The sequence below is a fragment of the Nocardioides sp. CFH 31398 genome, from assembly GCF_022436705.1.
GTDB lineage: Bacteria > Actinomycetota > Actinomycetes > Propionibacteriales > Nocardioidaceae > Nocardioides.
The window spans coordinates 285,721-398,992 of the sequence record NZ_JAKUHT010000005.1; the positions used below are offsets into that span (position 1 = coordinate 285,721).

General features: G+C 74.5%; 105 protein-coding genes, 3 tRNA genes and 1 riboswitch (2 of these 109 running past the window's edge). Of the genes, 34 read left to right on the forward strand and 74 right to left on the reverse strand.

The annotated features are described in order from the left end of the window. A protein-coding gene (locus MJ876_RS05995; RefSeq protein ID WP_240235289.1) for an NAD(P)/FAD-dependent oxidoreductase crosses the window boundary here: on the reverse strand, window positions 1-854 show its 5' portion. The gene continues 634 nt to the left of window position 1, outside the view; only the first 854 of its 1,488 coding nucleotides appear in the window; its start codon is at window positions 852-854; its stop codon lies off the left edge, out of view. Between the two features lie 204 nt (window positions 855-1,058). Between MJ876_RS05995 and MJ876_RS06000 the strand changes: the two genes are divergently transcribed. The 3 genes from MJ876_RS06000 to MJ876_RS06010 are packed head-to-tail and all read left to right on the forward strand — an operon-like array spanning window position 1,059 to window position 2,850. After that, window positions 1,059-2,066, forward strand: coding sequence for an ATP-binding protein (locus tag MJ876_RS06000; protein WP_240235291.1), 1,008 nt, complete (start codon window positions 1,059-1,061; stop codon window positions 2,064-2,066). Then, on the forward strand, window positions 2,063-2,476 hold the full coding sequence (locus tag MJ876_RS06005; protein WP_240235293.1) for a CrcB family protein: 414 nt from the start codon (window positions 2,063-2,065) through the stop codon (window positions 2,474-2,476). The genes MJ876_RS06000 and MJ876_RS06005 overlap by 4 nt, the downstream gene beginning before the upstream one ends. Further along, on the forward strand, window positions 2,473-2,850 hold the full coding sequence (locus MJ876_RS06010; protein WP_240235295.1) for a CrcB family protein: 378 nt from the start codon (window positions 2,473-2,475) through the stop codon (window positions 2,848-2,850). Before MJ876_RS06005 ends, MJ876_RS06010 begins: the two co-directional genes overlap by 4 nt. Here the strand turns inward: MJ876_RS06010 and MJ876_RS06015 are convergent. From MJ876_RS06015 to MJ876_RS06030, 4 genes are all read right to left on the reverse strand, one after another. Then, window positions 2,841-3,200 (reverse strand): metallopeptidase family protein, encoded by a 360-nt coding sequence (locus MJ876_RS06015; protein ID WP_240235297.1) that lies wholly within the window; start codon window positions 3,198-3,200, stop codon window positions 2,841-2,843. The two genes, MJ876_RS06010 and MJ876_RS06015, sit on opposite strands and share 10 nt — an antisense overlap. Window positions 3,201-3,285: 85 nt before the next feature. After that, a tRNA-Asp gene (locus tag MJ876_RS06020) sits at window positions 3,286-3,362 on the reverse strand. Between the two features lie 97 nt (window positions 3,363-3,459). Next, window positions 3,460-3,535 (reverse strand) — tRNA-Glu (locus MJ876_RS06025). A 47-nt stretch (window positions 3,536-3,582) separates the two neighbouring features. After that, window positions 3,583-4,512: an alpha/beta fold hydrolase gene (locus MJ876_RS06030; RefSeq protein WP_240235299.1), complete on the reverse strand. Its 930-nt coding sequence runs from the start codon at window positions 4,510-4,512 to the stop codon at window positions 3,583-3,585. A 38-nt stretch (window positions 4,513-4,550) separates the two neighbouring features. Between MJ876_RS06030 and MJ876_RS06035 the strand changes: the two genes are divergently transcribed. From MJ876_RS06035 to MJ876_RS06050, 4 genes are all read left to right on the forward strand, one after another. Further along, on the forward strand, window positions 4,551-5,291 hold the full coding sequence (locus MJ876_RS06035; RefSeq protein WP_240235301.1) for a YqjF family protein: 741 nt from the start codon (window positions 4,551-4,553) through the stop codon (window positions 5,289-5,291). 141 nt (window positions 5,292-5,432) lie between these two features. Further along, window positions 5,433-5,509: transfer RNA gene (locus MJ876_RS06040), tRNA-Phe, on the forward strand. Between the two features lie 208 nt (window positions 5,510-5,717). Continuing rightward, entirely contained in the window at window positions 5,718-7,502 is a 1,785-nt protein-coding gene (locus MJ876_RS06045; RefSeq protein WP_240235303.1) for a SpoIVB peptidase S55 domain-containing protein, read from the forward strand. A 93-nt stretch (window positions 7,503-7,595) separates the two neighbouring features. Then, entirely contained in the window at window positions 7,596-8,363 is a 768-nt protein-coding gene (locus tag MJ876_RS06050; protein ID WP_240235304.1) for a ZIP family metal transporter, read from the forward strand. Window positions 8,364-8,490: 127 nt separating this feature from the next. On the opposite strand, the gene MJ876_RS06055 is transcribed toward MJ876_RS06050, so the two are convergent. Continuing rightward, a complete protein-coding gene (locus tag MJ876_RS06055; RefSeq protein WP_240235306.1) occupies window positions 8,491-9,699 on the reverse strand; it encodes a S8 family peptidase in 1,209 nt (402 codons plus the stop codon). A 345-nt stretch (window positions 9,700-10,044) separates the two neighbouring features. Here MJ876_RS06055 and MJ876_RS06060 point away from each other — a divergent pair, with 345 nt between their 5' ends. Continuing rightward, window positions 10,045-12,162: a hypothetical protein gene (locus tag MJ876_RS06060; RefSeq protein WP_240235308.1), complete on the forward strand. Its 2,118-nt coding sequence runs from the start codon at window positions 10,045-10,047 to the stop codon at window positions 12,160-12,162. A gap of 40 nt (window positions 12,163-12,202) precedes the next feature. On the opposite strand, the gene MJ876_RS06065 is transcribed toward MJ876_RS06060, so the two are convergent. The 12 genes from MJ876_RS06065 to MJ876_RS06120 form a co-directional block, all read right to left on the reverse strand. Continuing rightward, window positions 12,203-13,339, reverse strand: coding sequence for an ATP-binding protein (locus tag MJ876_RS06065; protein WP_240235309.1), 1,137 nt, complete (start codon window positions 13,337-13,339; stop codon window positions 12,203-12,205). Between the two features lie 44 nt (window positions 13,340-13,383). After that, window positions 13,384-14,388, reverse strand: coding sequence for an aldo/keto reductase (locus tag MJ876_RS06070; RefSeq protein WP_240235311.1), 1,005 nt, complete (start codon window positions 14,386-14,388; stop codon window positions 13,384-13,386). A gap of 20 nt (window positions 14,389-14,408) precedes the next feature. After that, the gene (gene araA / locus MJ876_RS06075; RefSeq protein ID WP_240235313.1) at window positions 14,409-15,935 is read right to left on the reverse strand and encodes an L-arabinose isomerase; all 1,527 of its coding nucleotides are present in this window, start codon (window positions 15,933-15,935) and stop codon (window positions 14,409-14,411) included. A 25-nt stretch (window positions 15,936-15,960) separates the two neighbouring features. Continuing rightward, on the reverse strand, window positions 15,961-16,638 hold the full coding sequence (locus MJ876_RS06080) for an L-ribulose-5-phosphate 4-epimerase (RefSeq protein ID WP_240235315.1): 678 nt from the start codon (window positions 16,636-16,638) through the stop codon (window positions 15,961-15,963). Beyond that, complete coding sequence (gene araB, locus MJ876_RS06085) at window positions 16,635-18,338, reverse strand: ribulokinase (protein ID WP_240235317.1); 1,704 nt, start codon at window positions 18,336-18,338, stop codon at window positions 16,635-16,637. Before araB ends, MJ876_RS06080 begins: the two co-directional genes overlap by 4 nt. Further along, entirely contained in the window at window positions 18,335-19,387 is a 1,053-nt protein-coding gene (locus MJ876_RS06090) for a LacI family DNA-binding transcriptional regulator (RefSeq protein ID WP_240235319.1), read from the reverse strand. Before MJ876_RS06090 ends, araB begins: the two co-directional genes overlap by 4 nt. Next, a complete protein-coding gene (locus tag MJ876_RS06095; RefSeq protein ID WP_240235321.1) occupies window positions 19,384-20,607 on the reverse strand; it encodes a sugar ABC transporter permease YjfF in 1,224 nt (407 codons plus the stop codon). Before MJ876_RS06095 ends, MJ876_RS06090 begins: the two co-directional genes overlap by 4 nt. Beyond that, complete coding sequence (locus tag MJ876_RS06100; RefSeq protein ID WP_240235323.1) at window positions 20,604-21,710, reverse strand: ABC transporter permease; 1,107 nt, start codon at window positions 21,708-21,710, stop codon at window positions 20,604-20,606. The genes MJ876_RS06095 and MJ876_RS06100 overlap by 4 nt, the downstream gene beginning before the upstream one ends. Further along, the gene (locus tag MJ876_RS06105; protein WP_240235325.1) at window positions 21,703-23,292 is read right to left on the reverse strand and encodes a sugar ABC transporter ATP-binding protein; all 1,590 of its coding nucleotides are present in this window, start codon (window positions 23,290-23,292) and stop codon (window positions 21,703-21,705) included. The genes MJ876_RS06100 and MJ876_RS06105 overlap by 8 nt, the downstream gene beginning before the upstream one ends. Window positions 23,293-23,348: 56 nt before the next feature. Beyond that, complete coding sequence (locus tag MJ876_RS06110; protein WP_240235327.1) at window positions 23,349-24,353, reverse strand: ABC transporter substrate-binding protein; 1,005 nt, start codon at window positions 24,351-24,353, stop codon at window positions 23,349-23,351. 152 nt (window positions 24,354-24,505) lie between these two features. Further along, window positions 24,506-25,519 carry an aldose epimerase family protein gene (locus tag MJ876_RS06115; protein ID WP_240235329.1) on the reverse strand — a complete coding sequence of 338 codons (1,014 nt, stop codon included), beginning with the start codon at window positions 25,517-25,519 and terminating at the stop codon, window positions 24,506-24,508. Window positions 25,520-25,535: 16 nt separating this feature from the next. Beyond that, on the reverse strand, window positions 25,536-26,582 hold the full coding sequence (locus MJ876_RS06120) for a LacI family DNA-binding transcriptional regulator (RefSeq protein ID WP_240235330.1): 1,047 nt from the start codon (window positions 26,580-26,582) through the stop codon (window positions 25,536-25,538). A gap of 84 nt (window positions 26,583-26,666) precedes the next feature. On the opposite strand from MJ876_RS06120, the gene MJ876_RS06125 reads away from it, so the two are divergent. Next, window positions 26,667-27,572, forward strand: a complete 906-nt coding sequence (locus tag MJ876_RS06125) for a hypothetical protein (protein WP_240235332.1) — start codon at window positions 26,667-26,669, stop codon at window positions 27,570-27,572. Here MJ876_RS06125 and MJ876_RS06130 read toward each other — a convergent pair. Continuing rightward, a complete protein-coding gene (locus MJ876_RS06130) occupies window positions 27,569-29,362 on the reverse strand; it encodes a CapA family protein (protein ID WP_240235334.1) in 1,794 nt (597 codons plus the stop codon). The genes MJ876_RS06125 and MJ876_RS06130 overlap by 4 nt on opposite strands. A gap of 208 nt (window positions 29,363-29,570) precedes the next feature. Between MJ876_RS06130 and MJ876_RS06135 the strand changes: the two genes are divergently transcribed. Then, a complete protein-coding gene (locus tag MJ876_RS06135) occupies window positions 29,571-30,155 on the forward strand; it encodes a hypothetical protein (protein ID WP_240235336.1) in 585 nt (194 codons plus the stop codon). 7 nt (window positions 30,156-30,162) lie between these two features. On the opposite strand, the gene MJ876_RS06140 is transcribed toward MJ876_RS06135, so the two are convergent. Then, the gene (locus MJ876_RS06140) at window positions 30,163-30,600 is read right to left on the reverse strand and encodes a DUF4190 domain-containing protein (protein ID WP_240235337.1); all 438 of its coding nucleotides are present in this window, start codon (window positions 30,598-30,600) and stop codon (window positions 30,163-30,165) included. 118 nt (window positions 30,601-30,718) lie between these two features. Between MJ876_RS06140 and MJ876_RS06145 the strand changes: the two genes are divergently transcribed. The 3 genes from MJ876_RS06145 to MJ876_RS06155 all read left to right on the forward strand — a co-directional run bounded on the left by MJ876_RS06145 (window position 30,719) and on the right by MJ876_RS06155 (window position 34,979). Beyond that, window positions 30,719-31,924 carry a CdaR family transcriptional regulator gene (locus MJ876_RS06145; RefSeq protein WP_240235339.1) on the forward strand — a complete coding sequence of 402 codons (1,206 nt, stop codon included), beginning with the start codon at window positions 30,719-30,721 and terminating at the stop codon, window positions 31,922-31,924. A gap of 183 nt (window positions 31,925-32,107) precedes the next feature. Further along, a complete protein-coding gene (locus MJ876_RS06150; protein ID WP_240235341.1) occupies window positions 32,108-34,492 on the forward strand; it encodes a molybdopterin cofactor-binding domain-containing protein in 2,385 nt (794 codons plus the stop codon). Between the two features lie 10 nt (window positions 34,493-34,502). Continuing rightward, entirely contained in the window at window positions 34,503-34,979 is a 477-nt protein-coding gene (locus tag MJ876_RS06155) for a (2Fe-2S)-binding protein (RefSeq protein ID WP_240235343.1), read from the forward strand. 120 nt (window positions 34,980-35,099) lie between these two features. On the opposite strand, the gene MJ876_RS06160 is transcribed toward MJ876_RS06155, so the two are convergent. The 3 genes from MJ876_RS06160 to MJ876_RS06170 form a co-directional block, all read right to left on the reverse strand. After that, window positions 35,100-35,903, reverse strand: a complete 804-nt coding sequence (locus MJ876_RS06160; protein ID WP_240235345.1) for an SDR family oxidoreductase — start codon at window positions 35,901-35,903, stop codon at window positions 35,100-35,102. A 62-nt stretch (window positions 35,904-35,965) separates the two neighbouring features. Next, window positions 35,966-36,715: an SDR family NAD(P)-dependent oxidoreductase gene (locus MJ876_RS06165; RefSeq protein WP_240235347.1), complete on the reverse strand. Its 750-nt coding sequence runs from the start codon at window positions 36,713-36,715 to the stop codon at window positions 35,966-35,968. 22 nt (window positions 36,716-36,737) lie between these two features. Then, entirely contained in the window at window positions 36,738-37,139 is a 402-nt protein-coding gene (locus tag MJ876_RS06170) for a hypothetical protein (RefSeq protein ID WP_240235348.1), read from the reverse strand. Window positions 37,140-37,211: 72 nt separating this feature from the next. On the opposite strand from MJ876_RS06170, the gene MJ876_RS06175 reads away from it, so the two are divergent. Next, window positions 37,212-38,186, forward strand: coding sequence for a lipid kinase (locus MJ876_RS06175; protein WP_240235350.1), 975 nt, complete (start codon window positions 37,212-37,214; stop codon window positions 38,184-38,186). A gap of 10 nt (window positions 38,187-38,196) precedes the next feature. Then, window positions 38,197-39,471: a hypothetical protein gene (locus tag MJ876_RS06180; protein ID WP_240235352.1), complete on the forward strand. Its 1,275-nt coding sequence runs from the start codon at window positions 38,197-38,199 to the stop codon at window positions 39,469-39,471. Here the strand turns inward: MJ876_RS06180 and MJ876_RS06185 are convergent. Next, window positions 39,468-40,373 carry a hypothetical protein gene (locus tag MJ876_RS06185; protein ID WP_240235354.1) on the reverse strand — a complete coding sequence of 302 codons (906 nt, stop codon included), beginning with the start codon at window positions 40,371-40,373 and terminating at the stop codon, window positions 39,468-39,470. The two genes, MJ876_RS06180 and MJ876_RS06185, sit on opposite strands and share 4 nt — an antisense overlap. Window positions 40,374-40,453: 80 nt before the next feature. Between MJ876_RS06185 and MJ876_RS06190 the strand changes: the two genes are divergently transcribed. From MJ876_RS06190 to MJ876_RS06200, 3 genes are all read left to right on the forward strand, one after another. Beyond that, the gene (locus MJ876_RS06190; protein WP_240235355.1) at window positions 40,454-41,287 is read left to right on the forward strand and encodes an Fpg/Nei family DNA glycosylase; all 834 of its coding nucleotides are present in this window, start codon (window positions 40,454-40,456) and stop codon (window positions 41,285-41,287) included. Between the two features lie 137 nt (window positions 41,288-41,424). Continuing rightward, on the forward strand, window positions 41,425-42,723 hold the full coding sequence (locus MJ876_RS06195; RefSeq protein WP_240235356.1) for a hypothetical protein: 1,299 nt from the start codon (window positions 41,425-41,427) through the stop codon (window positions 42,721-42,723). 21 nt (window positions 42,724-42,744) lie between these two features. Continuing rightward, a complete protein-coding gene (locus MJ876_RS06200; protein ID WP_240235357.1) occupies window positions 42,745-43,503 on the forward strand; it encodes a class F sortase in 759 nt (252 codons plus the stop codon). A gap of 3 nt (window positions 43,504-43,506) precedes the next feature. Here the strand turns inward: MJ876_RS06200 and MJ876_RS06205 are convergent, their stop codons facing one another. Together MJ876_RS06205 and MJ876_RS06210 are read right to left on the reverse strand one after the other, a co-directional pair. Beyond that, a complete protein-coding gene (locus MJ876_RS06205) occupies window positions 43,507-44,745 on the reverse strand; it encodes an HNH endonuclease signature motif containing protein (RefSeq protein ID WP_240235358.1) in 1,239 nt (412 codons plus the stop codon). Window positions 44,746-45,307: 562 nt separating this feature from the next. After that, the gene (locus MJ876_RS06210; RefSeq protein WP_240235359.1) at window positions 45,308-46,822 is read right to left on the reverse strand and encodes an LVIVD repeat-containing protein; all 1,515 of its coding nucleotides are present in this window, start codon (window positions 46,820-46,822) and stop codon (window positions 45,308-45,310) included. A 148-nt stretch (window positions 46,823-46,970) separates the two neighbouring features. On the opposite strand from MJ876_RS06210, the gene MJ876_RS06215 reads away from it, so the two are divergent. Next, window positions 46,971-47,693: a DUF305 domain-containing protein gene (locus MJ876_RS06215; RefSeq protein ID WP_240235360.1), complete on the forward strand. Its 723-nt coding sequence runs from the start codon at window positions 46,971-46,973 to the stop codon at window positions 47,691-47,693. A 167-nt stretch (window positions 47,694-47,860) separates the two neighbouring features. Here MJ876_RS06215 and MJ876_RS06220 read toward each other — a convergent pair whose 3' ends face one another. Further along, entirely contained in the window at window positions 47,861-49,405 is a 1,545-nt protein-coding gene (locus MJ876_RS06220) for an LVIVD repeat-containing protein (protein ID WP_240235361.1), read from the reverse strand. A gap of 208 nt (window positions 49,406-49,613) precedes the next feature. On the opposite strand from MJ876_RS06220, the gene MJ876_RS06225 reads away from it, so the two are divergent. Continuing rightward, window positions 49,614-50,726: a Glu/Leu/Phe/Val dehydrogenase dimerization domain-containing protein gene (locus tag MJ876_RS06225; RefSeq protein ID WP_240235362.1), complete on the forward strand. Its 1,113-nt coding sequence runs from the start codon at window positions 49,614-49,616 to the stop codon at window positions 50,724-50,726. Window positions 50,727-50,866: 140 nt separating this feature from the next. Here MJ876_RS06225 and MJ876_RS06230 read toward each other — a convergent pair whose 3' ends face one another. The 3 genes from MJ876_RS06230 to purF form a co-directional block, all read right to left on the reverse strand. Further along, complete coding sequence (locus tag MJ876_RS06230) at window positions 50,867-51,037, reverse strand: DUF3073 domain-containing protein (RefSeq protein WP_240235363.1); 171 nt, start codon at window positions 51,035-51,037, stop codon at window positions 50,867-50,869. A gap of 190 nt (window positions 51,038-51,227) precedes the next feature. Next, window positions 51,228-52,310: a phosphoribosylformylglycinamidine cyclo-ligase gene (purM, locus tag MJ876_RS06235; protein ID WP_240235364.1), complete on the reverse strand. Its 1,083-nt coding sequence runs from the start codon at window positions 52,308-52,310 to the stop codon at window positions 51,228-51,230. A gap of 11 nt (window positions 52,311-52,321) precedes the next feature. Next, entirely contained in the window at window positions 52,322-53,869 is a 1,548-nt protein-coding gene (gene purF / locus MJ876_RS06240) for an amidophosphoribosyltransferase (RefSeq protein WP_374202458.1), read from the reverse strand. Window positions 53,870-53,980: 111 nt separating this feature from the next. On the opposite strand from purF, the gene MJ876_RS06245 reads away from it, so the two are divergent. Continuing rightward, the gene (locus MJ876_RS06245; protein WP_240235366.1) at window positions 53,981-55,783 is read left to right on the forward strand and encodes a GAF domain-containing sensor histidine kinase; all 1,803 of its coding nucleotides are present in this window, start codon (window positions 53,981-53,983) and stop codon (window positions 55,781-55,783) included. A gap of 9 nt (window positions 55,784-55,792) precedes the next feature. Here the strand turns inward: MJ876_RS06245 and MJ876_RS06250 are convergent, their stop codons facing one another. Both MJ876_RS06250 and MJ876_RS06255 read right to left on the reverse strand, forming a co-directional pair. After that, window positions 55,793-57,145, reverse strand: coding sequence for a dipeptidase (locus tag MJ876_RS06250; RefSeq protein ID WP_240235367.1), 1,353 nt, complete (start codon window positions 57,143-57,145; stop codon window positions 55,793-55,795). Window positions 57,146-57,154: 9 nt separating this feature from the next. Next, complete coding sequence (locus MJ876_RS06255) at window positions 57,155-57,541, reverse strand: sterol carrier family protein (RefSeq protein ID WP_240235368.1); 387 nt, start codon at window positions 57,539-57,541, stop codon at window positions 57,155-57,157. 71 nt (window positions 57,542-57,612) lie between these two features. Between MJ876_RS06255 and MJ876_RS06260 the strand changes: the two genes are divergently transcribed. Together MJ876_RS06260 and MJ876_RS06265 are read left to right on the forward strand one after the other, a co-directional pair. Then, window positions 57,613-58,152, forward strand: coding sequence for a pyridoxamine 5'-phosphate oxidase family protein (locus MJ876_RS06260; protein ID WP_240235369.1), 540 nt, complete (start codon window positions 57,613-57,615; stop codon window positions 58,150-58,152). Window positions 58,153-58,182: 30 nt separating this feature from the next. Beyond that, window positions 58,183-59,034, forward strand: coding sequence for a DNA-formamidopyrimidine glycosylase family protein (locus MJ876_RS06265; protein ID WP_240235370.1), 852 nt, complete (start codon window positions 58,183-58,185; stop codon window positions 59,032-59,034). Between the two features lie 25 nt (window positions 59,035-59,059). Here the strand turns inward: MJ876_RS06265 and MJ876_RS06270 are convergent, their stop codons facing one another. Both MJ876_RS06270 and MJ876_RS06275 read right to left on the reverse strand, forming a co-directional pair. Then, a complete protein-coding gene (locus tag MJ876_RS06270; protein ID WP_240235371.1) occupies window positions 59,060-60,088 on the reverse strand; it encodes a TerC family protein in 1,029 nt (342 codons plus the stop codon). Between the two features lie 166 nt (window positions 60,089-60,254). Beyond that, complete coding sequence (locus MJ876_RS06275; RefSeq protein WP_240235372.1) at window positions 60,255-61,217, reverse strand: YafY family protein; 963 nt, start codon at window positions 61,215-61,217, stop codon at window positions 60,255-60,257. 62 nt (window positions 61,218-61,279) lie between these two features. Here MJ876_RS06275 and MJ876_RS06280 point away from each other — a divergent pair, with 62 nt between their 5' ends. Then, window positions 61,280-62,296 carry an ATP-binding cassette domain-containing protein gene (locus MJ876_RS06280; RefSeq protein ID WP_240235373.1) on the forward strand — a complete coding sequence of 339 codons (1,017 nt, stop codon included), beginning with the start codon at window positions 61,280-61,282 and terminating at the stop codon, window positions 62,294-62,296. Further along, complete coding sequence (locus MJ876_RS06285; RefSeq protein ID WP_240235374.1) at window positions 62,293-63,111, forward strand: ABC transporter permease; 819 nt, start codon at window positions 62,293-62,295, stop codon at window positions 63,109-63,111. The genes MJ876_RS06280 and MJ876_RS06285 overlap by 4 nt, the downstream gene beginning before the upstream one ends. A 104-nt stretch (window positions 63,112-63,215) precedes the next feature. Here the strand turns inward: MJ876_RS06285 and MJ876_RS06290 are convergent, their stop codons facing one another. The 6 genes from MJ876_RS06290 to MJ876_RS06315 all read right to left on the reverse strand — a co-directional run bounded on the left by MJ876_RS06290 (window position 63,216) and on the right by MJ876_RS06315 (window position 67,718). Then, window positions 63,216-63,581, reverse strand: a complete 366-nt coding sequence (locus MJ876_RS06290) for a hypothetical protein (RefSeq protein ID WP_240235375.1) — start codon at window positions 63,579-63,581, stop codon at window positions 63,216-63,218. Further along, entirely contained in the window at window positions 63,578-64,423 is an 846-nt protein-coding gene (locus MJ876_RS06295) for a S9 family peptidase (RefSeq protein ID WP_240235376.1), read from the reverse strand. Before MJ876_RS06295 ends, MJ876_RS06290 begins: the two co-directional genes overlap by 4 nt. A 67-nt stretch (window positions 64,424-64,490) precedes the next feature. Next, window positions 64,491-65,954, reverse strand: coding sequence for a M1 family metallopeptidase (locus MJ876_RS06300; protein ID WP_240235377.1), 1,464 nt, complete (start codon window positions 65,952-65,954; stop codon window positions 64,491-64,493). A 77-nt stretch (window positions 65,955-66,031) separates the two neighbouring features. Beyond that, window positions 66,032-66,460 (reverse strand): alternative ribosome rescue aminoacyl-tRNA hydrolase ArfB, encoded by a 429-nt coding sequence (arfB, locus tag MJ876_RS06305; RefSeq protein ID WP_240235378.1) that lies wholly within the window; start codon window positions 66,458-66,460, stop codon window positions 66,032-66,034. Further along, entirely contained in the window at window positions 66,457-66,915 is a 459-nt protein-coding gene (locus tag MJ876_RS06310) for a hypothetical protein (RefSeq protein ID WP_240235379.1), read from the reverse strand. Before MJ876_RS06310 ends, arfB begins: the two co-directional genes overlap by 4 nt. Before the next feature lie 11 nt (window positions 66,916-66,926). After that, window positions 66,927-67,718: a hypothetical protein gene (locus MJ876_RS06315; RefSeq protein WP_240235380.1), complete on the reverse strand. Its 792-nt coding sequence runs from the start codon at window positions 67,716-67,718 to the stop codon at window positions 66,927-66,929. Window positions 67,719-67,793: 75 nt separating this feature from the next. Between MJ876_RS06315 and MJ876_RS06320 the strand changes: the two genes are divergently transcribed. Further along, window positions 67,794-68,660, forward strand: coding sequence for an A/G-specific adenine glycosylase (locus tag MJ876_RS06320; protein ID WP_240235476.1), 867 nt, complete (start codon window positions 67,794-67,796; stop codon window positions 68,658-68,660). A 135-nt stretch (window positions 68,661-68,795) separates the two neighbouring features. Here the strand turns inward: MJ876_RS06320 and MJ876_RS06325 are convergent, their stop codons facing one another. The 8 genes from MJ876_RS06325 to MJ876_RS06360 all read right to left on the reverse strand — a co-directional run bounded on the left by MJ876_RS06325 (window position 68,796) and on the right by MJ876_RS06360 (window position 78,012). Then, window positions 68,796-71,381 (reverse strand): ATP-dependent Clp protease ATP-binding subunit, encoded by a 2,586-nt coding sequence (locus MJ876_RS06325; protein WP_240235477.1) that lies wholly within the window; start codon window positions 71,379-71,381, stop codon window positions 68,796-68,798. A 192-nt stretch (window positions 71,382-71,573) separates the two neighbouring features. Then, window positions 71,574-71,918 carry an Lsr2 family protein gene (locus MJ876_RS06330; RefSeq protein WP_240235381.1) on the reverse strand — a complete coding sequence of 115 codons (345 nt, stop codon included), beginning with the start codon at window positions 71,916-71,918 and terminating at the stop codon, window positions 71,574-71,576. Window positions 71,919-72,101: 183 nt separating this feature from the next. Next, window positions 72,102-72,899: a type III pantothenate kinase gene (locus MJ876_RS06335; protein WP_240235382.1), complete on the reverse strand. Its 798-nt coding sequence runs from the start codon at window positions 72,897-72,899 to the stop codon at window positions 72,102-72,104. Between the two features lie 9 nt (window positions 72,900-72,908). Beyond that, window positions 72,909-73,979: a carboxylating nicotinate-nucleotide diphosphorylase gene (nadC, locus tag MJ876_RS06340; protein ID WP_240235383.1), complete on the reverse strand. Its 1,071-nt coding sequence runs from the start codon at window positions 73,977-73,979 to the stop codon at window positions 72,909-72,911. After that, window positions 73,976-75,715, reverse strand: a complete 1,740-nt coding sequence (locus MJ876_RS06345) for an L-aspartate oxidase (RefSeq protein ID WP_240235384.1) — start codon at window positions 75,713-75,715, stop codon at window positions 73,976-73,978. The genes nadC and MJ876_RS06345 overlap by 4 nt, the downstream gene beginning before the upstream one ends. A 10-nt stretch (window positions 75,716-75,725) precedes the next feature. Continuing rightward, window positions 75,726-76,157, reverse strand: coding sequence for an aspartate 1-decarboxylase (gene panD / locus MJ876_RS06350; protein ID WP_240235385.1), 432 nt, complete (start codon window positions 76,155-76,157; stop codon window positions 75,726-75,728). Continuing rightward, complete coding sequence (gene panC, locus MJ876_RS06355) at window positions 76,157-77,086, reverse strand: pantoate--beta-alanine ligase (RefSeq protein ID WP_240235386.1); 930 nt, start codon at window positions 77,084-77,086, stop codon at window positions 76,157-76,159. Before panC ends, panD begins: the two co-directional genes overlap by 1 nt. Further along, window positions 77,083-78,012 carry a Rossmann-like and DUF2520 domain-containing protein gene (locus tag MJ876_RS06360; RefSeq protein ID WP_240235387.1) on the reverse strand — a complete coding sequence of 310 codons (930 nt, stop codon included), beginning with the start codon at window positions 78,010-78,012 and terminating at the stop codon, window positions 77,083-77,085. Before MJ876_RS06360 ends, panC begins: the two co-directional genes overlap by 4 nt. A gap of 167 nt (window positions 78,013-78,179) precedes the next feature. On the opposite strand from MJ876_RS06360, the gene MJ876_RS06365 reads away from it, so the two are divergent. After that, complete coding sequence (locus tag MJ876_RS06365) at window positions 78,180-78,929, forward strand: SAM-dependent methyltransferase (RefSeq protein ID WP_240235388.1); 750 nt, start codon at window positions 78,180-78,182, stop codon at window positions 78,927-78,929. A gap of 29 nt (window positions 78,930-78,958) precedes the next feature. Further along, window positions 78,959-80,110, forward strand: a complete 1,152-nt coding sequence (locus MJ876_RS06370; RefSeq protein ID WP_240235389.1) for a glycosyltransferase — start codon at window positions 78,959-78,961, stop codon at window positions 80,108-80,110. A gap of 136 nt (window positions 80,111-80,246) precedes the next feature. Here MJ876_RS06370 and MJ876_RS22135 read toward each other — a convergent pair whose 3' ends face one another. From MJ876_RS22135 to dacB, 12 genes are all read right to left on the reverse strand, one after another. After that, window positions 80,247-81,335, reverse strand: coding sequence for a GNAT family N-acetyltransferase (locus MJ876_RS22135; RefSeq protein WP_240235390.1), 1,089 nt, complete (start codon window positions 81,333-81,335; stop codon window positions 80,247-80,249). Window positions 81,336-81,361: 26 nt separating this feature from the next. Further along, entirely contained in the window at window positions 81,362-82,057 is a 696-nt protein-coding gene (locus tag MJ876_RS06380) for a hypothetical protein (RefSeq protein WP_240235391.1), read from the reverse strand. 10 nt (window positions 82,058-82,067) lie between these two features. Continuing rightward, window positions 82,068-82,586, reverse strand: coding sequence for a DUF3180 domain-containing protein (locus MJ876_RS06385; protein WP_240235392.1), 519 nt, complete (start codon window positions 82,584-82,586; stop codon window positions 82,068-82,070). Continuing rightward, on the reverse strand, window positions 82,583-83,152 hold the full coding sequence (gene folK / locus MJ876_RS06390) for a 2-amino-4-hydroxy-6-hydroxymethyldihydropteridine diphosphokinase (RefSeq protein ID WP_240235393.1): 570 nt from the start codon (window positions 83,150-83,152) through the stop codon (window positions 82,583-82,585). Before folK ends, MJ876_RS06385 begins: the two co-directional genes overlap by 4 nt. Continuing rightward, a complete protein-coding gene (gene folB, locus MJ876_RS06395; protein WP_374202459.1) occupies window positions 83,149-83,556 on the reverse strand; it encodes a dihydroneopterin aldolase in 408 nt (135 codons plus the stop codon). The genes folK and folB overlap by 4 nt, the downstream gene beginning before the upstream one ends. A 17-nt stretch (window positions 83,557-83,573) precedes the next feature. Further along, on the reverse strand, window positions 83,574-84,401 hold the full coding sequence (folP, locus tag MJ876_RS06400) for a dihydropteroate synthase (RefSeq protein WP_240235478.1): 828 nt from the start codon (window positions 84,399-84,401) through the stop codon (window positions 83,574-83,576). A gap of 64 nt (window positions 84,402-84,465) precedes the next feature. Continuing rightward, the gene (folE, locus tag MJ876_RS06405; RefSeq protein WP_240235395.1) at window positions 84,466-85,080 is read right to left on the reverse strand and encodes a GTP cyclohydrolase I FolE; all 615 of its coding nucleotides are present in this window, start codon (window positions 85,078-85,080) and stop codon (window positions 84,466-84,468) included. 7 nt (window positions 85,081-85,087) lie between these two features. After that, on the reverse strand, window positions 85,088-87,139 hold the full coding sequence (ftsH, locus tag MJ876_RS06410; protein ID WP_240235396.1) for an ATP-dependent zinc metalloprotease FtsH: 2,052 nt from the start codon (window positions 87,137-87,139) through the stop codon (window positions 85,088-85,090). 126 nt (window positions 87,140-87,265) lie between these two features. Further along, window positions 87,266-87,820 (reverse strand): hypoxanthine phosphoribosyltransferase, encoded by a 555-nt coding sequence (gene hpt, locus MJ876_RS06415; RefSeq protein WP_240235397.1) that lies wholly within the window; start codon window positions 87,818-87,820, stop codon window positions 87,266-87,268. A gap of 11 nt (window positions 87,821-87,831) precedes the next feature. Then, window positions 87,832-88,872 (reverse strand): tRNA lysidine(34) synthetase TilS, encoded by a 1,041-nt coding sequence (gene tilS, locus MJ876_RS06420; protein ID WP_240235398.1) that lies wholly within the window; start codon window positions 88,870-88,872, stop codon window positions 87,832-87,834. Between the two features lie 10 nt (window positions 88,873-88,882). Then, window positions 88,883-89,944, reverse strand: a complete 1,062-nt coding sequence (locus MJ876_RS06425; RefSeq protein ID WP_240235399.1) for a zinc-dependent metalloprotease — start codon at window positions 89,942-89,944, stop codon at window positions 88,883-88,885. Window positions 89,945-89,994: 50 nt separating this feature from the next. Further along, the gene (gene dacB, locus MJ876_RS06430; RefSeq protein WP_240235400.1) at window positions 89,995-91,494 is read right to left on the reverse strand and encodes a D-alanyl-D-alanine carboxypeptidase/D-alanyl-D-alanine-endopeptidase; all 1,500 of its coding nucleotides are present in this window, start codon (window positions 91,492-91,494) and stop codon (window positions 89,995-89,997) included. Between the two features lie 128 nt (window positions 91,495-91,622). On the opposite strand from dacB, the gene MJ876_RS06435 reads away from it, so the two are divergent. Further along, window positions 91,623-92,111 (forward strand): inorganic diphosphatase, encoded by a 489-nt coding sequence (locus MJ876_RS06435; protein ID WP_240235479.1) that lies wholly within the window; start codon window positions 91,623-91,625, stop codon window positions 92,109-92,111. 41 nt (window positions 92,112-92,152) lie between these two features. Here MJ876_RS06435 and MJ876_RS06440 read toward each other — a convergent pair whose 3' ends face one another. The 6 genes from MJ876_RS06440 to MJ876_RS06465 form a co-directional block, all read right to left on the reverse strand. Then, a complete protein-coding gene (locus tag MJ876_RS06440) occupies window positions 92,153-92,827 on the reverse strand; it encodes a class I SAM-dependent methyltransferase (RefSeq protein ID WP_240235401.1) in 675 nt (224 codons plus the stop codon). A 16-nt stretch (window positions 92,828-92,843) separates the two neighbouring features. Then, window positions 92,844-94,880, reverse strand: a complete 2,037-nt coding sequence (locus MJ876_RS06445) for an acyl-CoA dehydrogenase (RefSeq protein WP_240235402.1) — start codon at window positions 94,878-94,880, stop codon at window positions 92,844-92,846. 76 nt (window positions 94,881-94,956) lie between these two features. After that, window positions 94,957-96,027 (reverse strand): phosphatase PAP2 family protein, encoded by a 1,071-nt coding sequence (locus MJ876_RS06450; protein WP_240235403.1) that lies wholly within the window; start codon window positions 96,025-96,027, stop codon window positions 94,957-94,959. Window positions 96,028-96,082: 55 nt separating this feature from the next. Then, the gene (locus MJ876_RS06455; protein WP_240235404.1) at window positions 96,083-97,099 is read right to left on the reverse strand and encodes an ABC transporter ATP-binding protein; all 1,017 of its coding nucleotides are present in this window, start codon (window positions 97,097-97,099) and stop codon (window positions 96,083-96,085) included. A 1-nt stretch (window position 97,100) separates the two neighbouring features. Further along, a complete protein-coding gene (locus MJ876_RS06460; RefSeq protein WP_240235405.1) occupies window positions 97,101-98,750 on the reverse strand; it encodes an iron ABC transporter permease in 1,650 nt (549 codons plus the stop codon). 19 nt (window positions 98,751-98,769) lie between these two features. Then, window positions 98,770-99,870: a thiamine ABC transporter substrate binding subunit gene (locus tag MJ876_RS06465; protein WP_240235406.1), complete on the reverse strand. Its 1,101-nt coding sequence runs from the start codon at window positions 99,868-99,870 to the stop codon at window positions 98,770-98,772. After that, window positions 99,864-99,971: riboswitch (TPP riboswitch) on the reverse strand. Its footprint overlaps the gene before it by 7 nt. Window positions 99,972-100,888: 917 nt before the next feature. On the opposite strand from MJ876_RS06465, the gene MJ876_RS06470 reads away from it, so the two are divergent. Genes MJ876_RS06470 through MJ876_RS06480 form a run of 3 tightly spaced genes read left to right on the forward strand, consistent with a single transcriptional unit; the run spans window position 100,889 to window position 103,203 of the window. Continuing rightward, the gene (locus tag MJ876_RS06470) at window positions 100,889-101,833 is read left to right on the forward strand and encodes an alpha/beta hydrolase (protein ID WP_240235407.1); all 945 of its coding nucleotides are present in this window, start codon (window positions 100,889-100,891) and stop codon (window positions 101,831-101,833) included. Further along, the gene (locus MJ876_RS06475) at window positions 101,830-102,312 is read left to right on the forward strand and encodes a GNAT family N-acetyltransferase (protein WP_240235408.1); all 483 of its coding nucleotides are present in this window, start codon (window positions 101,830-101,832) and stop codon (window positions 102,310-102,312) included. Before MJ876_RS06470 ends, MJ876_RS06475 begins: the two co-directional genes overlap by 4 nt. A 54-nt stretch (window positions 102,313-102,366) precedes the next feature. Continuing rightward, a complete protein-coding gene (locus MJ876_RS06480) occupies window positions 102,367-103,203 on the forward strand; it encodes a hypothetical protein (RefSeq protein ID WP_240235409.1) in 837 nt (278 codons plus the stop codon). 14 nt (window positions 103,204-103,217) lie between these two features. On the opposite strand, the gene MJ876_RS06485 is transcribed toward MJ876_RS06480, so the two are convergent. The 3 genes from MJ876_RS06485 to MJ876_RS06495 form a co-directional block, all read right to left on the reverse strand. After that, window positions 103,218-105,095: a GAF domain-containing SpoIIE family protein phosphatase gene (locus tag MJ876_RS06485; RefSeq protein WP_240235410.1), complete on the reverse strand. Its 1,878-nt coding sequence runs from the start codon at window positions 105,093-105,095 to the stop codon at window positions 103,218-103,220. Window positions 105,096-105,178: 83 nt separating this feature from the next. Then, complete coding sequence (locus tag MJ876_RS06490; RefSeq protein ID WP_240235411.1) at window positions 105,179-106,687, reverse strand: fused MFS/spermidine synthase; 1,509 nt, start codon at window positions 106,685-106,687, stop codon at window positions 105,179-105,181. A 196-nt stretch (window positions 106,688-106,883) separates the two neighbouring features. After that, a complete protein-coding gene (locus MJ876_RS06495) occupies window positions 106,884-107,249 on the reverse strand; it encodes a nuclear transport factor 2 family protein (RefSeq protein ID WP_240235412.1) in 366 nt (121 codons plus the stop codon). A gap of 115 nt (window positions 107,250-107,364) precedes the next feature. On the opposite strand from MJ876_RS06495, the gene MJ876_RS06500 reads away from it, so the two are divergent. Next, entirely contained in the window at window positions 107,365-108,243 is an 879-nt protein-coding gene (locus MJ876_RS06500) for a LysR family transcriptional regulator (protein WP_240235413.1), read from the forward strand. Window positions 108,244-108,475: 232 nt separating this feature from the next. Here the strand turns inward: MJ876_RS06500 and MJ876_RS06505 are convergent, their stop codons facing one another. Continuing rightward, the gene (locus MJ876_RS06505) at window positions 108,476-109,513 is read right to left on the reverse strand and encodes an alcohol dehydrogenase catalytic domain-containing protein (RefSeq protein WP_240235414.1); all 1,038 of its coding nucleotides are present in this window, start codon (window positions 109,511-109,513) and stop codon (window positions 108,476-108,478) included. Then, window positions 109,513-109,998: a MarR family winged helix-turn-helix transcriptional regulator gene (locus tag MJ876_RS06510; protein WP_240235415.1), complete on the reverse strand. Its 486-nt coding sequence runs from the start codon at window positions 109,996-109,998 to the stop codon at window positions 109,513-109,515. Before MJ876_RS06510 ends, MJ876_RS06505 begins: the two co-directional genes overlap by 1 nt. Window positions 109,999-110,075: 77 nt before the next feature. Here MJ876_RS06510 and MJ876_RS06515 point away from each other — a divergent pair, with 77 nt between their 5' ends. Next, window positions 110,076-110,930 (forward strand): dioxygenase, encoded by an 855-nt coding sequence (locus MJ876_RS06515; RefSeq protein WP_240235416.1) that lies wholly within the window; start codon window positions 110,076-110,078, stop codon window positions 110,928-110,930. 24 nt (window positions 110,931-110,954) lie between these two features. Here the strand turns inward: MJ876_RS06515 and MJ876_RS06520 are convergent, their stop codons facing one another. From MJ876_RS06520 to MJ876_RS06530, 3 genes are all read right to left on the reverse strand, one after another. Then, window positions 110,955-111,335 carry a hypothetical protein gene (locus MJ876_RS06520; protein ID WP_240235417.1) on the reverse strand — a complete coding sequence of 127 codons (381 nt, stop codon included), beginning with the start codon at window positions 111,333-111,335 and terminating at the stop codon, window positions 110,955-110,957. An 86-nt stretch (window positions 111,336-111,421) separates the two neighbouring features. After that, window positions 111,422-112,177, reverse strand: a complete 756-nt coding sequence (eutC, locus tag MJ876_RS06525) for an ethanolamine ammonia-lyase subunit EutC (protein WP_240235418.1) — start codon at window positions 112,175-112,177, stop codon at window positions 111,422-111,424. Continuing rightward, window positions 112,174-113,272, reverse strand: partial view of an ethanolamine ammonia-lyase subunit EutB gene (locus tag MJ876_RS06530; RefSeq protein ID WP_240235419.1) — the 3' portion only. It continues 320 nt past the right edge of the window; 1,099 of the gene's 1,419 nt are visible here — the last part of the coding sequence; the start codon falls outside the window, past its right edge — the gene reads right to left on this strand; its stop codon occupies window positions 112,174-112,176. Before MJ876_RS06530 ends, eutC begins: the two co-directional genes overlap by 4 nt.

Below are 113,272 nucleotides of genomic sequence, written 5' to 3' on the forward strand. Positions count from 1 at the left end.
TTGGTCAGGGGGTTGGCCTGGACACCGGCGGCCCACATCTTGGTGACGGCGGAGATCCGCTCGGTGCGGCCGGTGCGGTACTTGACCTCGAGGCCGCGCTCGTCGACGCCGGTCACCATCGCGCCGAGCATGACCTCGACACCCAGCTTCTCCAGCTCCTTCTTGCTGCTGGCGCCGAGGCGCTCGCCGAACGGCGGCAGCACCTGGTCGGCGGCGTCCACGAGGATCACCCGCGCCTCGCGGGTGTTGATGTAGTGGAAGTCCCGCTTCAGGGTGCGGTGCGCGAGCTCGGCGATCTGGCCGGCCATCTCCACGCCGGTCGGACCCGCGCCCACCACGACGAACGTCAGCAGGTGGTCGATGTCGTCGCCGCGCTGGGCGCCGAGCTCGGCGAGCTCGAAGGCACCGAAGATGCGCCCGCGCAGCTCGAGGGCGTCGTCGACGCTCTTCATGCCCGGGGCGTACTCGGCGAAGTGGTCGTTGCCGAAGTAGGACTGCGAGGCGCCGGCGGCGACGATGAGGGAGTCGTACTCGGAGACCGTCTGACGGCGCAGGACGTGGCTCGTGACGGTACGACGCTCCAGGTCGATGTCGGTGACCTCGCCGAGCAGCACCTTGGCGTTCTTCTGACGGCTGAGGATCTCGCGCGTCGGGGGCGCGATCTCGCCCTCGGAGAGGATCCCGGTCGCGACCTGGTACAGCAGCGGCTGGAAGAGGTGGTGCGTCGTCTTGGCGACCATCGTCACCTCGACGTCGCTGCGGCTCAGCGCCTTCGTCCCGAACAGGCCGCCGAAGCCGGACCCGATCACCACCACGCGGTGGGGCGACGTGGGCGTGCGGTCGGTGCTGGTCATCTCGCGGCTCCTCGCGATCATCGCGCGGCGGGCTCCCGCCGCACCTCCATTGTCCTCCCGCCGAGGCGGGGCGCACCAATCCCAGTGCCCAGGAAACCCGTCCGACAAGGGTGGTTTCGGACACGTCGCGGGCGGGTAGGCGGAGCCGGAGCAGCAGCGCGTCGGCCCCCTCGGGGGTCGGCGATGCCCCGGAGGAGACCCCCGATGAGCCTGGACGGGAGCGCGCTGGCCCTGGAGCCCGCGCCGCGCTCGGTCCAGCGTGCCCGCCGGTGGGTGGCCGAGGTGTGCCGGTCGGCCGGCCGCGAGGACCTCGTCGAGTCGGCCGAGGCCGGGACCTCCGAGCTCGTCACCAACGCCCTCCTCCACGCCCCCGGGCCCATCGACCTCCGGGTCAGCGGGACGGCCGAGCACCTGCGGATCGAGGTGCACGACGCCTCGCGGGTCCCACCACGGCCGCAGCCGGCCCACCGGGCACCACCGGCGCCGGACCCGGACGACCTCGACGCGCTCCTGGCCTCCCTCGACGACTCGCTCAGCACCGTGAGCACCGTCGGACGGGGCCTCCACATCGTCGCCACCAGCGCCCTCGCCTGGGGCGCCGAGATCACCGGTGACGGCAAGGTCGTCTGGTTCGAGCCCGCCCCCGGGCTGCGGGAGGACCTCACCGAGGCCGAGCTCGCGGGCTCCGTCTACGCCACGGGCGAGGCGTCCGCCGGTGCCGCCGTGGACCCGCGCTCGGCGGGGGCCGAGCTCCTCGAGGTCCGCCTCGTCGGCGTGCCCGTCGACCGGCTCGCCGCGTTCCGGCGCCACCACCTCGAGCTCCGGCGCGAGCTGCGGCTCCTCGCCCTCGCCCACGCCTCCGACTACCCGCAGGCCGAGCGGCTCTCGGCGCTGTTCGCCGACTTCGAGGCCGACTTCGGGCCGGCGGTCTCGGGCCCCGAGGTCACCTCCGCGCTGCGCTCGGCCGCGCCGTACGCCGACCTGGTGCTGCGGGTGCCCGCGGACGCGTCGTCCTCCGTCGACACCATGCTGCGCCTGCTCGACCTCGCCGACGAGTTCTGCCGGGCCGCCCGCCTGCTGACGCTGGCCCGCAGCGACGCCGACGTGGCGTTCGCCCAGTGGTTCCTGGGTGAGATCGGGGCACGGGCCGGGGGGCGCCCGGCCACGCCGTGGGGCGACGCCGGGCCGGACGCCCGATACTCGTCCCCGTGACTCCGCCCGACGTGGGACCGCCCTCCGGGCCCGCGCCGTGGCTCCTGCTCGTCGTCGTCGCGCTCGGCGGCGCCGTCGGCGCGGTCGGCCGCTGGGCGGCAGTCGGGCTGACGCCCGCCGAGACCGGCTTCCCGGTCACGACCTTCGCGATCAACCTGTCGGGGTCGTTCGTGCTCGCGATGCTGCCCGGCCTGCTCGGGGCACTGCGCCCCCGCGCCCGCGCGCTGGCCGCCGCCGCGCTCGGGCCCGGCCTGCTGGGCGGGTGGACCACCCTCTCGGCGTACGCCGAGCAGTCGCGCGCGCTGCTGGCCGACGGCCGGCTCCTCCTCGCGGGGGCCTACCTCGCGGGCACGCTCGCGGCGTGCCTGCTCGCGGTCGTGCTCGGACGTCGACTGGTGCCGGCCCCGTGACCGGGACCCTGCTGACCGGCCTGCTCGTCGGGCTGGGCGGCGGCGCCGGTGCCGCCGCGCGCTACGCCCTGCAGCGGCGCCTGGACGCGGACCGGCCCTGGGGGGTCCTGGTCGCCAACGTGGTCGGCTCGGCGCTGCTGGGCGTCTTCTCGGCCCTCGCGCTCGCCGGGACGCTGTCGGCGGAGGGTCTCGCCCTGCTCGGCACCGGCTTCTGCGGCGGGTTCACGACGTACTCGACGTTCGCGGTCGGCACCCACGACCTCGGGGCGCGGCGCGGGTGGGCGTACGCCGCGCTGACGACCGGACTGTCCCTGGCGGCCTGCGCGGCCTGCTTCGCGCTGACCGGCGTCGCGACGGGGCTCCCTCAGGCGTAGCCCAGGTCGTGCAGCCGGTCGTCGTCGATGCCGAAGTGGTGCGCCACCTCGTGGACGACGGTGACGCGGACCTCCTCGACGAGCTCCTCGCGCGTGTCGCACATCTCGAGCAGCGGGCGCCGGAACACGAGGATCCGGTCCGGCAGCGGCACCTCGAGCCCCCCGTCCCCGCCGCGCTCGGTCAGCGACACCCCGTCGTACAGGCCGAGCAGGTCGGGGTCGTCGGCCGGAGGCTCGTCCTCGACGAGCACCACGAGGTTGTCGACGTGGGCGGCGAGCTCGGCGGGGATGCCGTCCAGGGCGTCGCCCACCAGGGCCTCGAACTCGGCCCGGTCCATCTCCACCGCCATGCGGCCATTGAACCGGGTGCGGCAACCGGTGCCCCCGGAGACCAGCAGGTCCCGGCCACTGACGTGACCGGGACCTGGAGGTTCCTGGCGACCTCGACGGGACTCGAACCCGCGACCTCCGCCGTGACAGGGCGGCGCGCTAACCAACTGCGCCACGAGGCCAGGATGTGCTGATCGTTCTCGGCCCCCTCGTGAGGAGCCGGAAGAACACTAACGCAGACACGGGGCGCGGCCCAATCGGGGCCCCGACGACCGGGACTGGCACCCCCAACGGGATTCGAACCCGTGCTGCCGCCGTGAAAGGGCGGAGTCCTAGGCCGCTAGACGATGGGGGCCTTGGCGGGGCCAGCGTACTGATCGCGCCGCCGCGACCGACCCGGTGTCACCGGCCTGCGCCGTCCGACGCCGGTGCGGCCAGCCAGGGCCGCAGCTCGGCGAGGACCTCGTCGCTCGCCTCCTCCTGCAGCGAGTGCCTGCCCGCCAGGGCGCGACCGGTGACGAGGGCGTCGTCCGCCGCCTTCTCCCGCCACGTCGCCAGCACGTCGTACGTCCTGCCGACGAGGCCCGCCTCGCCCCAGAGCGCGAGCAGGGGGACGGCGACCCGCGCGTCGGCGTCCGCGCGGTCGTGGTCGAGGTCGATCGTCGCGGAGGCGCGGTAGTCCTCGCAGACGGCGTGGATCATCGCCTCCTGCGAGTAGCAGCGGAGGTAGTCGGCATACAGCCGCGGGTCGGCGGCGGCCGGGTCCGCGAGCTGCGAGTCGTGGTGGGGGCGCAGGAACGCGTCGGGGTCGGCGCCGATCATCCGCTCGGGCCACGGCTCGGGCTGGATGAGGAAGAACCAGTGCCAGTACCCGGCCGCGAAGGCCATGTCGGTGCGCTCGTACATGGTGCGGGTGGGCGCGATGTCGATCACCGCGAGCCGGGTGACGGCGTCCGGGTGGTCGAGCGCGGCGCGGTGACCCACCCGGCCGCCGCGGTCGTGGCCGACGAAGGCGAACCGCTCGTGGCCGAGCGAGGCCATGAGGGCGACGACGTCGGCGGCCATCGTCCGCTTGCTGTACGCCGCGTGGTCGCCGCCGCCCCGCGGCTTGGCGGAGTCGCCGTACCCCCGCAGGTCGGGGCAGACGACCGTGTGGTCCTCGGCGAGCGCCGGCGCCACGCGCGACCACGTCAGGTGGTTCTGCGGGTGCCCGTGCAGGAGCAGCACCGGCGGCCCGTCGCCCGCGGTGGCGACCCGCAGCGTCGTGCCGCCCTGGTCGTGCTCGACGTCGACGTCGCGGTGGCTGAATCCCGCCAGCAGGTCCTCCGACATCCTCCTGACGGTAGGGCACCGGACGTATCTTCTGCCCTGTGCACGCCGAGCCCGTGACGACGGACGCCCCCGCCCTGCCCCGTCCGGTGGTGATGAGCCAGGACTGGCGCGACCTGACCTTCCTCCACTGGGCGGTCGACCCGTCCTCGCTGGAGCGCTTCATGCCTCCCGGGGTGCGCCCGGACGTCCACGAGGGCCGGAGCTACGTCGGCCTGGTGCCGTTCCGGATGGTCGACGCCGGCTTCGCGAACGGCCCCGCCGTGCCCTTCTTCGGCACCTTCCTCGAGACCAACGTCCGTCTCTACTCGGTCGGCGCCGACGGGCGGCGCGGCGTGGTGTTCCTGAGCCTCGACACCGACCGCCTGGCCGTCGTCGCGGGCGCGCGGGCGGCGCTGCGGCTGCCCTACCGGTGGGCGTCGATGTCGTACCGCGTCGACACCGTCGCCGGGGCACCCGAGCACACCTACACGGCGCGGCTGCGGACCCCCTCCCGTGCCACGTCGCGCCTGGTGGTCCGGGTCGGCGAGCGGCGGGAGGCCACCGACCTCGACGTGTTCCTCACCGCCCGGTGGGGCCTGCACACGCGGGCCTGGGGCCGGACCCTCTACGTGCGCAACTCCCACCCGGCGTGGCCGCTGCACGACGCCGAGGCCGTCGTCCTGGACGACGGCCTGACGGCGTCGGTGGGCCTGCCCGGGCTGGCCGACCGGGCCCCCGACCACGTCGCCTTCAGCCCGGGCGTGCACACCCGGTTCGGGCGGGCCGTCAGGAGTCGTTGAGGACGAGCCGCGGGTTCGCGGCCGCGAGAGGCCCGGCGTCGGGGTGGCGGGTCGGCGCGGGGCACGAGCCCGGGGAGGCCGCGTCCAGCGCTCCGGTCGTCCGCCTGTATGCTCGTCCCCGATCCGGCCAGCCGGGTCGATGGGCAGGTAGCTCAGTTGGTACGAGCGTCCGCCTGAAAAGTGGAAGGTCGGCGGTTCGACCCCGCCCCTGCCCACCACACCCGCAGGCCACCGGCCTGCACGAACGCCCCCTCCCGGACCGCCGCGGAGGGGGCGTTCGCCGTCTCCGTGCCCCCCTCCCACCGGGCGGTCTAGACCACCTCGGAACCTTCTGCGCCGGCGCTGGGCGTCGGGCCGCCGGGTCTGTACCTTCGGCCTCCCGTCGGTGCGCACGACCGCGCGCCGACCGAGAACGGGGGATCTCACATGACCGTCCACCACCACCGTCGGCGCCGCCTCGCCTCCCTGGCCGGCCTCGCCTCCCTGGGCCTCGCCGCCCAGGCCGTCGTCGCCGTCGCGGGGGCGCCGGCCCAGGCCGCAGCCGCCGAGGACTGCACGGCCGCCTTCCCGGTCGCCGAGCTCGCCGCCGGCGACGCCGTCACCGGCCTCACCGTCACCCGCGGCACCGAGCCCACGGGGTTCACCGGCGAGGTCCTCGGGGTCCTCGAGGACGGCATCTACCCCGGCCTCGACATGATCATGGCCGAGCTCGACATGCCGGAGTTCGACCGCACGGGCGGCATCTGGCAGGGCATGTCCGGCTCGCCGGTCTACGCCGACGACGGCCGCCTGATCGGCGCCGTCGCCTACGGCCTGTCCTTCGGCCCCTCCCCCGTCGCCGGGATCACGCCCTTCGAGGACATGGACGACTACCTCGACGCCGGCGCGCCGCCCAGGCGGATCGCGCTGTCGGGCGCCGACGCCCGCACCGTCGCCCGCGAGGCCGGCATCGGTGCGGCCCAGGCCTCCCGCGGGTTCGCCCAGCTCGAGATCCCGCTCGGGGTCTCCGGCGTCTCGGCGCGCCGCCTCGCCCAGGCGAGGGCCGAGGGTCCGGCGTTCCTGGCCGAGAACACCGTCGTGGCGGGCAAGGCCTCGGCGGGAGCGGCCGACGCGGACACCATCGTGGCGGGCGGCAACGTCGCGGGGTCCGCGGCCTACGGCGACATCTCGTTCGCCGGCGTCGGCACGGCCACCTCGGTGTGCGACGGCCGCGTGGTCGGCTTCGGCCACCCGCTGGCGTTCCTGGGCTCGACCACCCTCGGCCTGCACCCCGCCGACGCCCTCTACGTGCAGCCCGAGAGCATCGGCGCGCCGTTCAAGGTCGCCAACGTGGCCCCGCCCGTGGGCACCGTGACCGACGACCGGCTGACCGGCATCACCGGCACGTTCGGCGCCGTCCCCGACGGCGCGGAGGTCACCTCGACCGTGGAGTACGCCGGCCGTTCGCGCACCGGGAGCACCGAGGTCTACACACCCCTGTTCCTCCCCGACGTGAGCTTCTTCCAGGTCATCGCCAACCAGGACCGGGTCGTCGACGGCCCGTCCGACGGCTCCGAGCTGATGACGTGGACCATCACGGGCTCGGAGGACGGCGAGCCGTTCTCCCTGACGTACACCGACCGGTGGACCGCCCGGCAGCTCACGTTCCGGACGGCGTACAGCCTGGCCGAGGTCGTCGCCCGGACGAGCAGGATCGACGGCGTCACCGTCGACTCCGTCACCACGGAGGCGAGCGTCGACGACACCGACGAGCGCCACACGCTGACCGCGGTCCAGCAGCTGCGGAACGGCCGGTGGGTCACCGTCACGAGGAAGGCGCCCGCCCAGGGCACGGCCGGCGAGGTGATGAACCTGCGGGCCGTCCTCGGCGGGAGCGCCGGGTCGACGACCGTGCCGCTGGGCCCGATCACCCTGCCCCGCGACGCGCCGCGTCGCCTGCGACTGGTCGCCGAGGGCGGTGACGCCGGCTTCGGCTTCGTCCGGGGGAACACCGTCGCCAGGCTGCGCGCGGCCCTGGCCTCGCAGCTGCGGCACGACCAGGTCCGCGTGCAAGTCGGCACGCCCGACAAGGTGAGGTCCGGCGTGGAGGAGGACTACTACCTCTCCGCCCGCGGCGAGCGTGGTGCGTCCTTCGTCCGCACCCGCACCACCGCGCCCCAGGCCTTCGTGGTCAGGGGCGTGCGCAGCCTGAGGGTGCTCGTCGACCGCTGAGGTCGAGGGTGAGGGGCCGCCGGTGGAGCACCGGCGGCCCCTCGTCCGTGCCGGGCACCCGCATGCCCGCCGCTGCCCGGGGCACCCGGGGAGATGGACATCCCGGTGTGGCTGGAGGCGGGCCTCTGGGGCCTCCTCGCCGGCGGGGCCCTCATCATGGGGGCCGGTGTCGCCTGGGTGGTCGACGTCCCGGCACGTGTGGTCGCCGGGATCATGGCCTTCGGCGCGGGGGTGCTGATCTCCGCGCTCTCCTTCGACCTCGTGGAGGAGGCCGAGAGGACCGGTGGCCTGGGCCCGACCCTGGCCGGCTTCCTCGCCGGCACGCTCGTCTACGTCGCCGCGAACGCCGCGCTGGCGCGCCGGGGAGCGCGACACCGCAAGCGCTCCGGGGCGGAGCGGTCACCCCGGCAGTCCTCCGAGTCCGGGCAGCCGGGCAGTGGGCTCGCGATCGCGGTCGGGGCGCTGCTGGACGGCGTGCCCGAGTCCACGGTGCTGGGGTTGTCGCTGCTCGGCGGGGGCGGCGTGGGCGTGTCCGTCCTGGCCGCCGTGTTCATCTCGAACCTGCCGGAGGGCCTGTCCTCGGCGGCGGGCATGAAGCGCGCCGGCCGCAGCGCCGGTTACGTCTTCGGGGTCTGGACGGCGGTCGCGGTCGCGAGCGGCGTCGCCGGCGCGGCCGGTGTCCTGCTGCTGGCGGGCGCCTCGGCAGCGGTGGTCGCGCTGATCACCGCCGTAGCCGCCGGCGCGATCCTCGCCATGGTCGCGGACACGATGGTCCCCGAGGCCTTCGCCGAGGAGCAGGGGAGCACCGGCCTCCTCGTCGCCCTGGGTTTCGCCGTCGCCTTCACGATCGGGCGGCTCTGACCCACCGGCCCGACCTCACCGGCCCGGCGGCCCGACCCCCGCTCCGACCCACGACGCCCCCTCCGGCCCGATCCGGAGGGGGCGTCGTGAGCCCCTGCAGGGATGAAGGTCCGTGTCCGGCCCGGCGTCAGCGGGCCGTGAACAGCAGGCGGTTCGGCGAACCCTTGGCGTCGATGACCACGCCGGTGGTGGCGTCGCCGACGATCGCGGAGGTCACGGCCGCCGGAGAGGCGCCGGGGCTGCCCTGGAGCACCTGGGCGGCGACGCCCGCGACGTGCGGGGAGGCCATCGAGGTGCCCGAGATGGTGTTCGTCGCGGTGTCGTTCGTGTACCAGGCCGAGGTGATGTCCTGGCCGGGGGCGAACACGTCGACGCAGGAGCCCCAGTTCGAGAAGGAGGCGCGGGAGTCGGTGCGGGTGCTCGCGGCGACGGTGATCGCGGATGAGGCGCGGGCCGGCGAGGAGCCGCAGGCGTCGGCGTCCTCGTTGCCGGCCGCGACCACGACGGTCACCCCGGCGTCCGTCATGCGCTGGACGGCGGCGTCCGTGGCGGCGTTGGCCCCGCCACCGAGGCTCATGTTGGCGACGGACGGACCGTCGGCGTTCTGCGCGACCCAGTCCATGCCGGCGACGACGCCCGAGTTCGAGCCGCTGCCGAGGCAGTTGAGCACCTGGACCGGGATCAGGTTCACCTGCTTGGCGATGCCGTACGTCGCGCCGCCGACGGTGCCCGCGACGTGCGTGCCGTGGCCGTTGCAGTCGTTGCGGGCGTTGCCGAGCAGCACCGAGCTGTAGCCGCCCTGCACCCGGCCGCCGAAGTCGGTGTGCGTGGCGCGGATGCCGGTGTCGATGACGTAGGCGTCGACGCCGGCGCCGGTGGCGGACCAGGAGTAGGTCCCCGAGAGCGGCAGGCTGCGCTGGTCGGTGCGGTCCAGGCCCCAGGTCGCGTCCTGCTGGGTGTCGCTGATGGAGACGCGGCCGTCCTGCTGGACGAGCGCGACGTCGGGGTCGCGACGGACGTCGCGGAGCTGCGCGGCCGTGAGGGTGGCGGTGTAGCCGCCGACCGCGGGGTAGACGTGCTCGATGGCGTCGCCCAGCCCGTCGACCGCCGAGCGGGCCTCGCTGCGGGCGGACGGCGCGTCCTCGTCGAGCACCACGATGTAGCGCGACGCGATCGCGTCGTCGACCCTCACGAGCGGGGCGAGGTCGGACCGGGCCGCAGCAGGGGCCGCAGCAGGGGCCGCAGCAGGGGCGGAGACGGCGGGGACGGGCGCGGCGAGCGCGGTGAACCCGGCCACCGCCGCGAGCGCGGTGGTGGCAGCGGCGATCTTGGACATGCGTGGAGAACCTCCCGGGCCCCGAGGCCCGTGTCGTCTGCGCGGCCGGGGGACCGCGGTCGGTCCCGAGCGGCCGACCCGCCCCACTGTGCCCGCGGCACGCCGCCCGGTGAAGTGATCGGTGCCCGCAGGAACCTGCGGTGCACGAACGTGCACGCACCGACGAGCACCCGACGACCACCCGACGACCACCACCGGGCACCGCTGGACATCTGCTGAGCAAATCTTTACCGTCCCGAGCCGTCGAGCCCCTCCCGGACGGGCGCCGGGCGGCCCTAGCCTGCACTCGGCTCGGGACCGCAGACCTCGTCGCGCCCCCGGGCGCCGGACCAAGGGACACCCCTCATGACCTCCCCCCTCGGCCGCGGCCTCGCCGCCTCCGCCGTCGCCGCCCTCACCCTCGGCGGCCTCGTCGCGCCGCTCTCCCCCGCGTCCGCCGCGTCCGCCGCGTCCGCCGAGGGCCCACAGCTGCGCCTGATCGCGCCGTACAACGCCCAGCGGGCCATCTCGTTCGAGCCGGAGCGGATCTTCTCCAGCGACGCCAGCGTCCACCTCGTCGCGGAGGTCGACGACCGCGACGCCACCATCACCTTCGAGTGGAACGCGACCCCCGACGCCGCCGAGGACGACCCCGGCTGGACGGCGATCACGGACCCGACCCTCGTCACCGGGCGGTTCGCCTCCGTCGAGTGGCGCGACGGCCCGCCGGCGGCGGGCTCGCGGATCGCCGTGCGCGTCGCCTCGAGCACCTCGACCGGCGAGACCCGGTACTCCACCCTGCGCGACGTGCTGGTCGCCGGCGCCGAGGAGCCGGAGGTCGTGAGGAGGGACGCCGCGTCCCTGCCCCCGGTGCGCTTGTTCCTCGGCGGCGAGCAGGGCTTCTTCACGCAGCCCTACGCCGACACCCGTCGCACGCGCGCGCTCACGGGGGTCACCGGGACGACCCGGGCGACCGACGGCTCGGTCGCCCTGTCGGCCTGGAGGTCCGGCACCGGCACCTTCCAGGGCATCAGCCGCGCCCGGGTGGTGCGCAACCCGAACAAGGCTCCCAACGAGCCCGCCGACGGCACCTTCGCCACCAGCCTCGACCTGACGTCCGTGAGGCCCGCCGACGGGCGCGTGGTGGTGCTCGGCGCCGAGCGGGGGACGGACGACGCCGTCCCGGTCACGCTCTACCGGCAGAGCATCGAGGAGGTCGTGGCCGAGGCCCGGCCCGGTCGGGAGGGGGAGGACTCCGAGGTGACGGTCGGCGTCCTCGACCAGCAGGGGCGCGGGGTGGCCGGGGCCGAGGTGTTCACCCGCGCCACGCGCTCCGGCCCCGCCCGGCGGGTCGGGTACACCGACCACCAGGGCCTGGTGGTCGCGACGCAGCCGACCGGCACCACCGCGAGGTACTACGCGAACGGCGACGACGCCGACGGGTTCTCCTCCACCTCCGACCGGACCACCGGGCCCGTCGTCGTCCAGTCCTACGAGCCCCAGCCGTCCAGCATCGACGACTACTTCGCCGACACCACCGTCTTCGACGTCGACGAGTACGCCCCCGGGGACGTCGCCCTCACCGTGCTCGACCAGCAGGGCCGCCCGGTCGCGGCGGGGGCCGAGGTCGAGTACCGGGTCTACGAGCAGGGCCAGGAGCCGGGCCCCTGGGTGGTCGGCACCACCGACGACACCGGACGGGTGCCGGTCGACCCCGGCACCGGGGTCGACCCCGACCTCCGCCGTGGCGTCCTCGAGTACCGCTTCCCCGGCGACGGCTTCTTCGGCGGCACCGGCTTCACCACGGGTCAGGCGTCCCTGACGCTGACGCCCGCCGAGGAGGGCGCGCTCCCCTCGGGCGGGGCCCGCACCTGGACCGGCTCCCTCACCCTCGACGGGCAGCCCCTCGCGGGTCGCGCGATCGACCTGATGTACCGCCGCGGCGTCGAGAACGTCCCTGGCCGCGACGCCGACGCCGGGCTCGTGACCCGCGACGGCATCGCGCTGTCCCGTCGCGTCGTGACCCGGTCGGACGGCGGCTTCGGCGTCGAGGTCACCGACGTCGCCGAGCGGGGCGACCCCGCCGAGCTCGGCGGCCGGCTGACGGCCGCCACCGGGGAGACCCTGCCCGACGCGGACAGCACCCTGTCCGGCGACGCCGGTGCGAGCGCGTCGGACCGCGTCGACTTCGGCAGCGGCAAGGGCGGCGTGACCCTCCACCGGTCCGGCGTCGGCGACGGCGCGGGGTCCGACCGGGTCACCGTGACCGGTCCGAGGTCCGTCGCCGGCGAGAAGGTGCGCTTCGTGCGCGTCGGCGCCCAGGGCGGGCGCACCGAGCTCGCCGTCCGTCGGCTCGACGCGGCAGGCGACCGGACGCTGACGTTCCCCGACGGCAACGGCACCCGGACCACGACGTACGTCGTGGAGCTGCTCGAGAGCCGCCGCGTCCGGCCCACCGAGACGGAGCCGCTGCCCCTGCGCTGACACGGGGGGCCCGCCGGGTCCGACCGGGAGGGCCCGACGGCTAGTCGAGCGACTCCAGGTACTCCGCGAGGTAGGGCAGCGCGAAGCGGACCCGGCCCCGGCCGACGGGCTCGATCATCCCGGCCAGGATCAGCCGCTGGCGGTAGCGCGAGCCGTAGGAGTGGGTCACCCCCATCCGGTCCAGCACGTCGGCCACGGCCGAGACCCCGCCGTCGCCGAGCATGGCGGCGAGGTAGTCGCGGTCGCGGTCCGACAGGTCGTTCACGGCGACCTGGTGCACCTGGGTCCCGAGGTCGCGGATCGCGCGGGGGACGGCCTCGGCGACGTGGTCGTCGGTGACGAGCTCGGAGGACGGGTCCGCCTCCCAGGCGTGCTGACCGATGATCTGCACCAGGTAGGGGTAGCCCCGGCTCGCCCGGGCGGCCTCGTCCAGGGCCGACGGCCCGATCCGGCGTCCGGCCCGCACGATCGGCTCCCGGAGGGCCTGGGCGGCGTCGTCGTAGGTCAGGGGACCGAGGTCGAAGCGGGTCGCGCGGCGCAGGAACGTGACGACGTCGTCGGTCAGGACGTCGTGGACCGCCGCCGGCAGGCCTGCGCCGGCGAAGGCGACCTGACGCCCCTCACGGACGAGGTGCTGGAAGGTCGCCGCCACCGTCGCGAGGTCGTCCCCCGCGCGCCCGGCCCGGTGCACCTCGTCGAGGGTCAGCAGGATCCCGGCGCCACGCTCGGCCATCGCCTCGGCGAGCGCGGAGAGGTTCGCGCGCAGTCCCTCGAGGGTCCCGCCCGCCTCCCGCTCGACCTCGACGCCGACGCCGCCGGGGAGCGACACCCCGGTCACCCGCGTGCGCGGCCGGGGGTCGACCGGGGTGGGGGTCGTCTCCGCCGCGACGTCCCGCCAGGCCTGCGGGACCAGCTCGGTGAGCAGGCGGTCCAGCAGGCCGGGCGAGACCGTGTCGTTGAGGACGAGCCAGCCCTGGGAGCGCGCCTCGTCCTCGACCTCGTTCAGCGCCACCGTCTTGCCGATCCCGCGGGCGCCGGTGAACAGCACGGTCCGCGCCGCGGCGCCGGGGCCGGCCCGGAGCGCGTCGCCGAACCGGCCGACCTGCACGCTCCTGCCGGCGACCACCGGCGGGCTGGCGCCGAAGGACGGGCGGAAGGGGCTGTAGCGGGCGTTCATAGAACGTCATACTAGGCGTTGACGTTCATAGAACGTCATAGACGTCACCAGCGGTGGTGGACCTCCGGCCGGATGCGGGCGTCGTACAGGTCACGCACCGCCGCGTGGAAGTCCTCGCCGAGGGCGGGCAGCCGGCCCGCGGCCGCGTTCGAGCGGGCCTGGTCGACGTTGCGCGCGCCCGGGATGACGGTGGTGCACCCGTCCTGCTGCAGGCACCAGGCGATGGCGGCCTGGGCGGGGCTCGCCTCGCCGTCCAGCCCACGGGCGAGGGCGACGAACTCCTGGGCGGCGGCCACGCCGACGTCGTAGGGGACGCCGGAGAAGGTCTCCCCCACGTCGAACGCCGAGCCGTCGCGGTTGAACGTGCGGTGGTCGTCGGCGGCGAACGTCGTCGACGCGTCGTACCGGCCGGACAGCAGGCCAGAGGCCAGCGGCACCCGCGCGATGATCCCGACGCCGGCCGTCGCGGCGGCGGGCAGCACCTGCTCCAGGGGCTTGAGGCGGAAGGCGTTGAGGATGATCTGCACGCTCGCGACGCCCGGCCGCGCGATGGCCGCGAGGGCCTGGTCGCAGGTCTCGACGGACACGCCGTACGCCGCGATCGAGCCGTCGGCGACGAGCGCGTCGAGGGCGTCGTACGTCGCGTCGTCGGTGATGGTCGCCGAGGGCGGGCAGTGCAGCTGGACGAGGTCGACGGTGTCGACGCCGAGGTTGGAGCGGGAGCGGTCGATCCACGCCCGGAAGTTGTCGGGGTTGTAGTTCTCCGGCACCTGCTCCTCGCGGCGCCCGAACTTCGTCGCGACGACGATCCCGGCGTCGGGGTGGTCGGCGAGGAACCGGCCCACCACGCGCTCGCTGCGGCCGTCGCCGTACACGTCGGCGGTGTCGTAGAAGGTGACCCCCGCCTCGAGGGAGGCCTCGAGCACGTCGCGGGCGTCGGACTCGCTCACCTCGCCCCAGTCGGCGCCGAGCTGCCAGGTGCCGAGGCCGACGACGGTGACGTCGCGTCCGGTGCGGCCGAGGGTGCGGGTCTCGAGTGTCTCGCTCATGGGTCGATCCTCTCGCGCGCTCACAGGCGCGCGGCCAGGCGGTGGTAGGCGGCGTTCCAGCGCAGCTCGCGGGCGAAGGTGCGGGGGGTGGTGTCGGCGTCGATGGTGACGACCTCGACCGAGACCATCTCCCCGAAGTCCTCGAGCACCTCGCGACCCAGCGCGGTGGTGAGCACGGTGTGGTGCGGGGCGCCCGCGAGCAGCCACGACTCGGCGGACGTCGACAGCGACGGCCGGGGCTCCCAGACCGCGCAGGCGACGGGGAGTCGCGGGAGGTCCTCGTCCGGCTCGACGACGTCGATCTCGTTGACGGTGAGGCGGAACCGGTCGCCCAGGTCGGACAACCCGGCGACGAGGCCGGCGGCGGGGGTGGCGGTGAAGCGCAGGCGCACGGGGTCCTCGCGACCGCCGATGGCCAGCGGGTGCACCTCCAGGCTCGGGGTCGCCCGGGTGATCGTCGGGCAGACCTCGAGCATGTGCGCGCCGAGGATCTTCTCGGCGCCGGGGACCAGGTGGTACGTGTAGTCCTCCATGAAGGAGGTGCCGCCCGGACGGCCCTCGGCCATCGCCTTCATGCCGCGCAGGAGCACCGAGGTCTTCCAGTCGCCCTCGCCGCCGAAGCCGTAGCCGTCCGCCATCAGCCGCTGGACGGCGAGACCGGGCAGCTGCCGGAGCCCGCCGAGGTCCTCGAAGTTCGTGGTGAAGGCGCGGTAGCCGCCGTCGACGAGGAAGGTCCGCAGGCCGAGCTCGATGCGGGCGCCGTACCGGAGCGACTCGTGGCGCTCGCCGCCGGGCAGCAGCTCGGGGGCGACGCGGTAGCGGTCGGCGTACTCGACGACGAGCTTGTCGACGTCGTCGTCGCCCATCGCGTCGACGACCTCCACGAGGTCGTTCACGCCGTGGGTGTTGACCGAGACGCCGAAGCGCAGCTGGGCCTCGACCTTGTCGCCCTCGGTGACGGCGACGTCGCGCATGTTGTCGCCGAAGCGGACCAGGCGCAGCGTCGACAGCTCGTGGCGGCCCACGGCCGCGCGGGCCCAGTCCTCGACGCGGCGGCGGACGGCGGGGTTGCCGACGTGGCCGGCCACCACGGTCCGGGCCACGCCGACGCGGGCCTGCACGTGGGCCATCTCGCGGTCGCCGTGGGCGGCCTGGTTGAGGTTCATGAAGTCCATGTCGATGGTCGACCACGGCAGCTCCATGCCCGCCTGCGTGTGCAGGTGCAGCAGCGGCTTCGACAGCGCGTCGAGGCCGGCGATCCACATCTTCGCCGGCGAGAAGGTGTGCATCCACGTCACGACGCCCACGCACTGCGGGGCCGCGTTGGCCTCGAGCATCTGGGCGTGGATGGCCCCGGCGTCGAGGAGCACCGGCTTCCACACCACCGCGACGGGCAGGTCGCCGTCGGCGGCCAGACGCTCGGCGACGCCGCGCGACTGCTCCGCGACCTGGTCGAGGGTCTCGGGGCCGTAGAGGGACTGGCTGCCCGTCAGGAACCAGACCTCGGGTGGGGGCTGGGTCCTCGCCGGGGAGGTGATGGCGGTCATGGGTGGACTCCTTCGGACCGGCGCGTCAGCGCTGGCCGTAGACGTTCTGGTAGCGGTCGAAGAGGCTGTCGACGGCGTCGGCGGCGATGGGCAGCGGCTGGCCGAGCTGGCGGGCGACGTGCACGGTCCTCGCGACGTCCTCGCACATCACGGCGGCCTTCACCGCGGAGCGGGCGTCCCTGCCCACCGTGAAGGGCCCGTGGTTCTGCATCAGCACCGCCTTGGAACGGCTGTGGCGCAGGGTCTCGACGATGCCGCGGCCGATCGAGTCGTCGCCGATGACGGCGAACGGCCCCACGGGGATCTCACCGCCGAACTCGTCGGCGCCCATCGTCAGCACGCAGGGCACGGGCTCGCCGCGGGCCGCCCAGGCCGTCGCGTACGTCGAGTGGGTGTGGACGACGCCGCCCACCTCCGGCATGTGCCGGTAGACGTAGGCCTGCGCGTCGGTGTCGGAGGACGGGGCGTGCTCGCCCTCGACCACCCGGCCGTGCAGGTCGCAGACGACCATGTTCTCCGGGGTGAGGTCGTCGTAGGAGACCCCGGAGGGCTTGATGACGAGCAGGTCGTGACCGGGCACCCGGGCGGAGACGTTGCCCGCGGTCCACACGACCAGCTGGTAGCGCGTGAGCTGCTCGTGCAGCGCGCACACCTCCCGCCGCAGGTCGAGCAGGGTGTCGCGGACGTCGGCGGTGACGGTCACCGCTCCTCCTCCCTCGCCGCGCGCCGCTCGGCGGCGGCGCGGCGGATCGCGCCGAGGCGCCGCATGGCCCGGTCGTCGCGACCGAGCCGGTCGTGCAGGGCGCGGTACTCGGCGTACAGCTCGTCGTAGACGGCGGAGGCCGCCTCGTCGGGCTGGAACACCCCGCGGCGGACCTTCCCCATCGACTTCGCGGCGGTCGGGACGTCCGGGTGGAGACCGGCGGCCACCGCGGCGTGGATCGCCGAGCCGAGCGCCGGGCCCTGCTCGGAGTCCGCGACGGACAGCGGCAGCCGGGTGACGTCGGCGTAGACCTGCATGAGCAGCGGGTTCTTCGCCAGGCCCCCGGCGACGACGAACTCGTCGACCCCGACGCCGGCCTCGCGGAAGGTCTCGACGATGACGCGGGTGCCGAAGGCGGTGGCCTCGAGCAGGGCGCGGTAGACGTCCTCCGGCCGGGTGGCGAGGGTCAGGCCCATCACGAGCCCGGTGAGCTGGTGGTCGACCAGCACCGAGCGGTTGCCCGACAGCCAGTCGAGGGCGACGAGCCCGTGCTCGCCGACCTCCTGCTGCGCGGCCAGCCGGGTGAGGTGCTCGTGCAGCCCCTCCCCGGCGGCCGCCGCCGCCTCGGCGTACGACGCGGGGACGGCGTTGTCGACGAACCAGCCGAAGACGTCCCCGACGCCGCTCTGGCCGGCCTCGTAACCCCAGAGGCCGGCGACGATGCCGCCGTCGACGACCCCGCACATGCCGGGGACCTCGCGCAGCACCTCGGCGCTCATGACGTGGCACGTCGAGGTGCCCATGATGGCGACCATCTGGCCGGGGTCGACCGCCTGCGCCGCCGGGGCCGTGACGTGGGCGTCGACGTTGCCGACGGCGACGGCGATGCCCTCCCGCAGACCGGTCCAGGCCGCCGCCTCGGCGGTCAGCCCCCCGGCGCGGTCGCCGAGCGCGCCCACGGGGTGCTCGACCTTGTCGGCGACGAACGACCCGAAGCCGGGGGCCAGGGCCTCGAGGAACTCCGGCGACGGGTGCCCGCCGTCCTGCAGCATCCCCTTGTAGCCCGCGGCGCAGGCGTTGCGGACGTAGGTGCCGCACAGCTGCCAGACGATCCAGTCGGAGGCCTCCACGAACCGTTGGGTCGCGTCGTAGGCCTCGCGGTCGGCCTCGAAGACCTCCAGGCCCTTGGCGAACTGCCACTCCGAGGAGATGAGCCCGCCGTAGCGGGGCAGCCACGACTCGCCCCGCTCCGCGGCGAGGGCGTTGATGCGGTCGGCCTGCGGCTGGGCGGCGTGGTGCTTCCAGAGCTTCACGTACGCGTGCGGCCGAGCGGCCCAGCCGTCGACCTCGCTGAGCGGGGTGCCGTCGTCGAGGCAGGGCACGACGGTGCTGGCGGTGAAGTCGGTGGCGATGCCGACCACGTGGGCCGGGTCGACGCCGGCGGCGGCCACCGCGGCCGGCACCGCGACCCGCAGCACGTCGCGGTAGTCGTCGGGCACCTGCAGCGCCCAGTCCGGCGGCAGGCGGCGCCCGCTGCCGGGCAACCGCTCGTCGACGACCCCGTGGGGGTAGGGGTGCACGGCGGAGCCCAGCTCCGCCCCGTCGGCCACGCGGACGACGACCGCGCGACCGGAGAGCGTGCCGTAGTCGACGCCGACGACGTACGACGGCCGCTGCTCCTCGTACCGGTGCTCGCTCACGTGGTGCTCCTTCCGCGGGCGGCCGTGCTGCGCCGCTCGACGAGGGTCGGGGGGATGGTGCGCGCGGGGCCGTCCGCGGGACGCGCCCCGGCGATGGCGGCACCGAGGATCTCGATGGCCCGGCGGCCGACGGCCCGGAAGTCCTGCTTCACGGTGGTCAGCGGCGGGATCAGGTACGGCGCCTCGGGGATGTCGTCGAAGCCGACGACGCTGACGTCGTCCGGCACCGAGACGCCCCCCTCGGCGAGGGCCAGCAGGAGGCCGAGCGCCATGTGGTCGTTGGCGACGAAGACCGCCGTCGCGCCGCGGGCGAGGACCTCCCGGCCCGCGCGGTAGCCGCTGGCCGGCGTCCAGTCGCCCTCGACGACGCGCGACGTGCGCAGCCCCGCGTCGTGCATCGCGTCCTGCCAGCCCTCCCGGCGACCGCGGGCCTCGACCCACTCCTGCGGCCCGGCGACGTGGACGACCTCCGTGTGGCCGAGGTCGAGCAGGTGGCGGGTCGCGAGCACGGCGCCGGCCTGCTGGTCGACCCCGACGGTCCAGGGCGCCCGCGCGGGGTCGCCCTCGATGACGACCACGGGCAGCCCGGCGGCGGTGGAGCGGGCGGCGGTCTCGAGGGCGTGGTCGTTGGCGGCGATGAGGACGACGCCCTCGACGTGCTGGTCGCGCAGGTGGCCGAGCGCGGCGTCGAGCTCCGGTCCGGTGACCTGGGGCAGGTTGACCGAGCTGACGAACATGCCCGCGGCGCGGCCGGCGGCCTGGACGGTGCGGTGCACCGTGCTCGGGCCCCACAGGCCGCCCGCGGTGCCGACGACGCCGATGGTGCCGGAGCGTCGGGTCACCAGGGCCCGCGCCGCGTTGTTGGGCCGGTAGCCGAGCTGGGCGATCGCGGCCTCCACCCGTGCCCGGGTCTCCGGGCGCAGGTTGTTCTGGCCGTTCACGACGCGCGAGACCGTCTGGTGGGAGACGCCGGCGAGCCGGGCGACGTCCGCCATCACCGGCAGGCGGCCGGCGGTCGTCGCCGGCGGCGGCGCGACGAGGTCGGTCACGGCTGCCGCCGGGTCAGCACCCGCTGCATCACGACGAAGACCAGCACCAGGGCGCCGATGACGATCTTCGTCCACCAGGAGCTGAGCGTGCCGTCGAAGGAGATGAAGGTCTGGATCGTGCCGAGCACGAGGACCCCGAGCAGCGACCCGACGACCAGACCCCGCCCGCCGGCGAGGAGGGTGCCGCCGATGACGACCGCCGCGATGGCGTCCAGCTCCATGCCCACCGCGTGCAGGCTGTAGCCCGACAGCATGTAGAAGGCGAAGAGCAGGCCGCCGAGCGAGGCGCAGAACCCGCTGACGGCGTACACCCCGACCTTCACGAGGCCGACCCGCAACCCCATGAGGAGCGCCGAGGCCTCGCTGCCGCCGATCGCGTAGACGGTCCGGCCGAACCGGGTCCGGTGCAGGACGAGCACGGCCACCGCCACGGTGGCCAGGGCGATGACGACCGAGTACGTCGTGGTGAGGGCCGGGTCACCCATCAGCAGGAGCGTCACCCACATGCCGACCCCGAGCCCGACGAGGACGGGCACCAGCGCGGAGCGCAGCGACCTCCGCCTCACCAGCGCGGCCAGCATCCCGAGTCCCAGCAGGCCGATGACGACCCCGCCCTGCCACGGCGCGAGCGCGATCGGGATCGGCTCCGAGGCGAGGAAGAAGAAGGTGTCGTCGCGGATCGGGATGGACTCGACGGAGATCAGGTAGCACAGGCCCCGGGCCAGGAACATGCCGGCGAGGGTCGCGATGAAGGGCTGCACGTCGAAGTGGTGGATCACCAGCCCGGTGAGCAGGCCGAGCACGGTGCCGACGGTCAGCGTCGCCGCGATGGCGGCGTACGGCGACCACCCGTCCTGCAGGGTCCAGGCGGCGACCATCGTCGACAGCGCCACCACCGAGCCGACGGACAGGTCGATGCCGCCGGTGAGGATGACGAAGGTCATCCCGACGGCGAGGACGACGAGGAAGGCGTTGTCGGTCAGCAGGTTCAGGATGACCTGCGAGGAGGTGAACCCCTCGTAGCGCAGCCCGCCGACCTGGAGCATGCCCAGGAACAGGGCGAGCGTGGCGAGCAGCGGGACGAGCTGGGCCGAGGGCCGGTAGGTGCGCAGGGCGTGCCACCAGCGGCCCGGGCGCGAGCCTGCCGCCGGGGTGGAGGGCGCCGTCCTGGGGGCCGGGGTGGTCGCGCCGCCGGGCGCGGGCCGGGTCTGAGTGCTCATCGGGTGCCTGCCTTCGCGAGCGTCGGGGCCGAGGACTCCCCGGCCGGGGCGGGGTCGCCCGCGGGCGGCCCCTCGGGCGGCGCGGGTGTCGCGGAGGCGGTGCGGCGCCGTCGTAGCACCGCCCGGGCCTTCGGGGACTGCAGGAGGCAGACGACGATGACGACCACGGCCTTGAACAGGTAGTTGGTCTCCGACGGGATCCCGATGTTCGGGATCGTGGCGGCCAGCGTGGTGATGAGCAGGGCGCCGACGAAGGTGCCGGCGAGCGAGAAGCGGCCGCCGGCGAGCGAGGTCCCGCCGATGACGACGGCGAGGATCGCGTCGAGCTCGATCCACAGGCCGGCGTTGTTGGCGTCGGCGGCGGAGGTGTTGGCCGCGATCATCAGGCCCGCGAGGCCGGCGCAGAAGCCGGAGAAGACGTACACGGTCCAGCGGATGGTGACCGCACGGACACCGGCCAGCCGGCTGGCCTCCGGGTTGATGCCGACCGCCTCGACGAGCATGCCGAGCGCGGTGCGGCGAACCAGCAGCGCGGTGAGGGCGAAGACCGCCCACGCCACGAGCGCCGCGACGGGGAGCCCGAGGACGAACCCGACGCCGATGGTGCGGAACGACTCGTTGTTCACCGTGGTGATCTGCCCGTCCGTGACGAGCATGGCCAGGCCGCGGCCCGCGACGAGGAGCACCAGCGTCGCGATGATCGGCTGGATGCCCAGGACGGAGACCAGGAACCCGTTCCACAGCCCGAGCGCGACGCACGTCGCCAGTGCGAGGCCGCACGCCACGATCGCCGTGCCGAGGGCCGACTCGTCGGGCGCCGAGACCATGTGGACGCAGGCGACGGCTCCGCCGATGGCCGCGACCGCGCCGACCGAGAGGTCGATGCCGCGGGTGGCGATGACGAGGGTCATCCCGAGCGCGATCAGCAGCACCGGGGCGCCGTTGCGGACGATGTCGACGAGGCTGCCGAACAGCCTGCCGTCCTGGACGCGGACCTCGATGAAGCCGGGGTTCGCGGCGACGTTCACCACCAGCAGCCCGAGCAGGACCAGCAGCGGCCACAGCAGCGTGCTCGACAGCACGCGGGACGACGCGCTACGCACGGGCGCCCACCTCCTCCGCGCGGGCGTCGCCCGCGATGATCTCCAGGACGTCGCCCACGGCGACGTCGACGTTCGAGCGCTCGTCGATCTTGCGGCGGTCCCGCATGGTGACCACGCGGTCCGACAGGCGCAGCACCTCCTCCAGCTCGGCGGAGATGAACACGACGCCGAGACCGCGGCGGGCGAGGTCGGCGACGAGCTGCTGGATCTGTGCCTTCGCGCCGACGTCGATGCCCCGGGTGGGCTCGTCGAGGATCAGCAGGTCCGGCTCGGTGATCAGCCAGCGGGCCAGCAGGACCTTCTGCTGGTTGCCGCCCGACAGGTTGCGCATGAGGGCGTCGGGGTCCGCGGGGCGGATGTCCAGGGCCTCGATGTACTCGTCGACCAGCCTCCTGCGCGTGGCCGACGGGATGGGGCGCAACCAGCCGCGGGTGGCCTGGAGCGCCAGGAGCATGTTGTCGGCGACCGAGAGGTCGCCGATGACGCCCTCGGACCGTCGGTTCTCCGACAGGAAGGCGACCTTGCGGTCGATGGCCTGCCGCGGTGCGCGCAGCCGGGTGCGCCGCCCCGAGACCTCGAGCGTGCCGGTGTCGGAGGTGTCGGCGCCGAAGAGCAGCCGGGCGAGCTCGGTACGGCCCGAGCCGAGCAGCCCGGCGAGACCGACCACCTCCCCGGGCCTCACCTCGAGGTCGGTGGCGAGCAGCGAGCCCTTGCGCCCGAGCCCCACCGCCCGGAGGACGGGCTCGGACGACGCGGGCCCGGCGTCCTCGGCGTCGAGCTCGCGCTCCAGCTTCTCGAGGACCTCGAGCTCGCGGCCGATCATCAGCTGCACCAGCTCGAGCTGGGTGAGGTCGGCGGTCATCCGCTCCCCCACGAGCCGACCGTTGCGCAGGATGGTCATCCGGTCGGTGATCTCGAAGATCTGGTCCAGGAAGTGCGAGACGAACACGATCGCGACGCCGGCCGCCCGCAGGCGACGCATGACGGTGAAGAGCTTCTCGACCTCGTCGGCGTCCAGGCTGGAGGTCGGCTCGTCGAGGATCAGCACCTTCGCGTCGACGTCCACCGCCCGGGCGATGGCGACGAGCTGCTGGACGGCGATGGGGTGGTCGCCGAGGGTGGACGCCGGGTCGACGTCCAGGCCGAGGCGGTCGAGGGTGGCGCGGGCGCGGCGGTTCATCGCGCGGGTGTTGATGGCGCCGAGGAAGCGCGGCTCGCGGCCCAGCATCATGTTCTCGGCCACCGTGAGGTTCGTGCAGAGGTTCACCTCCTGGTAGACGGTGCTGATGCCCGCCTCCTGCGCCGCGGACGGGGAGGCGAGGCGGACCTGCCGCCCCTCGACGGTGACGGTGCCGGAGTCGATGCCGTAGACCCCGGTGAGGGCCTTGATCAGCGTCGACTTCCCGGCCCCGTTCTCGCCCATGAGGGCGTGCACCTCGCCGGGGTAGAGGCGGACGGAGACGCCGTCGAGCGCGCGGACGGCGCCGAAGCTGATGCTGATGTCGTCCATGGCCACCACGGGGTCGCCCGGCGGGCCGCCGGCCGGGGCGCTGGTGGGCTTCACCGACTCCAGGTGGGCCATGTGCGGTGCTCCTCGTCTGGTGCTGCTGGGGGTGGCGCTGGTGGTGCGGACGGAGCTCAGTACTGACGCTCGTCGATGACCTCGGCGGCCTCGTCCTGCGTGAAGGTGGTCTCCTCCGTCACGACGCGGGGCTCGACCTCCTCGCCGGCGACGACCTGCTCGGCGAGCTCCATGAGCTGGGGGCCGAGGAGCGGGTTGCACTCGACGATGTAGTTGATCTTGCCGTCGACCAGGGCCTGCATGCCGTCCTTGACGGCGTCGACGGTGATGATCTTGATGTCCTCGCCCGGGGTCATGCCGGCGGCCTCGATGGCCTCGATGGCGCCGAGCCCCATGTCGTCGTTGTGGGCGTAGACGACGTCGATGCCGTCCTCGGAGTTGAGGAAGGACTCCATGACGCGCTTGCCGCCGTCACGGGTGAAGTCGCCGGTCTGCGACGCGGTGACCTCGATGGAGTCGTCGGAGGCGATGGTGTCGGCGAAGCCCTCGGCGCGGTCGATGGCCGGCGCGGCCCCGGTGGTGCCCTCGAGCTGGACGACGTTGACGTCGCCGTCGCCGTCCACGTCGGACTCCTCGGCGTTCTCGACCAGCCACTCGCCGGCCCGCTCGCCCTCGAGGACGAAGTCGGAGCCGAGGAAGGTCTCGTAGAGGCTGTCGTCCTCGGAGTCGACGGCGCGGTCGGTGAGGATGACCGGGATGCCGGCGCGCTTGGCCTCGAGCAGGACGGCGTCCCAGCCGGTCTCGACCACGGGGCTGAAGGCGATGACGTCGACGTCCTGCTGGATGTAGGAGCGGATCGCCTTGATCTGGTTCTCCTGCTTCTGCTGCGCGTCGGAGAACACCAGCTCGATGCCCGCCTCCTCCGCGCTGTCCTGGATGCTCTGGGTGTTGGCGGTGCGCCAGCCGCTCTCGGCGCCGACCTGGGCGAAGCCCATGGTGATCGTGTCGTCGCCACCGCCGCCCGAGGCGTCGTCCGCACCGCTGCTGGTGCCGCCGCACGCCGTGAGGGCGAGGCTCCCGACGGCGAGGGCGGCCGCCGCGCTCATGGTCTTCTTCAGCACTGTTCTTCCTCCGGGTCCAAGCGGGGCGGGAGCCCCTGTGACTGGTGTCACGCCAGGAGTGTGAACGCTAACATTCGATGCGGTCAACCACCTGGACCGTCTTGAGCGAATCTTGATGTGAACGCTCACCCGACACCGCGGGCGGAGACCGGTCAGAGCGCGGAGAAGCGCCAGACGAGGCGCGAGCGCCACTCCTGGCCGGGCTCGAGGACCACGGAGGGCCACTCGGGGTGGTGCGGGCTGTCGGGGAAGCCCTGGGGCTCCAGGGCGATGCCGTCGCCCTGCCGGTGGGGCACGCCGCCGTGCCCGACGCTCGAGGCGTCGAGGAAGTTGCCGGTGTAGACCTGCAGCCCGGCACGGTCGGTCGACAGGGTCAGCCGGGTCCGCGAGGCGGGGTGGTCGAGCACGGCGGCCTCGCGCACGGCGCCCGTCTCGGCGGGAGGGTCGAGGACCACGTTGTGGTCGATCCCGCGGGCGTCGGCCAGCTGCGGGTGCGGCGTCCGCAGGACGTCGCCGAGACGACGCGACTCCCGGAGGTCGAACGGCGTGCCGGCGACGTCCTCGTGCTCACCGAGGGGGATGCCGGTCGCGTCGACCGGCGTGAAGCGGCTCGCCCCCAGGCGCAGGTGGTGGTCGTCGATCGTCCCGGTGCCGACACCGCCGAGGTTGAAGTACGAGTGCTGGGTCAGGCCGACGACGGTGACCGCGTCGGTGGTGGCCGCCAGCTCGACCTCGACCGCGTCGTCGCTCACCCGGTACGTCGCCGTCGCCCGCAGCGTGCCCGGGTAGCCCTGGTCGCCGTCCGGGCTGGTGAGGGCGAACCGCGCCGAGCGTTCGTCGTGGGACTCGAGCTCCCACTCGCGGCGGTGGAAGCCGTCGGGCCCGCCGTGGAGGTGGTGGCCGCGGTCGTTGGTCGGCAGGCTCACCCGCCCGGTGGGCAGCGGGAGGTCGCCGTAGGCGATCCGGTTCGCGTAGCGACCGATGACCGCGCCGTGAAACTCGGTCGCCGCGAGCCGCTGCTCCGGCGTGTCGTGGCCGAGCACGACGTCGCGTCGGCGGCCGTCGCCGCCGGTGACCTCGAGCCGGTGGACGCACGCACCGAGGGTGAGCAGGTGCAGCACGGGGCCGGGAGCGGACCCCAGGGTCAGCGCTGTGGTCCCGGTCACGCTGTGAACGTTAACATCAGCCCGGCACCGCCCGGGGTGCCGCGGTCGTCGCCCGCAGCACCACCTCGGGCACCAGCAGGTCGACGCTCGGGGACGTCTCGCCGGCGAGTGCGCGCAGCGTCACCTCCACGGCCCGGCTGCCGAGGCGGGCGAACTCCTGACGCACGGTGGTCAGCGGTGGCCAGTAGAACGCCGCCTCGGGGACGTCGTCGAAGCCGACGACGCTGACGTCGTCCGGCACGCGGACGCCGCGCTCGTGCAGGGCGTTCAGCAGCCCCAGCGCCATGGAGTCGTTCGCGGCGAGGACGGCGGTCACGGCACCGGCCCCGGCGTCCCCGGCGAGGCGCCGGCCCGCGTCGTACCCGCTGGCCGAGGACCAGTCCCCCACCAGCTCCGGACCGGGCTCGACCCCGCGACGCTCGTGCGCCAGGAGCCAGCCGCTGCGTCGCTGGGCGGCCTCGATCCAGTCGAGGGGACCCGTCAGGTGCGCGACGGCGCGGTGGCCGAGGTCGAGCAGGTGGTCGGTCGCGAGGGTGGCGCCCTGCTGCTGGTCGATGCCGACCGCCATCGGCTCGCCGGGCCCGACCCCCTGGACGAGGACCACGGGGACGCCGAGGTCGAGGTCCCGCGCCCAGGCCCGCGCGCCGCTGTGGGCGACCGCGACCACGACGGCCTCGACCGCACGGTCCAGCAGACGGTCGACGGCGGCCCGCAGGGCCTCCTCGGTCTGCTCGGTCATGCTCGCGAGGCTGAGCTCGTAGCCCGCGTCGTGCAGCGCGTCCGACAGCGAGGTGAGGATCATGCTGGGCCCGTACAGCGCCAGGTGCGCCGAAATCAGCCCGACGCGTCCCGAGCGGTTGGTGGCCAGCGCGCGGGCCGCGCTGTTGCGGCGGTAGCCGGTCTCGGCGATCGCGGCGAGCACCCGCTCCCGGGTGTCGGGCTTCACGAGCGGGGAGTCGTTCATGACCCGGGAGACGGTCTGGTGCGACACCCCGGCGCGCGCGGCGACGTCGGCCATGGACGGCGAGCGCCCACCCCGCGCCCGGTCGCCCCCCATGCTCATGGGTCACACCCTAGGCGCGGAGAGGCGCCACCCGGGGTCGGCGAGTGGTCGAGCCGGGGGTGACGGCCTGCGAGGATGCCGGGCGTGGTCGCCGTGCGCCTCGCTCCCCTGTCCGCTGCCGACGTCGCGGCGTGGCGCGCGCAGCGGGAGGTCGCGGGTGATCCCCTGCCCGCCCCGGAGACCGGGGTCGTCCAGGAGGTGCTCGAGGTCGTCGTCGACGAGGTGGCCGTCGGCGGGCTGCTGCTCGAGCGCACGGCGGACGGCGACCGGTCACGCTGCGTCGTCCGGGAGCTGCAGACCACCCTCGACCCCGGGGACCGGCCCCGGTGGGCGGCCGTGCTCGCGGCGCTCGAGGACCACGCCCGGGCGGGTGGCGCGGAGGTCGTGGTGACCGCGGTCGACCTCGACCTCACCGTCCCCCTCTCCGACGCCGGCTGGCGCGCGGCGCTGACGATGCACGCCAAGCGGCTCGACCCCGGGGTGCTCGAGCTGCAGGACGACCGACGCGTCGAGGTCCGGCCCATGGACGACGCCGAGCGGGCCGCGTGGGTGCCGGACGCGTTGCGGGCGCTGCGCCGGGGGGCGACACGTGCCGGGTTGTCCGACCCTGCGGCGGGCGGGGTCGAGGCACGGCTCCTGGCCCTGGCCGACGGGCCCGTGGACCCCGCCGAGCTGCTCCTCGTCGGGGTGCTCGACGGCGAGGTCGTCGGGAGGTTCTGGGGGACGTCGCGCCCCGGTCCCGAGGGCCCCGTCCTGCTGGCGACCACCCTCGACCTGCTGCCCGGGCACCGCGGCCGCGGGGTCCTCGGCTCGTTCCTCGGGGCGATCCGCCGGCGGCTGGCCGACCTCGGCGTCGTCGAGGTGCGGCTGCACCTGCTCGGTCACCACCCGGGGCTGCGCCGGGCGTTCCTCGGTCTGGGCGTGGGCATCCACCGCGCGGTGATGACGAAGGACCTGCGCGCCGCCGTCGGTCGCGGGCCGGTCGACTAGGGCACGTAGAAGTGCTGGTAGTCGGCGAACGAGTCGCCCCACTCCCAGCCGATGCGCTCGAAGGCGCGGACCACCACGTCGCCGTCGCGGACGACGCCCTTGACGTACGGCGCTCCCGGCGAGCGGTCGGCGTCCACGAAGCGGCGGCCGGCGTCGGGAACGACGCCCTGCGGGCTGTCGTAGGGGTTCTGGATCGGGTTGATGTCGATCGCCCGGCCGAAGGCGTGGTCGGAGAACGAGTCGGAGCCCGCGACGGTGCGGCAGTTGTAGCCCGAGGAGTTGTTCGCCGCCATCGACCGGTCGTCGTCCGCGCCGTAGGCGTCGACCAGCCTCATCCGCGCGATCGGGAACCGCGCCCGGTACAGCTCGCGGAACACCTCGACGACGCCCTCGGCCTCCGAGGCGGCGACGACCAGCTCACCCATGCGGGTGCCGCCCTCGAAGTCCTGGTGACGCACGCGCAGGTAGCGCAGGTCGGCCAGGTCGACGGGGCAGGTCTCCACGTCGTGGCTGGCGCTCATGCGGTCACGGATCGCCTCGTCGACGCGCTCCACCCGGGCGGCGTACGCCGGGCGGTCGTTCCCGCCGTCCGGCTCGGGCTCGGGTGACGCCTGCTGGCGGTCGGGCTCCTGCTGCGTCTCCTGCTGCGGGTCACGGTCCTGGACGGCCGGGCCTCCCGGTGACCCGGGGGCGGCCTCGAGCCCGGCGCAGGTGCGACGGTCGGCCCACTCCCGCAGCGCCGCCTCGCGGGCCGCGCCGGTCGAGGGCCGCGCGGGTCCGCCGGCGAGCGGGATCCTCGCCGGCAGCCAGTCCTCGTCGACGACCTCGTCGCCGTCCATCCGCAGCCGCAGCACGCCGGACTCCGGCACCCGGCCGTGGTACCAGGCGAAGTTCCCGAGCCCGTAGTTGACGTAGGCGCCGTCGAGGACGCCGGAGCCCTGGAGCCGGTGGGCGTGCGCGCCGACGACGACGTCCGCACCGGCGTCGGCGAGGGTCTGCGCCAGGTAGGCCTGCCGGCCCGTGGGGCAGGTCGTGCTCTCGGCGCCCCAGTGGACGTAGACCACCACGAGGTCCTGCGTGGCCTCGGCCCGGCGGACGGCGCGCAGCAGGTTGCGCGGCGGGGTCGCGCGGGCCGAGGCGATGCCCGGGCCGCCCTCCCCCGAGGCCCAGATCGGGTCGGCGCTCTCCCGCATGGCCGCGTCGGCGGCGAGGACGGTGACGTCGGTGCCGCGGATCGTCGTGGAGTAGCCGCCGAACGCCTCGGCGCGGTCCTGGCCGACGCCGACGACCGCGAGGGGCGCGTCGGCCTTGATCTCGAGGGACTCCCGGACGCCCTCCAGGCCGTAGTCGGCCCCGTGGTTGTTCGCGATCGTGACGACGTCGACGCCCGAGCGGGCGAGCACGTCGAGCGCGGACGGCGGGCTGCGGAACCAGTAGCGCAGCGAGGGGTCCTCGAGCTCCTTGTCCGTCGGGGCGCCGCCACCGGACGTCAGGGCGCTCTCGAGGTTGACCATCGCCAGGTCGGCGTCGCGCAGGACGCCGGAGACCCGGCCCAGCGTCGACCGCGGCTGGCCGGGCAGGGCCGCGAGGGCGCCCTCGAAGTGGACGTCGCCCCCGAAGGCCAGGGTGAGGCGGCCGGGGGCCTCGTCGTCCTCGGCGCCCTCCCCGGCGGGCTCGACCATCTCCCCGGCGCCCGGGTCACGGTCGGCGTCCTCGGTCGAGCAGCCCGCGAGCAGGGCCGCCGCCAGGGCAGCCACCAGCGCCGCAGGTCCGAGTCTCCTGCCGCGCATCAGTCCCCCATCCGCCGTGCTCCAGCCATGGTGCCGGGGCGGGCCAAGGGCCGGGCCGAGGGACTGGCCGAGGGACGGGCCGAGGGACGGGCGCCGCTGCGGGTGGGCGGACCCCGGCTCCTCCCGGCGCCGAGGTGACCCACGGGATCCCGGTCGGCGGTCCAGACCGGCCTGGGCAGGGCCGCGCCGCCGCGCCACGATGCCCGGCATGAGCCTGCATCGTCCGAGCACCGCCGTCGCCGCGTCCGCCGTCGCCCTCGTCGCGACCCTCGGTCTCGCCGCTCCCGCCTCCGCCGACGTGGAGGTGCACCGCGACCCGCGCGGCGACGTCCGCCAGCTCGACGCGGGCGGCCCCCGGTCGTCCGCGGACGTCGTGCGCCTGCGCGGCGAGCACGCGGGCTCCCGGCTGTCGTTCGCCCTGGACCTGGCCGACCTCGCCGGGCCGGCCGACAGCGGCTCCGTGTACGCCGGGGTGCGGATGCGGACCCCGAACGGCACCGAGTTCACCGCGACGGCCAACCGGACCGACGGTGGCAAGGAGGTCGTGCTCTACCGCGGGCTGGGCGACGAGGTGGTCGACTGCCCCGGCCTCGAGGGCCGCTTCCTGTCCGACGCCGACCGCATCGCGTTCGTCGTGCCACGCTCCTGCGTGCAGCGTCCGCGCTGGGTCCGGTTCGGGGCCGTGGTCGGAGCCGGGGACAGCACGTCCTACGCGGACGACGCCCGCCGCGACGGCCGGGTCGACCGCGGCGGTCTGGCGAAGCTGGGCACGCGCCTGCTGCGCCGCGACTGAGAGGGCCTCAGCCGCCGAAGGTGTCCTCGAGGTCGCGCTCGAGCTGCCGCTCGCACTCGTCGACCTGCTGCTGCTGGCCGCCGGCGTCGGAGACGCACTGCTCGTAGCGCTGGGCGGCGTCGCTGTCGACGATCCTCGCCAGGAACGTGCCCGCGAGGACGGTCAGCGCGATCGCCAGGACCAGGCCGAGCAGGCCGGTGACCCAGCCGGTGATCGCGAGCCCGCGACCGCCCGCCTTGCCCTTCTTCGCCCGGCTGGAGGCGATGAGGCCGAGGATGAGGGCGGGCAGGCCGAGGAGCACGCCCCCGATCACCGTCCAGCACAGCAGCAGGGCCAGCACGCCGAGGATCAGGGCGGTGACGGCCATGCCCTTGCCCTGCTTGGCGCCGTCGTACGACTGGTGGTGGGGGTGTCCGGACTGCGGCGGCATCTCGTAGGAGCTCACGCCGACAGACTGTCGGAGGTTGCCGTGGTGTACAACGATGCCTCGCCGTGTGACGTCCGTCATTCTCGCTCGTTGGCCCTGACAAGATCGAGGAGGAACGGGCGAGTCGGGAGGGTCGATGATCGAGACCGCGGCGGACTGGCGTGCGGACACGCTCGCCTTCCTGGTGGAGCACCGGGAGCAGCGCACGCTCGTGCTGACCGAGCGTCTCGTCGCCACGATCGAGGACGACCACCTCGCCTACCGCCGCGCCGGCGTGGTCTCCCACGCCGACCTGGCCCACTCCTGCCGGACCAACGTCACGGCCATCCTCGACCTGATCGTGGGCGCCCTCGCCGGCGACGTGCCCCGGCCGGACAAGGCGGACGAGTCCGTGTTCTGGCCCGCCCGGACCACCGGCTCCCTGCGCGCCGAGCAGGGCCAGCCCCTGGACGACGTGCTGCGGTCGTTCCGGCTCGGCGGGCGCCTGATCTGGGACGACCTGCTGGAGACGGGGGCCGAGCGGCTCGACGGGCGGGGGCTTCGCGAGGTCGGCTCGCTGCTGTGGGAGGCGGTCGACGCGACGTCGGCGCGCGTCGCGGCGGCGTACCACCACCGGGACCGCTCCCGCGTCCGCAGCGACGAGGAGCGGCGGGCCACCCTCTGGGAGGGCGTCCTGCGCGGTCGCGCCCGCGACCCGGGCTTCGCCGCCGAGGCCGCCGAGGCCCTCGACCTCCCTCCGGCCGGCGAGCTGGTCGTCGCCGTCCTCGAGCCCGTGGAGCCCCGGAGGGCGGAACGCGCCGTGGCTCCGCACGCCTCCGCGTTCCTCAGCCGGGGCGACGTGACGGTCGGCCTGGTGGCACTGCGCGAGGACGTCCCGGACGCCGCGCACCGCGCCCTCGCGACGCTCGCGGGCGGCAAGGACGGGCGCACCGTCGCCGTCTCCTCGGTCGTGCTCGGCCTCGGCGGGGCCGACGAGGGCTACCGCCAGGCGCGCCTGGCCCTGCGCTCCGGACCGGCGTCCGGCGGGCTGGTCCGCTACGAGGACGTGCTGCCCGAGGCCCTGCTGCTCTCGGTGCCCGACGTCTCCGACCGGCTGCGCCGCCGCTGGGTCGCACCCCTCGTGGAGCTCGGCGAGGAGGGGCGCATGCTCCTGGCCACCCTCGAGGCCTGGGTCGCCGCCGGCGGCTCGGCGAGCCGTGCCGCCCCCCTCGTGCCCTGCCACCGCAACACGGTCCTCAACCGCCTGCGTCGGGTCACCCAGGTCACCGGTCTCGCGCTCGACGACGACGCGCCCCCGCTCGACCTGGACCTCGCCCTGCGGGCCCGCCGCCTGCTGCGCTGAGCGGGCGCCGGGCCGTCCCCGAACGGGTCCCGAGGTGTTGTGCAGATTGCCCAACGCTTCGCAGAGGGCCTGGACTCCTCGTCATGGTCCACCCCTGTGACGGCTGCCACAGTCGAACGGACGTCGTCGACGCCTCCTCCCCCGGGGTCCCCTCCGGAGCGTCGACGAGGACTCGGAGTGAGCATGACCGACACGTTCCGACACGAGCCGGAGGCACGGGGCGACGACACCACCACGACCGACGGCGACGCCTCGGGTCTGCGCCGACGCACCTTCATGGGGTGGGTGCTCGCCGGCACGACGCTGACCGTGGCCGCCGACCTGGGTCTCGCGAGGCCCGCCGCCGCGGTGATCCCGTCCGGACCGCAGGTCGCCGACGTCTACGACCTCGAGGACGCGCAGACCGACTCCGCGCTGCCCACCTCGCAGCTCATCCAGATCACCATCACCGAGCAGGGCACCGCCGAGTTCGAGCTCCCCCGCACCGAGGTCGGTCAGGGCATCCTGACCTCGACCGCGATGATCATCGCCGAGGAGCTCGACCTCCCGGTCTCGAAGGTCAAGGTCACGATGGCCAAGGCCCGCCCCGAGCTGCTGTTCAACCAGCTCACCGGTGGCTCCAACACCACGTTCTCCACCTACACCCCGATCCGCGTCGCGGCCGCGATCGCCCGCCAGCAGCTGCTGGAGGCCGCCGCCATCCTCTTCGGCACGAACGCCGACCGCCTGATCACCGTCGGCGGCGTCGTCCGCGACACGCTCGGCAACGAGGCGACGTACGGCGACCTCGCCGTCGACGCCGCGAAGCAGGTCGTCGAGGCCGTCGAGGTCGTGCTGCGCCCCGAGTCGAAGTTCCGCACCATCGGCAAGCCGCAGAGCCGCCTCGACGCCCGCGACGCCGTCACCGGCAAGAAGAAGTTCACCGGTGACCTCAAGGTCAAGGACGCGCTGCCCACCATGGTGTGCCGTCCTCCGACGCACCGCGGCTCGCCGCAGGCGCTGCAGAACCAGTCGCAGATCGAGCGGATGCCCGGCGTCACCCACGTGGCGCAGATCCCGACCGGCATCGCGGTGCGGGCCAAGACCTTCGGCCAGTGCATCGACGCGATCCGGAAGATGCAGGTCACCTGGAACCCCGGCTCCGCCGCCGCGGAGAGCGACGAGACGATCCTCGCGGAGCTGCGGGCCGCCGAGATCCCGCTGGCCGTCCCGGAGGTCGACCTGCCGGGGGTCGTCAAGACCGTCGAGACCGACTGCGTCTTCGCGTTCAAGTCGAGCGCCGCCCTCGAGCCGTACACGGCCATCGCCGACGTGCGTGAGGACTCGGCGGAGATCTGGGCCGGCCTGAAGGCCCCGATCGTCGCCCAGCAGGACGTCGCCCGCGACTGCGGGCTGTCGCCCAGCGCCGTCACGATCAACGTGATCACCGGCGGCGGGTCCTTCGGCCACAAGCTGTTCGGCGACCACGCCCGCGAGGCCGCCCAGGCCTCCAAGGCGATGGGCGTGCCGGTCAAGCTGATGTGGCACCGTGCCGACGAGCCCCGCCAGGGCCGCCTGCACCCGATGGCGACGTCCCGGGTGCGCGCCACGGTCGTCGGCGGCGAGGTCGCGGCCTTCGAGCAGCGCCACACCAGCATCCTCATGGACTGGAGCCACGGCTTCGGCGACCAGCTCACCTCCGTCGCCGACGAGCTGCCCCCGCAGCTCGGCGGCTACACGATCTCGCAGAGCATCTTCGCGCTCACCCAGCAGCTGCCCTACAACTTCGGTGTCGTCGACCAGCTCCTCAACGAGACGCTGACCCCGGGCGACGCGGTCGACGAGCGCTTCGCGAGCGGGTCGATGCGCAACATCTACTCCCCCGACGTCCGGACGGCGGCCGAGCTGACCGTCGACAAGCTCGCCAAGCTGGCGAAGAAGGACCCGGTCGAGTTCCGCCTGGCGCACCTGAAGGACCCGCGGGTCAAGGCGGTCCTGCGGAAGGTGGCGAAGGAGGGCAACTGGGGCCGCCGGATGCCGGCCGGCACGGCGCAGGGCGTGGCCATCCACAAGGAGTACAAGGGCTGCACCGCGGTGCTCATCGAGATCGACTGCCGGCCCGCGACGGTGAACCGGAACCTCGGCCCCGAGACCGTGACCGGGCCCCGCGTGACCAAGGCCGTCATCGCGGTCGACCCCGGCCTGGTGATCAACCCGCGGGGGCTCGAGGCCCAGATGATCGGCGGCTGCATGGACGGCATCGCGCTGACGCTGACGAGCAGCAACCACCTCAGGGACGGCCGCTTCCTCGAGGCCAGCTGGGACAACTACTTCTACACGCGGCAGTGGAACGTCCCGTTCGAGACCGAGGTCCACATCGTCGACTCGGACTCCGACACCCCCGGTGGTGCCGGCGAGGCGGCGACGGGCTCGACGGCCGCGGCGGTGGCCTGCGCCTACGCGAGGGCCACCGGCACGAACCCGACGTACTTCCCGATCCAGCACGAGAAGCCGTTGGCGTTCAAGCCGAAGTCGTTCGAACCCTCCGTCCCCCAGTCGCCGACCAACGGTCTCAACCGGACCTACTGAGGAGCCAGACATGCCGAAGCAGACATTCGTCCTCAACGGGAGGACGACCACGGTGAACGTGGCCGACGACGTCCGCGTCCTGTGGGTCCTCCGCGACATCCTCGGGGTCACCGGGCCGAAGTACGGCTGCGGGATCAACGTGTGCAAGGCCTGCACCTCGCACATCAACGGCAAGGCGTTCAACCCGTGCGCCGTGCGGGTCGGCGACCTGAAGCCGAAGGACCGCATCACCACCATCGAGGGCCTCGCGGACACCGCGCCGGGAGACCTGCACCCGATGCAGCAGGCGTGGCTCGACCTGGACGTCAGCCAGTGCGGCTACTGCCAGCCCGGCCAGATCATGGCCGCGGTGGCGCTGGTGAAGAAGGTGCGGCGCGAGGGCCGGGAGATCCAGGAGTCCGACCTCGACGGCATCCGCAACATCTGCCGGTGCGGGACCTACCCGCGCATCCGCGACGCCATCCGGCAGGGTGCCGCCCGGATGTGACCCATCCCCCTGTCGAGGGGGGGGGGGGGGGGGGGGGCCCGCGCCCCCCCCGGCGGGGGGGGGGGGGGGGGGGGCGCCCCCCCCCCCCCGTCGCACGTCCGGGGGAGGCCCGGGCCCGGCTCAGGCGTGCGCGAGCCTCTTGTTCACCAGACGGGTCAGCCACGCCGGCGAGAAGCGGGAGCCGAGGGACAGCACCTTCGTCTGGGTGCCGACCGGGAAGTGCACCTGGTGCAGCGCCTCGCTGTGCCGCGGCGGCTCGACGGCCAGCAGGACGGCGTCCGCGATGTCCTGGGCGGTGAGGCGGATCCCGAGCGAGCCGGTGGTGCCCGTCGACCAGCCCTGCGTCATCGCCGTCTGCACGAACAGCGGCCACAGGGCGCGCACGCGGATGCCCTGCGGGCCCCACTCCAGGTCGAGCGCCTCGGTGACGCCGCGGACGTAGAACTTGGTCGCCGAGTAGTTGGCGAGCTCGGGCTGGCCGTAGATGGCGGACGCCGACGCCATGTTCACCACGACGGCGTCGCCCTGCTCGGACGCCGTGCGGCGCAGGTGCGGGTAGCCCGCGTGCAGGCCGTGCATGACGCCCTTGACGTTGATGTCGACCTCGCGGCCGTGCGCCTCGGCGTCGCGGTCGGTGAAGGCCCCGGCGAGCAGGATGCCCGCGTTGTTGACCAGCGCGTCGAGGCGGCCGGTGTGCTCCACGAGCTCGGCCAGCCGGGCCTCGAACTCCCCCGCGTCGGTGACGTCGAGGCGACCGGTGCGGACCTCGCCCGGCAGGGTCGCGGCCTCCTCGGCGAGGTCGGCGAGGCCGGCCTCGTCGACGTCGTACGCGCCGACGGTCCAGCCGCGCGTCGCGAACGTCAGCGCCGTCGCTCGTCCGATGCCTGCCGCCGCGCCGGTCACGGCCACCACCCGGGTACTCATGGCCGCCATTCCTACCAGCCGGTAACCCGGACCGCCCACGGACTGGGACGGACGTCACCTGCTCACGGCGCGCTGGCGCCACCGGTCACGGGCAGGACGGTCCCGGTGACGAACCGCGCCTCGGCCGAGGCCAGCCACACCACCGCGGCCGCCACCTCCTCCGGGGTGCCCTGGCGGCCCAGGGGCACGGTGGCGGCGTACGCCGCGAGGTCGTCGGGGTCCGCGCCGGCGTGCCGCTCGACGGGCACCCAGCCGGGGGCGACCGTGTTGACGGTGATGCCGTGCGGGCCCAGGTCGCGGGCGGTGACGCGGGCCAGCGCGTGCTGCGCGCCCTTCGCCGCGACGTAGGCCGCGGCGCCCGCGGGCGCCGTCCACGCCACCTCCGAGCCGACGTGCACGATCCGTCCCTCGCCGCGCTCGGCCATCGGGCCGACGACGGCCCCCTGGAGCAGCACGGGGCTGCGGACGAAGAAGTCGAGCATCGGCTCCACCTGCTCGAGCGTGAGCCCCAGCGTCGGTGTCGGCGGCTGCGGCCCGGTGGCGTTGACGACGAGCACGCCGACGCTCCCGAGCGCCGCGACCGTCGCGGTGACGACGTCCGCGACCCCGTCGGGGGTGGTGACATCGCCGCCGACGGCCTCCGCGGTGCCGCCGGCGTCCCGGATCGCGGCGACCACGCGCTCGGCCGCCCCGCGGCCCTCGCGGTAGCCCACGGCCACCGGCTGCCCGGTCGCGGCGAGGCCGCGCGCGATCGCCGCGCCGAGGCCGCGCGAGGCCCCGGTGACGAGCGCGCAGCCGGCCACGGCAGTCATCGGTGCGCCCCCACGCCTGCCCTCACGCGCCGGGCTGGTGCCGGACGGCGGGCTCGGCGACCACGGGCAGGCGCGGGACCCCGCCGAGCGCCTTGCGGTAGCGCACGTGCAGGCCGTGGGTCTCCAGCGCCGACCAGAGCGCGGAGTGGGCCGCCCACGGCAGCGGCTCGTCGCCGGTGCGCCAGCCCTCGCCGAACGCGACCCAGACCGGCGTCCAGGCAGCGGCGTCGTCCCAGGCGCCGCGGCGGGCCTCCACCATCCGGCGGCGCATCTGGAACGCGGCGCGCGGGCCGTCGGTGTGCACCGGGGCGGAGGCCACCGGCCAGACCCACAGGTCGAGCGAGGCCAGGTGCGCGGACACGTCGGCCAGCACGGCCGGGTCCACCAGCACCGTGGCGACGTTCTCGTGTGGTCTGCGCCTCACCCCGGGCACGCTACGCCTTCTCCCGCCGTCTCCTTCAGGTGGTGTTCAGGGCCGGTCCGTACCGTCCGGAGGGTGCAGCCGTCCCGCCCCCTCGCCCCCCGGAAATCCCGCGCCGTCCTCGTCGTGAACGGCGCCTCCCGCCGCGGCGCCGCCGCTGCCGCGACGGCCGAGCGGCTGATGCGGGCCCAGGGCTGGCGCGACCTCGAGGTGCGGCGCCTCGAGGGCGGGGCCGACCTGCCCGCGACCCTCGGGGCCGCGGTCGCCACCGCGCCCGACCTGCTGGTGGTCGGGGGCGGCGACGGGTCGCTGAGCTGCGGTGCCGGGGCCGTCGCGGGCACCGAGGTCGTCCTCGGCGTGCTGCCGCTCGGGACGGCCAACGACTTCGCCCGCACGCTGCAGGTCCCCCACGACCTCCCGAGCGCCGTCGCGACCCTGACCGAGGGTCACGTCGTCGACATCGACCTCGGCCGAGTGGGGCTCGTGCCGTACCTCAACGTCGCGTCGATCGGCCTGTCCGTCGGCGTCACCGAGAAGCTCAGCCCGCGCCTGAAGAAGCGCCTCGGCCCGCTGGCCTACCCGGTCGCGACCCTGGCGGCGTACCGCGCGCACGAGCCGTTCTCGGCCCGCCTCGAGTTCCCGGACGGCGACCACGAGACGCTCGAGCTGCACGACCTGCTCCAGGTCGCGGTCGGCAACGGACGCCACTACGGCGGCGGCAACGCGGTCTCCCCCACCGCCTCGCTCGACGACCACCTGCTCGACGTGTACGCGATCGTCCGCGGCCGGCTGCGCGACCACGTGTCGATCGCGCGGCTGCTCAAGGACGGCTCGTTCGTCGAGCACGAGCGGGTCCACCACGTCGCCACCCGACGGCTGCGCGTCGTCACCGAGCCCGACCTCGGGGTCAACCTCGACGGGGAGATCGCGGCCCGCACGCCGGCCGACTTCACGGTCGAGCGCAACGCCGTCCACGTCGTCGTCCCGGTGCACTCCGCGGCCGCCGTCCTCGACGGACCCGGACCGTCCGCCACCGGGACGCACTCCTAGATTCGGAGGGGTGAGCCCCCTCCCCCGCTTCACCGAGGTCGCCCGGCGCCGTCCGGTGGCGCTCGTGCAGCCGGGGACGTCGATCGGGCCCGGCGGTCCGGTCGCGCCGTACGTCGCCGCGCAGGGCCCCTCCCCGGCGCTCCGCTCGGCGACGGTGACGCTGCGGGCCGCCCTCGTCGGACGGCGGGTCGGGCTCGAGGTCGTCCGCGACGGCCGCACCCGCCGTCTGCTGAGCGCCCGCCACGGCTGGGTGCGCGACGTCGACGAGCTCGCCGTCACCGTGACCGGCCCGGTCGCGACGGCCTGGTCGCGGTCCGGCGGCGCCTGGACCGCCCGCGCCCGCACCGCCCTCGGTCTCGGCGGCTGGTGGCGCGGCCTGCGCCCGGACGACGGCGTCACCGCCAGCGGCACGTTCGGCCAGCTCGGGCTGCGCGACCTGCGGCTGGTCACCCACGCCGACGGGACGCCGTACGAGGCGGGCCGGGCCGTGCTCCTCACCGCCACCAGCGCCGGGCCCGGCGGGTTCCGCACCGGTCACACCTCCGTGTGGGCGCTCGACCGGGACTCGCTCGACCTGGCCCACCGCGCCGACCTCTTCTTCCGCCGCGACGACGTCGTCCCCGCGGGACAGGGCGGCGGCGTCCACGGCGACCACGCCGGGCACCTCGTCCGCGACGGCGGCGCCTGGCTGGTCGCGACCAGCACCTGGGGCACGTTCGACGAGGTGCGCCGACCCCGGGTCGGGGTCCGCCTCGGGACCAGCTTCGCCGACCTCACTCGCGGGCAGCACGTCCTCGACACCCGCCCGCTCGCGCTGCCCGTCGACGGCCTCGGCTCGGTCGGCACCTGGGACCCCCAGCTCGTCCACGACGGCCGGCGCTGGCTCGTGGCGTTCGTGTCGGCGCGGAGGTTCTTCTCCTTCCACCCCGCCCTCGCCGCCGGGGAGGACCTCGACGACCTGACGCTCCTCGGCGCCGCCACCGACCGCAGCTCCTGCGAGGGGCCCGTCCTGGTGCAGCTCGACGACGGGTGGCGGCTGCTCGCCTCCGACAGCCGCGACGAGGTCCCCGCCCGTCGCGCCGGCTACCCCTGCTTCGACCTCGCGATGGCCGAGGTCGGGCGTCTCGACGCGACGTACCCGACGAACGTGCCGTGGCCGATGGTCGTCCCCGACGGCGACGGGTGGCTGATGGTCGGCTTCGACGGCACGCCGTACGGCGGCGGGCTGGCCGGCTACGGCACCCACGGCGAGGTGGTGCTGCAACGCGGCCCCGAACCCGTCTAGGAGACCAGCTCCTTGAACTGCTCGGTGGCCTCCGGGCCGCTCAGGGTGTCCGTGGGGTCCGGGGCGAGCGGGGTCGCGACGGGCTCGCCGATGTCGGTGAGGGTGACGTCGTACCCGCCGCTCACGCCGGGCGCCGAGACGACCTCCAGCCTGTAGGAGCGCACCACGTCGTCCGGGCCGACCGCGACCTCGAGGGCCAGGTCCGCCCGCCGCGCCGGGCCCGTCAGCGACAGCGCCTCGGTGAACGCGTCGGCGTCCTCGCCCGCGGCGTCCACGGCGGCGGCGTACGGGACCGTGAGGGTGAAGACCCGGCACTCCACCCCGTCGTACGTCGTGGGCTCGCCCTCCACGACGGCCGCCGGGTCGTCGTCCGCCGCCCGCAGGGGCAGCATCGAGCCGAGCAGCGGGACCGTGCCGAACATGCCGGACGCCGCCAGGTCGTCCACGTCACCCTGCAGCCACGTCGCGCCGTCCTCGAACGGCGAGCCGTCGGGGCCCTCGTTCTTGATCCACGCCCGTGAGCCGTCGGCCACCACGCCGATCTCCGTCGTGCCGTCGACGTCGCGGTCGAGGTCGAACAGGCCGGCCTCGTGGTCGACCGACCCCTCGGTCACCGTGCTGTAGGTGGTGTCCCCGACGTCGAGGTCGGCCCTCGACTCGAGCGTGAGCCTGGTCAGCGCCAGCGTCGTGCCCGCCGCGTCGGAGACGACCTGCGCGGGGTCGCGGTCGGCTGCCGGCTCCTCGGCCCCCTCGGCCGCCTCCGCTGCCTGCGCCTCCCCGCCGGCCGACGTGGTGCCCGACGTCCCGGCGCTCCCGCCGACCAGTCCGCAGCCGCCGAGCAGCAGCACGGCGACGACGGCACCACCGACGGCACCACCGAGGCTGGGCAGGGACCTGGACACGAGCCCGATTCTGGTCGATCACCGCCGATCCGGTGGCCGAATCGGCAGGCTCGCTTCGGTCGCCCGGGCAGGATGAGGGCGTGCCCGAGCTGCCCGAGGTCGAGTCGGCCCGCCTGGTCGTCGAGCGGTCCGCGCTGGAGCGCACGATCGCGGACGTCGACGACACCGACACCTACGAGTGCCGGCCGCACGCGCCCGGCGAGATCCGCGACGCCCTGCTGGGCCGCCGGCTCGTCGACGCGCACCGTCGCGGCAAGTCGATGTGGTGCGAGACCTCCGACGACGGCCCGAACCTCGGCATCCACCTCGGGATGAGCGGACGCATCCTCGTCTCCCCTTCCACGAAGGACGACGGCTCCGAGTCCGAGGACGACGAGGGCGGCGACTACCAGGGGTCCTCCGGGCCGACGCGCGGCTCCGGGGCGCGTAAGCCGGAGTGGTACCGCTTCACCCTCCACTTCGAGGACGGCGGCTCGCTCCGCCTCTTCGACAAGCGCCGCCTCGGGCGCGTCCGGCTCGACCCCGACATCGAGGCCCTAGGACCCGACGCCGGCGAGGTCGACCGCGACGAGTTCCGCGAGCGGGTGGGACGCGGGACGGCGCCGCTCAAGGCCCGGCTGCTCGACCAGGCGACGGTGTCGGGCATCGGCAACCTGCTCGCCGACGAGGTCCTCTGGCAGAGCCACCTGTCACCCCAGCGCCCGGCCGGTGAGCTCACGACCGACGAGCTCGACGAGCTGCGCCGCGAGCTCCGCAAGGCCATCCGGTCGGCCCTGCGGAAGGGCGGCGTCCACACCGGCGAGGTCATCGAGCACCGCGGCGCCGGACGCCACTGCCCCCGGTGCGGCGCCGAGATGACCCGGGCGACCGTCGGCGGCCGGACCACCTGGTGGTGCCCCCAGGAGCAGACCTGAGCGTTCGTTGGGGGGTGCACCCGTCCCGACCTGCGAGAACAGACTTCATGAACACCTGTTCGCCGACCGTTTCGTACCCGTAACATTCCCCCGGATCTCCCGTTGGAGACGACGGGATGGGGAGAAGGAGAACTAAGGTGCGAGCACTGCGTACGACCACCCGCGTGACGGCCACGCTGACCGCCGCGGGCGTCATGGCGCTGGCGGCCGGCCCGGCCATGGCCGCCGACACCACCGTCGTGGCGCAGTCGGAGGCCGAGGCGATCTATCTCGCCATCGGCGGGCAGGCGGTCACGGACCAGCTGGGCGGTCAGTACCGCGTCGAGCGCACCGAGTCGGGTGAGACGTCCGAGGGCAACAACCAGCCCCAGGCCAACCTCATCACCGGCCAGGACAACCTCGCCGCCGGCACCCTCGCCCAGGACGCCAAGACCGGACTCGCCGGCAACCAGGGCGTCTCCCAGGCGTGCTCCGGGATCGCCGGACCCGGCTCGTCGTTCGTCGGCGTCGGCGAGAACGGGCGGTGCCTCACCCCGGGCCGACGAGCCGAGATCAACCTGACCCCGGACGGCCTGACCCTGGACGACCTGTTCAACGTCGAACCCGTCGAGGACAGCGGATCGTTGAGCGACATCCTGGACGGCCTCGGCCAGGCAGAGATCAACGCCGCCCTCAACCAGCTCAACCAGGGACTCCAGCAGGCCCTCGCGCCGCTCGGGGACGCCGGGCTCGTCGCTGGCTTCAACGCTATCCGCAGCGAGTGCACCGCCGGACCCGGCGAGGTCGCCACTGGTGACGCCACACTCGCGGACGTCGACGTCACCCTGAACTTCCCGCCCTCGGCGAATCAGGACCCGATCGAGCTGCTGAGCCTCGAGAGCGACCCGGCGCCGAACACCCCGCTAGTGACCGGGCTGGACGAGGTGGTTGGAGAAATCCTCGACTCGCTGCTCGCAAACCTGGACCGTAAGGAGCTCGGCGGCCTCGGCGGACAACTCAAGCCGATCCGCGACGCCATTAAGGAGCAGATCCTGGCCCAGATCGCGGACAACGCCGGCCCGATCGAGGAGAACCTCATCGACGGCACGCTGAACAAGCAGACCCGTGCCCCGGGCGAGATCGAGGTGACGGCCGTCGACCTCGCTATTCTCCCCGTGCTCCAGGGCCAGGCCGGCTTCAACGCCGTCGACCTGCGCCTCGCCCGCTCGCAGTGCGGTCCGGGCGCAACGCTGGCCCCGCCGGTCGTCGACGACCCGACCGACCCGAGCAGCCCCGACGTGCCGCGCTTCGTCCCGGCCGGCGTCTCCGGCGGCCTCGTGGGCACGGCGGGCGTGGGCATGGACTCGACCGTCCCCGCCGCGCTGGCGCTGCTCGCACTGACCACCTTCGGCACCGCGATCGGGTTCACGACCTCCCGCTCCCGCGCCGAGGCCTGAGCAGGGACTGACGACAGGCTGATGGCGGAGCCGACGGAGGGGCCGACGGAGGAGCCGGGCGGGAAGCCGACGACGGAGACGTCGCCGGCGGACGCCTCGTCCGGGTCCAACCGCCTCGCCTCCGCGCTGGGGGCAGGGATGCTCGCCCTCCTCGTCGGCGTCGCCGGCTGGATCGTCTACGGGCCCGAGGACGACCCGGCCCCGACCGCGGCCGAGCCGGAGCCCCCGGCGTCGTCGTCCGCGCCGCCCCAGGAGACCGAGCGTGGCCGGCGCTTCGACCCGACGCCCGAGCCCGACGTCACCTACGAGAACCTGGACCCGGCGAGCCCGGTCCGTCTCTCGGTCCCCTCGGTGGGCATCGAGGCGCCGGTCGTCAGCATCCCGCTGCAGGACGGCTCGGTCCTCGACCCGCCGTCCGATCCCTCCACCCTCGGCTGGTGGGACGACAGCGCGCGACCGGGTGACCGGAAGGGTCAGACCGTCATCACGGGCCACACGGTGTCCACCGGCGGCGGCGCGATGGACACGATGGTCGACGTCGAGCCCGGCAGCACGGTCGACGTCGAGACCGACGAGGGCACGATGCGCTACCGGATCACCGAGAAGGAAGTGGTGACCCGGCCCGACCTCGCCGAGCGCGCGGAGGAGATCTTCGGGCAGGACGTGACGAAGGGTCGCCTCGTGATCGTCACCTGCGCGAACTGGAACGGGGCGGTCTGGGAGGACAACCTCGTCGTGTACGGCACCCCGCTGGGCGAGCCGAGCGAAGCGGGCGCCTGAGCCTCAGCCGGTGTCGGCGAGGGGTGCTCCGCCGTGGGGTGCTCTGCCGTGGGGTTCGCTGCCTGGTTCGTCGCGGGTGGTGCCGCCGCCGGGTGCGGTGTCGACGGTGTAGGTGTGGCCCCACGGGTCGTGCCAGCGGTACAGGCCGGTGTCGACGACCTCGTAGCGCCAGCGGCCGTGGGTCTTGAGTCGGTGGTGGAAGCGGCACAGCGGGGCGAGGTTGGCCGCGCAGGTGCGTCCCCCGGCGGCGTAGGCACGGACGTGGTCGAGGTCGCAGCCCGACGCGGGGCGGGTGCAGTACGGGAAGACGCAGTGGCGGTCGCGTAGCCGCACCAGCCGGTCGAGGTGGGCGGGGATGGCGTAGCCGTCGACCTCGACCTGCCCGGCGAGGTCGATGACCGGCTGCACCGTGACCGACGCGGCGGCGTTGCACCAGGTGCGGACCTGCTCGGCGAACGTCAGGACCTCCCCGGTGGCCCGGTGTCGAACGCTGACCAGCTCGTTGCCGCCCGTGCCGCCCGCGCAGATCGCCGCGCGGGTCAGGTGCACCACGATCTCCACCCGCCGCGTCGGACCGGCCCCGAACGGGCCCGAGCCGTACCGTCGCGGGGTCGCCCGCCCGCCCGGGTCGGCCGGGTCGGCCGGGTCGGCCGGGTCGGCGGTGTGAGCGTCGAGGTCGAGGCCGAGCTCGCGGCGGGCCAGCTCGCCCAGGGCGTGGGCGCGGCGTACGCCGAGGCCGTCGGTGGAGCCGAGCGCGGCCAGCTGGGAGGCCAGCAGCGCGACCGTGGTCTCGAGGTCCATGCCGTCGGCGAGGTCGAGGGTGGCCGAGACGTCGACGGTGACCTGCCCGGTGCCGTCGGTGGTGGTGGCGGTGCTGGGCTTGTCGAGGCCGACCCAGACCCCGCGGGGGTCGTCGTCCTCGCCGCAGCCGGCCTGGTCGGTGCCCTCGGGGTCGAAGCGGGTGATCGCGTCGCGCACCGCTCGCTCCAGCGCGGCCGGGCCGATCTTGTGCGCCACGTGCGAGACGTGCCGGTCGACCCAGTCCGCCCCCGCGGGGCACAACCCCACGGTCGCGGCGGCAATCCGCCGCGCCCGCCACGCCGCCAGCTCCCCGGCCATCACCCGCGCGTAGGTGCGCGGCAACCGGTGCGCCAGCTCCATCGCCTCGCGCAGGTAGGCCCGCCCGGCGTCCGTCGAGACCCCCATCGTCGCGGCCAGGTCGGCCAGGCAGAACTCCGTCACGAACGGCGAGCCCGGTCCAGCCGGCCGGAACGCTCCCTCCGCACCCCTCACACCCCGCGACAACGCCCCCGAGGCCAAGGACTCCGCCGGATGCATCGCCGCCCAGTCCACCGCCAACGCCAGCACCCGCGCCGCCGCCGCGTCTTCTGCACGACGCACCGCACGCAGCTCGACCACCAACGAAGCCGGGTCCCGCGGGTGCAGGCCCTCCCCAGCGGCGGTGGTCGACTCGTCCATGGAACTCACGCTAGACGTGACCACCGACAGTGAAGCCCGCTCGCCGAGGCAACCACCGTTGGTCGGGCAGTGAGCGAGAACCGGCGAGCGAACGTCCGTCGAGACCCTGCCCACCCGCACCAGGACGTCAAGGTCTCGACACGCTCCACCGGCGCCGATGCAGACCGACGTCGACCGTGCAGTGGTCTCGACGACGCGGAGCCGCTGGCGCGGCTCGGCTCGGCTGCTCGACCATCCGGGATCCGCGCGGTTGGTCGGCCGGCGGTGGACGCACCTCGGCCCCCGGTCCGTGCGGACCGGGGGCCGAGGTGTCAGGCGGTGCGGCTCAGTACGAGGTCTGGGCCTGCGGGTTGTTGGTGCCCTGGCGGACCTTCTTGGCCTCGTCCAGCAGCGGCAGGTTGACGTCCAGGACGTCGAAGCCCAGCGCGATGTCGTTGCTGAACACCTTGCCGTTGTGCCAGTACGCCGACCAGGAGCCGCCGACGCTGCCCACGGGGAAGGCCGGGGTGCCGGGCTCGTCGAGCGGGCCACGGTCGAACCAGGCGAGCTCGACGGGCTTGCGCGAGCGGGTGAAGTCGAAGACCGAGATACCACCCTGGTACCAGGCCTGGACCATGATGTCGCGGCCCTCGACCGGGATCAGCGAGCCGTTGTGGGCGACGCAGTTCTCCTCGTTCGTCTGGGTGCGCGGCATCTTGTAGTAGGCCTTGAAGACGAGCTCGCCGTCCTTGTTGACGTTGTAGATGCCGTTGGCGCCGCGCTTGGAACCGACCTCGGGGTTGCACGTGGCGCCCACGCCGCCGCCGAGCTCGTCGGTGAAGACGACCTTGGTGCCCTCGTTGTTCCAGGTCGCGGAGTGCCAGAACGCGAAGTTCGTGGTGTCGCGCACCTGCTCGGTCACCACCGGGTTCTCGCGGTCCGAGATGTCCATCAGGATGCCGTCACCCATGCAGGCGCCGGCGGCGATGTCCTTGCTCGGGTACGTGGTGATGTCGTGGCAACCGGTCGTGTTCGCGGAGCCGTTCGAGCCCGGGTTGCCGCCCTCCGGGAAGAGGACCGGGGTCGAGACGACCGCGGAGTCCGCGGCCTTGCCCAGCGGGATCTTCACCACGCTGATCTTGTCGTGCGGCGGCTGGCAGTTCACGTTCGTGTCCGACGGCGAGTACGACGAGACGTAGGAGTACAGCGTCTTGCCGTCCTGGCTCGGCGCCAGCGAGTTGGTGTGGGAACCGCAGTCGGTCCGCACCGCGGCGACGTACTTGGGGTTCTCCGGGTCCTTGATGTTGAAGATCCGCAGCCCCTCCCACGCCGTCGGGTTGGCCGTGTTCGACGCCTGGCTCTCGCACGTGTCGTCGGTCCGCGGCGAGTCGACGCTGTAGACCAGCAGGTTGCGGTAGATCGACACGTCGCCCTGACCACCCGGGCACACGAGCTGCGTGACCGCCTCGGGCTGGGAGGGGGTGCTGACGTCCCAGATCATGAAGCCCTGGAAGTTGCCGGCGAAGGCGTACTTGCCCTTGAACGCGAGGTCGGAGTTCGCGTAGTCGAGCTGAGCCGCTCCCGGAGCGCCGTCCGGGGTGGCGAAGGGGCCCGTCTTGGGCCGGTTCGCGATCAGGCCCATGTTCTTCGAGGCGATGCGGCCCGGCTCGTCGTTGCGGGCGCCGGAGTCGTCGATGGCGCCGTACTGGTCGTCGAGCGTGTCGCATCCGCGGGCGAAGAGCTCCACGGCCGACTCCTGGGCCGCCCTGGCCGCCTGGCAGGCGGGGTCGTCGGCCGCCGAGGACGCCGCCGTCGCGGACGTGCTGGCGGCGAGGCCGAGGGCCGGGGCGAGTGAGGCCACGAGGGCCGTGGCGAGGAGTGCGGCACTGCGCCGCGCACCTCTCCGTGACAGTCCGAGTCGAGTGATCACTGCAGTCCCTTCGAGGGATGGGAGGGGTGGGGTTGCGGGGTCGCCGTAGCCAAGGGCTGTGACGTACGTTGAGAGAACGATGGAGATCAGGACTCGTTACTCGACCCGTGCCACCGTCGTCCTCTGTGTCGCGGCCACTCTCGGCCTGAGCGGCTGTGGGGGCGCGGAGGAATCTAGCGACGCTTCGCCCTCGTCCGCTACCTCCTCGGCCGCCCCGGAAGGCGGTCAGGACGACGGCAGCGGCGTCCGCGTCATCCGCCCCGGCGAGCCCGGTGAGGAGGCGGAGGAGGGCCCCACCGAGCTCGAGCCGAACGAGTACAGCGACGCGGACGTCGAGTTCATGACGATGATGATCCCGCACCACCGTCAGGCGCTCGTGATCTCCGACCTCGCCGCCGACCGTGCCGAGTCGCAGGGCGTACGCCGCATCGCGTCCCGCATCCGCGACGCCCAGGCGCCCGAGATCCAGGCCATGGCGCGCTGGCTCGAGGCCCGCGGCCAGGAGGTCCCCGCGCCCGAGGACGACTCCGTCGACATGGCGGAGGAGATGAGCGGCATGGGCATGGGCGACATGGGCATGCTGACCTCCGACGAGCTGCTCGAGCTCGTCGAGGCCGACGGGCCCGAGTTCGACCGTCTCTTCCTCGACGCGATGATCGGCCACCACCAGGGGGCGGTCGACATGACGGAGGACCTGCAGGCCGACGGCTCCGACATCCAGGCCCTCGAGATGGCCGCCGACATCAACATCGGCCAGACCGCCGAGATCGGCCGCATGGAGGACGTGAAGGACTCCCTCTGAGGTCCTGACCGGCGTCACCGGAGGCGATCACTGTGCGTGGGAGACAGTGATCGCCTCCGTTGTCGTTGATGGGGTCTCGACAGACTCGACCGGCGGGGTCGGGCCGCACGCACGAGGGCCCCGCACCGTGCACGGTGCGGGGCCCTCGCGGCGTCGGGGCTACCGGATCAGTAGCTCTTCTGCATCTGCGGGTTGTTCGTCCCCAGCTTGACGTTGCGGGCCGGGTCGACCGCGCGGGCGCTGATGTTGAAGACGTTCAGGCCCTTGCCGATGTCGTTGGCGATGACGTGGCCGTTGTGCCAGTAGGCCGACCAGTTGCCGCCGGACTCGGTGCTGCCCTCGGGCTCGGGGCCGCGGTCGAACCAGGCGATCTCACGCGGGTTCTCGGAGTCGGTGAAGTCGAACACCGAGATGCCGCCCATGTACCAGGCCTGGACCATGATGTCCTTGCCGGGCACCGGGATCAGCGAGCCGTTGTGGGCCACGCAGTTCTCGCTGTTGGTCTGGGTCCGCGGCATCTTGTAGTAGCTCGCGAACTCCAGCTGGCCGTCGACGACGTCGTAGATGCCGTTGGCGCCGCGCTTCGGGCCGACGTCCGGGTTGCAGGTGGCCGCGCCGCCGCCGCCCAGCTCGTCGGTGAAGACGACCTTGGTGCCGTCGTTGTTCCAGGTGGCCGAGTGCCAGAAGGCGAAGTTCTCGCGGTCCTGGACGCGCTCGGTCACGACCGGCGCCTTGCGCTTGGAGATGTCCATCAGGATGCCGTCGCCCATGCAGGCGCCCGCGGCGATGTCCTTCTCGGCGTAGGTGGTGATGTCGTGGCAGCCGGTGGTCGGGGCCAGCTCACGGCCGCCACCCGGGTTGCCGCCGTCCGGGAACAGGACCGGGGTCGACACGACGGCCGCGTTCTGCGGGGCGGCCATCGGGATCTCGACGACGCTGATCTTGTCGTGCGGGGGCGGGCAGTTCGGGTTCGTGTCGCTCGGGAAGTACGACGAGACGTAGGCGTAGAGCCGCTGACCGTTGTCGCTCGGGGCGAGCGAGTGGGTGTGCGAGCCGCAGGCGGTCTTGACGGCCGCGACGTACTCCGGGTTCGTCGGCTGCGAGATGTCGTAGACGCGCACGCCCTCCCACGCGGTGGGGTTCGTCGTCACCGACGCCGTGCTGTCGCAGGACGCCGAGCTGCGCGGGGCGTCGACGCTCACGACGAGCAGGTTCTTGTAGACCGACACGTCACCCTGCGAGCCGGGGCAGAGCACCTCGGCCACGCGCTGGGGGTCACCGGGGTTCTTCGCGTCGAAGATGGTGAAGCCGCCGTAGTTGCCGGCGTAGACGTACCGGCCCTTGAACGCGAGGTCCGAGTGCGTGTACGACGCGAACGTCTCGGACTTCGCGCGACGCGCGAGGAGCTGCATGTTCTTGGAGCGGACGTCGCCCGGGTCGTCGAGGCGCGCGGACGAGTCGTCCATCGCGCCGTACTCCTCGTCCAGCTGCTCGCAGCCGGCGGCGAAGAGCTCTGCCTGGTCCTTCAGACCCTGCAGACGGGCGGAGTCACAACGGGGGTCGGACTCGGTGCTGATCGTCGAGACACCGGATTCGGCGGCGTTCGACGAGAACACGAGCAACGGGCTGAGCAGGGCGGCCAGGCCGGCCGCGACGGTGACCGCGGCCTTCCTGGTCGTGTGGCGCCTTCGGGCGCTACGGATCGAAGCCACGGTGATGAACCTTCCGAGAAAACAAACCCGGGTGCCGAGTCGCGCCCAGGATGGGAACTGTCCTACCCCACACGACGGACACCGCGCCAGAGGTCGGTGTGACATCGGCGTTAATCTGCAACCCGACGTCGACCGCCCACCCCCGCGGTCGCGCCCCACCCGCGCCGCACACCCCCGTGGCGCCCCGAGAAGAAGGCCGGTCCGAACCATGAGCCACCCCGCCGCCGCGCACGCCGACGCGCCGTACGACGTCCTCGACGCCGCCGCCGACCACGAGCAGGTCGTCGTCTGCTCCGACCGCGAGTCCGGCCTGCGGGCCGTCATCGCCATCCACTCCACCGCGCTCGGCCCGGCCCTGGGCGGCACGCGCTTCCACCCGTACGCGACCGGCGCGGACGCCGTCGCCGACGCGCTGGCGCTGTCGCGGGGCATGTCCTACAAGGCGGCGCTCGCCGGGCTCGACCTCGGCGGCGGCAAGGCGGTCATCGTGGGCGACCCGCTGCGCGACAAGTCCGAGGCGCTGCTCCGCGCGTACGGCCGCTTCGTGCAGTCGCTGAACGGGCGCTACTACACGGCGTGCGACGTCGGGACCTACAGCGCCGACATGGACCTGATCGCCCGCGAGAGCCGGTTCGTCACCGGCCGCACGGTGGCCCACGGCGGCGCCGGGGACTCCTCGGTGCTCACCGCGTACGGCGTCTTCCAGGGCATGCGCGCCGCCGCGGAGCGGGTCTGGGGCGCCCCCACCCTCGAGGGCCGCACCGTCGGCGTCGCCGGCGTCGGCAAGGTCGGGCGCCACCTCGTGCGCCACCTGCTGGACGACGGCGCCCGCGTGGTCGTCACCGACGTGCACGCCCCCGCGGTCTCCGCGCTGCTGGCCGAGCACCCGGACTCCCGCGCGATCACCGTCGTCGACGACACCGACGCGCTGGTCGCCGGCACCCTCGACGTCTACGCCCCCTGCGCCCTCGGTGGCGCGCTCACCGACGAGGTCGTCGCGGCGCTGTCGGCGCGCATCGTCTGCGGCGCCGCGAACAACCAGCTCGCGCACCCGGGGGTGGAGAAGGCGCTCATCGACGCCGGCATCCTCTACGCACCCGACTACTGCGTGAACTCGGGCGGCCTGATCCAGGTCGCCGACGAGCTCGAGGGCTTCTCGTTCGACCGCGCGCAGCAGCGGGCCACGGGCATCTTCGACACCACCCGCGAGGTCCTGCGCCGCTCCGACGAGGACGGCGTCCCGCCCGGCGCCGCGGCCGACCGCCTGGCCGAGCAGCGCATGCGCGAGGTGGGCCGCCTGCGGGGGACGTGGCTGCCCTGATCACCGAGCCGGCATGACGACGCCCGGTGACGGGACCGTGGCTTCGGCCACGGGATCGTCACCGGGTCTCGAGGCTCCTCGCCGGCGCTCGTCGCACCTGGGCCGGCGGAGGTGCCAGGGGAACCCTCCGGCCCGGAGGGTCACTCCCGGCGGTCGGACCAGTCGTCGTCGTCCGACGAGACGTCGTCCCTGACGTCGTCGTCCCCGCCGTGCAGCTCGCGCGCCAGCGCCCCGAAGTCCGTCTCGTGAGTGCGGTACTTCAGGTCGCGTGCGACCTTCGTCTGCTTCGCCTTAGCTCGGCCGCGCCCCATAGGGTCGACCCCCTCGCACGTTGGCCGGGCACGGAAGGCCCGGACTGTCCGGTCTGTGTCGTGGCGCCCACGCTACCTGTTCGCCGAAGGATTCCGCACAGCGGCTCGGAGGATTCACGTGTCGTCTTCGCCTCAGTGCCCGGGGCGGGCCCGCGGCAGTCCTGCGCCCGCGTCGCCCGGGCCGGTCCCGCTAGGCGGGGTGCGAGCCCACCAGGTGGACGGCGCCACCCGCCACCTCGGCGGCGCCGGCGGGTGCGTCGGCGGCCGCGCGGACCTCTCCGGCGACCCAGGCGGGGACGTCGGCGGCCGCCAGGACCTCCAGCGCCCGGTCGGCGTCCGCGGCGTCGACGACGGCGACCATCCCGACCCCCTGGTTGAGGGTCTGCTCGGCGTCCTCCAGGCGGACGTCGCCCGCGCGCCGGACGACGTCGAAGACCGGCGCGGGCGTCCAGGTCCCGCGGTCGAGGACGGCCTCGAGCTCCGCGGGCAGCACGCGCTGCAGGTTCGCCGCGAGGCCTCCCCCGGTGACGTGGGCCATCGCGTGCGTGCGCGTCTCGGCCGCCAGCTGCAGGCAGGCCCGGGTGTAGATGCGGGTCGGGGTGAGCAGGGTCTCCCCGATCGGGCCCCCGAGCTCGTCGACGTGCCTGTCGAGCCCCCACCCGGCGCGGGCGAGGACGTGACGCACCAGCGAGTAGCCGTTGGAGTGCAGGCCCGACGAGGCCATGGCGACGACCACGTCGCCCGCCGCGACCCGGCCGGGGCCCAGCAGGCGGTCGGCCTCGACGACGCCGGTGGCGGCACCGGCGACGTCGTACTCGTCGGGCTCCATCAGCCCCGGGTGCTCCGCGGTCTCGCCACCGACGAGGGCGCAGCCGGCCTCGACGCACGCCTCGGCGATGCCCTTCACGATCGCGGCGACCCGCTCGGGGACGACGCGGCCGGTGGCGATGTAGTCGGTCATGAACAGCGGCTCCGCGCCGCAGACGACGAGGTCGTCGACGACCATGCCGACCAGGTCGAAGCCGATGGTGTCGTGGCGGTCCATCGCCTGCGCGATGGCGACCTTGGTCCCGACGCCGTCGGTGGACGTCGCGAGCAGCGGCCGACGGTAGGCCAGCAGCGCCGAGGCGTCGAAGAGCCCCGCGAACCCGCCGAGCCCCCCGATCACCTCGGGGCGCCGGGCCTTCTCGACCCAGCCCTTCATCAGGGCCACGGCCTTGTCGGCCGAGTCGATCGAGACGCCGGCGTCGGCGTACGTCGAGGGGTCCGTCACGGGGGTGCTCCTCAGGGGTGGCGGAGGGAGTCGGGTGCGCCGCCGCCCGCCGCGGAGGCCGCCAGGCCGTCCGGGGTGCGGGGACCGGTCTCGAGCAGGTCCTTGCCGAGGTGCTCCGGCTCGGGCAGCGGGACCGGGTACACGCCGTCGAAGCAGGCGCGGCACAGGTGGTCCTTCGGGACCTCGGTGGCGTCGACGAGGTCGTCGAGCTCGATGAAGCCCAACGAGTCGGCGTCGATGGAGCCGCGGATCTCCTCGATGGTCAGCCCGTTGGCGATGAGCTCGGCGCGGGTGGCGAAGTCGATGCCGTAGAAGCAGGGCCACTTCACCGGCGGCGAGGAGATGCGGACGTGGACCTCGCGCGCGCCGGCCTCGCGCAGCATCCGCACCAGGGCGCGCTGGGTGTTGCCGCGCACGATCGAGTCGTCGACGACGACCAGCCGCTTGCCCTCGATGACGTCGCGCAGCGGGTTCAGCTTCAGCCGGATGCCGAGCTGGCGGATCGTCTGGCTCGGCTGGATGAAGGTGCGCCCGACGTAGGAGTTCTTGACCAGGCCCATGCCGTACGGGATGCCGGAGGCCTCGGCGTACCCGATCGCGGCGGGCGTGCCGGACTCGGGCACGGGGATGACGAGGTCGGCGTCCGCGGGGAACGCCTTCGCCAGCCGGCGCCCGATCTCGACGCGGACGCTGTGCACCCGCCGTCCGGTCATGCGGGTGTCGGGGCGGGCGAGGTAGACGAACTCGAAGAGACAGTGCTTGGGCGCGGCCTCGGCGAAGCGGTGGGAGCGCAGGCCGTCGACGTCGACCGCCACCATCTCGCCGGGCTCGACCTCCCGGATGAACGAGGCGCCGACGATGTCGAGCGCCGCCGTCTCCGAGGCGATCACCCAGCCGCGCTCCAGGCGGCCCAGCACCAGCGGCCGGATGCCCTGCGGGTCGCGGGCGGCGTACAGGGTGTCCTCGGTCATCCAGATGAACGAGAAGGCGCCCTTGACCTGCGGCAGGATCTCGGCGGCCCGGTCCTCGACGGTCCGGCCCGGGTGGTCGGCGAGGAGGGCGGTGACGACGCTGGTGTCGTTGGTCGCGGTCGGGCCGCGGTCGACGGGGAGGTCGAGCTCGCCGTCCAGCACGCTGCGGTCGGCGACCATCCGCACGAGCTCGGCGGTGTTCGTCAGGTTGCCGTTGTGCGCGAGCGCGATCGAGCCGTGCTCGGTCGGGTGGAACGTCGGCTGGGCGTTGAGCCAGGTGCTCGCGCCGGTGGTCGAGTAGCGGGAGTGGCCGACCGCGACGTGCCCCTTCAGCGCCTCCAGGGTCGCCTCGTCGAACACCTGCGAGACCAGGCCCATGTCCTTGTAGACCAGGATCTGGCGACCGTTGCTCACCGCGATCCCGGCGGACTCCTGGCCGCGGTGCTGCAGGGCGTACAGCCCGTAGTAGGTCAGCTTGGCGACGTCCTCGCCGGGAGCCCAGACGCCGAACACCCCGCAGGCGTCCTGCGGGCCGAGGTCCTCGGGGTCCAGGGCGTGGTTCAGCCGCCCGTCGCCGCCCTTGCGCACGCTGCTTGAGGAGGGCACACGACGAGTCTAGGCCCGCGGCGGATGCGTGGACGTCCGACCCGGGTACCCCGGCATTGGACGTACCATCGACGCAGTCTCGTGGGGCAGGGGGTGTCCGTCGTGGAGGAGACGTCGTCGGACAGCACGACGTACCGCATCCACCGTGTGATGGCGGACGCCTGGTCGCACACCGCCCTGAAGGACAGCCTCCAGGTCGTCGCCGACGGGGTCGTCGAGGTCGTGGGCTTCGGCGTGGCCGCCGTGAGCGTGCTGCACGACACCGGCGAGCTCGAGGTCGTGGCCCTGTCCGGGGACGACGGGGCGCGCGACGAGCTGCTCGGCACCTTCAGCCCCCTCTCCGGGCTGCTGGAGGAGCTCACCGTCGCCGAGCACTGGGGCCCGCGGCTGCGCTTCGTCCCCCACGAGAGGCTCAGCCAGAACGTCAGCACCATCGGGTGGGTGCCGGACTACGAGCCGGTGGACGACCCGGACGCCTGGCACCCGATGGACCTCCTCATCGCGCTCATCACCGACGACGCCGGCGAGATCCGCGGCTCGATGTCCGTGGACCTCCCCGACGACGGGATGCGGCCCGGACCGGAGCGGCGCCGCCAGCTCGAGACGTACGCCGAGCAGGCCGCGCGCGCCATCGTCAGCGCGGTCGAGCGCGCCCGGCTCGGTGAGCGGGTGCGCCTCGCCGACACCGCGCGCAAGGTGGTCCGCGAGGCCGCCGGCGAGCTGAGCAGCGGCCCGCTGCTGGACGCCGCCCGCCAGGCCGTCGTCGACGGCTTCGACATCCAGGGTCTGTGGCTGCGGACCTTCGACGACGAGGACGACGAGCGCCAGCGCGCCAACCGCGAGGGCACCCCGATCCCCGCGGCCATGTTGGAGATGGGCGACCGGATCGCGCGTGCCTGCTGGGAGCACCAGCGGGCGCTCATGGTCTCGACGCGGCGCGAGGACTGGCTGCTGAGCCCCGAGGAGCACCAGCGGATCTGCGACTTCCTCCTCGCCGTGCACGTCACCTCCATCCTCGTCGTCCCCCTGGGGGCCGGCCAGGAGTGCCTCGGCGTCCTGGCACTCGCCCGTGACGACACCGACCCCGACTGGAGCGACGCGGAGATCGCCGCCGCCCTCGAGATCGGTCAGGACCTCGGTCGGGCCCTGCTGACGGCGCGACTGTTCGAGCGCGAGCGGAAGCTGGTCGACGAGCTCCAGCAGCTGGACGCCTACAAGAGCCGTCTGATCGCGACCGTCTCGCACGAGCTCAAGACGCCGCTCAGCACGGTCATCGGTCACGTGGAGCTGCTCGACACCGACGACGAGCTGTCGTCGCGCGGACAAGCCTCGGTCCAGGCCATCGGCCGCGGGGCCCACCGTCTGCACAACCTCGTCAACAGCCTGCTGATGCTGGCGAAGGTCGGCGACCCGCACAACGTCATCGAGCCGGTCCTGGTCGACATCGGGCGCGCCCTGAAGGAGGTCGCGCAGCTCCTCGAGATGCAGGCCGACGACCGCGACGTCACGTTCGACCTCGTCACCCCGCAGGACGCGGTGGTCGCCCACGGCGACCCGTACGAGCTGGACCAGCTGGTGACGAACCTGGCCAGCAACGCGGTCAAGTACTCCGGTGACGGCGGTCGGGTCGAGCTCGGCGTCGAGGAGGGCCCCGCGGCGGGCACCCTCACGATGTGGGTCTCCGACGAGGGCCTCGGCATCTCGGAGTCGGACCAGCAGCAGCTGTTCGCGGAGTTCTTCCGCTCCACCAACCCCCAGGCCCTGGCCCAGCCCGGCACCGGGCTGGGACTGACCATCGTGGCCCGCATCGTCGAGCGTCACCACGGCCGGATCGAGGTCGACTCCGAGCTCGGCGTCGGCACGACCTTCCGCGTCACGCTGCCGCTCGCACCCTGAGCCCTCCGGCTACCGCAGACGGTCGAGGAGCAGCGCCTCGGCGACGACGACGCGCTCGAAGTCGGCGAGGTGCAGCCCCTCGTTGGCGCCGTGGGCGCGGGTGTCGGGGTCCTCGACGCCGGTGACCAGCACCGAGGCCTGCGGGAACGCCTCGAGGAACTCGGCGATGAACGGGATCGAGCCGCCGACGCCGAGGTCGACGGGGCGGACGCCGTCCCAGGCGTCGGCGAAGGCGTCGCGGGCGACGTCGTACGCCGGGCCCGTGGCGTCGATCGCGGTGGCCTCGCCGCCGTCGAGGAACGTCACCTCGACCTGCGCGCCCCAGGGGGCGTGCTCGAGCAGGTGGCTGCGCAGCGCCTCGGTGGCGGACTCCACGGTGTCGCCGGGGGCGATGCGCATCGACAGCGTCGCGCGGGCGCTCGGGACCAGCGTGTTCGAGGCGCCCTCGGCACGGGGCGCGTCGAGGCCGATGACGCTGAGCGCGGGCTTGGTCCACAGGCGCGCGACCGCGCTGCCGGTGCCCACGAACCCGACGCCGTCGGCGAGCCCGGACTCGGCGCGCAGACGCTCCTCCGGGTAGTCGACGTCGGCCGCCGGGCCCGAGACCAGACCCGCGACCGCGAGGTCGCCGGCGTCGTCGTGCAGCGAGGCGACGAGCCGGGACAGGGCGATCAGGGCGTCGGGCACGAGGCCTCCCCACATGCCCGAGTGGACGCCGTGGGTCAGCGTCGTGACCTCGACGGACACCCGGACCAGGCCCCGCAGGCTGGTCGTCAGCGCCGGGACGCCGACGTCCCAGTTGGTGGAGTCGGCGATGACGATGACGTCGGCGGCGAGGGTGTCGCGGTGCTCGGCGAGCAGCATCGGCAGGGTGGTCGAGCCCACCTCCTCCTCGCCCTCGACGAAGACGGTGACCCCGACGCCGAGGTCGTCGCCGAGCAGGCGCAGCGCGCCCAGGTGGGCGACGACCCCGGCCTTGTCGTCGGCGGCGCCGCGGCCGAACAGCCGCGTGCCGGCGGGCGACTCGCGCTCGGTCGGCTCGAACGGCGGGGACTCCCACAGGGCGTGGTCGCCCTCGGGCTGCACGTCGTGGTGGGCGTAGAGCAGCACCGTCGGCGCGCCCTGCGGCGCCGGCCGCCGCGCGATGACCGCCGGGGCGCCGCCCTCGGCGGCCACGATCGACACGTCGTCGATGCCCTCGGCCCGCAGCAGGTCCGCGACGGCCTCGGCGCTGCGCCGCACCTCACCCGCGCGGGCGGGGTCGGCGCTGACGGACTCGATGCGCACCAGGTCCTCGAGGTCGGCCCGCAGGCGCGGCAGGTGCTCGGCGAGACGGGTGCGGAGGTCGTCGACGGAAGGCATGCCCCGAGGCTATGCCGGGCCGGACCCCGCTCGCGGACCGGTCAGCGGGAGGTACGGCGCGAGGTCGGTCCGCTCGCCCGAGGCGGCGATGCGGTGGGTGCCGACGGCGTCGTCCCAGGTCAGCCCCCCGCGCGCCAGCGCGATCCAGGTGAGGGCGTCGGTCTCGACGACGGCCCGCGGCGTGCCACGGGTGTGGCGCCCGCCGGCGACGGCCTGCACCGCGCCGTACGGCGGGACGCGGACCTCGACGCTGTAGCCGGGCGCGGCCTCGACGAGCTCGTCCAGGTAGTGCTTGACGAGGAGCTTGAGGCTCGCCCGGGCCGGGTCGCCGGCCTCGACGTCCGCCAGCGCGGCGGCGAGGGCCTCGGGCTCGGGACGGCGACGACGGGGCGGCATGGGCCCATCCTCTCGCGCGGGGCCCCGAGGCCCACCGATGAGTCCCGGCCACCCGCGTGGTCGGCCCTGTCATGAGCACACCGCGGACGGAAGCGATCCCGCGCACCGGGCGCGGCACCGGGAGCGAGGAGCCGGGAGCGGGCCCGGCGACCTGGGCCGCGATCGAGACGGACCTGCGGGCCGGGGCCGGCACCAGCTGGCTCAGCGTCCCGGCCCGGCACGGCGGCGTCCACACCCGGCCGGTGTTCGCCGCCTGGGGCGGGTCGTCGTTCGTGGTCACGACGAGCCCGGCGGCGGTCAAGACCGCCCACCTGCGCGCCGACGGCCGGGTCTCGCTGGCGGTCGACCTCGGCACGGTCCACCTCGTGGTCGAGGCCCGCGCCGTGCGGCTGCACGCCCGCGCGGACCTCGAGCGGGCCTCGGCGGCGATGCTCGAGGCCTACGACTGGCCGACCGAGCCGACCGGCGACCTGCTGGACGCGCCGTACGCCGCCCCGACCTCGGGCGGTCCGCCGTTCGAGGCGTGGGAGCTGCACCCGCGGCGGGCCCACGCGTTCCCGACCGCCGACCAGGTCCAGCCGACCCGCTTCGTGTTCGACGGGCCCACATGACCGCGTGAGTCCGCGGGCACCATGGAGGTCGTGCCCGAGGGAGACAGCGTCTACAAGAACGCGCGGAAGCTCGACCGCGTGCTCGCCGGGCGCGTCCTGGAGCGGGGCGACCTGCGGGTGCCGCAGCTGGCGACCACGTCGCTGGCCGGGCGGACCGTGCTCGGCCACGACTCGCACGGCAAGCACCTCCTCACGCGCTTCTCCGGCGGGCTGACGCTGCACAGCCACCAGAAGATGGAGGGCACCTGGAAGACGACCGGCCCCGGCAAGCGGCTGCCGCGCCACTTCATGGACGACGTGCGGGTGCTGCTGGCCGCCGAGGGGGCGGGGACGGCGTACGGCCTGCGGCTCGCGATCGTCGAGCTCGTCGAGACCGCTAAGGAGCACGAGGTGATCGGGTACCTCGGCCCCGACCCGCTGCGGGAGGACTGGGACGCCGCCGCCGCCGTCGCCCACTTCCGCGCCCAGCCGCAGCGCCAGCTCGCGCCGGCGATGCTCGACCAGCGGATCATGGCCGGGCTCGGCAACCTCTGGGCGAACGAGCTCGCCTTCCTGCTCGGCCACTCCCCCTGGACGCCGATGGCCGAGGTGGACGCCGAGAGGCTCGTCGCGCTGGCGTCGCGGGCGCTACGGCACTCGGCGCTCGTCAAGGACGCCTACCAGGTCACCACCGGCGTGAACCGGCCCGGGCAGTCGCACTGGGTGATCGGCCGGGGCGGCAAGCCGTGCCGGCGGTGCGGCACCGAGGTCCGCCAGGTGCAGGCGCTGGTGAACTCCCCCGACCACCGGCGCACGTCGTGGTGCCCCCACTGCCAGCCGGGCCCCGGGCCCGAGACGCGCGCGGAGGGCGGGAGCGTGCCGCTCCCGCCCTCCGACGGCTGACCGGCGACCGACCTGCGACGGGCGCCTAGACCCCGGCCGACTCCAGCGGACGGCGGCGGAACGCGGTCTCTAGCTCGGCGTCCTCCTCGGCCGTGGCCACCCGGAAGGGCGGGTCCTCCGGCTCGGGGGCCGCGACGCGGGCCTGGCCGCGGGTCCTGACCATGCTCGCGGTGATGGCGACGGCGATGACCGTGGCGATCACGGCGAGCGAGATCGGCGTGGGGACCTTGTAGACGTCGACCTGCAGGGCCATCTTGATCGCGACCCAGATGAGGACGACCGCGAGGCCGAGCTTCAGGTACACGAAGCGGTGCATGAGGTCGGCGAGCAGGAAGTACATCGCCCGCAGACCCAGCAGCGCGAACGCGTTGGCGGTGAAGACGAGGAACGGCTCGGAGGTCACGGCGAAGATCGCGGGGATCGAGTCGACCGCGAAGATCACGTCGGTCACCTCGACCAGCACGAGGACCAGCAGCAGCGGGGTGGCGAGCAGGGCGCCGCGGCGGCGGACCAGGAAGCGCTGGCCGTGGTAGGTGTCCGTCATCGGGACGGCCCGGCGGAACCAGCCGACGACCTTCGACTCCGACGGGTCCATGTGGTCGTTGCGGGTGCGGATCATCTGGACGCCGGTGAACAGCAGGAACGCGGCGAACAGGTAGAGCACGGCGCTGAACAGATCGATCACCGCGGCGCCGGCGGCGATGAAGCCACCGCGGAGCACCAGCGCGCCCACGACACCGAGGAACAGCACGCGGTGCTGCAGCTCACGCGGGACGGCGAAGTAGGTGAAGATGATCGCCCAGACGAAGACGTTGTCGACGGCGAGCGACTTCTCGATCAGGTAACCGGCGAAGTACTGCTGGCCCAGCTCCGCGCCGTACGCGAACCAGATCCAGCCGCCGAAGGCGACGCCGATCGCGACCCACACCGCGGACCACGCCGCGGCCTCCCTGACGCCGATCACGTGGGCGCGGCGGTGGGCGAACAGGTCGACGGCGAGCATCGCGACGATGCCGCCGAGGACGGCGAACCAGAGCCACAGGGGTACGTCCATGGGAACCTCCCGGTCGGTGCTGACCGGAGGTCTCCCCCAGCCGCCCTGCCGGGCGACCCGACCCGCCGGACGCCGGGTGGCGTCGTACTGACGACGTGGCCGTGAGCGGGGTACTCCCCTCCACCAGTCCAAGGATGACGGGAGATAGTGGACGTTTCAAGCACTTCTAGGCCGATGTGGCCGAGGCCATGCGCGCGGCCGTCCGTTGCAGCACGGGCGCCAGGTCGCCGGCGTCCTCGACGACGTAGTCGGCGTCCAGGGCGGCGAGCAGCATCGCCGGCCAGGCGGGCCAGTCGCTGCCGATGACGAGTCGGCACTCGTCCTCGCCGAGCGGCTCGACGTCGGCCTCGCCCCACACCATCCGTCGGACGTCGGCGGCGGGCGCGGCGACGCGGGCGCGGACGACGTAGCGGGTGGGCATGCGGCTGATCCCCTGCCGGACGAAGGTGGTGGCGTCCTCGGCGGGCAGCTCGCGAGCGGTGAAGCGCATCCCGGTCGGGGCCGGGTCGCTGATGCGGTCGAGGCGGAAGGAGCGCCAGTCGCGGCGGTCGCGGTCCCAGGCGACGAGGTACCAGCGGCGGCCGAGCGTGACGAGGCGGTGGGGCTCGGCGCGGCGCTCGCCCGGCCCCTCCGCGCCGCGGGCGGTGTAGCCGAAGCGGAGGCACTCGCCGTCGCGCGCCGCCTGCGCGAGCGTCGTGAGCACCCCGGCGTCGAGGACGGGACCGTTGCCGGGACCCGGCGCCGGGTCCGTGGCCGCGTCGAGGGCGTCGAGACGACGGCGCAGGCGCGGCGGCATCATCGCGACGACCTTCGTCAGCGCCTGCACCGAGGTCTCCTCCAGTCCGCGCACGGCGCCCGCGGCCGACGTCCGCAGGCCGACGGCGATCGCGACGGCCTCCTCGTCCTCGAGCAGCAGCGGCGGCATCGAGCCGCTGCCCGCCCGCAGCTGGTAGCCGCCGGCGACCCCGCGCACCGCGTCCACGTCGTACCCGAGGTCGCGCAGGCGCTCGACGTCGCGGCGCACCGTGCGGGGGCTGACCTCGAGCCGCTCCGACAGCTCGCCGCCGGGCCAGTAGCGGTGGGTCTGCAGCAGCGAGAGCAGGCGGAGCATCCGGGCGCTGGTCGACATGGTCCGAGACTAGGCCGGAAAGAGGTCAGGACCTGACCGCATGGGCTCCTAGCGTCGTGGTCATGACGACACCAGTGATCCAGACACGGTCCCTCACCCGGACCTTCCGCAGCGGCCGGAGGACCGTCGAGGCGGTCCGCGGCCTCGACCTCGAGGTCGCCCAGGGCGAGCTCGTCGCGTTCCTCGGCCCGAACGGGGCGGGGAAGTCCACCACGCTGAGGATGCTCACCACCCTGCTCCCCCCGACGTCCGGCACCGCCCGGGTCGCGGGCCACGACGTGGTGACCGAGCAGTACGCCGTCCGCCGGGCCATCGGGTACGTCGGGCAGGGCAACGGCGCCGGCCACCAGCAGCACGGGCGCGACGAGCTCGTCTCGCAGGCGAGGGCGCACGGGATGTCGCGGGCCGCGGCGCGCGCACGGGCCGAGGAGCTCGTCGCCGACCTCGACCTCGGCGCCGTCGCCGACCGGAAGGCGCTGAGCCTGTCGGGCGGCCAGCGGCGCCGGCTCGACATCGCCCTCGGGCTGGTGCACACCCCGCGGGTGCTGTTCCTCGACGAGCCGTCGACCGGCCTCGACCCGCAGAACCGCGCCAACCTCCAGGAGCTCGTCCGGCGGCTCCACGCCGACACCGGCAGCACCGTCGTCCTCACCACCCACTACCTGGAGGAGGCCGACGCCCTGGCCGAGCGGGTGGTCGTCGTCGACCACGGCCGCGTCATCGCGGACGACACCGCCGCCGCCCTGAAGTCCGGGCTCGGTGACCTCGTCGTCCTCGGCCTCGCGGACGCCGGGTCGGCCGCGCGGGCCGCCGTCCGCGCGGAGCGGCTGCGCGGCCACGCCGGCGAGCGCCCGGTCGTGACCCTGGACGGGTCCGAGGTCCGCGTCCGCGTCGCCCACGGCCGCGAGACCGCGCCGCGGCTGGTGACCGAGCTGGCCGCCGCCGGGGACGCCGTCACCCGGCTCGAGGTCGTCGGGCCGACCCTCGACGACGTCTTCCTCGACCTGACCGGACGCAGCCTGCGCGAGAACCAGAGCACCGACACCACCGACACCACCGACGAGGAGAACGCCGCATGAGCACCCTGACCGCCCCCGCCACCCCGACCACCCCGACCGACGCCGTCGACGCCCCACGTCGGACGAGCTGGCTCGCCGACACGGTGAACGTCGCCGTGCGCGAGCTGCGCCCGATGCTCCACGAGCCGGCGAACGTGCTCTTCGCCATGGTGCAGCCGCTGGTGTTCCTCGCGCTGTTCGCGCCCCTGCTGCCCGACGTGCCGGGCGGCACCTCCGCGCTGCAGTGGTTCGTGCCGGGCATCGTGGTGATGACCGCGCTGATGGGGGCGTCGATGACCGGCGCGAACCTCTCCGACGAGATGCTGACCGGCTCCCACGAGCGGCTGCTCGTCTCGCCCCTCCGTCGCTCCTCGCTCATGGTGGGCCGGGCGGTGAAGGAGGTCGCACCCGCGCTCGCCCAGACCGCGATCATCGTCGCGGTGGTGACGCCGTTCTCCTTCGACCTCCACCCGCTCGGGGTGCTGACCGGGGTCGCGATGCTGGCGCTGTTCGCGGTCGGGATCGGCTCCCTGTCGTTCGCGCTGGCGCTCGTGGCCGGTGGCGAGCAGTGGATCTTCTGGACGGTCCAGCAGACCGTGCTGTTCCCCGTCCTGCTGCTCGCCGGCGTCCTGCTGCCCCTCGACGGCGCCCCCGCGTGGCTCTCGGTCGCGGCCGACCTCAACCCCGTGACGTACGTCGTCACCGCGGAGCGCGCGCTGTTCGCCGGTCAGCTCCCCGTCGGCGACGTCCTCGCCGGCTTCGCCGGCGCCGGCGTGGTCGCGGCCCTCGGCCTGCTCGTCGGTCTGCGCGCCATGCGGCGGTCCGGGACGCGCTGACCTCCTCGTCCCGAGGGCCTCACCCGGCGCGGGGGTCTCGCCCGTCGCGGGTTTCACCAGCCGGCTGGTGAAACCCCTCGGCGGCCCCGGGCCCCGAGAGCAGGTCAGCGCAGCGTGAGCCAGAGCCCGAGGGGTACGACGGCGAGGCCGAGCAGGAGCCACCAGGAGACGGGGTTCTTGCCGTGGATGAGCCTCGCGAGCACGACGGCGACCACGGCGAAGAAGCCGGCGATCAGGTTGAGGCCGACCTGGGCCTGCAGGGTGGGTCGCTCGAGGAAGACCGCGGCGAGGATGATGCCGCCGACGAGGTGGACGAGGGTGGTCACCGCGAGCGCCGACAGGACCCAGCGCCGGACGCGGTCGAGGCTCTCCGCGTCCTTGCGCTGCTGCTCCGGCGTCGGCCGGGGCGCGTCCAGGTCGAGCAGGTGGCGCTGACCCTTCTGGGTCCGGCGAGGCATGGAGTCGTTCATCTGCTCCATTGTCCCAGGAGCGCGAGGGTATCCACCCAGGCCTGCGAGGTGGGGTCGATCACGACGAAGTGGTCGCCCTCCACCTCCAGCAGCTCGGCGTCGGCGCCCGCCGCGGTCGCGGCGGCGACGTAGTCCTCGGACTGCGAGAACGGGACGTTCGCGTCGTCACGGCCGTGGACGCACCGCACGGGGACGCCGAGCGGCACCTGCCGGACCGGGTCCCACTCGTCGTACGCCGGGCCGGGGGGCTGCCCCACGAAGGCCTCGACGGCGCCGGCGCCCAGGTCGTCGTCGTACGCCGTCGTGAGGTCGAGGACGCCGGCCTGCGACACGACGTGGGTGACGGGGACGCGGGCGTCCGCCCAGCGCTGCGTGCCCGCGCGGCCCGCCGCCCAGGTCGCGAGGTGCCCGCCGGCGGAGTGACCGAGCGTGATGACCGTCGAGAGGTCGAGGCCCTCGACGTCGGCGAGCGCGTCGATGCCCGCGGACACGTCGTCGAAGGTGGCGGGCGCTCCCCCGCCACCGCCGGGGCCGGCGCCGACCCGGCGGTACTCGAGGTTCCAGGCCGTCCACCCCTCCGCCGCCAGGCTCGTGGCCAGCGGGCGACCGAGCGACAGGTCGTACTCCGCGCGCCAGAACCCGCCGTGGATCACGACGACCACCCCACGGGACTCCCCGTCGGGACGGGTGAGCTCCGCGAGCTGGGACGGGTCGTCGCCGTAGGTGATGGTCTCCACGCCGTCTCCTTCTGTCCGGGGGGCGCCGAGCCGGCCCGGCGGGCCGGCGCAGCCGGTCACGACCAGGCCGCCTCCCGCGAGGAGGAGGGCGCGACGGGTCAGCACGTCTCCATCGAACCAGGGCCGGTCGAACGGGACCGGGTCGGCGGCACGCCCGCTCGGCGAGCCGCGCTCAGCGCTCCGGCCAGTCCGGCTTGTCGGCGTCGCGGACCCAGTCGGTGAAGAACGCGTCCAGGTCGTCACCGGACACGTCCTCGGCCATGGCCTGCAGGTCGGCGGTGCCGTGGCTCCCGCCGCGGAACGTGTGCTGCCAGGTCCGCAGCAGCGTGAAGAAGTCGTCGTCGCCGATGGTGAGCCGCAGCGCCTCCCAGAACTGCGCGCCCCGGTTGTAGGCCTGGTAGCCGAAGAGGTCCGCGGAGTCGGTCACGGCGCCCGGCGGGACCGTCCACCGCTCGTCCCCGGCCGGGACGCGCTGCCACGCGTCGAACCACGTCTGCTCGGTGTCCCTGCCCGCCAGGTAGGTCGGCATCCAGGTGGCCATGCCCTCGTTGACGTAGAGGTCCTGCCCCCAGTCGGTCGGCGACACGCTGTTGCCCCACCACTGGTGGGTGGCCTCGTGGACGAAGGTGTTGCCGTCGATCGAGGACGGGAAGAAGGAGCGGTCCTGCGTCTCGAGCGCGTAGTTGACGTCCTCGGGGACGACGTCCACCACGGCGCCGACGCTGACGCCCGGGTAGGGGCCGAGGACGTCCTCGAGGTCGTTGACGACCTCCTCCCAGCGGCCCAGCTGCCGCATCGTCTCCCGCCGCGCGTCGCCGGTGACCTGCGGGTCGACGAAGCTCCACTCCGGCACGGTGCGGCCGTCGCCGAGGTCCACCTGCGACCGGCGGACGTCGTACTGGCCGATGGAGATCATGGCCAGCTCGCTGGCCATCGGCCGCGGCTGCACCCAGCGCCACCAGGTGCGGTCGCCGTGGCGCTTGCGGTCCTTCAGCACCCCGTTGGCGGCCACCTCGTAGCCGCGGGGCACGTCGACGTCGATCGAGTAGCGCGCCTTGTCCTTCGGGGTGTTGTTGTTCGGGAACCCGGTCATCGAGCCGATCGGCTGGTTCAGGAAGGTCGCACCGTCGTCGGTGACGTTCCAGCCCTCCGCCGACCCGTCCTCGTCGACGTGCCGGGTCGGGACGCCCGCGTACCGCACGACGACCGTGAACGGGCCCTCGACCGGCTGCCCCGGCCGGACGACGAGCTTGTGCCGGATACGCCTCGCGTCGTCCTGGGAGGCGTAGCGGGCGGGCTCGCCGTCGACGGTCACCGACGTCACCCGCATCCCGCCGCGCTCGAAGTCGAGCGAGAACGAGCGCAGGGCCGCACCGGTGGTGTCGGCGGCGACCCGGGCGGTGCCCCTCAGGGTGCTCCGCGCGAGGTCCTCCGCCGGTGTCCAGCGCAGGTCGAGGTCGTAGCGGCGGACGTCGTACCCGCCGTTGCCGACCCGCGGGAACAGGCTGTCCCCCGCGGTGCGGGGGCCGTCGACCGGCGCCGCCTCCTCGGCGGCGGCCGGCAGGGTCACCGCGCCGGCGCACAGGGCGAGCACGACGGCGGGGACGACGGCGGGGACGACACGGCGGATCGACATGCGGTGGAGCCTCTCGGACGACGGCGCAGGCAGCCGGCCAGCCTAGAGGTGTGTGCTGTGGCCGACCTGTGCGCGCGTCAGTCCCAGCCCCCGCGTCGGCCGCGCTTGACCTCGGAGCGCCGCTGCTTGGCGGCGAGCCGCCGCTCGACCGAGCCCTTCGTCGGTCGGGTGCGACGTCGCGGACGCGGCGGCGCCGCGGCGGCGTCCCGCAGCAGGCGGGCGAGACGCTCGCGGGCGGCGCGGCGGTTGGCGAGCTGTGTGCGGTGCTCGCTCGCGGCGACCGTCACCACGCCGCCGACGAGCCGGTGGTCGAGGCGCGCGAGCATCCGCTGCCGGAGGTCGTCCGGCACCGACGGCGACGAGGCGAGGTCGAAGGACAGCTCGACGCGGCTGTCGGTGGTGTTGACGCCCTGCCCGCCCGGCCCGGACGAGCGCGAGAACCGCTCGGCGAGCTCGGCCTCGGGCACGAGGATCCGTGCGGTCACCCGCAGCCCTGCCTCGGTCATCGTCCCCCCAGGTCGAGGATGGCGGCCAACGTCCCGATGAGTGCCGGCCACACCAGGACGTAACCGGTGACGGCGCCGGCACGCGCCATCCCGGCGGCGGACGGCCGCGGGACCCCGGCGGCCCGGGCGTCGGCGGCGATGCCGCGGACGAACCGCCAGCCCGACTGACTGATCCAGGGCAGCAGCGGCTCGGCCAGCGCCGCCCCCAGCACGGCGCCCACGCACGCGACGGTCAGGGCCGCGGCGGCGTGGCCGCCGGAGGCGAGGCCCGCGGCGGCCGTCGCACACGCAGCGGCGACGAACGCGGCGAGCACCATCAGCGAGGTCCCGACCAGGACGCCGCCGCGCACGGTTCCGTCGGCCAACGCCGCCAGCCGACGCATCACCCGGCGCTCGAGCGCGATCCCCGCGGCGATGCCGACCGCGACGGAGCCGACCCAGACCAGGAGGACCATCGGCCGCCGCGTCAGCCGACGCGGTCGGGCTCCACGGCGCCGGAGGGCTCCTCCGACGGGGACGGCGAGCGGGTGACCTCGGGGGCGGGCGGGGCCTTCAGCTGGAACTGGACGCTGCTCGGCTCGCCGGCCAGCGCGGCCGCCTCGACGACGTAGTAGCCGGGGTAGGCCCAGTCGGTGGCGGGGCTGCACTCGTCGTCCGAGCGGCGCCCGGACCAGGGGACGACGACCTTGGTGGTCTTGTCGTTGCGGACCACCACCTGGCTGACCGGGACGGCGTCCGGGCACTGCCGGGTGCTCCAGATGTCGTCGTCGCCGGAGGTGATCTTCATCGTCAGCGTCTCCGGGGAGACGTCCCAGTAGCAGGCCGGGGACTCGACCGTGCTGACGTCGAGGCCGACCAGCACCCGGCTGTTCGTCGCCGGGCGCCACACGGCGGGCTCGACGACCACGTCGCCGGGCTCGCAGTCACCCTCGGGCTCGGCCGGCGGCTCCTTCGTCGGACGCGGCTCGCGGCTGCTGTCCTCCGCCCCCGGCTCGGTGGCGCCGTCCGAGGCCTCGTCGGACTCCGACGGCTCGTCGGCTGCCTCGGACGTCGGCGCGGCGGACTCGGTCGGCTCGGCGCTCTGGCTCGCGTCGGAGCCGACCTGGGCGACGGTGTCGCCGTCGCCGCCGTCCCCGCCGGCGCCGAGCAGGCGGGAGATGCCGAGCACCATCACGAACGCCACCGAGAGCACGACGAGGCGACGGAACCAGTACACGCGCGCCGGCAGCGGCCCGCGGGGCGTGGTCAGCGCGCTCATGGCGGCCACGGTAGTGAGCGCGGGGCCCCGGATCGTGGTGCCACACCGGGGCTAGCCTCGACCGACGTGGACACCCTGACGCAGGTGGTCGAGCCCGTGCTGCGCTGGTACGACGCGCACGCCCGGGTGCTGCCGTGGCGCGAGCCCGACGCCTCCCCCTGGTCGGTCATGGTCTCGGAGTACATGCTCCAGCAGACCCCCGTCTCCCGGGTGCTGGGCGTCCACGCCGCCTGGATGGAGCGGTGGCCGACGCCGGGCGACCTGGCGGCCGCGCCCACCGGGGACGCCGTCCGGGCCTGGGGCCGCCTCGGCTACCCGCGCCGCGCCCTGCGGCTGCACGCGGCGGCCACCGCGATCGCCGAGCGCCACGACGGCGAGGTGCCGTCGGACCTCGAGGCGCTGCGGGCCCTGCCGGGCGTGGGCGAGTACACCGCCGCGGCCGTCGCGACGTTCGCCTTCGGACGCCGCCACGTCGTGCTCGACACCAACGTCCGTCGCGTGGTCGGACGGGTCCTGACCGGCCGCGAGTCTCCCCCGCCGTCGCTGACCCGCGCCGAGCGCGACCTCGCGGGCGACCTGCTGCCGGACGACGAGGCCACGGCCGCCACGTGGTCGGTCGCGGTCATGGAGCTCGGGGCGCTCGTCTGCACCGCTCGCGCCCCGCGGTGCGAGGCGTGCCCGGTCGCGGACGTCTGCGCGTGGCGCGCCGCCGGCCACCCGGCGTCCGAGGGCCCGCGGCGGCGCCAGGCCTGGGACGGCACCGACCGCCAGTGCCGTGGTCGCCTGATGGCGGTCCTGCGGGACGCCGACGGCCCGGTGCACGTCTCGTCGCTCGGGGCCGTCTGGCCGGACGCCGTCCAGCGCGAGCGGTGCCTCGAGGGCCTCGTCGCCGACGGCCTCGCCGTCCGCACGTCGGAGAGCACGGTCGCCCTGCCCACCTGACGGCGGTCTCGACGCGCTCGCTCGCCAGGGCTCGCTCGCTGCTCGACCACCTCTCGGGGACACGGCGAAGGGCCCGCCACCCCGGGTGGGGTGACGGGCCCTGCGACGGTGCTGCGTCAGGTGCTGACCGGGGCCTCAGGCCTCGTCGCTGTCCTTGCGGATGTCGACGGGACCGTCGGACTCCTCACCGACCGCCTCGGCCGGCTTGTCGAGCTCGACGCCGGCGGTCTCCAGCGGCGGCATGTCGGGCACGCCGCCCATCTTCTGGCCGTGGAACGTGAACGTCGCCTCCGGGCCCTCGCCCTCGACGTCCACCAGCACGATCTGGCCGGAGCCGACCTCGCCGAAGAGCATCTTCTCGGCGAGGGTGTCCTCGATCTCGCGCTGCACCGTGCGGCGCAGCGGCCGGGCACCGAGGACGGGGTCGAAGCCCCGCTTCGCGAGCAGGTCCTTGGCGGCCTGCGTGAGCTCGAGGGACATGTCGCGGTCCTTCAGCCGCAGCTCGACCGAGGCGATCATGTTGTCCACCATCGAGACGATCTGCTCCTGGCTCAGCGGCGGGAACACGATGATCTCGTCGACACGGTTCAGGAACTCGGGGCGGAAGTGGTTCTTCAGCTCCTCCGACACCTTCGTCTTCATCCGGTCGTACGACCCGGCGGCGTCACCGGTCTGGGCGAAACCGAGGTTCACGCCCTTCGCGATGTCCCGCGTACCGAGGTTCGTGGTCATGATGATGACGCAGTTCTTGAAGTCCACGACGCGACCCTGGGAGTCGGTCAGACGGCCTTCCTCGAGGATCTGCAGGAGGCTGTTGAAGATGTCCGGGTGGGCCTTCTCGACCTCGTCGAAGAGAACCACCGAGAACGGCTTCCGGCGCACCTTCTCGGTGAGCTGGCCGCCCTCCTCGTAACCCACGTAACCGGGGGGAGAACCGAACAGCCGGGAGACGGTGTGCTTCTCGCCGAACTCGCTCATGTCGAGCTGGATGAGCGCGTCCTCGTCACCGAACAGGAACTCCGCGAGCGTCTTGGACAGCCAAGTCTTACCGACACCGGACGGGCCGGCGAAGATGAACGAGCCACCGGGACGCTTCGGGTCCTTCAGGCCGGCGCGGGTACGACGGATCGCACGGGAGAGCGCCTTGACGGCCTCCTCCTGACCGATGACCCGCTTGTGGAGCTCGTCCTCCATCTTGAGCAGACGGCTGGACTCCTCCTCGGACAGCTTGACGATCGGGATGCCGGTCGCCAGGGCCAGGACCTCGGCGATGAGCTCCTCGTCGACCTCGGCCACGACGTCCATGTCGCCCGCGCGCCACTGCTTCTCGCGGTCCGACTTCGCCAGGATGAGCTGCTTCTCCTCGTCGCGCAGACGCGCGGCGGCCTCGAAGTCCTGCCCGTCGATGGCGGTCTCCTTGCGCTCGCGCACCTCGGAGATCTTGTCGTCGAACTCCCGCAGGTCGTCCGGCGCGGTCATCCGGCGGATGCGCAGGCGCGAGCCGGCCTCGTCGATGAGGTCGATGGCCTTGTCCGGCAGGAAGCGGTCGGAGATGTAGCGGTCGGCCAGCGTCGCCGCCGAGACCAGGGCCTCGTCGGTGATGGTGACGCGGTGGTGCGCCTCGTACCGGTCACGCAGGCCCTTGAGCATCTCGATCGTGTGGTGGATCGAGGGCTCCGCGACCTGGATCGGCTGGAAGCGGCGCTCCAGCGCGGCGTCCTTCTCGAGGTACTTGCGGTACTCGTCGAGGGTGGTCGCACCGATGGTCTGCAGCTCGCCGCGGGCCAGCATCGGCTTGAGGATCGAGGCCGCGTCGATCGCGCCCTCGGCCGCGCCGGCGCCGACGAGGGTGTGGATCTCGTCGATGAACAGCACGATGTCGCCGCGGGTTCGGATCTCCTTGAGGACCTTCTTCAGGCGCTCCTCGAAGTCACCGCGGTAGCGCGACCCGGCGACCAGCGCGCCGAGGTCGAGCGTGTAGATGTGCTTGTCCTTCAGCGTCTCGGGGACAGCACCGCGGACGATGTCCTGCGCCAGGCCCTCGACGATGGTCGTCTTGCCGACGCCGGGCTCACCGATCAGGACCGGGTTGTTCTTCGTGCGGCGCGACAGGATCTGCATCACGCGCTCGATCTCCTGCTCGCGCCCGATGACCGGGTCGAGCTTGCCCTCGCGGGCGGCCTGGGTGAGGTTGCGCCCGAACTGGTCGAGGACCAGCGAGGACGACGGCGCGTCGCCGCTGCCGGACTGCGCGCCCGTGGCGGCGCCGGCGCTCTCCTTGCCCTGGAAGCCGCTGAGCAGCTGGATGACCTGCTGGCGGACCCGGTTGAGGTCGGCGCCGAGCTTCTGGAGGACCTGGGCGGCGACGCCCTCGCCCTCGCGGATGAGGCCGAGCAGGATGTGCTCGGTCCCGATGTAGGAGTGACCGAGCTGCAGCGCCTCGCGCAGGGACAGCTCGAGCACCTTCTTGGCGCGCGGGGTGAAGGGGATGTGTCCGCTGGGGGCCTGCTGGCCCTGGCCGATGATCTCCTCGACCTGCGCGCGGACTGCCTCGAGCGAGATGTCGAGGCTCTCGAGCGCCTTCGCCGCGACACCCTCGCCCTCGTGGATGAGGCCGAGCAGGATGTGCTCGGTCCCGATGTAGTTGTGGGAGAGCATGCGGGCTTCTTCCTGCGCCAGCACGACCACCCGACGGGCTCGGTCCGTGAACCGCTCGAACATGTAGTGCTCCTCCGTGTTGGAGAGAAAGTTCTGCGACGTCGTCGATGAGGACAACGGGGATTGACAGCCTACGTGTTCCGTACCCAGCAGCGGGGTCCGTGCGCTGACGGCGAACAGGCCCCCGACCGCGCCGCCGGTGGGGCGGGGTCGGGGGCCTGGCCGTGGAACGGGGGTGGAACGGGACGCGGCGTGTCAGTGCGCGGCGTCGTACGCCTCGCGCACCTCGGAGGAGACGCGGCCGCGGTCGGGCACGTCCCAGCCGTTGGAGCGCGCCCACTCGCGCACGTCCTTCGCGCTGGGGCCGTCGTCGGAGGACGAGGCGCGGCGTTGGTTGGACGGGCTCTTGCGGGCGCCGCGGCTGGTGCCCGACTTCCGGGCGTGGCCGACGTACGGCGCGAGCGCGTCGCGCAGCTCGGCGGCGTGGGTGTCGTTCAGGTCGATCTCGTACGACGTGCCGTCGAGACCGAACGAGACGGTTTCGCTCGCTTCCGACTCGTCGATGTCGTCGACCAGGGTGATGCTGACTTTCTGAGCCATCGGGGGCCGGTCCTTTCCGAAATGTTGGGTGATGCATCGTCCCCATGAACGAAAAGAACTATGGCAGAAAGCGCGAATTGGTGCACATCGAAAGTCGAGGAACACCCATGCACTGTTTCCCGGTTTCTTGGTTGCCGTGGCGGTGCAATCAATTCCTCTGGAATCAGTGCGAGGGAAAAGGGCTCAGCCCTTCGACTTCGCACGGGAATTGCGCCGGTGCACGAGCTCGAGTCCCCGCAGGGTCAACCACGGGTCGTGGTCGGTGACGCAGGCGCAGTCGTCGACGACGAGGGGCGCGAGGTGGCCCGTCGCGACCACACGGGTGGAGGCGGGGTCCAGGCCCTGCTCGGCGACGACCCGGGCGACCAGGCCCTCGACCTGGGCCGCCGCGCCGTACAGGACACCGGACTGCAGGGCCTCCACGGTGTTGCGACCCACCACCCGGTCGGGCCGCACGAGCTCGACCTCGCGCAGCTGGGCGGCGCGCAGGCGCAGCGCGTCGAGGGAGGTCCGCACGCCGGGGGCGATGACGCCGCCGACGTAGGTGCCCTCGCCGGTCACGACCTCGAGGCAGGTGGCCGTGCCGAGATGGACGACGACGACCGGGGCGCCGTACCGGGTCAGGGCGGCCAGCGCGTCGGCGACGCGGTCGGCGCCGACCTCGCGGGGGTTGTCGGTGCGCACCGGGATGCCCGTGCGCACCCCGGGCCCCACCACGACGCAGGGCAGGTCGGCGAGGTGGACCTCCAGCATGGTGCGCCACTCGGCGAGCACGGCCGGGACGGCGGAGCCGACGACCGCGCCGCCCACCAGACCCCGCTGGTCGCCGAGCAGGCCCGAGACCAGCACCCACCACTCGTCGGCGGTGCGGGTCTCGCTGGTCGTGAGCCGCCAGTGGCCCAGCACCTCGCCGTCGGCGAGCAGGCCGAGGTCGGTGCGGTCGTTGCCGATGTCGACGCAGAGGACGGGCGCACTGGTCACGACCGCCCCCTACCGTCGCGGCCGGAGGTCCATGGCGATGTCCAGCACCGGCGCGGAGTGGGTCAGCGCACCGACGGCGAGCGTGTCGACGCCGGTCTCGGCGACGGCGCGGGCGGCGGCGAGGTCGAGCCCGCCGGAGGCCTCGAGGCTCGCCGGGGCGCGACCCGCGCGGTCCGCGACCTCGCGGTTGAGCCGGACGGCCCCGGCCGTCGTCGCGACGTCCATGTTGTCGAGCAGCACGTCGTCGCAGTCGGTCTGCTCGACCAGCGCCGCCAGCTGGTCGAGGGTCGTCACCTCGACCTGCACGTGGACCCCGGGGTACGCCGCCCGCACGAGCCGGTAGGCCTCGACCGGCCCGCCGGCGGCGAGCACGTGGTTGTCCTTCACCAGGCCCTGGTCGGACAGGTCTCGGCGGTGGTTGACGCCACCGCCGGCGCGGACGGCGTACTTCGCGAGCGAGCGCAGGTGCGGCACTGTCTTGCGGGTGTCCCGGACCCGCGCGCCGGTGCCCTCGAGCGCGGTGACCCAGGCCGCGGTGGCCGTGGCGACGCCCGAGAGGTGGCCGAGGAAGTTCAGGGCGGTGCGCTCGGCGGTGAGCAGCAGCGCGGTGGCGCCGGTGACGGTGAGGACGACGTCCCCGCGGACGACCCGGTCGCCGTCGACGGCCCCGCGCACCACGTCGACGTCGGCGCCGAGCACGTGGCGGAAGACGAGCTCGGCCACCGCGAGGCCGGCGAGCGTGCCGTCGGCGCGGGCGACGAGGTCGGCGGTCTCGACCTGGCCGGCCGGGATCGTCGCCCAGCTGGTGACGTCCTCGCAGGGCAGGTCCTCGGCCACGGCGTCGACGACCGACGCGTGCACCGCCGCGGGGTCGAGGCCGGCGGAGCGCAGCTCGTCGAGCAGCGCGGCCGGCAGGTCGTCGTACGCCGGGGCGACGATGCCGCGGACCCGGTCGGTCACGGCGTCGGTCACGGGGTCGGTCACGGGGTCGGTCACGGGGTCGGTCACGGGGTCGGTCACGGGGTCGGTCACGGGGTCGGTCACGGGGTCGCCGGCGGGGCCGGTCACGGGGCCGGTCACGGGGCCGCTCCTGTCGGGACGGTGCGGGCGGCGACGGCCGCCGGGTCGGTCGGGGCGGTGCGGAGCACGTCGACCTCGAGGACGCCGTCGACGAGGGTGAGGTCGAGGTGGCCCGACCAGTGGTCGTCGTCCCGGTCGGGGTGGTCCTCGCGCCAGTGCGAGCCACGGGTCTCCTCGCGACGGGTCGCGGCGGCGAGCAGCCCGGTGGCGACGGTGAGGAGGTTGGTGGTCTCCCAGGCGGGGACGCCGGGCTCCTCGGTGGGCTCCTGCGCGAGGGCGGCGAGGGCGGCGGCGCCCGCGGCCAGCCCGTCGGCGTGGCGCAGGACGCCGGCGCGCTGGGTCATCACGGCCTGCAGGGCGGCGCGGGCCTGGCCGGCGACGAGCCCGGGCGACCGGCGGTCCTCGGCGGGGGTCCGCCAGCCACCGAGCTCGGTCGGCAGCACCTGCGCGATGCGGCGGGAGAACACGAGGCCCTCGAGCAGGGAGTTGGAGGCGAGCCGGTTGGCGCCGTGCACGCCGGTGCAGGCCACCTCCCCGGTGGCGTAGAGCCCGGGCACCCCCGTGCGCCCCCACAGGTCGACCGCCACGCCGCCCGAGGCGTAGTGGCAGGCGGGGGCGACGGGCAGCAGGTCGCTCACCGGGTCGATGCCGTGCTCGCGGGCGACGCGCAGGATGGTCGGGAAGCGCCGCTCCCACGTCTCGGCGCCGAGGTGGCGACCGTCGAGCCACAGGTGGTCGCTGCCCTCCTCCACCATCCGGCGGGTGATGGCCTTCGCGACCACGTCGCGGGGCGCCAGGTCGGCGAGCGGGTGGACCCCGGTCATCAGCCGGCGACCGGCGCCGTCCAGCAGCACCGCGCCCTCGCCGCGCACCGCCTCGGACACCAGCGGCTGCTGACCGAGCGCGCCGGCGCCGAGGTGCAGCATCGTCGGGTGGAACTGGACGAACTCCAGGTCCCGCAGCCGGGCGCCCGCGCGCAGCGCCAGCGCCGTGCCGTCGCCGGTGGCCACCGCGGGGTTCGTCGTCCGCGAGAACACCTGGCCCAGCCCGCCGCTCGCGAGGACGACGGCGCGGCAGGCGACGGCGCCGACGCCGTCGCGCTGGCCCTCCCCCATCACGTGGAGCGTCACGCCGGCCACGCCCGTGCCGGGGTCGCCGACGGGGCCGTCGAGGAGCAGGTCGAGGGCCAGGGCGTGCTCGACGACCTCGATCTCCGGCGCGGCGTGGACGGCGGCGATCAGCGCGCGGGAGATCTCGGCGCCGGTGGCGTCGCCGCCGGCGTGCGCGATGCGGTCGCGGTGGTGGCCGCCCTCGCGGGTCAGCGACAGCGCGCCGTCGGGGTCGTGGTCGAAGTTCGTGCCGAGCGCGATGAGCTCGCGGACCGCGTCCGGGCCCTCGACGACGAGCGCACGGACGGCGTCGGTGTCGCAGGCGCCCGCGCCGGCGGTCAGCGTGTCGGCCTCGTGCTGGGCGGGGCTGTCCCCCGGGCCGAGCGCGGCGGCGATGCCGCCCTGCGCCCAGCGGGTGGAGCCGGCGTCCAGGACGTCCTTGGTGACCACCAGGACCCGCGGGCCCGGGGCGTCGTCCGGGCGCGGCCCGAGCGCGGCGTGGAGCCGCAGGGCCGCGGTGAGGCCGGCGATCCCGGAGCCGACGACGACGACGTCGGCGTACGTCGTCCAGCCGGGCGCCGGGGCGCTCAACCGGCCGGGCAGCCGCGTGCTGTCGTGGGTGGTCACGAGGCGCAGGCTAGCGAGCCGCGGTCAGGTCGCCGCGCACGAGCGGCGCCCCCGACCCGGTGCCGGGCAGCACCTCGGCGGGGTCGGAGCCGGTGCCGACGATGCGGTTGTCCGCGTCCACGAAGACCACGCGGGGCTGGTGCTCGCGGGCCTCGGCGGTCTCCATCTGCCCGTAGGCGATGAGGATGACGAGGTCGCCGGGCTGCACGAGGCGCGCGGCGGCGCCGTTGATGCCGATGACGCCGGAGCCGCGCTCGCCGGCGATCGTGTAGGTCTCCAGGCGGGCGCCGTTGGTGATGTCGACGATGTGGACCTGCTCGCCGGGGAGCAGGTCGGCGGCGTCGAGGAGGTCCTCGTCGACGGTCACGGAGCCGACGTAGTGCAGGTCGGCCTGCGTCACGGTCGCGCGGTGGATCTTGCTGGTCATCATCGTGCGGAGCATCAGGCGGTCTCCTGCCCTGTCGGGTCGTGGGTGTCGTCTCGGGCGGTCTGGTCGAGGGTGAGCGGCATGGTGTCGATGAGGCGGGTGGTCCCGACGCGCGCGGCGACGAGGAGCCGGGCGTCCCCGGTGGTGGGGGCGTCGCCGAGGTCGGGGGCGACGAGGGCGAGGTAGTCGAGGTCCACGCCGGGCTCGGCGTCGAGGACGGCGAGGGCGGCGGCGCGGGCGGCGTCCGCGCCCCGGGCGCCCGCGTCCGCGGCGGCGCGCAGCGCGGCCGAGAGGGCGAGCGCCGAGCGGCGCTGGTCGGCGTCGAGGTAGCGGTTGCGGGAGCTGAGGGCGAGGCCGTCGGGCTCGCGGCGGGTGGGGACCGTGAGGACGTCGACCCCCAGGGCGAGGTCGAGCGCCATGCGGCGGACGAGGGTCTGCTGCTGGTAGTCCTTCTCGCCGAACACCGCGACGTCGGGTCGCACGAGCCCGAAGAGCTTCGCGACGACGGTCAGCACGCCCGCGAAGTGTCCCGGCCGCGACGCGCCCTCGAGGACGTCGCCGAGGGGGCCGGGGTGGACGGTCACCTGCGGCCGGCCGCCGGGGTAGACCTCGTCGACCGAGGGGGCGAGGACGGCGTCCACGCCGTGCGCGGCGCACGTCTCCAGGTCGGCGTCCAGGGTGCGGGGGTAGCGGTCCAGGTCCTCGCCCTGACCGAACTGCAGCGGGTTGACGAAGACGGTGACGACGACGGTCCCGTGCTCGCCGGCGCGCTCGCGGGCGGCGTCCATGAGGTCGGCGTGCCCGTCGTGCAGCGCGCCCATGGTGGGGACGAGGACGACCGGGCCCGTCGCCCGGCGCGGGGCGAGGAGCTCCGCGAGCGCGGCGGCGGTGTCGACGAGGACCGGCCGGGTGCCCGAGGTCGTGGTCGCGGTCGTGGTGCTCACCGCGTCGCCGCCACGGGGGCCCGGTCGAGCAGCCGGCGGAGCGCGTCGGCGCGGGGCCCGGCGACGCGACCGTCGGCCTCGGCGCGGGCGAGGGTGGCGCGCGCCAGCGCGGCGTACGACGTGAGCGCCTGCGGGGCGGCGTCGGCCAGCTCGGCGAGGTGGCCGGCGACCGTGCCGGCGTCCCCCCGGACGACGGGGCCGGTGAGCGCGCCGTCGCCGTGCGCGAGGGCGCCGTCGAGGGCGGCGCGCAGCAGCGGTCCCAGCAGCGCGGACGGGTCGGCGACCCCGGCGGCCGCGAGCGTCTCGCGGGCCTCGGCGACCAGGGTGACGAGGTGGTTGGCGCCGTGGGCGAGACCCGCGTGGTAGAGCGTGCGGCTGCCCTCGTCGACGTGGGTCGCGGTGGCGCCGAGCGCCGCCACGAGCTCCTCGGCGAGGCGACGCTCCCCCGGGCCCGCGGTGACGCCGACGACGGCGCCGCGGAGACGGTCGAGGTCGACCCTCGTGCCGGTGAAGGTCATCGCGGGGTGCAGGGCGACCGGCCGGGCGCCCACGTCGGCGGCCGCCGCCAGGACGGCGAGTCCGTGCCGCCCCGAGGTGTGCACGACGTACTGGCCCTCGCGCAGGGACCCGCCGGCGACGAGGACCTCGACGAGGCCGAGCAGGGCGTCGTCCGGCACCGCGAGGACGAGGACTTCCGCGGCCTCGGCGACGGCGGCCGGGGCGAGCAGCGGGACGCCGTCGAGCAGCGCGGCGGCGCGGGCCTTCGAGGCCTCCGAGTCGCCGGAGACGCCGACGATCTCGTGGCCGGCGTCGCGGAGCGCGGCGCCGAGGACGGCGCCGACGCGGCCGGCGCCGACGAGCCCGACGCGGCGTGCGGGCCGGTCGGTGGGCGCTGCCGTGGGCAGGGTGGAGCGGTGGTGCGTCATCAGGACCTCTCGCTGCAGTCCCTCCGACCACCCCCGACGGCGCCGGGGGCCGGGATGGGTACCGGACGAGCACTGCGTGACGAGTGCGACGTCCACGGTAGTGCGACCCGGACGGGGCAGGTAGGCGGATCGGGTGTGACGCTCGCGACTCCGTATCGTCGGGGGCGATGACGACCAGTCTCGGGATGCCGGCGCTGCCCCCGCCGAGCGAGCCCACGTGGAAGCAGGCGTGGGACGCCGCCCTGTTCGGCGAGGAGGGGTGGCTGCGCCGTCAGCCCGCCGTCCTGCGCCACCCCCGGGGCGAGCTCGTGGAGCTGGTCGCGCGGCACACCCCGGACGAGGTGGTCCTGCTCGGCGCGGCCGGTGCCCTGGCGCCGGACCTGGCGTCCTCGCTGCCGGGCACCTCGGTGCGGTTCGACCTGCCCGACGGCTTCGGGGGCCTGGTGCTGGCCGTCGACTGGCTCTCCCACGTGCCGGCGCACGTCGTCCAGGTCGCCGACGACGGCTTCCCGGTGTTCGTGCACGTCGACCCGCTGTCGGGTCGTGAACGGCTCGGCGGCAGGCTGAACGAGACCACGGTGCCGCAGAGCATCGGACGCTGGCTCACCGAGTGGTGGCCTGTCGCCGACCACGGCCCCGGCGCCCGCGCCGAGGTGGGGACCGGGCGGGACGCCGCGTGGCGCGACGTCGTCCGGCGGTTGCGCGGGGGCCGCGCCCTCGCGATCGACCCCGGTCACGAGGCGGAGAGCCGGCCCCGGCTCGGCTCGCTGCACTCCCCCGCCCCGCAGGAGGTCGGGCCCCTGGTCCCGGACGGTCAGCGCGACCTCGCCGCCGCCGTCGCGTGGGACGCCGTGGCCGCCTCGGTGGGCGGGCGCGTCGTCGCCGACGGGCCGCTGTCGCGGGTCGAGGTCGGCTGAGCCGGGCCTGGCCCCACTAGCCTCTCCGGGTGCGCCTGCTGCCCCGCGCGCTGCGACCCCGCCGCGCGCCCCTCGTCTCCGTCGTGGTGCCGGCGTACGACGTCGAGACGTACCTGCCCGCGTGCCTCGACAGCATCCTCGCGTCGACCCACCGCGCGCTCGAGGTGCTCGTGGTGGACGACGGCTCGCCCGACCGCAGCGGCGAGATCGCGGACGGCTACGCCGCCCGCGACGACCGGGTCCGTGTCGTGCGGCGCCCCAACGGCGGCCTCGGCGCCGCGCGCAACACCGGCACCGCGGCCGCCACCGGCACCTACCTGGCCTTCGCGGACTCCGACGACGTCGTCCCCCCGACGGCGTACGCGACGCTGGTCGGCGCGCTGGAGGCCAGCGGCTCGGACTTCGCGACCGGGTCGTGCGTGCGGTGGGAGGCCGACGGGCTGCACGAGCCACCGTGGATGCGGCGGTTGCACAGCCCGCCGCGCCGGGGCGCGACCGTGGCGGAGCACCCGGAGCTGCTGGGCGACGTGTTCGCCTGGAACAAGCTGTTCCGCCGGTCGTGGTGGGACGCGGAGGGCCTCTCCTGGCCGGAGGGCGTGCGGTACGAGGACCAGCCGACCACCACCCGCGCCTTCCTGGCCGGCCGCTTCGACGTGCTCGACGAGGTGGTCTACCACTGGCGGATCCGCGCCGAGGGCACCTCGATCACCCAGCAGCGCTCGTCGCTGGACGACCTGCGCGACCGCGCCACGACCAAGCTCGACTCGCTCGCCGCCGTGCGCGCCCACGGGGACCCGGGCGTCGAGGCCGTCTTCCTCGACCGGGTGCTCGCGGGCGACCTGCACCGCTACTTCGTCGAGGTCCCCGGCTGCGGCGACGCCTGGTGGGACCTGCTGCGCAGGATGGTCGCCGACGTCTGGGGCGACCGGTCGCTGACCGGGTCCGGCCTCCCGCCGGTCCATCGCCTCGTCGGCTGGCTAGTCCAGGCCGGCCGTCGCGACGACGCCGCCGCGGTCATCACCTGGTTCCGCGGGCTCGACGGGCCCGCCCCGCGGACCGCCCTACGACCCGGGGAGCCGGACCCCGCCGGCTCCGGGGTGCGCCTCGACGTCCCGGCGTCGGTGCTGGAGCCCGGGTCCGTGCCGCCGTCCGCCCTCGCCGTCCGCCCGCACGAGGCCTGAGCGCCGGGTCAGGAGACCCGGGGCCAGACCGGTCCCCCTCTCACTGGGTCTCGACCCGCAGTCGCGGCCTCGCAGGCTCGCCCGCGCGCTCGCTCGACCGGTGCCGCGTCACGGCCTCGCGAGCTCGGCCGCGGCGTCACACCTGCACGTCGCGGTGCCAGGACTGGGTGCGGTACTTCGTCTCCCAGCCCATCGAGGTGTAGAGCCCGTCGGCGCCGGTGGGCGAGTCCGCGTCGACCTCGAGGCCGACGCGGTCGCGACCACGGCGGGCGGCGTCGGCGATGACGGTGCGCAGCAGGCCCTTGCCGACGCCCCGGCCGCGGGCGTTGCCGAGGACGCCGATGTAGTCGACGTACGACGCGTTGGGGGCGCCCTCGTTCTCGACGACCGTGCCGACGAGGGCGCCGGCGGGCTCCCAGCCCTGCTCGCCCTCCAGCTCGGCGAGCCACCAGTGGTGCCAGCGGTGGCCGGGGTCCTCGCGCAGGCGGTGCAGGAACTCCGCGAAGGACTCCTCGCGCGAGTTGAAGTGGTCGAGGAAGGCGCTCTCCAGGACGTCGTGGACGGCGCGCAGGTCGTCGTCGTCCGGCATGGAGCTGCCCTCGCGGTCGACGAGGCGGAAGACGACGCCCTCGGCCTCCCACCGGGCCGGGTCGTCGACGAGGTCGGCCTCGTCCGGCGTGACGGGGCGGCTCATCTGCCACCAGGTGCGGGTGTGGGTGTAGCCGGCGCCGGCGAACCACCGGTGCTGGCGCTCGTCGTCCGCGAAGGCGCCGGCGTCGATCTGCTGGACCTCCAGCTCCCGCGCCTCCCCGAGCGCCCGGGCCTGCGCCTCCGCCCACCCGAGCAGGACGGCGCTGCAGGCCTCGGCCTCGGCGGGCTCGAGGTCGCGGGCGACGACGTGGTCGTAGATCATCCGGTTGACCGCCCGGTCCTGCGCGGAGCCCCAGGCACGGACGACGCCGGCCGGGTCCCGCAGGACCAGGTTGGCGTGGGTCAGCTCGGCCGCGGGCGAGCACCGCACCACGATGTCGTCCTCGCCGGCGCTGGCCCAGCCGCGAGCCCCCTCCTCGTGGGCGCGCAGCAGCGCGACGAGCTCCGTCGTCAGGGCGTCGGAGCCGGGACCGGGGTCCTCGACCGTCCAGCCGTCCGGGAGGGTCGGGGTCTCGGGGACCGCCTCCTCGACGTCCTGCACGAAACGGGGCTCATCGGGGAGGTCGTCGGTCACGGCGCTAGATCATGCCGTACGACGCCTCAGGCGCGGCGGCGACCGCCGGGCTCGGAGCGCCACAGCAGCAGCTCGTGGCGCAACCCGTCGCGCTCGACCTCGAGCTCGTTGATGCGGGTGTGGGCCTCGGCGAGCGTCTGGGCGGCCGCGGCCTCGGACGACGCCAGGCGGCGCTCGAGCCCGTCGGCGCGGGACGACTCGTCGCGGGCCAGGACCTCGACGCTCTCGAGGCGGTCGCGGGTGACCTCGAGCTCGGTCTCGACCGCGGCCAGGCGACGCTCGCGACGGTCCAGGGCGGCCTCGTGGGCGTGGACGGTGGCCAGGTGCTCCGCGGCGGTCCGCTCGGTGTCGTCGAGGCGGTCGCGCATCGTCGCGGTGAAGCGGGCGTTCTCGCTGACCCGCTCGTCGGTGATGCCGCGGTACTCCTTCGCGAGCCGCGCGCGCTCGGCCCCGGCCTCGCGGCGCGTCAGCAGCAGCTCGAGGTGGGTGGACCGCGTCGCGGCCGCGCCCAGGGCGAGGACGACGAGGCCGGCGGCCACGGGCCACGGGGTGGCGGTGTCCAGCGTGATCGCGACGACGACCGCGGCCACGGCGACGACGGCCGCGAGGACGAGGAGCAGCACCGCGCCGACGAGGCGGGCGCTGCGCGGACGACGGCGGGCCGAGCCCGCAGGCGTCGCAGGGGTCGGGGAGGAGGACGGGGCGGCGCCGGCGATGGCCATGCCAGGCAGGCTAGGCGTCGGGGTCCTCGGATCGGACGCGACACGCACGCTCGAGCACGAGTCCTGCCACCACCACGGCCGCTGCGGCCACGGCCGCCGCGGCCGACCGGGCGAGCCGCTGGTCGGCCAGCTCGGTGCCGAGACCCACCCACGACAGCGCGTAGCCGGCGTACCCCCCGGCCACCAGGGCGCCGCCGACCGCGCAGGCGCGGGCCATCACGAGCCGGTTGACGGCGCGGTGCGGCTCGAGGCGACGGGCCGGGTCGGTCAGGGAGCGTCGGGTGGCGACCGCGGTGAGGACGAGGATCCCCGCGACCACGGCCAGCACCAGCACCGAGGCCCACGGCACCAGCGGGGGCACCCGGTCCAGCGCCGCGGACCCGGGGCGGACCAGCCACCCGAGGACCAGGCCCGCCGCGACCGCCGAGGCGGGGGCGGCGGGGCCCAGCGGGCGCATCGCCCGCGGGTCGGGCTCCTCGGGTCCGGACCCGTCGGGCGCGTCGGGGTCCTGCGGGCCCGGGAGGGTCACTGCAGGTCGAGGGCCAGGTCGTCGCGCTTGGTGACGCCGTGGCGGTCGGCCTTGCCGAGCAGGTCGGCGACCTGGCCGTGGCCGGGGATCTCGGCGTCCGGCTCGAGGTCGTACCAGGGCTGCAGCACGAAGGCGCGCTCGTGGGCCTTCGGGTGCGGCAGTCGCAGCCAGTCCTCGTCGCTGCGGCGGTCCCCCACCACGATGAGGTCGACGTCCAGGGTGCGCGGGGCGTTCTTCACCTCGCTGCGCTCGCGGTCGAAGGTGTCCTCGATGGCCATGGCGCGGTCCATGAGGCGCGCGGCCGACAGCGTGGTGTCGAAGAGGACGACGGCGTTCAGGTAGAGCTCGGAGCCCTCGGGGGCGTCGACGGGGACGGTCTCGTACACCGGGGACACGTCGGTCAGCCACACCTCGGGGGTGTCGGCCAGCGCGTCGACGGCGCCCTGCAGGTTCGCCAGGCGGTCACCCAGGTTCGAGCCCAGCGCGACCACCGTCCGGCGGATGGGGTGCATCTCGCCGGTGAGGGTGTCCGTGCTGATCATGTGCGGGTTCGGGGTCTCGGTCACGCGTCGGCCCTCTTCCGGGTGATGGTCAGCGCGACGTCGGAGAACGTCGCGTCGATGGGCGCGTCCGGCTTGTGCACCGTGACCCGCACCCAGGCCACCGGTCCCGCTGCCAGGCAGAGGTCCGCGACGCGCTGGGCGACGGTCTCGATGAGGTCCACCGGATCGCTTTCGACGGCGGCCTTGACCGCCGCCACGAGAGTTCCGTAGTCCACGGTGTCGTGCAAGTCGTCGCTCGCCGCGGCGGGCGCGGTGTCGAGCCCCAGCGTCAGGTCGACGCCGAAGACCTGCCCGTCCCGCTTCTCGTGCTCGAGGACCCCGTGGTGGCCCCAGCACTCGATGCCGCGCACGGTCAGCTCGTCGGCGACGCCCGTGGAGTGCGCGGGCGCGACGACGGGGTCCGAGATCGAGGTCACAGGGCGCATCATGCCCTGTCCGGGGCGGCCTGCCGCCAGCGGCGTACGACGGCGACGGCGTCGAGGGTGGCCCGGACGTCGTGGACCCGCAGCCCCCACGCCCCCGCCTGCGCGGCGAGGGTGCTGACGGCGACGTTCGCGGCCTCCCGCTCCCCCACGGAGCGCGGGGCGCCGGTGTCGGGGTCGGCCAGCAGCGAGCCCAGGAAGGACTTGCGGCTCGCGCCCACCAGCAGGGGGCGGCCGAGGGCGGAGAGCTCGTCGAGGGCGGCGAGCAGGTCCCAGTTGTGCTCACCGGTCTTCGCGAAGCCCAGCCCGGGGTCGAGGACCACCCGGTCCTCGGGGACGCCGGCCTTCGTGGCCGCCGCGAGGCGGTCACCGAGCTCGGCGACGACGCCGCCGACCACCCCGCCGGGGCCGTCGTACGACGCGAAGCCGGTCATCTCGTGGCTGTGGGCGCGCCAGTGCATGGCGACGTAGACCAGGTCGGCGTCCGCCCCGGCCACGACGTCGAGGACGCCGGGATCGGCGAGCCCGCCCGAGACGTCGTTGACGACCGTCGCGCCCGCCTCCACCGCGGCCGCGGCCACCTCGGCGCGCATCGTGTCGACCGAGACCGCGACGCCGTCGGCGGCGAGGCCGGCCACGACGGGCAGCACGCGGTCGAGCTCCTCGGCGACGTCGGGACGCCGGGCACCCGGGCGGGTCGACTCGCCCCCGACGTCGACGAGGTCGGCCCCGTCGGCGGCGAGACGGCGTCCGTGGGCCAGCGCGGCGTCCACGTCGGCCCAGCGACCGCCGTCGGAGAACGAGTCGGGCGTGACGTTCAGGACGCCCATCACCCTCGGCCAGCCCCGCGGCGCCAGCAGCGGGTGGACGCCCGTCCGCTCGCTCACCGGCGCCTCACCGGGCCTGGTGGATGAGCGCCATCGCCTCCTGGCGGGTGGCGGCGCGGTGCATGATGCCGCGGACCGCCGAGGTCACCGTGCGCGCCCCGCGCTTGCGGACCCCGCGCATCGTCATGCACAGGTGCTCGGCCTCGATGACGACGATCGCGCCGCGCGCCTCGAGGACCTCCATGAGGGAGTCCGCGACCTGGGTGGTCAGCCGCTCCTGGACCTGCAGGCGACGCGAGTACATGTCGACGAGGCGGGCCAGCTTGGACAGACCGGTGATCTTGCCGGACTCCGCCGGGATGTAGCCGACGTGCGCGACCCCGGTGAAGGGGACCATGTGGTGCTCGCACAGCGACCACAGCTCGATGTCGCGGACGAGCACCATCTCGTCGTGACCGAGGTCGAACGTCGTGGCCAGCACCTCGTCGGGCGCCTGGCGCATGCCGGCCGTGAGCTCGGCGTACGCCCGGGCGACGCGGGCGGGGGTCTCCCGCAGCCCCTCGCGCTCGGGGTCCTCCCCGATCGCGGCGAGGAGCTCGCGGACGGCGGCCTCCGCGCGGGCGTGGTCGAACGGCGGCACGGAGGCGGGGTCGACCGCCGGGGTGTGGACCGGGTTGGTCACGCCGGGCTCACCTGGTCCCGTCGACGCCCGGGTCGCCGTGGACGTCGCCGCCGGGCCCCGGCGGGCTGATGACCACGCCACCGCCCTCGGACTCCTTGCCGAGGTCGACGCCGGGCCCCGCGCCGTTCGCCTTGACCCGGTCGCGGATCTCCTGGGGGATCTCGACGGGCGGGATCTCGGACGGCCGACGCTGCGGCGAACCGGTCCAGGCCGGGCGCTCCTCGACGCGGCGCAGCGGCTCGAACACCGCGGCCACCTGCGCCTTGTCGAGGGTCTCCTTGTCGAGCAGGGCGAGCACCAGGGCGTCGAGGACGTCGCGGTTGCGCTCCAGCGCGTCGTACGCCTCCTGGTGGGCGGTCGCGAGCAGCTTCTTGACCTCCTCGTCGACCGCGGCGGCGGTCTGCTCGGAGTAGTCGCGGCTGTGCCCCATGTCGCGGCCGAGGAACGGCTCGGAGTTGTCCGAACCGAGCTTGACCGCGCCGAGGCGCTCGGTCATGCCGTACTGGGTCACCATCGCGCGGGCCAGGTTCGTGGCCTTGTCGATGTCGTTGCCGGCGCCCGAGGTCACGTCGTGGAAGATCAGCGCCTCGGCCGCCATCCCGCCCAGCATGTAGGCGAGCTTGTCGAGCATCTCGGAGCGGGTCTGGGAGTACTTGTCCTCGTCGGGCAGCACCATCGTGTAGCCCAGCGCACGGCCCCGCGGCAGGATCGTCACCTTGTGCACCGGGTCGGTGGTCGGCATCGCCGCCGCTACCAGGGCGTGGCCGCCCTCGTGGTAGGCGGTGATGAGCTTCTCCTTCTCGCTCATCAGCCGGGTACGGCGCTGCGGGCCCGCGATCACGCGGTCGATGGCCTCGTCGAGGGCCTCGTTCGTGATCCGCTTCGCGTTGTCGCGGGCGGTCAGCAGGGCGGCCTCGTTGAGCACGTTGGCGAGGTCGGCGCCGGTGAAGCCCGGCGTCCGGCGGGCGACCGACATGAGGTCGATGCCGTCGGCGATCGGCTTGCCGCGCGAGTGCACCTCGAGGATCTTGTGGCGGCCCTTGAGGTCGGGGGCGTCGACCTGGATCTGGCGGTCGAAGCGGCCGGGGCGCAGCAGCGCGGGGTCGAGGACGTCGGGCCGGTTGGTCGCGGCGATGAGGATGACGCCGCCGCGGACGTCGAAGCCGTCCATCTCGACGAGCAGCTGGTTCAGGGTCTGCTCGCGCTCGTCGTGACCGCCGCCCATGCCGGCGCCGCGGTGGCGGCCGACCGCGTCGATCTCGTCGATGAAGACGATGGCGGGGGCGTTCTCCTTCGCCTGCTCGAACAGGTCGCGGACCCGGCTGGCGCCGACACCGACGAACATCTCGACGAAGTCGGAGCCGGAGATGGAGTAGAAGGGGACGCCGGCCTCGCCCGCGACGGCGCGCGCGAGCAGCGTCTTGCCGGTGCCGGGAGGGCCGTAGAGCAGGACGCCCTTGGGGATCTTCGCGCCGACGGCCTGGAACTTCGCGGGCTCGGAGAGGAACTCCTTGATCTCGCCGAGCTCCTCGATGGCCTCCTCGCAGCCCGCCACGTCGGCGAACGTCGACTTCGGCATGTCCTTGCTGATGAGCTTCGCCTTGGACTTGGCGAACTGCATGACGCCGCGGCCGCCGCCCTGCATCTGGTTGAAGAAGAACAGGAACAGGGCGACGATCAGCAGGATCGGCAGCAGCGTGAGCAGGAGCGACCCGAAGACGCTGGGCTGGGGGTTCTCGGAGGTGGAGGACTCGATGTCGCCCGACTCGACCTGGGCGTCGACCGCGTCGATGATCCCTTCCTGCTGGCCGTCGACCCAGTACGCGACGACCTCGTTGCCGCCGTCGCGGTCGACGTCGTCGTCCAGCGTGGCCTGGATCTGCTGGTCGCCGTCGACGAAGGTGATCTCCTTGACCTGGCCGGCCGCGATGTACTCCTCCATGCGCGAGGTGGAGATCTCGTCCTCACCGCCGCCGGGGGCCAGGAAGTTCAGGGCCAGGAGCACGCCGGCCACCGCCAGCACGATCCACAGCCACGGACCCTTGAACGCTCGCTTCACGAAGTCCTTCTCGCCTTTGTCTTCTCAGACGGGCCCGGGGGCCGCTCGTCACGGATGAGGAGGTCGACGGTACCCGGCGCCACCGACACAGGCCCATCCTCTCAGGCGGCGCTCAGGAGGGCCTCCTCAGGAGGAGTAGACGTGCGGCGCGAGCGTGCCGATGTCGCGGAGGTTGCGGTAGCGCTCGTCGTAGTCGAGCCCGTAGCCGACGACGAACTCGTTCGGGATGTCCCACCCGACGTACTTCGGCTCGACCGGCATGGCGAGCGCCTCGGGCTTGCGCAGCAGCGTGGCGATCTCGACCGAGGCGGGGTTGCGGCTCGACAGGTTGGAGATCAGCCACGACAGCGTCAGCCCGGTGTCGATGATCTCGTCGACGACGAGCACGTGGCGACCGGAGATGTCGGTGTCGAGGTCCTTGAGGATGCGGACGACGCCGCTCGACTTGGTGCCCGAGCCGTAGGAGGAGACGGCCATGAAGTCCATCTCGAGGTGGCGGTCGAGCGCCCTGGCCAGGTCGGCCATGACCATGACGGCGCCGCGCAGCACGCCGACCAGCAGCAGGTCGCGGCCCTCGTAGTCGGCCTTGATCCGCTCGGCCATCTCGGCCAGCCGGCCCTGGATCTGCTCCTCGGTGAAGAGGACGTGCACCAGGTCGCCCTCAACGGCGCTCGTGTCCATGGACGACGAGGCTACGGCCTCCGGTCGTCGTCCGTCGCCGGGGTCGGCGGTGGGGCCGCCAGGTGGATCATCCCGTCGCGCCGCACGACCCGCAGCGGGCCCGGGAGGTCGGCCCAGCGCTGGCCGTGCCAGTCCACGACCAGGGCCTCGGCGCCGAGCACGTGGACGTGCGCGAGCTCGGCGGGCGGGGCCCCGGCGGCCAGCGCAGCGCGGTGCAGCGCCCGGCGCCGCAGCGGTCCCGGGGCGGCGGCGAGGACGCCGGCGGCGTAGGTGTGCTCGCCGGGCCCGCCCCGGGCCGCGTCGGCGCGGAGGGTCTCGGCGAGGTCGTCGAGCAGCTCCATGTCGCCGCGCAGCTGCTCGCCCGTGCGGGCCAACGTCTGGGCGACCCCGGGCCCGAGCTCGGCCTCGAGGAGCGGCATGAGGGTGCCGCGCACCCGCGAGCGCAGGAACCGGGGGTCGGTGTTGTGGGGGTCGTCCCACCAGGTCAGGCCGAGCGCGCGGCAGGCGCCCTCGGTCTGCGCCCGGGCGACCTCGAGCAGGGGCCGGGCCACGAGCACCCCGCCGTCGTCGTACGACGGGCGCATGCCGGCGACGCTGCGCCCGCCGCTGCCGCGGGTGAGGCCCATCAGCACGGTCTCGGCCTGGTCGTCGCGGGTGTGGCCGAGCAGGACGGCCTCGGCGCCGAGGTGGGCGGCGGCCTGGCCGAGGACGGCGTACCGGGCCTCGCGGGCGGCGGCCTCGGGTCCCCGGCCGTCGGGGACGACGCCGACCCGGGCGGTCATCGTCTCGTCGACCCCCAGGGCCGCGAGCTGCTCGACGACGCGGGTGGCGCGCTCGGCGGAGCCCTCCTGCAGGCCGTGGTCGACCGTCACCCCGACCACGCGCACCGCGAGGTCGCGGGCCTCGGCGACGGCCGCCGCCGCGAGGGCGAGCGAGTCGGCGCCCCCGGAGCACGCGACCAGGACGGTCGCGCCCGGCGTGCGGGCCGCGAGCACCCGTCGTACGGCGCCGCGGACCGCCGCGACGGCCCGCTCGTCGGGTCCCCTGCTCACGGGCGGGCCCTCACAGGACGCGGGCGACCCACGCCTCGGGCGCGGCGAGGTCGGCGCGGGTCGGGAGGTTCTCGGGGGCCGCCCAGACGGCGTTGAAGCGCTCCATCCCGACCCGGTCGACGACACCGCGCACGAAGGCGGCGCCGTCGCGGTACTGCGCCATCTTCGCGTCGAGGCCGAGCAGGCGGCGCAGGAGCCGGTCGAGGGTGCCGACCCCGCCGCGGCGGGCGTCGAAGCTCTTGCGGATCCGCCCGACGCTGGGGATCACGCGGGGGCCGACGCCGTCCATGACGACGTCGGCGTGACCCTCGAGCAGGGACATCACGGCGGTGACGCGGTCCATGATCTCGCGCTGCTCGGGGGTGCTGACGAGGTCGAGCAGGCCGGCGCCGGAGCCCTCGCCGCGCAGCGACTCGGAGAGGCGCTTGAGGCCGTCGCCGGCGACGAGGTCCTTGACCGTGGAGGTGTCGACCGTCTCGCCGAGGCTGCGGACGAGGTCGAACAGGTGACCGCGCAGCCACGGAACGGCGGTGAACTGCACGCGGTGGGTCTCCTCGTGCAGGCAGACCCAGAGGCGGAAGTCGGACGGGTCGGCCTCGATCTCGCGCTCGACGTGGACGACGTTCGGCGCGACCAGCAGCAGGCGTCCGCCGGGCTCGTGGAACGGGTCGTACTGGCCGAGGACCTTGCCCCCGAGGAAGCCGAGCATGACGCCGACCTCGGTGCCGGTGACGCGGGAGCCGACCGCCCGGGCCACCGGCCCCGGCGCGCCGCGGCGCTCGGTCAGCTTGTCGACCAGGGGCTCCATGACGGTGGCGAAGCCGTCGGAGGTGGCCTGCACCCAGCCCGCCCGGTCGACCACCAGCACCGGCGGTCCGGCGTCGTGGGTGTGCAGGCCGGTGAACTCGGCGACCAGGCCGGTGCTGCGGGTCGCGCCCGCCCGGAGCTCGGCCACGGCGCGGCGGGCCTCGCCCGGGTCGACGGCCGGCCCCTCCCCCGCGAGGCGCGAGCCGACCCGGACCGCGAGCTCCCAGTCGACCATCCCGGGCGCCGTCGCTGTCTGTGCTGCCATGCCCCGAGCCTAGGGCGCCCCCGTTGCGCGCCACGCCCGAGTCGACCCTGCTAGCGGCCGCAGGCGCAGGCGGCGAGGTTGGTGACGGCCCGCTCGATGGCACGGATGGCGAAGGCGGTGCGGGCCTCGGGGATGCGGTCGGCGACGACCGAGTAGAGGAGCACCGTGCCGTCGGCGGCGGTCACGACGCCGGCGAGGCCGGAGACGCCGGTGAGGGTGCCGGTCTTGCCGCGGGCGGCGCCGAGGGCGACCGGGTCGACGGTGTCGAACCGGAACTCCAGCGAGCCGGTGAAGCCGGCGACGGGCAGGCCGGTGAGGACGGCGCGGAGCTCGGGGCGTCCGGGACGGCCGGCGACCGCCAGGGTGTCGAGGAGGGCGGTGGCGGTGAGGCGGTTGGCGCGCGACAGCCCGCTGCCGTCGTTCAGCTCGCTGCCGGCGAGGTCGATCCCGAGCCCGTCCAGGGTCGCGGTCACCGCACGGGCCCCGGCCGCGAAGGAGCCCTCCCCCTCGACCTCCAGGCCGACCTGGTGGGCGAGCACCTCGGCCACCTCGTTGTCGCTGGTCTCGACGAGGTGCTCGACGAGCCGGTCGACGGGCATCCCGGCGACGCGGGCGACCTCGTCGGCGCCGCCCGGCGCGGGGCGGGAGCGCACCGCCCCGGTCACCCGGACGCCGGCCTCCCGCAGCGCGTCGGCGAAGGACCGGGCCGCCTCGAGGGCCGGGTCGGAGGCGCGGACGCCGTCCGGCCGGACGCCGCGGTCGGCCCACAGCGCCGAGATCGGCGAGACCACCCCGTCGGGCAGGTAGTCGGCCTCCCACGTCGGGCTGGACGCCGGCCCGGTGAAGAGGGACGCGTCGTAGGACACCTCCACCCGGCGCACGCCGTCGGCGCGCAGGGCCTCCGCGGTGCGCTGCGCGAGCGTGCGCAGGTCGGCGCGGGGCGGGTCGCCGACCTCGGCGTCGGGGTCGGGCACCCGCTCGAGCAGCGGGTCGCCGCCGCCGACGAGCGTGATCCGGCCGCGCTGCGGGCTCACCACCCGCGTGGCGAAGCGACGGTCCGGCCCGAGGGCCTCCAGCGCCGCGGTCGAGGTCAGCAGCTTGGTGGTGGACGCCGGGATCGCCGCGTCGCGGTCGCCCGCGAGCACCGCGGGGCTGCCGTCCAGCGCCGCCACGCCCGCCACGACGTGCGGGCCCAGCGACCGGTCGGAGAGCGGACGGCGCAGGGCGGTCCGCACGGCGGCGGGGTCGAGGCCGTCGGCGGCGGGGCCGGGGACGTCGCGGGCGACGGGCGCGGGCTCCCTCAGCGGCGGCAGGTCGAGGCCCGCGGGCGGCTCGACCCGGGCGGGCTCGGTGGCGGGGTCGGGCGCGGGGTCCGCCCGCAGCCGGTCCAGCAGCTCGTCGACCGGCCCGGGGCGCCACCACAGCAGCCCGGCGAGCACCGCGGCCACGACCACGAGCGCGGTCGCCACCCACCAGCGGGCGGCGCCGTCCTCCCCCGTCCGGGGCCCCGGTGGGCGCACGGATCGGCGCGGGCTGCGCTGGGCTGGCACGTCGCTCCTGCCGGTCGGGTTCGGGCCGGGAGCCATTGTGCGGGAGGATGGCCGCACCATGACCCCCGGACCCGCGGCTGCGGCGTCCGGACGGTCCCGAGGGTTCGGCTGACGTAGGAGTGGACGTGCTGGAGTTCGACGTGCTCGTGGAGATCCCCAAGGGCGAGCGCAACAAGTACGAGGTCGACCACGAGTCCGGGAGGCTCCGGCTGGACCGGATGCTCTTCACCTCGACCCAGTATCCGGCCGACTACGGCTACATCGAGAACACGCTGGGCCAGGACGGCGACCCGCTGGACGCGCTGGTGCTGCTGCAGGCGCCGACCTTCCCCGGCTGCCTGATCGCCTGCCGCGCGATCGGCATGTTCCGCATGACGGACGAGGCCGGCGGCGACGACAAGGTCCTCTGCGTGCCGGCGCACGACCCGCGCCACACCCACATGACCGACATCAGCGACGTCTCCGACTTCGACCGCCTGGAGATCCAGCACTTCTTCGAGGTCTACAAGGATCTCGAGCCCGGCAAGTCCGTCGAGGGCGCCAACTGGGTGGGCGTCGAGGAGGCCGAGCGCGAGGTCCGCGCCAGCTTCGACCGGTTCAAGCCCGGCGCGCACTGAGCCGGCACGACCCCTGGGCAGGGGCCCGGTCGCGCCGGGCCTCAGCCCTTGGTGGCGCGGAAGTAGACCAGTGCGCCCGAGGTGCGCACGGTGACCCGGCGCATCCCGCCGGCGCGCAGCCAGCCGTGAAGCTCCGAGCGTGAGCACATGGGGCCGAGGATCCCGGAGGCGCGGCCGACGCGTCGTCCGGCCTCGTAGCGCCAGCCGGTGTCGGTGAGGAACGCGCTGCCGACGAGCTCGCCGCCCGGCCTCAGCACCCGCGTCATCTCGACGACGGCCTCGCGGGGCTCCGGGAAGCAGTGGATGCCGGTCAGGCTCAGCACCCGGTCGTACGACGCGTCGTCGTCCGGGAGGTCGGCGACGTCGGTCTCGCGGAACGTCACCTGGTCGGTGACACCGAGCCGCTCGGCGGCCCGCCGGGCGCGCTCGAGCATCGCGGGCGAGATGTCCGCGGCGACGTAGTCGAGCCCCTGGTCGGGCCGCAGGCCCCGCAGCGCGATGCCGCCGCCGCAGGGGACGTCGAGGACCCTCGACCCCGCGGGCAGGCTCGACAGCGACCCGACGGTCTCGTGCAGCAGCCGCTGGTCGCTGCCGAACCCGACGCGCCAGAACGGCGCCCCGAACGCGGGGTGGTTGACGCTCGCCTCGTAGACCGTCGCCCACAGCGGGTCGGTCTCCCACCCGCCGAGGACCTGGCCCACGACCGGCAGCCTCATCGCGCGGACCCGCGGCTCAGCGCGTGGGCTGCTCGTCGAGCAGGTCGGCGTCCAGCAGGTCGGGCGAGCGGAGCACCGGCTCCGGGACGCCGAAGGCGTGCACGAGGTCGACCGCGACCGGGCGGACCCGGCGGCACAGCGAGCCGATCTCCTTGGTGATCTGCTTGCTGCGCTGCACCGAGAGGCGGCCGTGCTCCATGAACCACGCGCGGTCGGCCTCGATGCCGGTGAGCGCGTGCAGGTCGCACAGCAGCTTGAGCACGTCGCGCTCGGGGGTCTCGGGCAGGCTGCGGACCTTGGCGACGAAGTCCTCGAGGACCAGGCGCTCCACGTGGGCGCGGGCGGCGGCGATGACGTGGTCCTGCACCCGGGAGAAGACCGCACCCGGGTTGTGGCCGGCGTCGATGCCCCGCTTGAGCCGGCGCGCGACGCCGGAGACGAGGTGCTCCTCGCGGAAGCGGAACATCGCGAGCTGGTAGTCGGGGTCGAAGACGTGGGCCTGGTCCGACCAGTCGTCGCCGCCGGGCAGGACGTCGCGGATCCGCTCGACCAGCTTGTGGACGGCGGTCCGCTCGATGACCGTCTCGACGGCGAGCTCGCCGACGAAGCGGGCCATGTCGAGCTGGTTCATGTCCTCGAACTCGCTCGCGTAGCCCGTCAGCAGGCCCTTGGCCACCAGCTGCAGGAGGACGTGGTTGTCGCCCTCGAAGGTGGTGAAGACGTCGGTGTCGGCCTTGAGGGCGGCGAAGCGGTTGACCGAGAGGTAGCCGGAGCCACCGCAGGCCTCGCGGCACTCCTGGATGGTGCGGGTGGCGTGCCACGTCGCGAGCGCCTTCGTGCCCGCGGCGCGCGACTCGAGCTCCCGCTGCCGCGACTCGGTCTCCTCGGAGGGGTCGACGCCGGACATCAGGTGCAGCTCGCCGGCCAGCTTCTCCTGGGAGAAGTGCAGCGCGTAGGTGCGGGCCAGCAGCGGCAGCAGCCGGCGCTGGTGCATGCCGTAGTCGAGCAGCAGCTGCTCGCGCTCCGGGTCCGTGGCCTCGAACTGGCGGCGCAGGTCGGCGTACCGGACGGCGAGGGTCATCGCGACCTTCGAGGCGCCGATGCCGGCGCCGCCGACGGAGATCCGGCCCTGCACGAGGGTGCCGAGGGTGGTGAAGAAGCGGCGGTCGGGGTTCTCGATCTCGGAGCGGTAGACGCCCTGGTCGTCGACGTGGGCGAAGCGGTCCAGCAGCGCGGAGCGCGGCACGCGGACCTGGTCGAACCACAGGCGCCCGTTGTCGACGCCGTTCAGGCCCATCTTGTGGCCGCAGTCCTCGATGCGGACGCCGGGCGCGGGCTCGCCGTCCTGGCGGATCGGGACGACGAGCGCGTGCACGCCCTCGTTCTTGCCCGCCACGTGCAGCTGGGCGAACACCACGGCGAGCTCCCCGTGGGCGGCGGCGTTGCCGATGTAGTCCTTGCGGCCCAGGTCGCCGTCGGTGGTGACGACGAACTCGTCGGTGTCCGCGTCGTACGTCGCGTGGGTGCGCAGGGCCTGGACGTTGGAGCCGTGGCCGGACTCGCTCATCGCGAAGCACCCGAGCAGCTCGCCGGAGATCAGCGGCCGCAGGTAGGCGTCGTGGTGGTGCTTCGTCCCGAGGTGCAGGATCGCACCACCGAAGAGACCGAACTGGACGCCGGCCTTGACCAGCAGCGACAGGTCGCCGTACGCCAGGGTCTCGAACGCGGCGATGGAGGCGCCGACGTCCTCGCCGCCGCCGTACTCGGCGGGGAAGCCCATGCCGGTCTGGCCGGACTCCGCCATGGTCAGCAGGAGCTCCTTGACCCGGTCGCGGTAGTCGTCGACGGACAGCGTCTCGGCCTCGCTGAGGATCGAGGCGTGCTCGGCGAGGTTCTCGCGGACGAGGTCGCGCACCTCGGCGTACCGGCCGTCGAGGACGCGCTGGAGGGCCCGGACGTCGAAGGCCGGACGGCTGGGGTCGACGGTGGAGGACCCGCTGTCGCGGTCGTCAGCCTGGTCGAACGGGGTGGGCTGGACGGTGTCGGTGGCCATGGACCAACGCTACTGCCGGGTAGGCCTCGGCGTCAGTGATCTGTAACTCAGAGTTACACACAGATTCGCGCCCGAACTAGGACGAGGACCTGGACACCGTGTCCACCGGGATCTTCGAGGTCGTCGTCGTCGGGTGGCTCGACCGGCCCTGCCGGTCGAACTTCTGCCCGCTGGCGAGGCCGCCGAGGTAGAAGGAGATCAGCGCGATCATCACCCCGCCGATGTCGTCGGCCACGTAGTGCCAGCCGAAGTAGAGGGTGGCGACGATGGTGATGCCGAAGTTGACCCAGAACAGCCAGTGCACGAGGCGGTTGCGGATCGTGTACTGCGCCATGAGGGCCCACAGCAGGGTGATCGCCGTGTGCAGGCTGGCGAAGCCGGCCACGCCCTGGATCGCGTTCTCCAGGTCGTCGTACAGGAAGGTGGACCTCGCGTCCGACAACGAGTCCATCAACCCGCTGGTGCCCGTGTCGTAGTTGTTGATGTCGGTGTAGAGCCAGGGGTACTCGAAGCCCGGCCCGAGCGTCGGGAGCATGTAGTAGGACGCCGTGCCGAGCGTCCAGGCGAGGACCTGCGAGGTCGCGAACCAGTACCCGAACGAGATGTTGCGCGACCAGATCGCCCACCCGGTGACCGCCAGCGGGACCAGGGGCAGGTACCAGAGGTAGACCGACGACAGCAGCTGCGCGATCCACTCGTAACCCAGCAGGGAGTGCAGGACGACCGCCGGCTCGTTGCCGAAGAAGAGGAACTGGTCGATCTGGTGCAGCTCGCGGTCGAACATGTAGTCGCGGCCCAGCACCTCGGGCAGGAACGACTTCAGGTTCCGGTAGGCCACGTAGGTGACGTAGAAGCTCGTGACGCCGAGCACGACCAGGACGATGCGGTCGCGGGTCCAGTGGGTCCGCCAGCGCTCGGTGACGATGGGCCACATCTTGCGCGGGTCCAGCCGGGAGTACCACAGGGCCCGGGGCACCATGTCGAGCGCGAGCGCCCCGAGGATCAGCAGCGGGCCGCGGGCCCACGCCGGCCCGAGGAAGCCCTCCGGGTCGACGAAGCTGCGGTCGAGGTGGTGCGCGGTGACCAGCGCCAGGGCCAGCATGCCGACGGTGACCCCGACGAGCAGGGCGTAGGCACGGCGGTACACCCGGTGCAGTGTAGGGAACCCTCCCCCGCGACCGGCGAACCCGTTCAGGTGTCTCTCAGGCGGGACGTCGCTCGGCGTGCGGCAGCGGCGCGAGGCGCGCGGGGTCGACCACGAGCCGCACCGTGGACCCGGGCGCGGGCAGGGCCTCGGCCGGCGAGACCGCGTCGAGGCGGCCGATCCCCTCGACGTCGACCTGGAGACGGGCCAGCTCCGGCGTGGCCGCCGCGGTGAGGACGGTCCCGCGCAGCCGGGTCGGCTCGGCCGGGCCGGCCACCCGCAGGGCCGAGCGGCGCAGGGCCACCGCGGGGGCGTCGACGAGACCGCCCGCGGCCAGCACGGCGTACGCCGGGTGGCCCGTCAGCACCCGTGCGTAGCCGAGGAACAACGCGGCGTCGGCGTCGGCCGGGGCGCGCCAGACGTCGGCGACCTTCCCGGTCTGCACCACGCGCCCGGCCCGCAGGAGGGCCATCCGGTCGGCCACCGCGAACGCCTCCTCGTGGTCGTGGGTGACCAGGACGGCCGTGGTGCCGGCGCTGGCCAGGATCTGGCGCAGGTCGCCGGCGAGCCGCTCGCGCAGGCCGGCGTCCAGGGCCGAGAGGGGCTCGTCGAGCAGCAGCAGGCGGGGTCGGACGGCGAGGGCCCGGGCGAGGGCGACGCGCTGCTGCTCCCCGCCGGACAGCGTCGAGGGCAGGCGGTCGGCGTACCCGGAGAGGCCGACGAGGCGCAGCAGCTCGTCGACGCGCTCGGCGACCTCGGCGGCCGGACGCCGCCGCAGGCGCAGCGGGTAGCCGACGTTGCGCGCGACCGAGAGGTGGCCGAAGAGCTGGCCGTCCTGGAACATCAGCGCGAAGCCGCGGCGGTGGGTGGGCACACCGGTGACGTCCTCACCGTCGGCGATGACCCGTCCGGTGCGCGGCGGCTCGAGCCCGGCGACGGCGCGCAGCAGCGTCGACTTGCCGCAGCCGGATGGCCCGAGCACGGCCAGGACCTCCCCGGCGGGCACGGACAGGTCGACGTCGACGACGGCGTCGACGCCGTCGTAGGCGACCGAGAGACCCTGCACCTGGAGCACGTCAGAACGCTCCCACGCTCGGCACCCGCAGGCGCTCGACGGCCAGCACGACGAGCGCGGTCACGGCGGCGAGCACGACGGCGGCAGCAAGCGCCATCCCGTAGTTGCCCTCGCCGGGGCGGCCCAGCAGCCGCACGATGACGACCGGCACCGTCGGGGCCTCCTCCCGGAACAGGAACGCGGTCGCGCCGAACTCGCCGAGCGACACCGCGAAGGCGAACCCGGCCGCGGCGAGCAGCGGCTTCCACACGACCGGCAGGTCGACGACGAGCAGGCTGCGCAGCGGCCCGGCGCCGAGCGAGGCGGCGGCCTGGCGCTGCCGGGGGTCGACCGAGGCGAGGACGGGGGCGAGGGTCCGCACGACGAGCGGCAGGGCGACCAGGGCCTGCGCCACGGGCACGAGCAGCGGCGACGAGCGCAGGTCCAGCAGGCCGGAGTCGAGGGTGACCAGCAGGCCGAAGCCGAGGGTGACCGCGGAGACGCCGAGCGGCAGCATGAAGAAGGCGTCGAGGCCGGAGCGGACGGTCCGCTCGAGCCGCCCCCGGGAGCGCTGGGTGACGACCACGGCGACGAGCAGCCCCAGCAGGACGGACATCCAGGTGGCGTCGACCGCCGTCCGCAGCGACACCGCGAGCGCCTCCGTGACGGGGACCGCGAGGGCGCCGGAGCTGCCGCGGGTCTGCAGGGCGAGGTAGTTGTCGAGGCCGTAGCCGTCGGCGGTGCGCAGCGAGCCGAGCACCAGGGTCGCGATCGGCACCGCGGCCAGCAGCAGCGCCAGGCCGGTGACGACGAGGGCGGGCGCGTCGGAACGGCGGACGGCGCGCGGCCGGGGCGACGTCCGCCGCGCCCGGGGGTCGGCGGTGGCGCGCAGCCGCTGCGCGAGGCCGAGCAGGACGGCGACCACGAGCAGCTGCAGGACCGACAGGGCGGCTGCGCCCTCGAGGTCCAGCAGGCTCGTGGTGAGCAGGTAGATCTCGGTCTCGACCGTGGCGTACCGCAGGCCGCCGAGGGTGAGGACGACGCCGAAGGCGGTCGCGCAGAACAGGAACACCACGCTCGCGGCCGACACCACGGCCGGGCGGAGCGCGGGCAGGGTGACGGTCCACCAGACCTGCCAGGGCGTCGCGCCCAGCGCCGCCGCGGCCTCCGCCGGGCGGGGGTCGAGGGACTCCCACGCGGCGCCGACGGCGCGGACGACGACCGCGACGTTGAAGAACACCAGCGCCAGGACCACCGCGACCGGCGTCCCGTCGAGGCCCAGGAAGCCGAGCGGCCCGGCCTCGCCGAGCAGCTCGCGGAACGCCACCCCGACGACCACGGTCGGCAGGACGAACGGCACCAGCAGCAGCGCCCGCAGCAGCCGTGCCCCCGGGACCGCCAGCCGGTGCAGCACCCACGCGGTCGGCAGGCCGAGCAGCAGCGACCCGGCGGTGCCCGCGGCGCTGGTGGTGAGGGTGAACGCGAGCACCCGGGCGGTGCGCTCGCGGGTGAGGACCTCGAGCGCCCCCGACGGGTCGAAGGAGCCGCCGGGCCACAGGCCCCGGCCCAGCATCCCGACGACCGGCAGCACGAAGAAGACCGCGAGCACCGCCACCGGGACGACGGCCAGGGCCAGCAGGCCCGCCGTCCGCCGCAAGCCCGCCCGGTTCATCGAGGCGTCACCGGGGGCCTCATCGGCTCGTGACGTCGCTCCACTCGGCGAGCAGGTCGGCCCGCTCGGAGGCGACCGCGGCCGGGTCGAGCGCGTACGACCGCTCGGGGCGCTCCGCGAACCGGGCCCAGTCGCGCGGCAGGTCGACGTCCTCGCGGACGGGGAACACGTACATGGACGTCGGCAGCTCGGCCTGGACCCGGCTGCTGAGCAGCCAGTCGACCACCCGGGCGCCGCCGACGGGGTTCTCGGCGCCCTCGAGCACGCCGGCGTACTCGACCTGCTGGTAGCAGGTGTCGAGCAGCGCGGCGGTCGTCGTCCGCTCGCCGTCACCGGTGAGGGTGAACGCCGGGGAGGAGTCGTAGGAGACGACGATGGGCCGGTCGCCCTCGCCGCCGCCGGCGGTGAAGTCGACCTGGTAGGCGTCGGACCAGCCGGGGACGATCTCCACGCCGTTGGCGACGAGGTCCTCCCAGTACGACGGCCACTCCTCGCCGTACGCGTCGACGGTCGCCAGCAGGAACGCGAGGCCCGGGCTCGAGGTGGGCGCGCCGGGGACGACCATGAGGTCGCGGTACGCCGGGTCGGTGAGGTCGTCCAGGGAGGCCGGGGGCTCCTGGTCGCGGTCGGCGAACCACTGCTCGTCGACGTTCACGCAGACGTTGCCCTCGTCGATCGGCACCAGACGCTCCTCGCCGGGCAGTGCGAACCCCTCGGCCCCGGGCGGCAGCGCCCCGTCGTACGGCGCGAACACGTCCTCCTCCAGGGCGCGGGAGGCGAAGGTGTTGTCGACGCCGAAGGCGACGTCGCCGATCGGCTCGTCCTTGGTCAGCACGAGGCGGTTGGTCAGCGAGCCGGCGTCGCCGGAGGCGCGCTGGACCAGGTCGATGCCGGACTCGGCCTCGAAGTCGGCGACCAGGCGCTTCGGCAGCGCGTAGGAGTCGTGCGTGACCAGCACGACCCGCCCCGTGCCGTCGTCGCGCTGGGCGTCGGTGACCTGGTCGGGGTCGTCGTCGGCGGCCAGCAGCGTGCAGCCGCTGAGCAGCGTCACGGAGGTGACGAGGGCCGCGAGACGCCCGAGGGCCGGGCGTCGTGCGGCGGGTCCGGTGCGTGCGCGCATGAGGGTGGACTCCCTTCGCCGGTGTGAACCGGAGCAGGTTCGGAGGGTCTGCGGCTCGTCCGCACTCTCAGCACGTCACGCGTGCTCCCCTGTCTGGACCTCCACCCTACGTCGGGGCGTCCGCCGGACCCGCACGCGCCCGGGCGGTGGCCGGTGGTCGCGGCGCCTCGGGTGGTCGAGCAGCACGCGAGCGCAGCGAGCGCGCGTCGTCGAGACCACGGCGACGGGTCTCGACAGGCTCGACCGACGGCGGTGGGGCGACTCCCGGTGGTCGAGCAGCACGCGAGCGCAGCGAGCGCGCGTCGTCGAGACCACGGCGACGGGTCCCGACAGGCTCGACCGACGACGGTGGGGGTGGTGACCCGGGTGGCCGGCGGTCGCGGCGCCCCCGGTGGTCGAGCAGCACGCGAGCGCAGCGAGCGCGCGTCGTCGAGACCACCGCGACGGGTCCCGACAGGCTCGACCGACGGTGGTGCGGGTGGTGGCCGGTGGTCGCGGCGCTTCCGGTGGTCGAGCAGCACGCGAGCGCAGCGAGCGCGCGTCGTCGAGACCACGACGACGGGTCTCGACAGGCTCGACCGACGGCGGCGGGGGTGGTGGCCGGTGGTCGCGGCGCTTCCGGTGGTCGAGCAGCACGCGAGCGCAGCGAGCGCGCGTCGTCGAGACCACGGCAAGGGGTCTCGACAGGCTCGACCGACGGCGGCGGGGGTGGTGGCCGGTGGTCGCGGCGCCTCCGGTGGTCGAGCAACACGCGAGCGCAGCGAGCGCGCGTCGTCGAGACCACCGCGACGGGTCTCGACAGGCTCGACCGACGGTGGTGCGGGTGGCCGGGCCGGAGTGGGGGGGGGGGGGGGGGGGCGGGGGGGGGGGGGGGGCGCGAACCTCAACCGCGCCCGTGTCTGCGCGCGCCCTCCCCCCCCCGCCCCCCCCCCCCCCCCCCCCACACTTCCCCCGAGACGTGCGGACCAGGGCTCGACCACCGGTGGGGTGGCGGTGGGGGCGGTCCTAGAGTGTGCCGGTGCCGACGACCCCGAGCCTGCGCCACGAGCTGCTGGCCGAGGTCGTCCCGCGGCTGAGGCGGGCGGGCGAGGTCGTCGACGAGCCGACCGAGCGGGCGCGGGTGCTGGCGCGGAAGGCGACGCGGTCGCCGGGGCTGCCGACCGTCGCGGTGCCCGGGTTCGCGCGGCGCTTCTCCGTGGTGGAGGAGGAGGTCGACGGCGCCACCGGCCCGTTCCCGGCGTACTCCTTCAGCCCCCGGGGCCTCGAGCCGGTCCGCACGATCCTCTACCTGCACGGGGGCGGCTACGTGCACGGGATCGACCCGTTCCAGGTCCGCTACGCCGCCCGGCTCGCGAGCGCCCTCGACGCGCGGGTGGTGATGCCGGCGTACGCCACCGCGCCGGAGCACACCTGGCGCGAGTCGTACGACGGCCTCGTCCGGCTCGCGCAGCGGCTGCTGACCGGGCGCGTGCCGGTGACCCTGGTCGGCGACTCCGCCGGCGGCGGCCTCGCGCTGGCGCTCGCGCTGAGCCTGCGCGACCGCACCCCGGCGTCCGGAGGCGCCTCGCCGGACCGGCTCGTGCTGCACTCCCCCTGGGTCGACCTCACCCTGAGCGCGCCGGACACCGAGGCCGTCGCGGAGACGGACCCGTGGCTCTTCCCCGGCAAGGCCCGCGTCTGGGCGCGCTGGTGGGCCGGCGAGGACGACGACCTCGCGCGACCCGAGCTCAGCCCGGGCCTCGGCGACCTGCGCCGCCTGCCGCCCACGCTGATGCTGTGCGGGGGCCGCGACATGCTCGCCCCCGGCTGCCGGGCGCTGGCGGACCGCGCCCTGGTCGCCGGCTGGGACCTCACCTACGTCGAGCGCCCCGGGCTCATCCACGTCTTCGGCCTGCTGCCCGGCCTGCCCGAGGCCCGCCAGGCGATGCGCGCCGTGACCCGCTTCCTCGGGGCGCGCCGGTGAGCGGCGACCCCGCGGGGCAGGACGTGCGCGTCGACGTCCTGGGCTTCGACGAGCTCGACGGGCCCACGGCGTACGCGGTCTGGCGGCTGCGCCAGGACGTGTTCGTCGTCGAGCAGGCGTGCGCCTACCCCGACCTCGACGGCCGTGACGACGAGCCCGGCACCCGCCACGTGCTGCTGCGCGCGGCCGACGGGAGCGACGGGGCCGACGGTCCGGGGCGCCTGGTCGGCTACCTCCGGGTCCTCACCGACCCCGACGGGGTGCGGCGCATCGGACGGGTCGTGCTGCACCGTGACGCCCGCGGACGGGGCCTGGCCGACCCGCTCGTGCGGGCGGCGCTCGCCGAGGTCGGCGAGAGCCCCTCACGGCTCGACGCCCAGTCGCCGCTGGCCCGCTTCTACGCAGGCTACGGCTACGAGGTCTCGGGGCCCGAGTTCCTGGAGGACGGTATCCCCCACGTGCCCATGACCCGCCCCTGACCGGGTTCGGGCAAAACCCGGGCGGGACGACGGCCCGGGCCCGACCATGAGGGGGTGACCCGCTCCCTCGCCCCCGCCCTGCTGGGCCTCGTCGTGACCGGCGGCCTGCTCTCCGCCGGCGCCGCCCCCGCCATGGCGGAGCCCGTGGCCCCCGCCCCCACCACGACCCACCTCGCGGTCCACGCGGACGAGCTCATCGCCACCGTCGAGGACGCCGCCGGCACGACCCCGACCGGCCGCGTGGTGTTCCGCGTGGACGGCGAGCGGCTCGGCGTCGCACGCCTCGTCGCCGACCCCGAGGCCGGCGTGGCCCACGCGGTGCTCCAGCGCCGGGTGCGGGCGACGGGCGCCCCGCTCGACATCACCGCGGCCTACGCCGGGCACGACCGGCACGCGGGGTCCACCGAGTCCTACCGGCGCACCGACCCCGTCGTCGAGGCCGTGGTGACCAGCACCGGCCGTCCCAGCGCCTCCGGCTGGTACCGCACGCCGACCGTCGTCACCTTCCTCTGCACCGCCGGCTCGGCGTACGCCGCGTGCCCCGCGGCGGTCACCAAGAACGCCACGCGGGCCACGTCGGTGGTGCGCCGGACCCTGCGCGCCGACGACGGCGGTCGGGCCCGGGTGGAGGTCACCACCCACCGTGTCGACCCGTGGGCCCCGCGCCTGGCGGTGTCCCGGGTGGGCGAGGGTCCCTACCCGAGGACGGCGCGACCCGTCCGGTGCACCGCGACCGACACCCGCTCGGGCGTGCACGGCGGCTGCCGCGTCGCGTACGGCCAGGTGGTCCGCACCGAGGGCGGCCGCGCGGTCCGCTCCTGGACGGCCCTCGCCACCGACAACGCCGGCAACCGGCGGGTGCGTCAGGGGTCGTTCGCCATCCACCGCTGAACCGGCGGAGGTCCTCAGCCGCCGTCCAGGCGGACAGCCAGCACGGCGACGTCGTCGGTGTGCCCGGAGGGGAGCATCGCGGCCAGCAGGCCGTCGACCATCTCGGCGAGCGGCCGACCCGCGAGTCCCTCCACCGCGTCGCAGAGACGCTGGAGACCGGCGTCCAGGCTCTCCCCGCGGCGCTCCACGAGCCCGTCGGTGAACAGCAGCAGGGTGCTGCCGGGGGCCAGGTCGCGCTGCTGCTGCATCCGGCGCCGCCCGTCGCCGCCGAGCCCCAGCATGAGCCCGTGGGCGGGCAGCAGCAGGGGGCTGCCGTCCGGCTCGACCAGCAGCGCGGGCGGGTGGCCGGCCGCCGCCCAGGTCAGGCGTCCTCCGCCCTCGGGCCGTGAGCGCAGCCGGCAGACGACCGCGGTGGCGCTGACGTCGAGCCGGAGGCGGTCGACGGCGAGGTCGACCTCGTCGAGCAGGGCGCCGGGCGAGGCGAACGCCGTGACCCCGAGGCCGCGCACCATGCTGCGCAGCTGGCCCATCGCGGCGGCCGCCGCGACGTCGTGGCCGGCGACGTCGCCGACGACGAGCATCGTCGTCCGCTCCCCCAGCGCGAACGCGTCGTACCAGTCACCGCCGACGTGGGCGGCGTCGGTCGCGGGGGCGTAGCGGGCCTCGACCGTCGCCCCCGGCGGGGTGACCGGCGGCGTGAGCAGGCTGCGCTGCAGCTCCTCGGACGCGCTGCGGTGCCGCAGCAGGTCGCGCCCGTGGCCGAGGACGACGGAGGTGCGGCGCCCGATGTCGAGCGCGGCGGCGGTCTCCGCCTCGGACAGCGGCGGGCGACCCGCCCCCCGGGCCAGGGTGATGGTCCCGTCGACGCGCCCGCGGCTCGCGATCGGCACCACCACCACCGACGTCGGGTCGAGCGTCGTCAGCGCGTCCAAGGCCTCCTCGGAGCGCAGCGTGGCCCGCGCGACGGCCAGGACGTCCGCGCTCACGACGTACGGCGTGCTGCCCTCGAGGGTGGCGAGCGAGCCCACCGGCTCGGTGCGGCCGACGAGGCGGTGGCGGGCGAACGTCTCGGTCACGCCCAGCAGGCCCGGGTCGCGGTGCCACCACCCGACGTCGCGGGGTGCGCCGTGGTCGTCGAGCAGCGTCACCACCGACCAGTCGGCCAGCGCCGGGACGGTGAGGCGGACCAGGCTGCGGACGGCGTCGTCCGGCTCGAGGGAGGCGGTCAGGGAGTCGCTCGCGGAGGCGACCAGCGCGACCAGCGCCTCGGTGTGGTCGCGACCGACGGCGTGGAGGGCGGCCTGGGCCTCGTTGCGCTCGGCCTCGGTCGCGCCTCGCTCGAGCTCGGCCGCGACCGCGTCGGCGACGTCGCGGACCATGGCCACGTCGTCGTCGCCCCAGTCGCGGGGCTCCTCGTCGTACACGCAGACGACGCCGACGGCCCGCCCGAGGGAGTCCAGCAGCGGGACGCCGAGGTAGGACCGCACCGACGCCGGGGCGTCCGCACCCTCCCCGAGCATCGCCCGGGTGGCGTCGTCCTCGTCCGCCACGTCGCGCACCAGCAGCGGCCCGCCCCGCGCGGCCACCCGGGCGCAGACGGTCGCGTGGCGCTCGAGCGGGGGCGCGTCGAGGAGGCCGGCGGCGAGACCGTGGCCGCCCACCACGGTGGTCCGGGTGTCGACCAGGGAGACGTGGGCCGACGACGTCCCCGCCACGTGCGCGGCCAGCGCGGCGAGCCGCGCGACGACCGGGTTGTCCGTCCCCGCGGGCAGCAGGCGCCGGACGGCGGCGCTGCGGGCGGGGTCGTCGAGGTCGACGTGGGTCTGCGCGGCGGGAGCCGGGCGCACCCCGCGACGCGTGCCAGTGCCCGTGCCCGTGCGGCTGCCGCCCATGTCGACGCTCCCGACCCTCGTGGTCCCCGCGGTGCGCGCCGCCACCGGCCCGCCGCGGGCGTTCATCGTAGGGGGCGGCCGGCTCAGCCCGTGGGGTAAGGCGTGAGCAGCTGGTCGGTCGGCGCGAACTCGTCGGTGAGCAGGACGGCGTCGCCGGTCCACCGCGCGAGCTCGTCGCCGGTGGCGACCGCCCAGCCGGTGTCGCGGGCCTCGAGCGCTTCGGACCAGGCGTCGAGGTCGAGCGGCGCGTCGGAGGCCAGCACGACGAGGTTGCCGCCCTCCTGCCCGGCGAGCGCGGCGGGCGTGGCGGCGAGGGCGACCTCGTCGAAGACCGTGGACAGGGTGCGGACCTCGGCCCGCGCGAAGTCGAGGGGACCGTGGTCGATGAGGTTGGCGACGTAGACGCCGTCGTCGGCGAGGGTCCGGCGGACGTCGAGGAGGGCCTCGCGGGTCGTCAGGTGCCACGGCACGCTCACCCCGCCGAAGGCGTCGCCGACCACGACGTCGTGGACGCCGCTCGGCTGCTCGCGCAGCCCCAGGCGGCCGTCCTCGACGCGGACCTCGACCCCCTCGGGGTCCAGGTCGAGCCGCTCGGCGTCGATCCGCACGACGCCCGGGTCGACCTCGGAGACCACCGAGGTGGTGCCCGGGCGGGTGGCGGCGAGGTAGCGGGGGACGCTCAGCGCCCCGGCGCCCAGGTGGTACGCCGACAGCGGCTCGCCGGGCGGCCGGAAGGTGTCGAGGACCCCCGCGACGGCCCGGACGTAGGCGAAGTCGAGCGCCTCGGGGTCGGCCTCGACGGACGAGTTGCGCACGCCGTCGAGCACCAGCAACGTCGCGTCCGGGTTCTCGGGGTCCGGCTCGAGCTGGGCGCAGTGGTACGTCGTCTCCACGTCGCAGCCGCCCGGCGCGACGGGGAGGACCAGGCCGCCGGCGACGACGACCAGGGCCGGTACGAGCACGCCGCGGGCACGCCGCACGCCCCAGCCGACCGCGAGCGCGGCGACGACGAGCAGGACGCCGAGCCCGACGAGGATGCCGCTGACCGGCACGGTGCTGACCAGGACGAACCCCGTCACCACCGTGCCGACGATGGCCCCGGCCGTGCCGATCCCGGACAGCCGGCCGACCACGGTGCCGGTCTCGTCGAGGCTGCTCAGGCGCAGCTTGGTGACCATGGGCGTCACCGCCGACAGCAGCGCGCCGGGGACGAAGATCGTGGCCGCCGCAGCCGGCAGCAGCAGCGCGCCGTCCCCGGTGGCGCCGGTGGCCCGGACCGCGACCGGGGTCAGCGCCACGACCGCCCCGGACACCGCGAGCAGGGGCGCGAGCGTCCTGCGGGGGTCCACGACGTCCGCGGCACGGCCGCCGGCCCACGACCCGACCGCGATCGCGGTGAGGGCGATGCCGATGACGATCGTGTTGGTCTCGAGGGTGAGCCCCAGGTACGGCGCCAGCAGCCGCAGGGCGACGAGCTCGACGACGAGCACGGCCGCGGAGGAGCCGAAGACGAGCGCGGCCGCGGCCCACTCGCCCAGGCCGGGTGCCGGGTGGGCGCCGCCGTCGGGGCCGGTGCTGCTCTCAGAACTCACCGCCCGATCCTGGCACCCCCACAGAATCCTCTGGATTCGCTCAAGGGGCTAGGTGGAGTGGACAGCCGTTCGCATACTGGAGGAGCCGCCGCAGTGCGGCGGGCAGGGCCCGCCGGGACCAAGGTCCGCCCCCCGGTCGTGGTCCCGGCGGCAGCCCGGCCCCCGGGTCGCGTGACCGACGACCTCCGCCGCTCCCTCACCCTGCCGCCAGCACGCCGCGCGGGTCGAAGGCGACGCGCACGGCCGTGACGAGGCCGTCCTCGACGTGGGTCCAGTTCGCCGTCGGGGCGGGCTCAGCGACGGTGGTCCGCAGGTCGAACCAGGTCACGACGTCGGGTCCGTCGACGAGGCGCAGCCGGACGTCCAGCCCCTCCAGGATCGCGCCCATCCCGACCAGGCCGGCCACGCAGGCGTCCGCGCCGCGCAGGCTGGCGAGCGGGCCGTCGAAGGTGACGTCGTCGGCGAACAGCGACCGCAGGGTGTCGGCGTCGCGTGCCTGCCACGCGGCGAAGTAGGTCTCGGCGACCTCACGGGTGGTGCGGGGCTCCGGGCTGCCGGTCATGGTGCGCTCCCTCTCTGGTGGGTCCCGCTCTCGCGGGTGTCGGTCGCACCCACTCTGCGCCGGTCCTCGCCATCGCACCAGCAGATGAGAGTGATGTGACCTAGCATCACCAGTGATGAAGATCCACCAGCTGCGCTACCTGCTCGCCGTCGCCGACGCCGGGTCCTTCACGGCCGCCGCCGAGGCGCTGCACGTCGCCCAGTCCGGCGTCTCCGCCCAGGTGGCGAAGCTCGAGCGAGAGCTCGGGGTGGGACTGCTCGAGCGGCTGCCGCGCGGCGTCGTGCCGACCGACGCCGGCACCGCCGTCCTCGCAGCGACGCGGACGGCGCTGGACGCGCTCGACGCGGTCTCGGCCACGGCAGGACGGCACGGGGGCCTGCTGGCCGGCCGGGTCCGGCTCGGCACCGTGCGCGGCGGCGCGATGTCCGTGGTCACCGGCCCCCTCGCGAGCCTGGCGCGCGACCACCCCGGCGTCGAGGTCGTCGTCACCGAGGACGGCTCCGAGGCGCTCGCCGACGACGTCCGGGAGGGCCGTCTCGACCTCGCCCTCGTGGGGTGGTCCGGCGACCCGCCCGCCGGCCTGGAGTCGACCTCCCTCGGGGAGGACGCCCTCGTCGCCGCCCTCGGGCCGAGGCACCCGCTGGCCGCCGGCCGTGGTCGGTTGACCCCGGCGCGCCTGGCGTCGGCCTCCGTCCTGGCGCTGCCCCGGGGCACGGGCGCGCGCGCCGCGCTGGACCGCGCGTGCGCCGCCGCCGGTGTCGGGCTCCGGATCGCCGTCGAGGCGGGCGATCCCGCCACGCTGGCCGCCCTGGCGCGCCAGGGGCTCGGTGCCGCCGTGCTGTCGGAGCGCACCGCGGCGGCGTACGCCGACGGCCTGGTCGTCCGGCCGGTCGCGACCACGGCGACCTCGCACCTGGGTCTCGTGCACCGGGCGGCGCCGACGCCCGCCGCCGCGGACCTGCGCGCCCGGATGCTCGCCGTCGCCGACCGCTGACCTGTGCCTCCCTGTGACCCAGGTGAGAACTGTCTGGCAAGTCCCCGAAATCCCTGGTGTGGACGCGGTCGCGGGTCTCTACTGGAGTCAGGACGCGCTTCGAGCGCCCAGTGGGAACGGCCCGCGATCCGAGTCCGCGGTCGCCGGACCCGCCACCGGTTCGCCGGCCTGCCACCGACGGGTGGCGGGCCGGCGACCATCTCCCGGCCCGGCCGGCCCCGGCGGCCCCGGCTCAGGGCCGCAGCACGGTGATGCCGGCACCACGGCCGGGCGCGTCGAACGCCATCATCGCCGCCGGGGCGTGCGCGAGACCGACCTCGCGGGTCACCAGGCGGGTCGGGTCGAGGGTGCCGTCGCCCACCGCCGCGAGCAGCCAGTCGTACTCGGGCGCGGGCATCCCGTGGCTGCCGAGGACGACGAGCTCGCGGGCCACCACGAGGTCCATGGGCACGAGCGGCTCGGCGTCGTCGCCGAGCAGCAACCCGACCTGGACGTGACGCCCGCGCGGCCGCAGCGACCGCAGCGAGGACCGCAGGACGCCGGCGGACCCCACGGCGTCGAGGGACACCGCCGCTCCCCCGCCGGTCACCTCCCGGACCGCCTCGACCACGTCGTCGTCCCCGGTCGGGTCGAGGGTCACCTCCGCCCCGAGCTCGACGGCGAGGTCGCGGGCGGCCCCGTCCGGGTCGACGGCCAGCACGCGTGCCCCCAGGGAGTGCGCGACCATGACCGAGGAGAGGCCGACGCCCCCGCAGCCGTGGACGACGACCCAGTCGTCGAGCGAAGGCCGTCCGAGGCGGCGCACGGCCCGGGCCGCGGTGGCGAAGCGGCAGCCGAGGGCCGCCGCCGCGCTCATCGACACGGCCTCGGGCAGCCGCACGAGGTTCGCCTGCGCGGCGGGGACGGCGACCAGCTCGGCCCAGGACCCGTCCCGGGTGAAGCCGGGCTGCTGCTGGTGGGGGCAGACGTGCAGCTGCCCGCGAGCGCAGACCTCGCACCGCCCGCAACCCAGGACGAACGGCACGGTCACGCGGTCCCCGACCGACCAGCCGGCGACCTCCGGGCCCACCTCGGCGACCGTGCCGGCGTACTCGTGGCCGGGGACCATCGGGAGCGGGACCGGGTCCCTGCCGCGCCACGCGTGGTGGTCGCTGCCGCAGACGCCGGTGGCCTCGACCCGCACCAGGACGCCGTCCGCGGGGCAGGCCGGCTCGGGGACGTCACCCAGCCGCGGACGCTCGCCGTAGGCGAAGTAGCGGACGGCACGCATCAGGACCTCACCTCGATCGGGTCGCCCAGGCGGGCGCTGATGCGGGCCAGGCACCGGGTGAGTGCCGGGAGGTCGCCGGGCTCGAGGTCGTCGAGCACCAGCTCACGGACGTGCTCGACGTGGTCGGGCGCGGTGCCGCGCACCAGGTCGCGGCCCTCCTCGGTGAGGATCGCGACGGTGCGGCGTCCGGGGCCGGGCACCCGCTCGCGGCGCACCAGCCCGCGTCGCTCGAGCCGCGACACCACGTGCGAGAGGCGCGACAGCGAGCCCGACGCGAGACCGGCGAGGTCGCTCATCCGCAGGGTGCGGTCGTCGGTCTCCGACAGCATCGCCAGCACCGTGTACTCGAAGAACGTCAGCCCGGCCTGCTCCCCCAGCCGGGCGTCCAGGGCGGCGGGCAGGCGCATGAGCGTGCCGACCAGCGCGAGCCAGGCCTCCCGCTCCTCGGGGTCGAGCCAGCGGGGCGTCGTCGGAGGCGCAGTCACGGGCCCATCCTCACTTGAAACGTCAAGACGGCTCAACTACTGTTGTTGACACCTCAAGTAATCCGATCGGAGACACCGTGACCGCGCCCCTCGCCGCCTACGAGTCCTTCCTGCGCACCGACGCGCCGCGCACGCGCGACCAGCGCGCCTGGTCGGAGGACGACGGCGCGCTGCCCGCGCTGTTCCTCTCCCACGGCGCGCCCCCGTTGTACGAGGACGCGCACTGGATCTCGCAGCTGTTCTCGTGGTCGGTCTCGCTGCCGAAGCCTCGGGCCGTGCTCATCGTCAGCGCGCACTGGGAGTCCGCACCGCTCGCCCTCTCCTCGTCCGCCGCCGCCACGCCGCTGGTCTACGACTTCGGCGGGTTCCACCCGCGCTACTACCGCTTCTCCTACGCCACGCCCGACGCGTCGTGGCTCGCCGACCAGGTCACCGCGCTGCTGCCGGACCGCGAGCCCGTGCACACGACCGGCCGCGGGCTGGACCACGGTGCGTGGGTGCCGCTGTCGGTGATGTACCCCGACGCCGACGTGCCGGTGATCCAGATGTCGATGCCGACGCACGACCCCGCCCGGCTCACCGACATCGGACGCCGGTTGCGTTCGCTGCGCGAGCAGGGGGTACTGGTGGTCGGCTCCGGCTACGGCACCCACGGCCTGCCGTTCCTCACCCGGGAGATGTTCGTCGACAACGTCGTCCCCGGCTGGTCCAGCGAGTTCGACGCCTGGACCGCCGAGGCGCTCGCGGACGCCGACTGGGACCGACTCACCCGGTACGCCGAGGCGCCGGGCATGCCGTACGCCCACCCGACCGTCGAGCACTTCACGCCGATGTTCGTGACCCTCGGCGCGTCCTCCGGTCCGTCGGTGCCGACCACGGTGATCGACGACTACTCGTTCGGCCTGTCCAAGCGGTCGTTCCAGATCGCCTGACAGGGGCGCCCGCCACCGGGCGGCTCAGGACGTCGCCTCGACCTCCGACACCGACCCGGACGCCGCTCCCCAGTGGGCGTGGACGGCGGCGACGGCCTCGCCGGGCGGGGTGCGGGCGCTCTTCACGAGGGCGTCGAGGCCGGGCTCCCCGCGACGGGCGCAGTCGGCCGCGAGGGTGTCGAGCACCCGGCCGACCCCGACCGCCGGGTAGGGCAGCCCGAGGTCGCGCACGAGCGCGCCGTAGGTCGTGGTCCCGCCGTCGCGGGCCAGCGCCACGAGGTGCGCGCGGACTCGGGGCAGGCAGGCGTGGGCCTTCTCGCTCACCGTGAGGGTGTGGCCGGAGGCGGTCTCGAACGTCTCCCCGACCACCAGTCGGGGCGGGTCGGACTTCTTCGTCGTCGTCATCCCCCGAGGCTGGCAGCGTCGGCGGGGTCGCGTCGGCGCCCGTGCACAGGCCCCCCACCCCCGACGACCTGTGGACGGGAACCGGCTCAGGCGGTGAGCTCGGAGCCGGAGGTGTCCTTCAGGTCGACCCCCGAGCGGCCGAGCTCGTCGGCACCCACCACGAGCGCGGCCGCGACCCGGGCGGCCGCGGCGTACGACAGCCCGTCGGGCGGGTGGACGTTGGAGATGCAGTTGCGCTCGGAGTCCGCGCGGCCCGGCCGCGGGTGCATCGTCAGGTAGACGCCCAGGCTGTCCGCGACCGAGAGTCCCGGGCGCTCCCCGATCACGACGAGGACGAACCGCACGCCGAGCGCCTCGCCCACGTGGTCGCCGAGGGCGACGCGCGCCTGGGTGGCGACCACGGGCCGGGCCAGGCTGCGGCCCTCCAGGGCCTCCGCCAGCGCCCCGAGCAGGGCGGCCCCGTGGTCGGTCACGGCGCGCGAGGACAGCCCGTCGGCCAGCACCAGGGCGACGTCCGCGCCCTTCTCGACACCCTCGAGCGGCTCCAGGGACCCCGGCCGGCGGCCCCAGTCGGGACGGCGGAGGTAGTCGCCGCGGGTCTCCGCCCGGCTGGTCAGCAGCACGGGCTCCCCCAGCCCGAGGTCCGCGACCTCGGCCGCGACGCGGTCGACGTCCAGCGGCTCGTGGACGGCGTCGCGCGCCGCGGCGTGGGCGGTCGCGAACTCCAGCACGCGCCGGGTCGGCAGCGAGTTGCCGGCCCGGCCGAGGCCGATCCGCGCCTGGGTGGTCCGGCGCAGCGCGGCCCAGGGGTCGCGCGTCGCGGCCGGCTCGGAGGCGCTCACGAACCGGCTCCCGACGCGATCCCCAGCAGCGGGGAGGCCGCCAGGTCGACGGCGAGCACCCGGCCGTCGGCGTCCGCCATGCCGAGCCCCGCAAGCCACGCCTCGAACTCCGGGGCGGGGCGCAGGCCGAGCGCCTGCCGGACGTACAGCGCGTCGTGGAACGACAGCGACTGGTAGCCCAGCATCACGTCGTCCGCGCCGGGGACGGCGATGACGAACGCCGCGCCGGCGACCCCCAGGAGGGTGAGCAGGACGTCCATGTCGTCGGAGTCGGCCTCGGCGTGGTTGGTGTAGCAGACGTCGACGCCCATCGGCAGGCCGAGCAGCTTGCCGCAGAAGTGGTCCTCGAGCCCGGCGCGGATGATCTGCTTGCCGTCGTAGAGGTACTCCGGGCCGATGAACCCGACGACGGTGTTGATGAGCAGCGGCTCCAGTGCGCGGGCCAGGCCGTACGCCCGCGTCTCGAGGGTCTGCTGGTCGACGGGCTTGCCGCCCGTGCCCAGGTGGGCGTCGGCCGACAGCGCCGAGCCCTGGCCGGTCTCGAGGTAGAAGACGTTGTCGCCGACCGTGCCGCGGCCCAGCGACCGGCCGGCTTCGTTGGCCTCGAGGAGCATCGGGACGGTGACGCCGAAGCCCCGGTTGGCCCCCTCGGTGCCGGCGATCGACTGAAAGACGAGGTCGACGGGCGCGCCCTGCTCGATCAGGTCGACGGTGGTCGTCACGTGCGAGAGCACGCACGACTGCATGGGGATCTCGTAGCGCTGCCGCATGTCGTCGAGCAGCCGCAGCAGGTCGGACGTCGTCCGCGGCGAGTCGGTCGCCGGATTGATGCCGATCACCGCGTCCCCGCAGCCCATGAGCAGGCCGTCGAGGGTCGCCGCGGCGATCCCGGCGGCGTCGTCGGTCGGGTGGTTGGGCTGCAGCCGGGTGGCGATGCGCCCCGGCAGGCCGATCGTGGTCCGGAACCCGGCGCGGACCTCGGCGGCGCCGGCGACGAGGACGAGGTCCTGGTTGCGCATGATCTTCGAGACCGCCGCGACCATCTCGGGGGTCAGGCCCGGCGCGAGCGCGGCGTACGTCGCCGCGGCGTCCGGG

Bases quoted from the DNA above. Each gene is read 5' to 3' on its own strand.
- MJ876_RS06485 (WP_240235410.1), bottom strand. From the start codon at position 105,095: ATGGGCGGCAGCCGCACGGGCACGGGCACTGGCACGCGTCGCGGGGTG.
- MJ876_RS06215 (WP_240235360.1), top strand. From the start codon at position 46,971: ATGGAGATCAGGACTCGTTACTCGACCCGTGCCACCGTCGTCCTCTGT.
- MJ876_RS06505 (WP_240235414.1), bottom strand. From the start codon at position 109,513: ATGCGTGCCGTCCGCTACTTCGCCTACGGCGAGCGTCCGCGGCTGGGT.
- MJ876_RS06495 (WP_240235412.1), bottom strand. From the start codon at position 107,249: ATGACCGGCAGCCCGGAGCCCCGCACCACCCGTGAGGTCGCCGAGACC.
- araA (WP_240235313.1), bottom strand. From the start codon at position 15,935: ATGACCGCCATCACCTCCCCGGCGAGGACCCAGCCCCCACCCGAGGTC.
- MJ876_RS06445 (WP_240235402.1), bottom strand. From the start codon at position 94,880: ATGGCCACCGACACCGTCCAGCCCACCCCGTTCGACCAGGCTGACGAC.
- MJ876_RS06015 (WP_240235297.1), bottom strand. From the start codon at position 3,200: ATGGCGGTGGAGATGGACCGGGCCGAGTTCGAGGCCCTGGTGGGCGAC.
- MJ876_RS06270 (WP_240235371.1), bottom strand. From the start codon at position 60,088: ATGGACGTACCCCTGTGGCTCTGGTTCGCCGTCCTCGGCGGCATCGTC.
- MJ876_RS06200 (WP_240235357.1), top strand. From the start codon at position 42,745: ATGGCGGAGCCGACGGAGGGGCCGACGGAGGAGCCGGGCGGGAAGCCG.
- MJ876_RS06315 (WP_240235380.1), bottom strand. From the start codon at position 67,718: ATGAGCGCGCTGACCACGCCCCGCGGGCCGCTGCCGGCGCGCGTGTAC.
- MJ876_RS06225 (WP_240235362.1), top strand. From the start codon at position 49,614: ATGAGCCACCCCGCCGCCGCGCACGCCGACGCGCCGTACGACGTCCTC.
- MJ876_RS06500 (WP_240235413.1), top strand. From the start codon at position 107,365: ATGAAGATCCACCAGCTGCGCTACCTGCTCGCCGTCGCCGACGCCGGG.
- MJ876_RS06160 (WP_240235345.1), bottom strand. From the start codon at position 35,903: ATGAGTACCCGGGTGGTGGCCGTGACCGGCGCGGCGGCAGGCATCGGA.
- MJ876_RS06095 (WP_240235321.1), bottom strand. From the start codon at position 20,607: ATGAGCACTCAGACCCGGCCCGCGCCCGGCGGCGCGACCACCCCGGCC.
- MJ876_RS06325 (WP_240235477.1), bottom strand. From the start codon at position 71,381: ATGTTCGAGCGGTTCACGGACCGAGCCCGTCGGGTGGTCGTGCTGGCG.
- MJ876_RS06055 (WP_240235306.1), bottom strand. From the start codon at position 9,699: ATGTCCAAGATCGCCGCTGCCACCACCGCGCTCGCGGCGGTGGCCGGG.
- MJ876_RS06135 (WP_240235336.1), top strand. From the start codon at position 29,571: ATGAGCCTGCATCGTCCGAGCACCGCCGTCGCCGCGTCCGCCGTCGCC.
- MJ876_RS06255 (WP_240235368.1), bottom strand. From the start codon at position 57,541: ATGCCGCCCCGTCGTCGCCGTCCCGAGCCCGAGGCCCTCGCCGCCGCG.
- MJ876_RS06290 (WP_240235375.1), bottom strand. From the start codon at position 63,581: ATGAACGACTCCATGCCTCGCCGGACCCAGAAGGGTCAGCGCCACCTG.
- MJ876_RS06050 (WP_240235304.1), top strand. From the start codon at position 7,596: ATGGACATCCCGGTGTGGCTGGAGGCGGGCCTCTGGGGCCTCCTCGCC.
- MJ876_RS06300 (WP_240235377.1), bottom strand. From the start codon at position 65,954: ATGTCGATCCGCCGTGTCGTCCCCGCCGTCGTCCCCGCCGTCGTGCTC.
- MJ876_RS06280 (WP_240235373.1), top strand. From the start codon at position 61,280: ATGACGACACCAGTGATCCAGACACGGTCCCTCACCCGGACCTTCCGC.
- MJ876_RS06065 (WP_240235309.1), bottom strand. From the start codon at position 13,339: ATGAACGCCCGCTACAGCCCCTTCCGCCCGTCCTTCGGCGCCAGCCCG.
- MJ876_RS06030 (WP_240235299.1), bottom strand. From the start codon at position 4,512: ATGTCGGAGGACCTGCTGGCGGGATTCAGCCACCGCGACGTCGACGTC.
- MJ876_RS06520 (WP_240235417.1), bottom strand. From the start codon at position 111,335: ATGACGACGACGAAGAAGTCCGACCCGCCCCGACTGGTGGTCGGGGAG.
- MJ876_RS06360 (WP_240235387.1), bottom strand. From the start codon at position 78,012: ATGACGCACCACCGCTCCACCCTGCCCACGGCAGCGCCCACCGACCGG.
- MJ876_RS06380 (WP_240235391.1), bottom strand. From the start codon at position 82,057: ATGGCCATCGCCGGCGCCGCCCCGTCCTCCTCCCCGACCCCTGCGACG.
- MJ876_RS06105 (WP_240235325.1), bottom strand. From the start codon at position 23,292: ATGGCCCACCTGGAGTCGGTGAAGCCCACCAGCGCCCCGGCCGGCGGC.
- MJ876_RS06150 (WP_240235341.1), top strand. From the start codon at position 32,108: ATGACCGACACGTTCCGACACGAGCCGGAGGCACGGGGCGACGACACC.
- MJ876_RS06120 (WP_240235330.1), bottom strand. From the start codon at position 26,582: ATGAGCATGGGGGGCGACCGGGCGCGGGGTGGGCGCTCGCCGTCCATG.
- MJ876_RS06275 (WP_240235372.1), bottom strand. From the start codon at position 61,217: ATGTCGACCAGCGCCCGGATGCTCCGCCTGCTCTCGCTGCTGCAGACC.
- MJ876_RS06425 (WP_240235399.1), bottom strand. From the start codon at position 89,944: ATGGCAGCACAGACAGCGACGGCGCCCGGGATGGTCGACTGGGAGCTC.
- MJ876_RS06440 (WP_240235401.1), bottom strand. From the start codon at position 92,827: ATGAGGCTGCCGGTCGTGGGCCAGGTCCTCGGCGGGTGGGAGACCGAC.
- MJ876_RS06000 (WP_240235291.1), top strand. From the start codon at position 1,059: ATGAGCCTGGACGGGAGCGCGCTGGCCCTGGAGCCCGCGCCGCGCTCG.
- MJ876_RS06310 (WP_240235379.1), bottom strand. From the start codon at position 66,915: ATGGTCCTCCTGGTCTGGGTCGGCTCCGTCGCGGTCGGCATCGCCGCG.
- MJ876_RS06060 (WP_240235308.1), top strand. From the start codon at position 10,045: ATGACCTCCCCCCTCGGCCGCGGCCTCGCCGCCTCCGCCGTCGCCGCC.
- MJ876_RS06070 (WP_240235311.1), bottom strand. From the start codon at position 14,388: ATGAGCGAGACACTCGAGACCCGCACCCTCGGCCGCACCGGACGCGAC.
- MJ876_RS06130 (WP_240235334.1), bottom strand. From the start codon at position 29,362: ATGCGCGGCAGGAGACTCGGACCTGCGGCGCTGGTGGCTGCCCTGGCG.
- panD (WP_240235385.1), bottom strand. From the start codon at position 76,157: ATGCTCCGCACGATGATGACCAGCAAGATCCACCGCGCGACCGTGACG.
- MJ876_RS06045 (WP_240235303.1), top strand. From the start codon at position 5,718: ATGACCGTCCACCACCACCGTCGGCGCCGCCTCGCCTCCCTGGCCGGC.
- MJ876_RS06365 (WP_240235388.1), top strand. From the start codon at position 78,180: ATGACGACCAGTCTCGGGATGCCGGCGCTGCCCCCGCCGAGCGAGCCC.
- MJ876_RS06260 (WP_240235369.1), top strand. From the start codon at position 57,613: ATGAGCACACCGCGGACGGAAGCGATCCCGCGCACCGGGCGCGGCACC.
- MJ876_RS06460 (WP_240235405.1), bottom strand. From the start codon at position 98,750: ATGAACCGGGCGGGCTTGCGGCGGACGGCGGGCCTGCTGGCCCTGGCC.
- MJ876_RS06230 (WP_240235363.1), bottom strand. From the start codon at position 51,037: ATGGGGCGCGGCCGAGCTAAGGCGAAGCAGACGAAGGTCGCACGCGAC.
- MJ876_RS06465 (WP_240235406.1), bottom strand. From the start codon at position 99,870: ATGCGCGCACGCACCGGACCCGCCGCACGACGCCCGGCCCTCGGGCGT.
- hpt (WP_240235397.1), bottom strand. From the start codon at position 87,820: ATGGACACGAGCGCCGTTGAGGGCGACCTGGTGCACGTCCTCTTCACC.
- MJ876_RS06145 (WP_240235339.1), top strand. From the start codon at position 30,719: ATGATCGAGACCGCGGCGGACTGGCGTGCGGACACGCTCGCCTTCCTG.
- MJ876_RS06330 (WP_240235381.1), bottom strand. From the start codon at position 71,918: ATGGCTCAGAAAGTCAGCATCACCCTGGTCGACGACATCGACGAGTCG.
- folP (WP_240235478.1), bottom strand. From the start codon at position 84,401: ATGGGCGTCCTGAACGTCACGCCCGACTCGTTCTCCGACGGCGGTCGC.
- MJ876_RS06165 (WP_240235347.1), bottom strand. From the start codon at position 36,715: ATGACTGCCGTGGCCGGCTGCGCGCTCGTCACCGGGGCCTCGCGCGGC.
- arfB (WP_240235378.1), bottom strand. From the start codon at position 66,460: ATGACCGAGGCAGGGCTGCGGGTGACCGCACGGATCCTCGTGCCCGAG.
- MJ876_RS06250 (WP_240235367.1), bottom strand. From the start codon at position 57,145: ATGCCTTCCGTCGACGACCTCCGCACCCGTCTCGCCGAGCACCTGCCG.
- MJ876_RS06285 (WP_240235374.1), top strand. From the start codon at position 62,293: ATGAGCACCCTGACCGCCCCCGCCACCCCGACCACCCCGACCGACGCC.
- MJ876_RS06155 (WP_240235343.1), top strand. From the start codon at position 34,503: ATGCCGAAGCAGACATTCGTCCTCAACGGGAGGACGACCACGGTGAAC.